Consider the following 115343-nt stretch of genomic DNA (forward strand, 5'->3'; position numbering starts at 1 on the left):
CAAATACCTTCTCAGTTAGAATATCCCTTGGTAAAATCTGATCTCTAATAAGGTCCATTATCTTCATACCAGTGTATTTTGCTAGCCTTATTCGTTCGGAATAAACAGCCGGAATAGTTCCATTTCCAGGTAGTGCCATAGCCAATGCTTCTGTCATACAATTCATTGAATTCGCTGTAAACATACCGGAGCACGAACCACATCCAGGACAGGCTTTATCTTCGATTTCCTCTAATTCCTCTTCAGTCATCTTTCCTGCCTTTACTGCTCCTACGCCCTCAAATACCGTAGTTAAGTCAATCTTTTTTCCAAAGGCCTTACCCGCAAGCATTGGTCCTCCACTAACAATTATTGAAGGAATATTTAATCTTGCACATGCCATTAACATTGCAGGTACGGTCTTATCACAATTAGGAACTAAAACCAATCCATCAAGGCCATGAGCCTTAGCCATGATTTCTATACTATCAGTAATCAATTCTCTACTCGGGAGAGAATATTTCATCCCTTCATGGTTCATAGCGATTCCATCACATACAGCTATTGTTGGAAATTCTAATGGAGTACCACCCTCCATTAGAACCCCTCTTTTAACAGCATCCACAATAGTTTTCAAGTGAGTATGCCCTGGTACTATTTCATTATATGTGTTTACTATACCAACTAGTGGTTTATTAATCTCTTTGTTTGTCAGACCTAAGGCCTTAAATAGTGACCTGTGTGGAGCCTTTTCTAAACCCTTTTTTACTGCAGCACTTTTCAAGTCCAGTCCTCCTATTCTTCAATCCATTCCATCATACTTCTTAGTTTTTTACCTACTCCAACTATAGGGTGCTCTAGCTCAGATCTCTTGATAGAGTTAAATACAGGTCTATTTAACATATTTTCTGATAACCAATTCTTAGCAAACTCTCCTGCTTGTATTTCTGATAAAACTTTTTTCATTTCGCTACGAGTTTCTTCTGTAACAATTCTTCTACCAACCATATAGTCTCCATATTCTGCTGTATCACTTACGCTATATCTCATTTTCTCAAATCCGCCTTCATAAAGTAAATCTACAATCAGCTTTAATTCATGTAAACATTCAAAGTATGCTATTTCAGGCTGATAGCCAGCTTCAACTAATGTATCAAATCCTGCTTTAATAAGTTCAGTAGCTCCACCACAAAGAACGGCTTGTTCTCCAAATAAATCAGTTTCAGTTTCTTCTTTAAAAGTAGTTTCTAAAACCCCTGCTCTAGCAGAACCGATTCCCTTAGCATAGGCTAATGCAAATTCCTTTGCTTTTCCAGTGTAATCTTGATAAACGGCGTATAGGGCAGGAACTCCCTTACCATCACTGTATACTCTTCTAACTAAATGCCCTGGTCCCTTTGGAGCAACCATAAATACATCTACATATTCTGGCGGAACTATTTGACTAAAATGAATATTAAATCCGTGGGCAAATACTAGTGCATTGCCTTTCTCTAGGTTATCCTTAATATGATCAGTATAAACTTTTCTTTGATGTTCGTCTGGAACCAATATCATAACAACATCGCTCTTCTTAGCAGCCTCAGCTACTTCTAAAACTTCTAATCCCTGTTCCTCAGCTTTACTCCATGACTTGCTTCCTTTATATAATCCAACTACTACGTCAACACCACTTTCCTTTAGATTAAGAGCATGGGCATGACCCTGACTCCCGAATCCTATAACAGCCACCTTCTTATCCTTAAGTAGCTCTAAGTTTGCATCATCATTATAGTACATCTTTGCCATTTAAAACTCCCCCTATTATTAGTTAATTTCTGTTACATCATGTACACTTACAAGCTTTTCCATTTGTTTTATCGCTTGCTCAAATCCTAAGTTAAATTCATCTTTTAATATTATTTCAAGATTAGAAAAATTTGAGTTCTTTATTTCTTCCATATTTACACTTCTAACCTCAAATCTCTTTCTCTTCAAAAGTCCAACAACTCTAACTAGAGTTTCTAATCCACTATCTACTCGACACAAAACTTTTTTTTCCAATCTACTCCACTCCCCAATTTCTTTTTATTTCTTACTTACATAAATTCTTGATTTATGTAGAAGATTATATCTACTTCATAAGTTAAATAGATTTTCAGGTTGTTAAAAATTAAAAGAAGGATATATTGTTTTTGTGTCTAAATATTTAATAAGGTTTATAATTTTTTTTTATATTTTCTTTATCAGCTAATAGAATGGCCAGTTCTGTTAGCTCTTTTTTATCTTCTCTTCTTTTAATTTTAACTGAAAAGTCATCAATCAAAATCGACCATTCACCTCCTCTTAATCCTTATATATTAATAATTTAAGTTAGGCACTAGGTACTGGGTACAATGCTTAAACTTTTGGACTAAGCCTTTAGATTAATGAATTTTTTGCTTGATATTTATTCTCTAAATATAAAAAATCTCTCGTCTCTAAGATAATTAATTCTATCTTAGGGACGAGAGACTATTCTCGCGGTACCACCCTAGTTCCAATAACAAAAAACAATTGGCTCTTAGTTCAGATCGAAGGGATTTTCCTTGAATCCTAGCTGTATAACGGTAGCTACCGACCTAATCTACTTGGATCATACTTTTCAATCAGGCAGTTCAAGAGTGATCATTACATATCTACCTCAACACCAACTCCCAGCAAACGTTGGCTCTCTGTAGTTAAAGCTTAGATATCTTTCTCTCTATCAGCACTTTTAAATATTTATTGAATATTTATGAAAATTATACTACCGTTATTCATATAAGTCAATCCTATTTTTGAATTTTCTAAATAATTTTTATTGATACAATTTTTTAGCAATAAAGCTAGATTTATTTTAATCCAGCTGCTATTTTTATATCATCTTGGTGGTCATAATTTATTTTACCATCCTTATGTCTTGTGCTATTTGCAAAATGAATATCCATATGTCCTTTTACACCATTATCACTAATATATTCTATATCATGGGGCATCGAAGAGCCTGAAGCAGCTATTTTTCTTCCGTCAACTATAACTAAAACAGGTCTTGTATTCCAACTGTAACTTCCACCCCAAACCTCTTTCATCACAGCAGCATCATACGCAGTTAAAGGCTCACAATCTGCATGATTTGCTCCTATAGTTCTCTTCATTGTCCATTCTCTCCCACTATAAAAGTCTCTAACTTTAAATATTTTACCTATTGGAACTACGTATTGGGCCCCTGTCCACCAGTCAAGGTATTCACCATATGTATCGCCCGGAGTGCTTTTTACAGGTACATGGTGGACTGGGATTTTAAGAACATCACCAATATTAAGTATAGTATTTTCATTCATATTATTGGTATTAATCAATTCATATTGAGGTATTCCAAACTTTATTGATATTTTCCAAAAGTCATCGCCTTTTTGTACTGTATAATAAGTATAAGTAATGTATGGTTCTGAATTTTGTGTTTTAACTGTAGTCGTTTCCTTTAAAGATGCACTATTCGGTATATTAATACTTTGTCCGACATAGAGTTCACTATATTCATTTGCATTATTGATATCTAAAAGTTCATTTAGATTTACTGAATATTTTTGACTAATTTTCCAATAGGTCTCCCCTGATTGTACAATGTGGGTTTTATAATTATTGGATTTTGGTATGGTTACTATATCATTCACATTTAACATTGTTTGTGAGTTAGCATTATTTGCTTTCAGTAGATCATTAACATCAACATTAAATTTCTGGCTTATCTTCCAATAGGTATCCCCTGAAGCTACTTTATAGAGGATTCTTTCATTTGGATTATAGGGAAGCTGTATAGTTTGTCCAACATTCAGATATGGATTTTTTTCTGCAGAATTTTCAGAGAGAAGAGCATTTAAATCAATGTTGTATTTTTCACTAACCTTCCAATAGGTGTCACCGTTTCTAACTTCATAGGATATGGTATCAGCAAATGCATTGATACTGCTCTGAGTAAGAAGTGTAATTCCGATCAGTCCTCCAACTATAAGTTTCTTAAATTTCATTAAGTGGCCTCCTTAAAAGTATTAAATCTAATGAAATTTAATTCGACATTTTTCGACATTTTCCTTTATGTAAATTTTTCTAATTCTCATTTAGTAGTTTAAGGCCTACCATTTTGGGTAATTGTCAATAGAGGGGTTTTTTCTCCTTTAATTTCTCTCCAACTATTTTTGTGTATTCTATAGATAAAAACATATACAAAAAAGCGACCAAAACAAATTGGTCGCTCAGATTGTTAACAACGTTAACAAGATGATAGGTTGTTAAGAAACGCGAAGTTCAAGGCGTGCTGAAACTAAGAGACCGCAGCGTATAAAGACATACGTAAGGGTTCTTTGTTGAAGCAACAACAAAGTAATTCGGGTTTGTTAACAGCCTCAGCGACCAAAATAAATTGGTCACTCTTTAGATTTTATTCTTCATATCTCGTCTTTAATTCAATTCTATAAGGCAGTTCCTTCAAAGTAGTCTTAGCAACGATATATGGATATGTAATTGCTTCGGTTACTACATCCCCCGGCTTAGGATCTGTAAACTTTGCATATACTACTAATTTAAACTTATCTTCTTCGTCTTCTACCTTCTCAATCTTATCTATATCAACAGTATATCCGCCTGTAGGCTTTTCTCCCCTTGTTACTACAACAAAGATTTCTCCATTCACCTTACACGCTAAAGCTCTTTCTAAGGTTTGATACCTAGGTAAAATTTCTTTAATTTTTTTCGGTACTTCTTTCTCTTCCAGCACTTTAAATTTCACATTTTCATCGTTGTTAGTGAAATGTTTTATTCCCATGGTTGCGCTCACTAAAATAAGTAAAGCTACTAAGGCAATCAGCAGCGTTCTCATGTTAATAAACCTTTTCATTTTCGTGTTGTTCATATTAGTATTTGATTTCATTTCTACGGCTCCCCCCTCTATAATACCTATTTAATACTATTCAAGAGGGTAGACAAATATTCCAAGAAAACAAAGACAAGGGGCTGTCTCATAAAGGAATCTTACGAGCCAGCCCCAGGGTGTTTCAAAATAAATTATTTTTAGATATCGAAGATGTTTATCGTCTAAACAACCTCTTTATTTTTGTAGTATCTCTTTTGCTTTTGCTATTATATTTTCAGCAGTCAATCCATATTTCTTCATCAGTTCATCAGGCTTACCTGATTCACCGAATGTATCATTGATACCAACTCTCTTTAATAGCGCAGGATGATTTTCTGCTAAAACTTCTGCTACTGCACTTCCTAAACCGCCTATAATATTATGTTCTTCAGCAGTTATTATTCCCTTGGTTTCCTTTGCAGCCTTTATGATTATTTCTTTATCTATTGGCTTTATAGTATGCATGTCAATAATTCTAGCTGAAATGCCTTCTTTAGCTAGTTCTTCATAGGCCTTAAGAGCTTCATCTACCATAACTCCTGTTGCTATAATTGTAACATCATTACCACTTTTTAATTCCATACCCTTACCGATAGTGAATTTAGTATCCTTATCATATACTACAGAAACCTTAGCACGGCCAAGTCTTACGTATACAGGACCATCGTACTCAACGATTTCATTAAGTAAAGCCTCAGCAGATGTAGCATCGGCTGGATTTAGAACTGTCATATTAGGTAATGATCTCATAAGAGAAATATCCTCTATTGCTTGATGAGATGCTCCATCTTCCCCTACTGTAATACCAGCATGGGTAGCGCATACCTTAACGTTTAATTTGGGATAACATATTGAGTTTCTTATTATTTCAAAGGCTCTACCAGATGCGAACACAGCAAATGTACTTGCGAAAGGTATCTTTCCAGAAGCTGCAAGACCAGCAGCAGTTCCCATTAGATTTTGCTCAGCAATACCCATGTTAAAAAATCTATTTGGGAATTCCTGTGAAAAAGCATATGTCTTTGTGGATTTTGACAAATCCGCATCTAATACAACTATATTTTCATTCTTTTTTCCAAGTTCAACTAGGGTTTCACCATAGGTCTCACGAGTAGCTATTTTCTTAGTCATTATATTTCACCTCCAAGCTCTTTTAATGCCTTTTCCTTATCTTCGTCCTTTGGAGCCGTTCCATGCCAAGAAGCCTCGTTTTCCATAAAGGAAACACCTTTACCCTTTACAGTTTTAGCAATAACCATTGTCGGCTTCCCATTAGTTTCCTCAGCCTGATTAAATGCATTAATTATTTCCTCAAAATTATGACCATCAATTGTAATTACGTTCCATCCAAAGCTTCTCCATTTCTCGTCTATTGGATTAGTACTCATTACATCTTCGTTTTTACCATCTATTTGAAGTCCATTAAAGTCTAAGATAGCTGTGATATTGTCTAGCTTATAGTGGGCAGCAGCCATAGCAGCCTCCCAAACTAAGCCTTCATTTATTTCTCCATCACCTAGTAAAACATAGATTCTATTTCCTACTTTGTCTAGCTTTGAAGCTAAAGCCATACCAATTGAAGTCGAGAATCCTTGTCCTAATGAGCCAGTAGACATTTCTACACCAGGAATCCCCTTCATATCTGGATGTCCTTGAAGCATGCTTCCCATTTTTCTTAGTGTAGGTAGCTCTTCGGGTGAAAAGTATCCTTTTCTTGCAAGTGTAGAATATAAAACTGGTGCAGCATGACCCTTTGATAGTATAAATTTGTCTCTGTTCTCTAGCTTAGGATTTTTAGGGTCTACATTCATTTTCTCAAAATAAAGAGCAGCCAATATATCTGCTGATGACAGAGACCCACCTGGATGGCCTGAACCTGCTGCATTAATCATTTCAACTATGTCTCTTCTAATCTGTGTAGCTATACTTTGTAGCTCTTGATACTGATTGTTCATTAATTCTACCTCCTATTACTTATTTTTTGTTCATTGGAGTAAATCCTTCTCCAAGAACTTCATGTATGGTAGTTACCATAATAAATGCTTGTTTATCTATAGCATATACTATATTCTTAAGCTTAGTCACTTGAGCCCTGTTTACAACACATAACAATACATCCTTGTCTTCACCGGTGTACATTCCCTTGCCCTTAAGTGCTGTGGCTCCTCTAGCTAATTGCACAAAAACTTCTTTACTTATTTCTTCTGAGTATTCAGTAATAATGTAAAATGCCTTTGAATAGTTAAGGCCTTCTACTATGAAGTCTGCAACTTTAACAAGAATATATAAAGAAATTATTGAATATAATGAGGTCTCAATATTTCTATTAACAATACCTGCTGCAGCAACAATGACAAGGTCAATTATCATCATCAGTTTTGGAATGCTAAGCCCTGGAATATATTTATTTAATATGGCTCCTGCTAAGTCAGTTCCTCCAGTAGTGGCACCACTCTTAAATACTATTCCAATACCTATCCCGACTGCGACACCACCAAATATTGAGGCCAATAAAAGGTCTCCGGTAGCATTAATATTGTTGCCAAAAATAACTATTAAAATCCTAATAAAAATAGAAAGAGAAGCTGTCCCATAGGCCGTTTTAGCTCCAAATGCTTTACCAAGAACCATAAGCCCTATTATGAAAAGTGGTATATTTATAGCAAGGTTAGTTACATCCATAGGAATGCCGCTAACTTTTTGAATAACGATTGCAAGTCCTGTTACACCACCGGGCGCTATAGTATTAGGCTCTAAGAACATTAATAAGCTAAGTGCCATTAAAAACGTTCCCAATGTAATTCCTATGTAGTCTAAAAATACTTTAAACCATTTTTCCTTCATAATCATCACCCTATTTAATATCTTTAGTATGTATTATAGCTGTTCTATAGCTATTAAATACCCTGTATTTTGCTGCATATAACATTTATATTGTAGTTCTTTATAAGGATTGGCAAGGGTGATTTTTTTTACATATTATGAAAATTATATTTATTCATTATCCTAATGTTTTTATAATTTTCTATGTATTACGAAACCTCATTTATCGCACAACTGTCATTATAACATAGTTGTATTTCAAATAAAATAATTTTTACAAAATAATAATTTACCACATCAAATCACTAATATTTATACAAAGCTTTTTACAGAAATAATCTATGAATGAACAATAAAAGATACAAGAAATTTTTCTTGTATCTCTCAATTCATAAACTAATATTAAATTAATATAATAACTCCAAACATCATAATTAATTTGTAATGTCTTTACTTTTCAGAACTTGTATCATAAATTTGGGAAGAATAAGCATCCTTTTGAACCTCCAAGGTTCTTTAAGCAATCTATAGAACCATTCCAACCCTAGAATTTGAAAAACCTTCGGAGCTCTTTTTGCCGTTCCTGCCCAGATATCTACACCTCCGCCAACTCCCATTGCTATATTAACGTTTAAATCTTTTCTATGTTTATATATCCACTTCTCCTGTCTAGGTGCACCCAGGGCAACGAATAGGATATCAGGTGACGCATCATTTATATTTTCTATAATTTCCTTTTCTTCCTCTACATTGAAGTATCCATTCCTATAACCTTCTACTTTGATATTGCTATATTTCTCTACGATATTATGCACAGCCATTTCAGCCACCCCTGGTTTACCTCCAAGTATATATATGGACTTTCTTGAGTAGTCACAGAATTCAAGCATTCTTTCCATCAAGTCTACTCCCGTTACTCTTTCAATCAGTCCTAACTTATGTACCTTCGAGGCAATAACTAATCCGATTCCATCAGGTATATTCATATCCGAGGACTTAAGGATTTCTTTGAGTGCTTCATCCTCCCTGGCAACCATGACAATTTCAGTATTTGGAGTACAAATAAATGAAAATACAGATCTATCCAACAGCTGTTTAAATCTCTCAAATGCGCTTTCTAAAGTCACAACATCTATTGGTACACCATACATCCTTATAGTTTTTCTCATTATTACACCCGCTTTACTATAACATTTTACTTATTATCTCTCTATTTCTTTTAATCATTTTCTGTAGATTTTCGCCAATATTTCTAAGTTTCTTGGCTTCATCTTTTCTTCTATTCCATAAGTTATCAAACTCAATGCATAGATTGATATAATCCAATTGCTCTACTTTACCACCATTTTTTTGCTCAACCATCTTTAGAAACGTCTGTACTTTTGGGTCATATTCCAATCCTATCATAGGGATTTCTTTAATACAAGCAAATATTAGTGCATGTAGCCTCATAGCAATCATAATATCTAAAGTTCCTATAATACCTAAAATTTCCTCAGGCGGGTATTCCTTTTCTAAAATGTAAGCTTCGTTTTTCATTTGCTCCATTATTTTTCTAGATATTTCTCCATCCTTAGAGACCTGCATAGGAACAAATACTACACTTAGGCCTTTATTTGCGATATAGTCTCCCAAGTTAGCCATTGTCTTTACAAAGCTTTCACCTACATACCAGGGCCTAACGGAAACTCCTATTAAAGGCTTATCAGTTGGAATACCTTCACTTCGCAAAAATTCTTCAGCCTTTTTATTATCAATGCTTTCTAAGCAAAATGTAGAATCAATAGTAACTTCAATTGGCTTTGTTACCCCTATCTCTTCCATTAGTTCTTTTGATTTAGGATCCCTTAATACAATCTTGTCTACTTTATTAATTATTGTCTTAGCTAAGTATTTATTATAATTATTTCTAATTGGTCCAAATCCATTACAAAAAAATAATACAGGCTTCTTAAAAAACTTGGCTATACTTATGATTGTTAAGTAGTAGAGAAGGGACCTGCTACTAGTAACATCCTGCAGTAGTGACCCGCCTCCACTAATAACTAAGTCTGAGTTTTTAATAGCGCTTAATATATCTCTAAAACTATTCCTACTTACACCATGTATTTTATGTATGCTTTCAGTATATTTAGTATTGTAGGAAAGAGCATGTATTTCTGTTTTAGAATCCTTTTCTCGAATCATTTTTACAATAGAGGATAGAATAGCTTCATCACCTAAGTTTTTAAAACCATAATAACCGAAAATAAATACACGTTTCATAATGTTCTTCCTTTCAAGGAATTATTTAAAACAACTATAGTCATGACATGTTAAAAATTTATTAATCTTTAGAATGTCATTACTTTATAATATGGAATTAAAATTCGATTCCCTCAATGACTGACTGAAATCTAATCATTCTACTTTCAATAAACATAGATCTTCCTATTTGTATTTCAACTTTAGATATCTTTATATCTCTATCTGTTATATTTGCTCCACATTTTAGGACAATTCTCATGTCATATCTTCCGGGAACTTTACTATGTATTACATTTCCATCCTTATCAGTTGTTTGCATTAGATGATCAGTTACTTCTACCTTTACCACTTCACCCAATGTACTTTTTGTTTCTACATCTCTAAATATATCTCCTTCTTTTACACTCTTTATTGAAATATCTTTTATACCACTAACATTGTAGGTAAGTAACATCTCTCTACTAGCTTGAGACTGAAGAAATTCTTTACTATTTTCATTGTTATCCAATATATAGAACTTCCCTACTAATAATACTACAACAAGAAGCACCATTAAATCTAAGTAGTTTATAAGCCCAAATATTTTGCCTTTGTTATCAATTATTTTCAACTTCTTACACTCCCTTTACCAATTTATTATATATATCTACAGTACTTTTCACCATTGTTTGAATTGAAAATTGATTCATAACAACCTCTCTACCAAGCTTGCCCAACTCAACTCTTAACTTTTTGCTTTCCGGCTGACATAAGCATAAAATCTCTTCTTTAAGTTTCTCTATATTTATTTCATCATTTGAAGTTCTACCTGTAAAGTTATTACTGATAGCATCTCTCATGTTTTTTTCAGTTAATACTCCCATATACCCCTCTCCGCCTGCTAATATCACGGGCTTTTCTGATGCCATAGCCTCCAGAGCAGTCCTAGCCACACAAACAGTCACATCAGCCAAGGACAGTATTTCTGGAATATCTGTACGCTTTCCAAGTATATGAACAACCTTTTTATCATGTTCAGAGTTTACATTTTCAGCTGCTTCTCGGACCCTCTTAAAGTCTTCGTCATCGCCATCACCAACAACAATAAACTCTATCTCTTCATTTTCTTTAAAAATTTCATTTCCTGCTTCAATAACCAGCTTGGCTAGTTCTGCCAATGGACCTGAAATTCTACTTATGTATATTACCTTTAAGGTGTCTTCGCCAAGTACTAATTCATTTTTCAAATCAACACTGTCTTCCCTTGGAGAAAATTTCATAGTATCTATACCATTTGGTATTATAGTAATCTTTTCTTCTTTAACATTAAAATTATTCATTAAATGATCTTTAATGTCTTCGCTTATGCAAATAACTTCTTTTCCCCAAAAAGAAGTATATTTGTAAATCAAAGAAGCATCGAACTTTGCATGGGCAGTAGTCATAAAAGGAATACCCTTTAACTTTGATACAATTTTACTATTTAATGCCGGTATCCTTCCATGGGCATGTATAAGATCAATCTTTTTCTCATCTATGATACGAGTTAAAACCTTCATAGACTCAGTAAGACTTTTAATATCCTTCTTGTTTAGTGGTGCTTCATAGTGACATATCTCATCTGCAAGTAGTTCCTGAACATAAATGCCTCCTGCAGAAATAACAATTGGGTTATGTCCTATTTTTTTCAATCCCTTTGCCAATTCTATTACATGTGTTTCTGCGCCTCCAATATCCATAGTCATTGAAGCTAATAAAACATTCATTTCTATCATCCTCTTTGATTTATTCTTTAGCTTGCTTCATTATATAGATTATACATACATAGATTCATAGCAATGATAAACCAGAATACAAGTAAAATTTTAGGGTTGTATAGTACATGTTCTGCTAGCCCATTCACTAATATTCCACTTAAGGAAGCTAAATAGGCGGCAGAAAAATACTTAACAAATTTACTTTTAGTATTGATAACTGATCTAACTCCCATTCTGAATATGGATAGGATCAATAGTAAAAATAGAACTAACCCTATAACTCCAAGTTCAATGGCTATTTGTAAATAGGTGTTGTGGGTATGATAAGGATCCATAGCAGTTCTTATATAGAACGGAGAAATTTCACGGAATGTCATGTATCCTATTCCAATTCCCGAGTACCAATAGTCCTTTAAAATATCTATAGCCATATTCCATAGGTTAACTCTATAATAGTTCGAACTATCCTGTAAACTTCCAATTGTGCCAATTCTCTGCAGTATCGAATCTGGTAAAACGAATAGCGAACCAATACCTGCTGGTATCAGAAGTATTATTTTCTTAAAATCAATCAAGAAAATAAATACTACAATGGCAAATACTAATCCAAGCCAACTACCCCTCGAATATGTAACACCATCACAAATCAAAATCAAAAATGATGTTACACCGAAAAAAGCTTTCTTTATGTGATTGTCACTATGGAAGAATAGCGCCATAGATACTGGAAATATCATAATTAAATATTCTGCTAATATGTTTGGGTTTTCAAAAACTGAATAAACCCTTATTTTTACATCTGGATTTTGTGACATATCAACCCATCCGCTTCCCATAGGTGCACCGGCAAAGAATTGATAAATACCATAAACAGAAACAATAGCAGCTGTAACTGTAAGAAATACATTTATTAAATATATGTCCTTATGGCTTTTCTTACTATGAATTAACACAAATAGTACTCCAATGGCTACTGAATGAATAGTAAAATCTCTAAAACTTCCATTCGGGGAAATTGAAAGGAATGTATTAGATACTATTGAAATAGTAAACAAAAGAAGCAATAAGTTTGCCGGGGTAAATCGAAACTCGAAATGACCTTCTCTTATAAAGTTTATACCATAAGAAAAAATTACAACAATCCCCATTATCAAAGCACTCATATCAGAAAGAAATGGAATGCTTAGTATGTATACTGCCATAGCATATACGGGCTTTTTAGTAACCAGTCCAAGGGCCACTAAAGCTACAACAATCTTTATAGTTTGCAAAACTCCAAAGTAGTAGGATAAAGCTCCCACCACTATACCTGCAGCAAGTCCAAACCATTTATATTTTGAATTAGCCTTTCCTTCATTCACAGATATCACTCCTAAGCCAAGAACAAAGTAGATTAATATCCCTTTGTCAGTTCAATGTCCTAAGCTTTAAATTTTAAGTCACCCTAATTAAGCTTCTATATATGAAAAATACAGTCAAAAATTCTCTTTATCAAACTATTCTTATATATTCTATCAATATCAATAAAATATATATTAATTGCTAAAATAATTATTGCAATACTAATATAAATTTGCAGCAAATAAAAGCTTCTATTAATTATGTTAAGTAGATTATAGGATAATACTCCTCCAACAATCATTAAAGAAACTAACTTTCCCACAACTCCAATCCTATTGCTTTTATTTATAGTCCGTTTTTTTAAAACAAAACTTCCCTGTACACCTTTTCTGTAAAAAGGATTTAGAAATGATACAATTTTTTGTAATAGGCTTTCGCTTCTCCCTATTAGGGAATGCTTAATATAATTTCTAGAATTTCGATTCTCATTTACAAATAATCTATATATAAAGCTGTTAACGAAAAAGCTTCTCATTGTGTTTGAGATACTATTAGTCATTTTGCTAGTTACGCTAAAATTATAATACCTCTTAATAAATTCAAATATTTTTTTGAACAATCTCACAATAATACTATGCTGCACAATATCAACTCCTAAATTAGACACTATTGAATTATAGCTGGAATTCAGCACTAATATTTTATATCCGAAACTTTACAGGTAAATACATATAGATTTGATTTCAATCTTATCTCAGAGCCAATATATATAGGTTTTGTAGCCACCAAAAATCCTTTATCATCAATTATTGCCATTGATTCAATCCTTATTTCGCCATCAAATGATCCTGGAATTTCTTTATATTCTACGGTACCATCTTTATTGACAACAAGCTCTTTATGAACCTTTATATTTTTACCTACAACCTTACCAAACTGAGTTCCTCTAACTGAATCAAATAAAATATCTCCTTCTTCAATTGCATCTACAAGTCCCTTTTTTTCTTCTTCAATTTCTATAGAAACACTTATTTGTTGTTGGTCTTCTGTTGAAACATTACGTACATTGCCAAATTTATATACACCGCCGGCTATTAAAGCTACTATTAATAATATCAGAGCTAAATCAATAACATTTATTTTTCCAAACAGCTTTCCTTTAGAATCGATAAGCATTATATTTTTCCTCCTTGTGTGTGGGGTAGTTAGCAAAAGCGACCAAAGTCGCTTTTAGTCTTACATCATTTTTTATGTATATTTACTTAATAGTATATTCACCCTTTATCATAACATATGAATCGGTTGTTGATCTCATACCTCTTCCATCATTTCTAGGTATAAGTATTAAATGATTAAGAGGTACCTCTTCATCTGACTGAAGATCTTTACCAATTGTCAGGTCTGATAATCCACCTTGTTTGCTAGCAATAACGGTTGATTTACCAGAGCGCCAGATCACTTCAGCACTTTCACCAAGATACACGGATTTTCCCTCTTCTATAAAAACAACTTTAAACTTTCCAGCTGTTCCTGACTCTGTAACATTTGAACTATTTTGATTTGGGCTCAAGTTATCAACTTTTGTTTTCAGTTCTTGAAGCTGAGAATTTATACTGTCTATCTTTGTATCGACCTCTGGTGTCCCATTGCCTAAGGTCTCTATATTTTGATTTATGTAATATTTCAATTGTTCTAATCTTTTTTCAACATAGCTAAGGGTTACTATCGGGTCTTCCTCAGAACCTGGCTCCATGAATACAGCTCCACTAACTATTGAGATACTTCCTATTAACGCAGCTGTAGTAAAGGCTATAACTAAGGACCTACTAAATCTTTTCTTCTTCATGACTCTCCTCCTGAGTGTAACCCAGATTATTCATAGAAAACTCAAAACTCTACTGCGTCCTTTTGTTTCTACGACATTCATCAAAAAATAGGCGTATTGCCCGAGTGTGCCTTCGAACTTGATAAACATCTTAGAAATCAAAATTACTTGCATATTTTCAAACTTTCTCTGAATAATCTGGATATAATATTCATTTACGTCCATTTACATTTTAACATAAATACTTTAAATAAATATACTCCAAATTTTATTTTTAGAAATTATTAATAATTTGGTAAAAAATTCGCAAAAAAATAATAAACCCCTTATCAATCTTAACAATAAAGGGCTTGTATCTTATATTTCAGTAAGTCCTAGACTTATCTTTAATCCTTCATTAACTTTACTCATAATTTCATCATCAAGCTTGCAGATTTTTTCTATAAACCTTCTCTTATCTATGGTCCTAACTTGTTCAAGGAGAATGACAGAGTCCTTAGGCAGTCCATATTTTTTTCCATCTATCTCAATATGGGTAGGAAGCTTTGCCTTATTGATCTGTGAAGTTATCGCTGCGACTATTACGGTAGGACTGTATTTATTTCCAATATCATTTTGAATAATAAGTACTGGTCTTACTCCTCCTTGTTCTGAGCCAATAACAGGACTGAGATCTGCATAAAATATGTCGCCTCTTCTAATAATCAATCTACTCACACTCCGCAGCAAGTTCAGCCTCATATTTTTCAAGACAGCTTAAATCAACATCCATTCCCATTTCTGCATAAACTAAATTTATAGCTGCCATATCTTTGTACCCTTTTTTCATGGTTTCTCTCATCTCCATTCTTTTTCTCTCCCTTAAATAGGCTTTCATGGCCTCTCTGATAAATTCACTTCTGTTTCTTTTTTCTAATTTTACTATGTAGTCGACTTCTTCAAGTAGTGAATCTGGAACACAGACCATTATTCGCTTTGTTTCGGCCATTTTGCACCTCCAAGGGAATTAATAAAAATGAACAGAAATAATTTTTCTTGCAGTATTCATAGATAACAACATTATATATCATTTAATATAAGTGTGTCAATCTACCTATAATTTTATTCAAATTTGTCCAATTTAGTTGATTTTCTCACGTCTTAACATTCTTTCACAGCTCTAATTTACAGCTATTTTTACATACATTTAATATTCTAATACTACTTATATAAGGCACTTTTTCATTACAATTTCATGATATAATCACATATATTCACTACATTACCATCTTTTACGTATACTCTCGGAACCCTTTTACTTATCATACAGACTATTTCATAGTTGATTGTATCTATGCTATCGGCAACTTCATCAATGGTTATGCTATTTTTGCCATCGGTTCCAAATAATATAACTTCATCACCTGTCATTACATCTAATCCAGTAACATCAATCATGCATTGATCCATGCATATTCTTCCAGCAATCGGAACTATTTCTCCTTTTACTATTGCATTTGCCTTTCCGCTTAACAGTCTCGTATATCCATCTGCATATCCAATTGGTAAGGTTGCAATCTTAGATTTTTTATCAGTTTTATACTTTAAACCATAGCTAATTCCAGTTCCTTCTTCTACTTCCTTAACATGTGAAACTCTTGCTCTTAATGACATAACTTCCTTTAGCTTTACTCTTTCATGATCTACTTCATTTGATGGATACAGCCCATAAAGCATTATGCCTGCTCTTACCATATTATAATTCAAATCTGGTAAGTCTATTGTAGCTGCACTGTTTGATACATGCTTTATAGGTATTTCTATATCAGCCTTCTGCAATTCACTACAAAGGATTTCGAATTTCTTACTTTGATTATATGTAAATTCCTTATCTGTTTCATCAGCTACTGCAAAATGAGTAAATATACCTTCAATAGAAAGGTTAGGAAGCTTATTTATATTTTTAATAATTTCTACTGTCTCTTCGTCTGGTTTCATACCCAGTCTACTCATGCCAGTATCTACTTTAATATGAACCTTCACTTCTTTATCCAGCTCAACAGCCTTATTCGAAAATGCTACAGCTTGATCATATGTATAAATAGTTTGAATAATATTATGTTCAATAACTAAGCTTGCACTCTCATTTGGCGTATATCCCAATATAAGTACAGGTATATCCTTATAGTTCTTCTTTAACTGGATAGCCTCAGACAAAGTCGCTACTGCAAGCCTATCAGCCCCATTTTCAAGTAATGTTTCTGCTATTTGTACTGAACCATGTCCATATCCATCTGCCTTAATTACTGCAGTAATTAGTGTTCCATCCTTTACAACCCTCTTAACCTCTCTGATATTATGAGCAAGATTATCTAGGTTAATCTCTGCCCATACAGGTCTTAATTCTTTCATCCTTTGCATGTTAACCCTCCAATAATTAAATATGTCCTTTGATAGAAAATATATTGTTATCTATCTTCTCGTTAAATTTGAAGTCAATGTATTTTACTTCTATTCTTATTTTATCATCTTTATCAAATACTTGAAGCCTGTAGGGATAATATTTTTTGATATCAAACCACAACTTCTCTTTGCTAAAATAAGGATGGTTTCCTGGAATATCAGTTTGAAGCAATATATAATCTTCATTTTCAACAGTGTCCCTATCAAGTATTGTATTTTCAGTACTTAAAAAGTTATTTAAAAAGTACCCCAAAAAAATCTTATGCTCAACAGAGGTTTTAAAGTCTTCCATAAGCCATTCTTGCCCTATTCTAGGATGACATATCCATGCCCTTTTACCATTATAAATAGTTATTTTCCCCTTCACATCTTCAGGCCCTTGTATCTCTATCCTATACTTATCAGGAGATTTAAACCACTGCTTAGCCGTATAAGTTTCGGCGTTCTTATTTCCATATACAGTCACTTCTGCAGTACATGTGTATGTATCAAGAGATACTATTTGCTTTTGCGCCTTATAGAATATTTCTTCATCGGTTTTTTCTCCACATCCTGCGAGTAGTAAAATCATCAAAAGAGTTATTATCCATGATTTACGCCTCAAATTTACCTCCTCCACCAAAGAATGTATTCAATATTTTTTTACTAATTCCTTTTATTAAATTTAACATATTATTGAACAAAATTGTTATATCCTATCCTAATCCTTCATCTAATTTTACGTAGTAATCTAATAAATATGTCTTAGAATATTGCTTCTAGTTATAATTCCTACCAGCTTATTTTCTTCGTTAACTACTGGAACCCTATTTATTTTCTTGTCTAATAGTATATTAACTACTTCTTGTACCTCTGTATCTTCCTTTACAGCAACTACATCCTTGTTCATGACATCCTTAACTCTATAGGCGGTCATTTTCTTAATTTCCTTTTCGAGCTTCTTAAAACTCTCTAAGAATACAATACCGTCTAATACTGGAATAAATGCGGGTAGGTGTAAGCTCTTTTCAGGATAGATTAAATCTGCTTCACTTACAATCCCAACTACATTACCTTTTTCATCAACTACAGGTACGCCACTTATTTCATTTTCAAGTAAAATTTTAACAAGATCCTCCACCTTATCTTCCGCTTTAACCGAAATAACATCATTATTCATAATATCTTTAGCTTTCATAGGTACTCTCCTTTCATATGTCGTTAGCTAGTTGAAATATTTTTTTATGTATATTTATCCCTTTACAATATTTTTTATTGTATAGGGAAGTTCTTCAACTATATCCCCTGCTAAGAGGCCATATTCGCCTTTTTCACTGGCAACCTTATCTCCAGTCATACCATGTAGATATACTGCAGTTACAGCTGCCTTCAGAGGCTCTAATCCTTGAGCTACGAGACCAGTTATGATACCAGTAAGCACATCTCCACTTCCTGCAGTTGCCATGCCAGGATTTCCACTTACATTAATAAATACTTTTCCATCGGGTGAAGTAACGATAGTACTTGCCCCCTTTAAAACAACTATTACATTCCATTTCTGAGAAAAGTCCTTTGCTACCTTAATCAAATTATTCTTTATTTCTTCAATAGGTATTTTCGTTAACCTTTCCATTTCTCCTAGGTGTGGAGTAATAATTATTTTTGACTTCTTTTCCGAAAGCCATTCAATATTTTTTGATAAAGCATTCAGTCCATCGGCATCTATTACTATAGGTACATCTACATCTATTAATATACGCTTTATTATTTCTGAAAGTTCAGCTGTACTTCCACATCCAGGTCCAATAGTTAACACATTGGCCGTTTTTGTGTCTTCAATTATCTTTTCTATATGGTTTATTCCTATTACACCCTTTCTCATTTCTTGCAAAGGGACCGTAATAGCTTCTGGAATACCGGCTTTAACTATGTAGTTCAAACTCTCACCAATATATAGTCTAAGTAATCCTAATCCCGTTCTAAGTGCTGACTTACATGTTAAAATAGCTGCTCCAGCCATTCCTGTGGAACCTGCAATAACATTTGCTTTGCCATAACTTCCTTTATGTGTATCTTTTCTTCTAGATGGTAAATTATTCTTGATAAGCCTTAAATCTATTAAATTGTGATTTAATTCTACATTTTTAATAATCTCATTTGGTATTCCTATGTCCTTTATAAGTAGTTCTCCATTATATTCTGCGCCAGGATAAATTAAATTACCACACTTCGGTAGGCCAAATGTTATTGTTTTATTAGCTTTTATGGCTACATTATAAACCTTCCCATCATTTCCGCCTATTCCAGAAGGAATGTCAACAGCTATGATATGCTTACCATACTCATTTATTATATTTATTACCCTTTCAGGTATCCCTCCAACCTCATTATTAAGCCCTGTTCCAAATAATGAGTCCACAACTATAGGATAATCTATGATATTTTCTTTTAATTTCATGAGATCTTCATCATTAACTATTTCTTCTATATTAACCCCTAGGTTATTGATTATTTTATAATTTATTAATGCATCTCCTCCAATCCCCGACTTCTCTCCTAACACGAAAACTTTTAGGTCATAGCCTTTATCATAAAGGTGTCTAGCTAATACATAACCATCACCACCATTATTGCCTCTACCACAAACTATTGTCAGCTTTGAATCTATTCCAAATTCATTAATTATTTCCTCGGCTACGACTCTACCTGCATTCTCCATAAGCACAACCCCAGGTATCCCGTATTTCTCTATAGCAGTTTTATCAATTTTTTTCATTTCATCACTTAAAGCAACTTTCATAGTCTCACCACCTTGAAATTACTGTGTAAATGGTTATATGTCAACAAAAAAGTTATTCTAGTCTGCATTTAGGTTTAACAAATCCCTACTTAATCATATACCTATTGCCTGAGCTACTGCGTACTGTTTGCAATGAGATATTGATAATTCAATCTTAGATATTTCTTTTTTCTCAGCTATTTCTTTAGCCTTCCCACTTAAAATCGCCATTGGTTTCCCAAGTTCATCTCTAACAATTTCTATATCTGTCCACTTGAATCCTCTTATTCCTGTTCCTAAAGTCTTTGAAATAGCCTCTTTAGCTGCAAAAGTACCTGCAATAGTATATATATTATTGTTTATAGTATTAAAGTACTTTATTTCATTATTTGAGAAAATTCTTTCTGTAAATTTTTTATTCTCTATCGCCTTACTTATTCTTTCTATCTCAATAATATCTATTCCTGTTCCTTTAATCATCTAATATCACCTCTCACATATAAATTATACCCAAATAATTGCATAGAAAAAACCCCCCATACTCAGTTTATAAATATTGGAGGCTCACACTTTTATGTATTAAAAAATTCTCTGTCTAACTTATCTGTTTCCTCATGTCCTAGCGTCCCATGAAGATATACGTAAAGATCATTTATTCTTTTTTCCTTAGTAAATTTTTCTTCCCACATCTTACCTAAGACTTTTCTAAGTTTTTGAATCTCTATATCAAGATGACCTACCCGTTCTTTTCCCTCTATAATGTCTTCATAGGATTCATATACGGTCTCCTTAAGCAGCTCAAAATTTATATCATATATTTCCTTGGGCAGCATTTCCAGCCTAAACTGCAACTCATCTATCTTATCATTAACCTCAAGTATTCTTTGCTTTGTATTTTCCAGCTTTATTAGAGCTGTGCTATTATCATTTGAGTTTGCCTCATCTGAAAGCTTCAAAACTTTATTCATTAAAACCTTCTTTTGCTTATTGGCATCCTTTAACTGTCTCATAGATTCTTTTTCTTCATGAATTAATTCCTCTAATTTCTTAGCTAAGCTTTTCATGTTCTTCGTTTGATTTTCCTTATAGAGGCTCTGCCATGCATTATCCTTAATTAGAATGGGAATTTTTTTCCTTTTAATAATTTTTTCGTCAAGGTCTATTTGTCTTGCCATAACTAGTATCTCTCCTATATTTTTAGTTACAGGTTTTCACTCATAATCTTAATAATTTATATGGATTTTCTTCTGAATAACCTGGGATGAATGATATTATCTTTTAATCTGGGTTTAAATATAACGATACCATCCAATAATTAAATTGCAATAGTTCTAAACTCACAAACTGTATCATCAATATTTCATTAAACCTACTCATAAATATATTCGTCAAAGACTTTTTATATCTTTAGCTCTTTCTAGAATATTTTCAAATATAAGCCCAAGTTATTCATTAAAATTTGGGGCTTATTAAAATATTAAACCCTCTCAATGTATATATCAAGAATTTTTGCAGAAATTACTACAGAGACCTAAGAAAATATGCATAGAGATTCCAGTAAATGCTTTAACTTATACACATCAAAACTCCATAGAAGCATCAAATATTCGATATGTTTAAGTTAAGTTTCACTAGTAACTCTATATAAAAGGAGTTTTTTTATGAAGCTTTGGATGCCAGATAGAGCATACTTCGAACCGTCGGCACTAGAATATCCTGTAGGTAAAAAAATATTTGGTTTCTGTGAGGAAAATAATATTGAAATATTAAAGACAACATCCCACAATCAGGTTAGAGGTATACCAGGCAGTAATGAGAAATCAAAGTTCGCAAATGCAAAGAAGACCCTAGTGGTGGGAACTAAGAAAAGCCTTAAACTCGATGTATGTAAACCTTCTGCCCATTATCAATTCTCATTAATGACAAATTGCCCTGGTAATTGTGAATACTGCTATCTTTTCTCAACCCAAGGTAAAAAACCATATGTAAGGGTCTATGCCAATACTGATGAGATATTTAAAACAATAGAAAAATATATCGAGGAAAGGCTTCCTGAAGTTACTGTCTTTGAAGCCGCTAGTACCGGTGATCCCTTAGGTGTAGAACACATTACAGGAACCCTAAAGGACACTATCGAGTTTTTTGGAACCCTTGATAAAGGAAGATTAAGGGCAGTTACAAAATTCGCTAATGTTGATCCTATATTAGACGCAGAACATAATGGCCATACAAGATTTAGGTTTTCTATTAACTCTAGTTATGTAATAAGTAGTTTTGAACATAACACTGATAGTCTCGAAGACCGTCTAAAAGCTGCTGAAAAACTGGGAAGAGCAAATTATCCCTTGGGTTTTATTATTGCTCCAATAATTCGTTATGAAAATTGGAAAAAAGAGTATCGTTCTCTTATTGAAAATCTTCATAGTCATATAAATTTTGCCGAGAATGAAGATATAAGCTTTGAACTTATCCAGCACAGATTTACAAGTAATGCTAAAAATATTATCCTTGAAAGATTCCCTAATACTAAACTTGAAATGGACGAATCAATGAGAAAGAAAAAGTACGGGAAATACGGGAGAATGAAATATGTATATAAAAAAGAAGAAGCATTAGAAATTAAAGATTTCATTTCTAATTTAATAGCAAAGTATTTTCCCAATGCAAGAATTGAGTATTTTACATAGAACAAAGACACTGAATGTCTATTGATTAAATGCGAAGTGCATTAGAATTTGAAACATAGATTCTTTTAACCATTCAGCACTTCGCACACTTTTGTATCTAATAATGAGTATTATTATTCTATCCAGGCCTAATTGTAAATTAAGTTTCTTAATTAGTCCTATTTTTAAAAGGATTAATTACTTTTGCAATCAACTTAGATAAAACAACAAATAATATGTATATCAATCCTAAAACTAGTGAAAAACCTATAAAACTTGTTACATCATGTTCCTCATAGAATCTATAAAGATTAAAAACAATTCCCTTATAATTAAATAAATATTCCACTACAATTAAGTTTGAAATTATTATAGTAATCAAAGTTGGAATTGAATCAACAATCTTAAGTACTACAGCAACTACAATATGTTTAGTAAACACCTGAAGTCTTGATAGTCCCTTACATCTAGCTGCCACCACATACCCTTTCTTTATTTCCTCTTGTACAACAATAAATGTGATTCTAGATATATATACCATTGGAATTATAGATAAGGTTAATAAGGGTATAATAAATCCTCTGAGGCTCTTTAAATCAACAAGTTGCTTCAAAACATCATTTTTAGAAATATAACTAATCAATAACATTCCACATAGAACTATGAAAACATCTGGTAATGAAAAAGTCATTAAGGTTGCTAGAGTTCTAAACTCTCCTTTTCTTCCACCTCTATAGCTATCAAACATCCCCTTTAACACACCAAAACATAAGGAAATAATTATTGTAATGCCTATAAGTTTCATACTTCTCCCCATAGACTTAAATACTATTTCAAAAATTTCAACATGATTTTCCGTTGTGCCTAGTCCATTTAACATTAAATTTCTTATATATAAGACACTTTTTTTCAGACTTAGATACATCGACAGATTGCTATATGCCTCACCATTATGAAATACAATGTTAAAGTTTTGAGGCAGATTTGCTGTGAAAAGTAATGAAAAAATTATTATAAGTGCCGGAGTTATAAAGTAGTAACATTTTAGTAGTACGTTGAATAGTGACGAATAATAAATATCTTCGGCTTTAGTATTAAAGACTTTCCTATGTGGATTCACCTTGTTTAGGGATACAATAATGTAGATAAATATTGTTCCAATTATAAATAAAACCAGTATTACTAGTTCCACATTATTTAGATAATCCACAGATGTATCTCTAAAAACATCTCTCTTTATATAGTTTGTAAGAATAACGCCCACACTTTCTAGTTTTTCTTTCCCTATATTATCAATTTTATCATCATATGTATGTATGGAAGAATAACCATCTTCTAATTGAATAGTTGGCACCTTTGCCTTTGCAAACCAGTAGTGATCACTATTTGGACTCACATGCATTGCTTCCGTATCAATTTCCAAATCATCAGCATACTGGTACATTTTACTTCCAATTATCTTTCCAACAGTCTCATTATACTCAATGTTAACTTTACTAGCATTAACAGTTCCAATACAATCAAGATTTATCACTTGTGATTTTTCTAAAGGATATATTGGATTTTCAACATAATACTTTGAGCCTACCAATCCATTTTCCTCACCATTCCATAGTGCAAACACAATTGTTCTATAGGGTAGATTATTCTGATTTTTTATAACCCTTGCAAGCTCAAGTATCATCCCCACTCCTGAAGCATTATCCAAGGCTCCAGGAAAGTATTTTTCATCGGTTCCACTTCCAGCATGGTCGATATGAGCACCTATTATTAAATATCCTCCATCCTTTTTCTTTCCATCTATCTTCCCAATAATATTCGCTGATTTTACAACGGGAAATTCTAAATCACATTTTAGTTTTACTCCTCTTATTATTCCAGCTCCCTTAGGAGGCTTCTTCGTCCCACTATCTCCAAGCCTTTCATATTCTTCTTCCAGCAATCTAGGGTCAGAGAGTTTTTTTAACTTAAAGTAAGCATCCCTCCCTAGTGCTCCAAAAAACATGCCTTTCCCCTTTTTAGCATCGGATGAAACAGATTTTATTCTATAATCATTACCGGCTACACTTTGGAATGTACCTAACCGGTTAAACAATAGACCTCTACCACCATTTTCAAGTACATATTGTACGTCCTTTTCTCTAATTCCAGTGGATGCCATAACAACTATTTTATCTTTAATTATCTCTGGGTCAGTTTTAGATAGATATTTATCTACTAATAATATGTCTCCTTCAAATCTTATTCCTCCACCAACACTATAAGTAAACGCTCTATAATCTTCATAGATTTTTAGTTCTTCCAGTATATTTCCTTTTGTATCTTCTATAGTGAAAACTGGTTGTGTATCAATTTGCGGAACCAAACAGTCAAAGTATTGATAGTATGTCCCATTTTCACCGGCCGGTTCTATACCTAATTTTTCGAAATGATCTTCAACATACTTAAGTGCCAACGAATTACCTTCTGTACCTGTTAATCTTCCATTATACTTAGATGTTGCTAGCTCATTTATGTGATCGTAGGCATTATCAGCATTAAAAATGGTCTCATCAAAGGAGTTTGTATATGAGTTAATACAATAGAATATAATTAGAACAAAAATTAAAATAGGTAATACAAGATAAATAGGTTTAAGTTTTTTTGAGTCCGATGAACCTCCCATGATATGCCCCCTCTTCTTTTATGTAAGAATACTTTTATATCATAGAGTCTATCAACTTCCTTGTATATTCATGCTGAGGCAGATTTATAATATCATTTGTTTCACCAATCTCAACAATTTTACCCCTATACATAACTGCAATTCTGTCGCAAATATATTTTATAACCTTTAAGTCATGGGAGATAAATAAATAGGTTAAGTTTAATTCCTCTTTTAAACTTAAAAGCAAATTTAGTATTTGCCCCTGGACTGATACATCTAAAGCAGATACGGGTTCATCACAAACTATAAATTTCGGTCTTGTAGCTATTGCCCGTGCAATCCCCACACGCTGTCTTTGCCCACCGCTTAGCTGATGAGGAAATTTATCTTTATCGCCGGCTGACAATCCAACCATTTCTAACAGTCTAGTAACTTCCTGATCCTGTTCAGGTCCAGAAACTACGTTATGAATTTTTATAGGTTCTAGAACCAACTCACCAATAGTCATTTTGGGATCTAGTGTTCCATGGGTATGTTGAAAAATAATTTGAATATCTTTTCTTAGTGCTCGCATTTTTCTCTCTTCTATATCGGTAATATCAGTATTGTTAAAGAAAATTCTTCCATTATCACTATTCAAAAGTCTTAGAATCAGGTTACCCGTGGTTGTTTTACCACTGCCGCTCTCACCAATCAAACCTAATATCTCACCTTTTTTTAATTCAAAGGTAATATCATCCACAGCCTTTATAATTGTTTTGGGAGAAAAGACACTCTTCTTAATTATAAAATGCTTTGAAAGGTTCTCAATTCTTAGTAAACTAGCACTCATATTTTCACCCTCTTATTTATATATTAATGCACCTTACCTTTCTGTTTTGATATTCCATTACTTCTGGAATAGATTTTTTACACTTGTCAGATCTATTTTTACATCTCTCATAAAATGGACACTCATCCTTAAACTCTATAGGACTAGGAGGTCTTCCTTCTAAAGCAAACAGTACATCCTGGTTTTCATCGAGGGAATTTACGCATCTTAGCAAATCTCTTGTATAGGGATGCATTGGCGTCTTCAATATATCCTCCATATTCCCTTGTTCCATAACTAATCCACCATACATGATCGTAATCTTATGACATAGAAATTTTGCCACATCAAAATCGTGGGTTATAAATATTATTGATGTTCCATACTTCTCATTTATATCCTTAAACAACTTTAATACTTTTTTTCTAAGTGAAGCATCAATAGAGCTGGTAGGTTCATCTGCGATTAATAGCTCGGGTCCACATATTACGCCTATTGCGATCATTATCCTTTGACATTGTCCTCCACTTAATTGAAAGGGATACATATTGTAGATAAGTGACGGATCATCTAATCCAACATCCTCCATTAGTTCCAATATCATTTTCTTAGAAGATTTTAATCCATGTACCTTTAATGCTTCTTCAATTTGTTTACCCACTCTTCTATAGGGGTTAAGAGATTCCGATGGGTTCTGAAAAATATAGGATATATTTCTCCCACGTATCTTTCTTAATTCCTTTTCGCTAAGCCTTAATAAATCTTTTCCTTTAAAGTATATTTCACCTGAATCGATTTTACCTTCTTCCTTATCAATTAATCCAATAATGGAGTTTGACGAAACGGTTTTACCGCTTCCTGATTCGCCTAATATTCCCATTATCTCTCCTTTGTTTACTTCAAGGTCGAATCCTCTAACCACTTGCAAGTAATCCTTTTTATTCTTAAAGGATATCTTTAAATTCTCTACTTTGAGTAACAGCTTATCGTCCATATTGGCTCCCCCATACTGATCCCACATTATTCAAAACTGCATGCACTCTTTCAATTTTTTATGAATAATTCGGGTTAATAATTATTCTCATTTATAGTCTTAATCAAAATTTCCCCTAAATCATCTAGAGTAAATCTCCCCTCTTGCTCTTCTTCTGATGTTCTAATAATAACCGTCGCAATACCATTCTCTATAAACATTATATTGTCTACTAGACTACCCTGTAATTTAGTCTGATAATAGCCCTTTACATCATATTCCTTAATGCCAATATCCTTTGTCTTACACTCCTTCTCAATCTGATGACCTAAACTCCAACCAAAGTACCTAGTTATAGGCGCTTGTGCCGAACTATAGTGCAAGTAATCATATTCATATGAATTTAATTTACTTAGATCTATATATAAAGAGCTCTTTTTAATAGGATATAAAGTATTCTCAGCATAGTCTCTTATACCATCGTATTCATCCTTTATTGTACCATCCCAAAAAGCAAATATAATCGATCTATTTCTATTAAAATCTTTATGTGAAAACCTTCTCATTAACTCAAATGCAAATTGAAGATTCTTTTCTCCAACCTCTTTGTTGACATAGTTATAGCTAAATCCAATTATAATTGCTTCATCTCCAACCTTTGGATCTTCTCCAGGGATTATCCCTAAAATATTTCTTCCTATATTGTTCAATTTCTTACTTTCCATTGAAAATGTCAAACTTATCTCCTTATTGCTTATCAGGAGTTTTCCAAGATCTCTTGGTACTATCGCTATCATTCCCCTATAAATAGAATCTCCTAAGGAATTTGGAAGCTCTTCATCCTCCCGAGCCATGCATATAACTCCTTTAGCACTTGATTTCTCAAGTATGTTTTTCGCAAAATATTTTACCGTATCATCCATGTAAAATCTTTTATCTATAATTACAAATTTATCTGAGAACCTTTCATAGTCCTTTAGATTGAACATATCCTCCCTTGTTGCATCATAAACTCCCCCTTCAAGCTTAAAATCCCCAAAGCTTAACAGTGAATAGTCCTTTCCTAGAGTTAGTTTTCTTTTCTCATCTTGAGATTCGATTTCAAAATTTGAATATATAGGAGTATAAATGTCCTTCGTCTCATATTCCTTAATAAAACCTTTATTATCTAATGGCTTGAGACCCGTTTTCTCCATCTCATCTACAATCTTTAATGCTAATTCCTCAGCCTCATCAGATCCAATCACTACTTGACTCTCTAAATCTGAAATAAAATCATAGTTTGAATTAGCAATGCTGAATTTATACTTCTGCATATTAACACCAATAAAGCTAGCAATCACAAATAAAACTAATACTACTGCAGCTACAACTCTATATCTTACTTTCTTCTTCTCTTCTCCATTTAATGAAGAGAAAGATTTAAGTAATTTAAAATCAAATGAGATCATTCGTCTTAGAGTAGGGATGAACTTTGAGTCTCTTTGTTGCAAACGACTTCTTAATCCTTCACCAAATAGATTAAAACCAAATACGCTTATAAAAAAAGCAACAGCAGGTGAAAAAACATTCCAGGGAGCACTTCTTATTTGATTCCTAGCTGCTCCTAGCATGCTTGCCCACTCCGGTTCAAAGCTAATGTTTTTTGCCAGTATTTTCCCGCCTTGTGTATCTTCAATTATTCTAAGATTTCCAACGAAAACGCCGAATATCCCAAGTTGCATAATCAGAGTCAGTGCTCTTGCCATTTCCATAAAAAACAATACTACAATTTCAGCTGCTAAATGTGGAATAACATTTTCTATTGCTATTTTCATCCTACTTTTACCTATAGCTATTTCTCCCTTGATGAAGGGCTTACCTAAAATCTCCTCTACCCTCTCCATAATAATTAAACCTAACTTTGACCATCCTACAAAGGAAAGAGTAAGAACAAAGGCTACGATGGAGTATTGTTTGTCAAGATTCATAAAGAAGTCTAGTTTAAGTATTATAAGACTTATAAGCAAGGCTGGTATAGCACTAAAAATAATATTAAATTGGTTAATCACACTCTTCGAGACTAAACTGCCAAACCCAGCCGTTATTCCCATTGGTATTGCAATTACAAATCTACCGATCACAATGAGTAATCCTAATGTTATAGTTAACCTTGTACCGTAAATAATTAGACTTAAAGTATCTCTTCCTAATTCATCTGTCCCTAGTATAGCTTCCTTAGATGGAGGGAAGGGTGCAGCGGCAAGTTGAAACTTCCCCCCTTCTTCAGTCCATGCTTTAATCTGTTGTATACCATAGGGATTTACCTTTGTAAAGGCGCCAGGAAATATCATAAGTATAGCAATCAAAATTATTATTATTGCTCCTAAAATTAGTGGTAAATTTAACTTTTTCAATGAACTCCCTCCCTTTTCATAGGATTGATTAATTTTGAAATAAGCTTAAATACAGTGATAAAGATTATGTATATCAATCCCAAGGCTAGTGAGAATCCTATGAAACCAGTCACATCATTTGATTCATAAAATCTATAAAGATTAAACAGTATACCCTTATAATATAATAAATACTCTACCACAATTAAATTTGAAATTATTATAGTAATTAGTGCTGGAACGGAATCTATTGCCTTGAATACGGCACTACCCAATATATGCTTAGAGAAAATTTGAAATTTTGACAAGCCCTTACTTTTTGCCGCCCTTATATATCCTTTTTTAACCTCTTCTTGAATAGCAATAAATGTGATTCTGGATATATAAACTGTAGGTATTATCGAAAGGGTTATGAGGGGTATAATAAATTCCCTAAAGCTTTTAAACCCTAAAAATTGATTCAATACATCATTTCTAGATATATAAATGATTAGCATCATGCCACATAAAACCATAAAGACGTCTGGTACAGAAAATATCATTAAGGTTCCTAAGGTTCTTAAACCTCCTTTTTTTCCAACCCTATAGCTATCAAACATACCCTTTAGCAGCCCTAGCCCTAAGGAAATAGTTATTGTAGTTAATATAAGCTTTAAGCTCCTTTTCATAGAAACAAAAACGATCTTAGAAATCTCTATATGATTTTTTGTTGTTCCTAGGCCATTTAATATTAAACTTCTAATGTATAGAATACTCTTCTTCAAGGTTAAGTACATTGATAGGTTCATATATCTATTCTTGCCGTGAAATACAACGTTAAAATTCGGAGGTAAGTTCGCTATAAAAATTAGAGAAAATAGTATTATAAAGGCCGGTACTATAAAGTAAGAGATTTTTAATATAATATTAAATCCCGATGAATAGTATATATCTTCTATAGTAGTCATACCTAGAACCCTTAAACCGGGATTAGTTCTATTAACTGAAATCACTATATAAATGCCAACAACTAATATTAAAAATACCATTATAATAAATAATTCGATTCCATTTAAGTAATCAGGAATAGTATCTTTGAATATCTCTCTTTTCACATAGGTAACCACGATTCTCCCGATATTCTCTAATTTATCCTTATCCACATTATTCAGTGTATCCAGGTATGTATATGCATTCAAATAGCCATCTGTTATATTCACTGCCGGGACCTTTTCTACAATAAATGGCATATGATTGCCCCAACCGCTTACTTCTGATTCGATAGGATCTATGTTAAGCTCTTCATTATACTTTAGGTCCTCTGAATATTGAAATATCTTGCTTCTTAATATTCTTCCAAGCTCTTCATCCGACTGAAAAATAATTTCTGCATCCTTTTTATTGCCAAGGGAATCTAGATTAATAACCTCTGTTTTTTCCAGAGGATACAAAGGGTTATCTACATAATGCTGGGCACCATCTGCTACATTTTCCCTTGCATTCCATAGCGCAAATATGATTGTTTTATCAGGTAAACTTTTTTGTGCCTTTACTATTCTTGCTAGTTCAAGTACTGTTCCTGTACCGGAAGCATTATTAAGCGCACCAGGAAAATATTTATCACCCATTCCAATACCTACATGATCAATATTAGCTCCTATTATTAAATACTCATCCTTTTTTTTCCCGGTAATCTTTCCAAGAAAATTTGCAGTTTTAACAATAGGATATCCAATATCGCACTTTAGGTCTACGCCTTCTATAATTCCCACACCTTCAGGTATCTTTTCCTTATCATCCAACAGTTCTTTAAAAATCAATTCACGATTTGCCATCTTCTTTATAGTTGAATATGTATGGATTCCTACATAGCCAAATAGCAAACTTCGTCCCTTTTTGATCCCATATTGAATCTTTTTTTGTAAGTTCAAATTTTTATTATCTCTGTCAAATTCAGATATTCTTCTAAATACTATCCCTCTACTACCATGTTCAAGAGCGTACTCAACATCCTTTATTCTAATATCATAGGCTCCCATCACAACTAATTTGTCTTTAAGCAGTTCTACGGGAATATTGTATAGCTGTGTTCCAACGAATAGAATGTCACCTTTGAATCTATCTCCTCCACCGTACCAATAGGTAAAAAATTTATAGTCCCTATACATTTCAAACTCTTCAATGACCTCTCCCTCTTTATTCGATATAGTAAAATGAGGCTTTGAATCAATATCCGGTATCATGGTTTCAAAGTCTTGATAGTATGTACTATTTTCTCCGGCTGGCTCTATTCCCAATTCATTAAAATATCCTTCTACATACTTAAGAGCTAACTCATTACCAGGGCTTCCAACTAATCTTCCTTTGTATTTAGGTGATGACAGTTCTTTTATATGTTCATAAACCTTATCCACGTCGTAAAGTGTATCATCAAAGGTGTTTCTATATGAATTTATTAAATAGAGTGAAATCAATGATAGAATTAAAATAGGAAGTATAAAGTGAACAATATTTAGCTTTTTAGAGTTTGGCGAAAATGACATAATATCTCTCCTTCTCCCTTTACTAAAAACATTTATGTTAGACCTAAGTTACTCATGAACAACCCGAGTTAAATTATACTTTATATTTTCTTTATCTAATAAATATTATATAACAATTGATTGACTTATCCAAATATTAATTTTTTTATACATATTAATAATTTATGCAATTTTCTAAATAAAGCGACTCATTTCACCATATTAGAAGCTATTTTTTTAACATTTTATAGTATAAACTTTATTTCTTTGGTATAATATTATAAAAATAGTTAATTATTTTTTAATTTTATACTATTTTTTTGTTAGAAATCTCAATTCCTTTGGATTTTTATTTATACAAGATAAATCTAAAATTGAAGGCGGTGTTTAATATCAGTAGCGTGGGAAAGAAGATACGTTTCTTAAGAAAAGAACAAAATATGACCCAGGAAGAGCTTGCCGGCGGCCAATTTACCAAAAGCTATATTAGTCTTATAGAACGAGGAAAGATAAACCCATCCATGAAGGCATTAAACTACATAGCTGAAAAGCTTAATAAACCAGTATCTCTACTTCTAGACACAGAAGGTAGTATCATCGACTCAAATAACCTATATAAAATTTCCCATATCATAGAAGAAGGAAAGAATCTAGTCGATAGTTTTGAATTCGATAAGGCTTTAACAGTATTTAATCCTTTAATTGACAACATCAATAATCTTACTAACTATCATAAGGGACTCATATATTACTATTTAGGCTTTATTTACTTTAAAAAAGAAACAAATGAACAGTCCTTAGATTTAATAAAAAAATCTATAGATTCTCTTAAAAACGCTCTTAAAAACTTTGAAGATAATGAACCAAAAGATAATCTAGAGATCTATATTAAGCTAGCTGAAAATCAATATATACTCAATAATAAAAATAAGTGTTTAAAATATTTTATCGAAGCTAAAGAATATGCTGAACAATATAATGTGGACCTTAATAATTATTTCTATATTCTAAGGAATATGACTATTCTATATACTCAAAAAGGAAACTACTCTATAGCAATAGACTATTTAAAAAAGATAATTGAATTATCTAAGAAAGAAAAGATTCTAAACGAAGATGTCCTAGGTTCTTATATTACATTGTCAACATGTTATTTTAGTTTAGAGCAGTATGACGATTCACTAGAAATGTTAAGAAAGGTTCTTCCAGTATATGAAAATCTACTTGAAGATCCAAAACGTCACTCTGGAATCTATTCAAGAATGGCCAAAATATATATTGAAACCGATAATTATGATGTAGCTTTAGAAAGTATCCATAAATCCGTTGAGATTGCCAAAAGAATCAAAGAAGAAAATATGAAAATCTTAACACTACTATACAATAGACTTTTTAAAGCTAAGATACATTATTATAAAGGTAATCTAGAGGAATCACTATATGAAACTTCTACAATAATCAAAGAACTCGAAGCTATAAACCGAATCGATAATGAGTACGTATCTTTAAAGGCCGATGTCTATACTTTAATTGGTGAAATTTATCTAGTTCAAGGAGAATGTCAGAAGTCACTTAGTTATTTTGATAGGACTTTAAAATCGCTTTTAAAGATAAAGGCTGGGTTTAAACTTCCTGTAATTTACAAACTTCTAGGCAAAACTTATATAAAGCTAGGCGAATCAGATAAGGCACAGGAATGCTATGACAAAGCCTTTGAGCTGCTATCAAAGAATAAGATATAGTTTAGGATGTCTCGGAATGGCGAATTTCTGCGTTATTTGAAATGTTCACCGACTTGGCACGTACGTCAGTACTAGCCAAACCGGTGAAATTTCAAAACCTTGAACTTCACTCATTCTGAAACACCCCAGGGCTGGGGGCTGTACTCATAAGAAACTTTTATGAGACAGCCCCTGTCTTTATTTTTTTTAAATAGGGTAAGTATTTTGCTCATCATCTATTAAATCATCGTCAATCTCATATTTACAGGCATCACGATATTTAAAATACTTCATTGCCACTACTGGAAATAAAGCATAGGATAGAACATCTTCTTCCTGCTCAAGGTATTCCTTCATCTCATTTTTAAAATCTTCTAGTTGAGGCGCAATTAAGTCAGCAGGCCTACAGTAAATAACCTCTTCATCACCAATAATTTTATCGATTATCTCCTTTTTTATTGGAACAGTAGATTTGCCATACATGCCCTTCACATAGGATTTCACTTCTTTTGGAACCATCTTATATCTATCACCGGTTATAACATTGAGTACAGCCTGTGTACCAATTATTTGACTCGTTGGTGTTACTAAAGGCGGATAGCCTAAGTCTTCCCTAACCCTTGGTACCTCTCTGAGAACTTCTTCAAACCTATCAATAGCATTTTGCATTTGTAATTGATTAACTAGATTTGACAACATCCCTCCAGGAACTTGATATATAAGTGTATTTATATTTACTCCAAGTACCTTTGGATTTAACAGCCCACTTTCAATATACTTTTGTCTAAGAGGCCTAAAGTGTTCAGCCACTTCATTAAGTCTATTCATATCAAGTTTAGTATCAAACTTAGTTTCTCGTAGGGTTGCCACCATCGGTTCCGTTGGTGGTTGAGAAGTTCCTAATGCAAAGGGAGAGATGGCTGTATCAATTATATCAACTCCAGCTTCAATGCTTTTCAGATAAGTCATACTTGCCAAACCGCTTGTAGCGTGGGAGTGCATTTCTAAGGGAATCTTAACTGCTTTCTTTAGTGCTCTTACTAATTCAAATGCATAATATGGAGTTAAAAGCCCTGACATGTCCTTTATGCATATAGAGTCTGCCCCCATATTTTCCATTTCTTTTGCTAATTCCACATAAGTTTGTGTAGTGTGAATTGGACTTATGGTATAGGATATCGCTGCCTGTGCATGGGCCCCTTCTTTCTTAGTAGTTTCTAATGCTGTCCTAAGGTTCCTTACATCATTAAGGGCATCAAATATCCTTATAATATCTATACCATTAGAAACAGACTTTTTAACGAATTCTTCTACAACATCATCGGCATAGTGCTTATATCCAAGTATGTTTTGTCCCCTCAAAAGCATCTGAAGTTTAGTCTTCTTAATCTCTTTTCTTATAATTCTTAACCGATTCCATGGATCTTCATTTAAAAACCTTAAGCAGGCATCAAAGGTTGCTCCACCCCACATTTCTAAAGCATTATAACCTACCTGATCAAGCTTATGTAAAATTGGCAGCATTTCCTCAGTCTTAAGTCTTGTGGCTATTAATGATTGGTGGCCGTCTCTTAAAACCGTTTCGGTAATCTTAATCCGTTCCATATAGAAGCCTCCTTATTCTTCAAGTTACTGACAATGCAACTCTACTTTTTTTCTACTTTTATACTCCAATTTACTAAGTTCTTATCCAACCTTTTAAACCTAAGCTTTTATCTTCATAGTCTTAAAATCCCTAGAGCTATACCACATTTATTATGCAATTTCCTCTGATACCCAAAATTGAACCATAATAAAGTTTAAATTTCTATCTTTAGCATCACCCATATATATTTCAATTTTTTCTTTCTTACTAGTTATTTATACAGAAAAACTCTGCTTTTTATGCAGAGTCCTCAAAATGGATTATATACTAAACCTGTCTATATTTTCTTTAAGCTCCTTTGAAATTGTGTACAGATTTTCTGAATGGTAGAAAGTTTCTTCTTCAGAAGCCAATTGTTCCTCGGTAGCTGCTGATATTTCCTCTGCGCTCGCTGTTGTTTCTTCTGTCACTGATGATATATTCAGTATTGCTTTTAAAATTTCTTCCTTACTTTCATTCATGTTCTGGGTGTGCTTTGCAACTTTATCTATTTTACACACCAAATTTTCCAACGAATCAGCTGTTAACTTAAATATTTCATCTGTGTTTTCAATAGATAAATTCTGCTGTGCTACTATTCCTTGCATTTTTTCCATAACATCAACAGCGCCGTTGGAGCTTTCTTGGATATTTCTAATCAAATCTTTTATATCTTCGGTGGCTCTTGTTGTCTCCTCTGATAATTTTCTTATTTCATCTGCAACCACTGCAAAACCTTTTCCTGATTCCCCTGCTCTAGCTGCTTCTATACTTGCATTTAGAGCCAGCAGATTTGTCTGATTGGATATATTCTCAATTAAGTTTGTTATAGATTCTGCGTTATTCGCATATTTACTTATACTAGATACTATTTTACTTGTTTCCATTGTTTTTTCTGTATTATCAATAATTTTTTCATTCAGTACTTCGATAATTTCAGTTCCTTTTTCACTTAAATGACTGGTCTCCTTTGAGATATTATATACATCATCTATCAGTTCATAATTTTTGCTAATTTTTAATCCTAGATCATTAGCCATTTCTGATATAAATTCGATATCTCTAGATTGGTCATTGCAGCTGACTGTGACCTCTTCTACAGCCCGTGCTATCTCTTCCGTGGCCATAGATGACTGTTTTGATAGGTCAAGCAATGTTTTAGAGGCTTTTGCCACCTTTGTTGAAGAATCAATCACTTTCTTTATAAGTATGGAAATATCCATTTGCATTGTATTTATGGCCCTAACTAGACTCGATATCTCATCTTTCCCCTTTAACAATTTTTTAGGCACTTGTCCTTTAAAATCTCCTTTTGCAATCTGTTTTAGATGATTTGATGCTAAAACAATTGGTTTAACTAGTTTCCTAGAAAATATCCAGGTTAATATTATGCCTATTAAAATGAATATCCCTGTTACAAATTGAATGATATTTCTAATTTCTTTAGAACTAGATATAAACTCTCTTTCTGGAATCATTGCAACAAGTTTCCATCCCGTTTTAGACGAAGTATATACGTTTGCAACAAAGTCTTTGCCACCTATCTGTGTATTATAGTAACTTGAATTTCTCTCTATAATCTTGTTAGAATCTTGTAACCCAATTTCATCAATACTTTTAAAATTATTCTCTGGATTACTAGGGTCTGCTAGAACTACACCTTGTTCATCAACCAGCATTATATAACCCGTATCTCCAATCCTAATCTCATTCAAAATTTTCGTTATCCCATCTAAGCTAGTATCAACACTTAAGACTCCGACAATCTCACCTTTTTTATCTTCAACAGCCTTAACAGTACTGATTATTATATTTCCGGTAACTATATCTGGATAAGGTTCGGTTCTTACTGCTTTTCCTTTGTTTTCAACACCCTTTTTGTACCAAGGTCGTTTTCTAGGGTCATAATTCTTGTTTATAGGTCCTTCCGGATTAGAAATATGTCCTCCAAAGGCTGTTCCCATATATACAAATGGAGCCTGCGGGTGACTATCCTTGTAGTTTGATAAGACATTAAAAATTTCTTGTTCAATTCCACCGTTTTGCGATGGAGTCATAATCAAGTCCTTTTCGTCGGTCTTATCTACATACGAAGTCACTGTATCATCTACGCTTCTGACTATGGGATTCGAAGCTAATGCGTTTACATTTTTCTCAATTTCTTCAAAAAGGATATTCAGCCCATTGTCTATTTGTACTATCTCATTCTTTGACGCCGTAATATAGTTTTGCTTTATTTTATCCTTTATCTTAGTATTAACGATTAGTCCTATTGGTATGGTCGTCGCAAGAAGAACAACCAAGAATAATAGAATCAATTTGGTTTTCATGGAACTAAATGAAATACTGTTTTCTTTCAAAATCAAAATTATCAGCTCCTTATTCTTTTTTATATTGTTTTATACTAATTTAATTTCCTGATTTTTATTGGTAATTTTTTCATCAAATCACATCATCATTTATTATATTATCAATATCATTATCCATATTTGAGTCGCTTTAAAGCCAACCTACTCATTTTTGATTAGCTTGATTTATTTATTCTACATAAACCTATGAATTCCTTCTTTATTTTTTTAATTTCTTAAATATTTTTTTCGTAGTAGTTCCTTTTCCTGTTCAAAGAGAACAAAGTCTTTTATAAAGGCTCTCAAAACATACTTTGTTGAGACACATTATCGGAAATTATAAAGTTATCTACAGTTTTAAAAGATTTATAATTTCCTATGTGTTATAAAAAAAGATACAGGACTATTCGTCCTGTATCTCTTTTGTATCTATTTTCTTTTTACTTTAGCTTTTCTACTTTTTTCTCTAGTAACAGGTCTTGCTTCTCCGCTCTTTTTCTTTCCTCCGCCTCTTTTTCCCTTGGCAGGTTCAATGTTTATCTTATTTCCTTTTATTGTATTCTTACTCATTATTGAAAGAACTTCATCTGCATATCTCTCAGGTATTTCTACAAAGGTATAGTTTTCAAATATATCTATATCTCCAATATTTTTCCCAGAGATGCTTGTTTCTCCAGCTATGGCACCAACAACATCCTGAGGTCTTATCCTCTTGTTTTTACCGATGTTTATAAACATTCTAACCATACCTTGTTTTCCACCAGTCTTTTTATAGGACTTTGACTTTTCAGGTGTAAGGTCGATTTCTCTAGCATTCTTTATTTCAAGCTCCATTTTAAGCAGCGCTGCAGCAACTTCAATGGAAGAAAAATCATTATCCTCTATTAAGTCCTCAAGTATCTTAATATACTTTTTAAGTTTACCTTCATCGATTTTCTTCTTAAGCTGCTCTAAGAAAATAGTAGTCTTTATAGTTTCTATATCGCTTAGAGTAGGTATTGGATGCTTCTTTATTTTTTTCTTAGTATATTTCATTACGTTTCTTAGTAGATAAAAATCTCTTCCTGTAACAAAGGTAAATGCACTTCCTGTTCTTCCTGCACGTCCCGTTCTTCCTATTCTATGTACATAGTATTCTTCATGACTAGGCATATCATAGTTAAATACTGATTCCACATCATCAATATCAAGTCCTCTTGCCGCAACGTCTGTAGCTACTAATACTTCTATATCTCCACGCTTGAACTTATTCATTACATTAATTCTTAGAGACTGCTTCATATCTCCATGGATTTTATCAGTTGCATATCCTCTAGATTGTAAAAGGTCAGTAACGTCATCAACCTTCTTTTTTGTATTACAGAATACTAATGAAAGCTTTGGACTATACATATCTATAAGTCTAGTTAACACTTCTAGCTTATCCTTTTCCTTTATTTCAAGATATAATTGGTCGATATTTGGTGTTGTAAGTTCTTTGTGGACCACCTTTACTATTTTAGGATCTTTTTGATATTTATGTATTATACTCATTATCGCCTTAGGCATTGTAGCAGAAAACAATAGTGTTTGTCTTTCTTCTCCAATACTGTCTAAGATAGTCTCTATATCCTCTCTGAATCCCATATTTAACATTTCATCGGCTTCATCTAATATCATCATTTTTAAATTATCTAGCTTTAATGTTCCTCGTCTCATATGGTCCATTACTCTACCCGGTGTACCTATTACAATTTGAACTCCATTTCTAAGTCCTCTGATCTGTCTTTCGATTGGTTGGCCACCAAAAATCGGTAATGTTTTAACCCCTCTTTTATACTTACTAATCTTAGCAAGCTCTTCAGCCACTTGAACTGCTAGCTCTCTAGTAGGACAAAGTATAAGTGCTTGAGTATGTTTTTTGCTAGGATCTACCATATCAATGGCAGGTATTCCAAAGGCTGCAGTTTTACCAGTTCCTGTTTGAGCCTGTCCTACTACATCATTTCCTTCAAGTACCACTGGTATAGATAGTGTCTGTATAGGAGTCGTCTCCTCAAACCCCATATCCTTTACAGCTTTTTTTATTTCTTCTGAGCAATTAAGATCTTCAAATCTAATCTTATCCATCTAATCATTCCTTTTCTTAATATTATGTTTTTCCATAGACATGTGATTATAAAACTACACATAGTTATTAGAAATAAATGAAAAAGATAAGGAAATGCTATTGAACAATTCGGGCTAAAAAACTTGACATCTCAATGTAAATTTTACTTAAATCATGAAATTTGCTCACTGATAGCTTTCAGGATTTAAAATTTTTCATATAAAGAGACCTAGTTTTATCCAGTTACATAGGAAATTATATATCTAATGTATATGATTTCTGTATCATATTAGGTGAAAATCTTCCTTTTTTAAAGGTTCTCTTCAAATTTTCATCTAAACATATTCTAGATTTTATATTCTAAAATACATAGAATGCACTGCATCTCATTTGCGTTCTTTTTCATTTATTAAGATTTTATGTCACAATTCTATTTAAACCAAACAACCTTCTAATTATACTATTAATTTTAGGTTTTTACTATTGTTTTCTTTATATAATTAAAATATAATCACATTTTACTATTCTTATTCTCTCCTAATTATTAAATTTCATAATTAAAACATAAAGATACTATGAAAAAATCGAAATTTTTTCATACTTTACAAACTTTTTTTATATGTTATAATAAGTAATCGATAAGTGTTTTCTTGGTCCCACTTTAAAAAAAACAAGAGCAAAAGTAGTTTATATTTTTGTTCTGTTAGGTGAGGCTCCGGGAAACATAGAAATATGTTGAAGGGAGTTTTTTTAATGCGTAAATTTTCTACAAATAAACTTGTAAAAACCGCGCTTATAGCGGCAATATATGCAGCTATTACTATGGCTTTAGCCCCAATAAGCTTTGGAGAAATTCAGTTTCGTCTTTCTGAGGTACTTGTACTATTAGCCTTTATTGATCCATTTTATATCCCTGGCCTTGTACTAGGATGCGTTATCGCTAATTTCGGAAGCCCTCTTGGGCCTATTGATGTTTTAGCAGGTTCCTTTGCTACACTTTTATCCGTTAGCGCAATTTATCAAACTAGAAAGTTATTAGGTGATAATCTTAAGGCCTTAATCGTAGCTAGTTTATGGCCTGTAGCCTTTAATGGATTAATAGTTGGATGGATGCTAAACTATGTACTACAGCTTCCGTTCTGGGCATCAGCAGCTTATGTAGCTCTAGGGGAGTTTGTAGTCGTGAGTTTTATAGGTGTTGTTTTATTTAAGGCTGTCTTAGATAGAAAGAATTTTGTAAACATTCTTCGCTTAAGCGCTGAAAAAAAGTAGCTATTATTTATTATTATAAAGGGCTGAACTCATAAAGATATCTCATTAGTTCAGCCCCGGGGTGTTTCAGAAATTCATCATTCTGAGACGCCCATTTTGTTTTCTTCAATTAACTTTCTATAATGACTTACTGCTTCACTATAATTTTCTAAGGCCACTTTCCCCTCTGGATGAAGTTTATATATTCCTTTAGAAACCTTTTCAAACCAGCCGTAAAAATTTTTCGAAAGAATACTTTGGGTTTTTGCTCCAGTACCTAATTCCCTAAGTTTTTTAGGAGAGAGCTCTCCATACTTTTCAAGACAGCAAGCTATATAGATTGCATTTTCTCTATAGGCCGTCATAATCTTTTCCTTAACGCTTCCACCTACGTTATAACTTCCAGAGCGTCCATTTATTTCTCTAATTATAACGTCCTTCAATTTGTTGTTTTTTCTGATTTTATAAATAGAAGGATGAAAAACTATTTCTATCTCAGTTGTAGTCTCTAGAAAAGATACTATTATAAGACCTAATTCAAGACGCTTAAGTAGATTACATATATCCTTCCAATGCTTACTCCATTTAAACCCCTTAGGTTTTGGTATTGCAATATATACCCCATCCGTTACTTTCTGCCGTTTTGTGGCTTGTATAAGCAGCTTGAGGTTTATACTCTTCTTAAGCTCAACAATAACTATTTCTTCTCCCTTAACCCCAATGACATCACAGTCTTTAACTTCACTGTGAACTTCATATCCTTGATTTATTAGATGTTCTTTAATAGGCTCATATAGGTCTTTTTCAAGTATTTTTTTAGCATCCTTTTTTGCCATTGCTGCCTCCAAGTAGATTTAATCCTGATTATTCACGAAAAATTTAAAACTCTACTTGCACTCTTTCAAACTTTTCACGAATACTCCAAGTTTAATTTTCATGTTTTCTGTTATTCTATTATAAACCAAAAACTTTCTCAAGTTCAGCAAATTTTTTATGGGTAATAAGGGCATCCTTATCGTAATTCTTAAAATTGATAATGTAGGTCCACCTTCCATAGGGCGATATCTTAGTTATCCTAGAAATATTAATTATATAGGATTTATGACTTCTAAAAAAAATCGTCTTTTCTAAACGTTTTTCCAAGTCTCCTAATCCCTCTGAAGTAATATATCTATTGTCGATAGTATATATTACTGTACTTCTATCCTCTCTTTGAATTAGAACTATGTTCTCTGTATCAATGAAGTTTATACCTTCTTTATTCTTTACAACCAGTTTTTCAAACCCTTTTTGCTGAAATATTGGAGTTTCAATATCTTCCTCATCATGATCAGTAGCTATTCCCTTTATTCTCATCAATGTTTTTTTAATTCTGTCCACTTTAAATGGCTTCATCAGATAGTCAAATGCATAAACTTCAAAGGCTTCTGGCATGTATTCTACATGGGCAGTTGCGAAAATTATAATTGTCTTAGGGTCTATGTCTGTGATTATCTTTGCACATTCGAGTCCATCTCTAAGGGGCATTTCGATATCTAAAAATGCAACATCAATGTCATTCTTTTCTATAAAGCGAAGAACCTCATCTCCATTCTCCACCTCAGCCACAACTTCAAAGCCCTCTATCTTTTCAATTATTTTCTTCAAAACCAGTCTCATACCAAAATCATCATCTGCTATTAAAACCTTCAAACACATTTTATATCGCCATCCTTCTGTGGGTGAAATATGTAGTTATACTCTTCCTAACAAAAGTAGACTCTGAGATGCCCCTTTGATCAATACCAATGAAGAAAAGGGATTCCCAGAGACTACTTTAACACAGATCTATATTTTATAATCCTCTATTTTTACGACTCTTTGGCTTTCCTAAAATTTCTGAAAAGATAATACCGGTAAGTATATTATTATGTGTTAGAGAAAGAATATTTTTTCTCTTCTTTCTTCTTTTCCTTTCTTCCGCCAAAGTCATTCCTATCTCAGATTCAATAATTTTATTTTGCTCCCTTTTTTCATTCATAGGATATCATCTCCTATTCATCCTGCATGTCTATATGATCGTCACTATTTATATTTGATATAGCCTCTCTCATGGTTGTGTCAGCAACAACATTTTTCATATTGTAATAATCCATAACTCCCATTTTCCCATCTCTTAGGGCAGATGCTAAAGCCTTTGGAACCTCTGCTTCCGCTTCCACAACCTTTGCCTTCATTTCTTGAACTGCCGCTATCATTTCCTGTTCCTTTGCAACAGCCATAGCTCTTCTAACCTCTGCCTTAGCCTGAGCTATTCTCTTATCGGCTTCTGCTTGGTCAGTTTGAAGTTTAGCACCAACGTTTCTACCTACATCGACGTCAGCAATATCTATAGATAATATTTCAAATGCTGTCCCTGAATCTAATCCCTTTTCCAATACTGTTTCCGAAATCAAGTCTGGATTTTCCAACACCTTTTTATGGGTTTCAACGGAACCAACGGTAGTTACTATACCTTCTCCAACACGTGCAATTATTGTTTCCTCTCCAGCTCCACCTACAAGCCTATCTATATCAGCTCTTACAGTTACTCTAGCCTTCGCCTTAAGCTCTATCCCATTTTTTGCAATAGCAGCTACGACAGGAGTCTCTATAACCTTAGGTTTAACGCTCATTTGAACCGCTTCAAAAACATTACGTCCTGCCAAGTCAATTGCCGTTGCTTTCTCAAATCCAAGGCTTATATTAGCCCTTGCTGCGGCAATCAAAGCATTTACAACGCTATCAACGTTACCTCCAGCTAGATAATGAGCCTCTAATTCATCACCGGAAATATCCAGCCCAGCTTTCCTCCCTTTAATCAGAGGTTTAATAATCCTATCGGGCTTAACTCTTCTAAGTTTCATTCCAATTAAAGTAAAGATGCTAACTCTTACATTTGAAGCTAAGGCCGATATCCATAACCCCAGCGGTACAAAACTAAAGAATAACGCTAAAAATACTATAATCACTGCAATTATTATAATCGTTGGAAAAATCGCACTCATCATCATTCCCCCTAAACGTCTATATTTTGTTTTTCTTGTATTCTTCGTACTACTATTCGTCTACCTTCCACCTTAATAACCTCGACCATTGTTCCTTTAGGTATAAATTCTCCCTCAGATACAACATCTAGTTTGACACCATCAAAGTCCACAGTTCCCACTGGTCTTAGTATTGTTAAAGCTCTACCCTGTCTATTAAGAAAGTACTTCATATCACTTGTTCCTATATAACCATCTTCTTTTTTCATTGATGTTGAAAGTACCATATTTTTTGGTAGTTTTCCCTTGCTGATTGAATGTAGAAGAATTGAAAAGATTATCCCTATAATAGCTAATAGAATCATCATTAAAATCAAAGCTTCTATTAATGTATCTGCTGTAACAATTATTCCTACTATAAAGCATGTTATTCCTGCTATTCCCCAGACTCCAAATCCTGGCACATAGATTTCTATGATCATGAGTATCAGTCCCAATCCAAAGAAGATTGCAGACAAGAGTCCTAATCCATCAACAAGTTGACTCAGCACCATATTTTTCCCTCCCTTCATGAGCAAAGATGTTGTTAAATCATTATTTTATTTACAGTATTTTTATGCAAATATCTCATATAGACTCTTTATATTATTTAGGCATCACAAGTATATAACCCATAACATTGGCTATAACGGCCAATAACCATTGTATATTTACTGGATCTGTAATTCCTCCAAAGCTTCTTTTTTTACTCTTATCCGTAGCGTACCATCGCTCTAGCAACAAACCTGTGAATTTTACTGAATCTCGCTTTGAAGACATATCTAAAAATTTCATCGTTCCACTATCCTGTACATTAATAATATTGTAAAAAAGCAACGCTAGTGAAATAGCTCCCCAAATCATAAAAAACATTTCTAAATTCTTTGGATCAGTTTTCAAGTAAAAGTAAGTCTCTATCGAAACTAAAAGAATTATTGGTATAAACCTTTTAATTAACTTCCCAATACAATCTCCCCCCCATCACATCTTAATAGTATCTAAATTATAGCTTAATTATTAAATGTAGATTGTATCTTAAGTATATACAATCAATATAAAAGTAAAAATAGATACTCTATATAAGATACATATGGAAGATTTAAATGTCACTTTTTATGCTTCACTACTCAAAGGGAATGCTCACATAAAACACAGTTATTTCTGTTTTACTTTCTGCAAAAATCCTTCCTCCATATCTCTCCACAATTCCCTTAGATATAGAGAGTCCCATTCCATGTCCATCTTCACTCTTCGTAGTAAAACCGGGCAGAAAAATTTTATCATGAATATCTTCAGATATCATTTTTCCATTATTTCTTACAACAAACCTATAATTATTTGTCTCTTCTAATATCTCTATCTCTATAAACCTTTTTTCCATTCCCTCGGTTGCATCCATTGCATTATCAACAATATTGCCTAACACCCTACACATTTCCCATGAAGGTACTTTAAGATTTTCTAACCTTGTAGAAATCTGGAGTTTTACTAAAATCCCTCTATCTTCACAATCAAGTTGCTTAGCTTGTAAAAGGGCATTTATAGCAGGCTTAGACGTTTTAATAACCCTATTAACTTTCTTTATATCCTCATATATCTTTTCAATATAGTCCCTGGATTCAGTATATTCATTCATTTCTATTAAGCTGAATACCACCTGTAAATGATTCAAAAAATCATGTCTTTGTCCCCTCATAGTGTTATTCAAGTCTTCAATCTGAGTTAGCATTTCTTTTTGAATAAGATTTTGCTCGTGTAACCTCTTTAGTGCATTGACATCTCTTAAATTTATATAGGTATTCATAAAAAAGGCAATACATAGAATTATAAAAATTACTACTAGGTTATCACTTATTAAGTTCTTGGCTTCTTCTTTGGATAAATAGCTATAAAAAATAAATCCCAAAAACAAAATTATTTGAGATATATTCACAAAATAGATTATAGCAGCTGCTTTATTAACATTAAGATTCTTATCGATTTTTCTTCTCATTATAGTCTTTTCCTCACATCTATCTTTAGTCTTCTTAATAATATAGGATTATCTATAGAGAGTTCCAAGTAAATCTTAATTTATACATATCAAAATATCCGACGTTCATGGGGAGTTTTGATGTGTATAAATTAAAGTTTTGACTGGAATCTCTATATATTAATTTCTACAACTAAAAAGAAATACCTTTGAAATTGGAAACTTTTTGAGTTTTAGGTTAAAATTAATTTCATAGGAGGATTGATATATAATGCTTGATTTAAATATAGCTTTGGAAAAAGTAAAAAAATGGGCTTTACAAACGGGAGAAATCCAGCGAGAATATTTTAGAAAGGAAAGTCTTAAAATTGATACAAAATCTACAGGTGTAGACTTAGTAACCGAAGTTGATGAGCTAAGTGAAAAGTACATCTTGAGTTCTATAAAAGAAAATTATCCCCTCCATGGTATTCTATCAGAAGAATCAGGGAAATCAGATATCGAGTCGGACTACCTATGGGTTATAGACCCTCTTGACGGAACCACCAACTATGCCCAGGGTCTTCCTATATTCGCCACATCTATAGCCCTTAAGTATAAAGATGAAACAATCCTTGGAGTTGTTTATTCACCCATTGTCGATCAGTTATTTACAGCGTCAAAGGGTAACGGTGCCTATCTAAATGGCGAAAAGATTTCCGTTGGAGCAAAAAAAGAACTAAATAAATCTGTACTTGCAACAGGCTTTCCCTATGACAGAGCTACAACCGAAGATAATAACGCTTTCTATTTTGCACATTTTGTTCCAAAGGTTAGAGGCCTTAGAAGAATGGGTGCAGCAGCATATGATCTGGCCAACGTAGCAGCCGGAAGTCTCGATGGTTATTGGGAGATCAATCTAAGTCCATGGGATGTAGCAGCAGGCCAGCTTATCGTAGAAGAAGCTGGAGGAAAAGTGCTGTTCCTTAATGAAAAGAGAGGTATTTCTTTGATAGCTGGAAATGAGGTTATCTGTCAAAAGATTTTAAAAGAGATGGAATATGTAGATCAGGTACTTTAAGTGGATGTCTCATAATGGTGAATTTCTGCGTTATTTGAAATGTTCACCGACTTGGCACGTACGTTAGTACTAGCCAAACCGTTGAAATTTCAAAACCTTGAACTTCACTCATTCTGAAACACCCTGGGGCTGTACTCATAAGAAGCCTTTATGAGACACCCCCTTTAAAATCAAAATTTCTTATTAGATATTAAAACACAAAAACAAAAGTTGGGCTCATGATGATGATTTAAACTAACGTAGAAACTCATCATTCTGATCCCAACTTTTCTATTTCATTATTTTCATTTAAAAGTTCTATATAACGCTTGGAACTTGAAACCTGTAACTATCTAGCTATCTCAACTTCATCTCTTCTCCAATTATATCCTTCCAATTATTTGCTATTCCACGAATGATTTGTGGTCCAATTTTAGATATAATTACTAGTTGAGATTTGTCTCTAGTCTCATCGATTAATTTATAGTCAATTTTCTGATTTACCACGTCTACTTGATTCCATCCATCTTCTAATTTAAAAAAGCCTTTAATTCTATAGCTATCTTTAGAGATGCTATTTATAAACCTAGTTAAATCTTCCTTTTTAACATCTTTGTCGAAGGTAAGATTCAAAGTTTTTGGCTTATTTTCTGGTGTATTAGTAGTATCTTCTGATTCTAAAATATGGCCTTCAATAAGGTCTTCTTCTAGAATTTTTCTATCTAATTTTCCGAAGGAAGCAACTTGTATATCGGCCTTTGGATTGATTTCTCTTATTTTTTCACTAATCTTTCCAATAGTCTCTTCATCAATTAAATCAGCCTTACTAATAACTATAAGATGACAATGTTTTAGCTGTCTTTCAACGGTCTCAATATCATCTATTTGATCCAAGAAGTGAAGTCCATCGACTAAGCATATTGCTCCCTTATAATCATATACATCGCCCTTAGTAACCTCTAGCCCATATAGTACATCTCCTATATTTGACGGGTCAGCTAATCCAGAGCTCTCAACAAATAAATATTCCAGGTCCTGATCCGCCATCGCTGTCATTGCCTCTACAAATGACATTTTAAGACAAGAACAAAATATAGAACCTCTATTAATCTCCACCATTTCTATATCTTCCTTCTGAATGACTTGTCCGTCTATACCAATCTTTCCAAACTCATTCATTATTACGCCTACCCTTTTATCTGATAGAACTTCTAGAATATTGTTTAGAAAGGTAGTTTTTCCTGCCCCTAAAAAGCCTGACAGCAAATAAAGCTTTGTTTTTTTCACAACAACTTCACTCCTTAACAATCATCTCTTCCGTATCTAGTATACATCATTTTTTTCCAATTTAATAGGTAATTATTCAAAAACTCGAGCCAGCTTAGCTTCTCATTTATAGATCAATATTATAATTAATCTCTTAATTCGACTTAAACTCTCTCGGACTCATTCTCATAATCTTTTTAAACACTCTGCTAAAATAGTTTGGATCATTGTATCCTACGCTACGGGCTATCACTTTTACGCTTTTATCGGTCTCTCTTAATAGCTTCTGAGCACTTTTAATCCTTATTTTAGTAAGATAATCTATAAAATTCTCACCAGTCTTCTTTTTAAACAGTTTAGAGAAATAATAGGGACTCACAGCCATATTATGGGCAACCTCTTCAAGGGATAGGTCCTTGCTATAATTTTTCATTATATATTCTTTTGCTGCAGTTATAACAGAGTCCATTTCTTTCTCTCTAGTATTGTTTATAGTATTTATAGCCAAGGTCAAATCCTTTAAAATCTCATTTTTTAAGAGGCTAAGGCCCTTATCAGTATCTTCATACTCCATATAAGTGTTTATGCTATTTCTAATATCAGTATTCTGCAGCTTACTTCTTACTACTCTATTTATAACAATTGAAAGTTCTATTAACTTTATTTTTTTCTTATTGCTATCATAATGAGAGCTAAAAATCCAATCAATTATTTCTTCATACAATTGCTGACTTTCATGTAATAATCCCATCTTAATTTTTTCAGTTAAAACAATCTCTTTTTCAAATGGATACTCCTCATTATAGATATTACCTAAATTTATATCTGCAAAGTGATTTACCTTTTGAGATGGAGAGTCAACCTTGAGGGCAATCAACGCCTCTTTATATGACTTACTGGAGTTCTCTAAACCCTCATATTCATTCCCTATACCTACCTTCATGATTACATTGGTTTCATTCTCAATTTTACATGTAACATCCCTAGCAAAGTCAATACTTACTGACCTAAGCTTATAGGTATCTTGCTCATCATCTATTCTTATTACACCTACAATATTATTTAATACACCCTTACTCACAATACAATCAAAATTTTTCTTTAGACATTCTCTTATCTTATTCTCTATTCTCTTCTTTATATAGTTCTTTTCAATTTGGTCAGATATTCTTTTTAAGCTTGGACCATCGTAGGCAAAAACTATACAGAAACCCTTATCGTACTTAAAATTAATCAGATTCATGTTCTGAAGGATATCAGTTTTATCAATGTCACCTAATATAATGGAACCTACCATTTCATTTTCAATGTAGGGAATTACACTACTTAACTTCTCCTTTAGTTTTAATTCCCTTTGGATTTTTTCTCTTTCCTTGTCCTGTAGTTTAATAGCCTTTTCTATACATTCGATCATCACACTTCTTTTAATAGGTTTTAGTAAGTATTCAAAGACATTTAGATTTACAGCTTCCTTAGCATAGGAAAAGGAATCATAGGCCGACAATACAATTATCTTTACATTACTGAGTCGTTTACGTATCTCAGCAGTAGCTTCTATACCGCTAATTCCAGGCATCTTTATATCCATAATAATAATATCAGGCTTTATTTCATAAGCCTTTTCAATTGCTTCTCTTCCATTAGATGCTTCATATATATCAAATTGTCCGTCAAAGTTCTTACTTAATAATACCCTTAACCCTTCTCTTTCTAAAGCCTCATCATCAGCTAGCAATACCCTATACATTATTTTCACCCCTTAAATCATGAGGAAGTTTTATGATTATTTTTGTTCCCCTATCATTAGTTCTATCAATACTAAAAACTTCATTGCTATTAAAGAACAGCTCTAACCTTCTCTTAACATTTTTCAGTCCTATACCAGTTGTATGTCCCTTTATATCTGTTTCTCTCTCGATCTCACCTTCATAGAATATTTCTTTAATTCTCTCTTCAGCTATTCCAGGACCATTATCTTCAATAATTAGAAGCCTGTCTCCATTTTCAATCTTACCAAGGATTTTTATTTCTCCACCTTCTTCGTATCCTTCTATTCCATGGATAAAAGCGTTCTCTACAATTGGTTGTAATGTTAGATGTGGAATTTTAATATCCATTATCTCTTCATCAACATCTATTAAAAAGCTTACTCTATCTCTAAATCTTGTTTTCTGTATAAACAAATATTCATTGATCACCCTAATTTCATCCCTTATGGTTACAATATCGTTAAGCTTTTTTAGGTTATATCTAAACATGTCTGAGACTGATTCAATTAGAGTACAGGTTTTATCGGCTTCTTCGATAAGGGCCGTTTTTGAAATAATATTTAAGGTGTTAAATAAAAAGTGAGGATTAATTTGTGATTGCAATGCAAGGAGTTCTGCTTCTTTTAATAGGGTTGACATCTTTAGTTTCTCCGACTCCTCTTTATGAAGTCTCACTTCTAATTCAGCATTTTTCTTTATCTTGTGGATTAAATTCTTAGTGTTTTTATTCAATTTATTTAATGAGTCCGCTAACAAGTCAAATTCATCCTTTGAGTCTAAATGAATCTCTTCTATATCCAAGTCTCCTTCATATATTTTTTCCGCAGTATCATGGAGTAAATATACAGTCTCAACGGTTCTCTTCGAAAAGGAATATGCAATAATACCACCTAAAAGTATATTAAATATTACTAATAGAATGTTCACCCTTAAAATGTTATTTGCTTGTTCAGCATTTTGTTTATGCAAAATATCACTTTGTTCAAGCTGCTTGTCCATAAGCATCTTTAGATACCGATCCACATAGTCTCCTATTTTAGTGGCTTCTCTAAAAAATTCAGTGGTCTTTTCTTCTTCGATTCCTCTCACTGACCATATGGTTTTTTCAGCTAAGTCAATATAGGTTTCGTTAACAAGATTATATATGTTTTCAACGTATAGTTGGCTCACGTCATCTAATAAATCTTCATCAATTGTCCTAAGAAGCTTCATAAACAACCATTGATTATTGTACATTTCGTCTATAGTTTCTCTTTTATGGGTAAATATATATCCTTCAAGGGATTTATTTGTTTCCTTCATCTTCTTTGAAAGACTGTTTAGTATAAATATTGTGTTAGTTATTTCATTATACTGATTTTTGATAAGGGAAGAATTTATAAATAGGAATACATTTACAAGTCCCATTGACATGATGATAATTAAATAGGTTAGCAGAAGCTTTCTTTTAATCGAAATAAATTTGCTGCTACTCATTTTCGTCCTCCCCATAGTATTCATCAATATTCTCAGCATTTATAACATCAACATCTACATAGAATACGTCATCTATAAATTCTTCATTCTTATATTTATCTAATATTTCTATACTTTTATATCCTATTTCATAGGGATTTCTTGAAATAGCCGAAGATACTACTCCTTTTTTTATATACCGCAATGTCTCATCTAAATAATCGTACCCTACTACGGATATCTCACCAACCTTATTAAGATCAACTAAAACCTTCCCTATAATAGATGTATCATATATTTCTCCACCAATTATCGCATTTATTTCAGGGTTTTCTCTTATCATTGAAACTATTTCATTGTATAGCTGTATCTTCGATCCAGTAAAGGTTCTAATGGCACTTAGCTTCATTGTGGGATTTTCTTTTATTCCCTTCATTATCCCTGATAATTTTAAGTCTTCACCTACATATTCGCTTTCCCTTGTTATAATTCCTATTTTTATAAAATCTCTTCTTTGCTTTTTCAGCTCATCAACTGCTATCATACCTGCTTTATAGTTATTAGTTCCAATATAACATATTCTCTTACTAAGATTAACCTCATCGTTTAAAAGAATTGTAGGTATATTATCTTCATAGGCCCTCTTAATTATTTCCTTTATTTCTTCATTCTCATAGCCATTTATTATTATTCCATCAACCTTTGATTTAAAAGCCATGTCCAAAAGTTCCTGCTGCTCTTTTATATTATTTACATCGGGCTCAAGATATTCAAGACCAATATTATATTCTAATGCAGCTTCTTCTGCTCCTCTTCTAATTTCCTTCCATAGTGGATTGTCTTTTTCCTCTCCAATAAGAACAAAATGGTATTTGAAATCCTTTTTGGGCTTAGTGATTTTCATTCCATATTTAATGGAAAAAATATATCCAAAGGATATAACAAGTGAAACTATGATCAGTGCAATGGTCCCCTTTAAAATATTGTTTTCACTCAAAATTTCACCTCTTTCCTTTCTTCCCTTACTAATAAAAGCGCTTTCTTTTATTTTATACAAAAAATGGAGTAAGAGTATAAGTAAATTTATTCCTTTGAAAAAAAATACTCATACTCTTTGGAGGAGCACTCCATATTTATATAAAAAATAATGTGGGGGAGAATTAGCTCATTACATTATTATGCTGCTTTTTTCTTTGACTGGATATCAATAAATACTGCGATTATTAGAATCAACCCTTTAACAATGTATTGCCAGAATGATTCAGTGTTTAGCATACTCATTCCGTTATCAATACTTGCCATCACTAGAGCTCCAAGCACTGCACCAAATACTGTACCTTCTCCACCAAGAAGTGATGTTCCACCTATAACACAGGAAGCCACGGCATCTAGTTCGAACATGTTTCCAGCATCTGGAGTTGCTGAACCAAGTCTAGCAGTAAATAATATTCCCGCTAGGGAAGCTAAAAATCCACTTATTACAAATATCATTAAGGTTTTATTCTTTACGTTAATTCCTGATAATCTAGCTGCTTCAGAGTTACCACCTATTGCATAAACCTGTCTTCCGAACTGTGTCTTATTAGTTATAAATGTAAAAATTAGACCCACAACAAGAACTATTAATATAGGAACAGGAATCCCTTTATATGCATTCATTACAACCACAAATGCAATTAATAAAACTAAATAAATTGCCAGTATAAAAATCTCCATAGACTTCGATCGAACTTTAAATCCATAGTTTATTCTGTCTTTCCTCTTTTTAAAGGTAGTATAAACTAAAAATGCACATGCAATTATACCTATAATCCAACTGGTTACACTATTTAAATATGCTGTACCAATAGCTCTAAAGGCGCTATCACTAGCTGGTATAGTTACACCCTTTGTAAGTCCCATTATTATTCCACGGTAAGCCAATAACCCACCTAAAGAAGCTATAAAGGCTGGTACTCCCTTTGTAACCCACATACCTGTCCAAGCTCCCAATATTGCTCCTAAGCCAAGAGTTAACAATATAGCTAGCCAAAATGGAACCGACAACTTATACATTAGGATTGCACATACTCCACCGGTTAATCCTACCAGTGATCCCAAGGAAAGATCTATATGTCTGTCAACTAAGATCATAAGCATTCCAATTGCAAGTATAGATGTAACGGCCATCTGTCTGAAAAGGTTTGATAGGTTTCTTGCCGATAAATATGTTCCCGTTTTATCTAGTACCGTGAATAATACCCATATACCTATAAGTGCTATTATCATTGTATATTTTCTAACATCAATTTTTTGCATCCAAGGTGTCTTTTTTTCATTCAATGTCTGTGTATTACTAGTCATTCTAATTACCTCCTGTTGCGAAATGCATAATTTTTTCTTGAGTTGCCTTTGCATAATGCACTTCACCTCTTAATTTACCTTCACCCATAACAAGTATCCTGTCACTCATTCCCATAACTTCTGGCAACTCAGAAGAAATCATAACAACCGCTACGCCTTCATCAACTAACTCATTCATGATACTATATATTTCATACTTAGCTCCAACATCTATTCCTCTGGTTGGCTCATCTAGAAACAGTATTTTAGGTTCTGTCATAAGCCACTTAGCGATAACTACTTTTTGCTGGTTTCCTCCCGAAAGATTCTTTACCTTTTGCTCAATAGATGGAGTCTTAGTTTTTAAATCCTTAACGAATTTATCAGTCCACTTTATTTCTTCATTTTCATTCAGTGTAATTCCGTTAGTTACTTTCCCTAAACTCGCTAATGTAGTATTAACTAAAATACTTTGATCAAGAACTAGACCATTTCCCTTTCTGTCCTCTGTTACTAGGGCAAGCTTGTTCTTAATAGCATCCATAGGTGTATTTATCTTTACTTCTTTTCCATTTATAAATATCTGACCTTCAACTTTACCCTTAAAGCCTCCAAATATGCCCATCACCAGTTCTGTTCTACCTGCTCCCATAAGTCCGGATATACCTAGTATTTCTCCTTCTTTGATCTCAAAGGAAACATTATCTACAAGCTTTCTCCCGGGAACATCTGGGTCGTAAACGGAGAAGTTCTTTACTTCCATTATGGTTTTCCCAGGAGTATGTTCTACCCTTGGAAACAGATCTGTTAGCTCTCTACCAACCATTTTGGAAATTATTTTGTCCTCATCTAACTCTTCAATGTCATAGGTCCCAATCGTCTGTCCATCTCTTAGAACCGTAACCGTATCGGATATTTCAAATACCTCATTCAATTTATGAGTGATAATAATGCTAGTAACTCCGTGGTCCCTTAAATCATTCAGTATCCTAAACAGTATTTCAACTTCGCTTTCGGTTAAAGCCGCAGTAGGTTCATCGAGAATTAGTATCTCTGTTTTCTTAGATAAAGCCTTTGCGATTTCTATTAGCTGTTGAACACCAACACCAAAGGAGTTTACTTTCATCCTAGGGTTGATATTTAATTTAAGCTTATCAAGCAGCTTTTGAGTTTCATAATAAAGCTTGTCGTCGTCAATTACTCCTTTTAGCTTTGTTGGCTCATGATTGAGAAATATATTTTCTCCAACACTCATTTGGGGTACTAATGCAAGCTCTTGATAAATGATTGATATTCCGCATTCCTCTGAATCCTTTATATTTTGGAAGTCTCTCTTGTTTCCATCTATTATAATATCTCCGTCAAAGGTTCCGGTAGGATACACACCGCTTAAAACCTTCATCAGGGTAGACTTTCCTGCACCATTTTCCCCTACAAGGGCATGTATTTCTCCTTTTTTAACACTAAAATTAACGTTATCAAGGGCCTTTACCCCTGGAAATTCTTTAGTTATACCCTTCATTTCTAGAATATGTCCATGCAAGGTTTTTTCCTCCTAACTCTATTGTAGGTTTTTCAAAATGAATTTCTGGTCTACTAGAAATTCATTTTGAAAAACCTCGGGGCTAAGCTCATAAGAATCCTTTATGAGTTAGCCCCATTATTTATAGTCACTTTTCAAAGAGAAATTCGACTTAAGGTGTGGGACTTAATATCCCTAATTTTTATCTATTGCTTAGGTCTTTGATCCTCTGGTACATTTCTGTAAACGTCTTCGAACTTGTGGAATCCGTCTTTTACAATTGTATCCATCATATTGTCTTTGTCTACTTTGATTGGCTCAAGTAATATAGATGGTACATCAATTTTTCCGTTATTAACCTTACTATTTACTTCAACTTCCTCTTTCTTAGCTATCTTTATTGCAACTTCTGCTGCCTTATTAGCAATCTTATCGATAGGCTTGTATACTGTCATTGATTGAAGTCCTTCTACTATTCTTTGTGTTGCTGCAAGCTCTGCATCTTGTCCAGTTACAGGTATTTTTCCAGCTAATTGCTGCTCTGCAAGGGCTGCTATAGCTCCACCACCTGTACCATCATTGGCACAGATAACTGCATCAACATTATCGTTATTTGCTGTCAAAGCGTTTTCCATATGCTTTTGAGCTTCTGAAGGCTGCCATTCCTTTGAGAATTGGTCATAAACTATTTTAATATCACCTTTGTCTACATATGGTTGTAATACATCGATTGCACCTTTTCTAAATAATAATGCATTATTATCTGTTGGAGCTCCACCTATATAAACAAAGTTTCCTTTGTTTACCTTTGATAGGATGTATTCTGCTTGAAGTCTACCAACCTTTTCATTATCAAAAGAAATATAGTAATCTACCTCAGAGTTTTTAATAAGTCTGTCGTATGAAAGTACTGGTACTCCTTCAGCATGGGCTGCTTCAACTATAGTTGCACTGATTTCACCGTTGTGTGGTACAACAACTAAAACGTCAACACCCTGTGCAAGTAAATTTTCAGCTTGTTCAACTTGTTTGTTGTCATTTCCATTTGCAGCTTGTACTAAAACTTTAGCTCCCATTTCTTCAGCCTTTGCCACAAAGATATCTCTGTCTCTTTGCCATCTTTCTTCCTTTAATGTATCCATTGAAAGACCTATTACTATCTCATCATCTTTCTTTTCTCCACCATTTGCTGCTCCCTCATTACCTGATGGTTCTGATTCAGTTGTGCATCCAACAAACATAGATGCCATAAGTCCTACAATTAAAAATAATGATACTACTTTGATAAACGTTTTCATAAAACCCCTCCTGTCATTCTATGCTTTAATCTTATCATACCCTTTTGAAAATATTTTGCTCTATTTCTTCACTATATTGCTCTATTATAAAGAGTTCCAAGTAAATCTTAATTTATGCATATCAAAATATCCGATGTTTCTGGAGAGTTTTGATATGCATAAATTAAAGTTTTGACTGGAATCTCTATACTTTCACAAATATTTAGAAAATAGCATTATTTTGTCATTGTCAAAGTTCTCTGCATATTTCACAAATTACAAATTCTATATTCCAAGTTCTAAATACAGTGGCTATTTCCTTAGTTATTTGAAGGATTCTAAGCTTAAAATACAAAAATCCCTTGATCGAAATTTAATCAAGAGATTTTTTATTTAATTATTATTAATCTTATATTTATCCATCCTATATAGGAGTGTATGTCTAGTAATACCAAGTAGTTTGGCGGCCTTAGTTTGATTACCATCACTAGAGGCTAAGGCCTGTTTGATAAAGCTCTTTTCAACTGCTTCAAGGTTTATACCACTTTCGGGTAGTATAAATTCTGCCCCCTCCATATCTGCAAATAAAATTTCCTTTGGTAAATCTTTTTTATAAATTGTATCTTCTTGACTTAAAATCACCATTCTCTCTATCACATTTTCAAGTTCCCTAATGTTTCCCTTCCATTTATAATTATTTAGTACCTCTAATGCGTCCTCATCTATTTTGATTAACTTTCTAGCCATTTGATTACAATACTTCTCAATAAAGTATCTAACTAACAAAGGTATATCTGCCTTTCTCTCCTTTAGGGATGGAAGTTCTATAGGTATAACATTTAATCGATAATATAAATCCTCTCTAAAATTTCCTTCCTCAACCATTTTCTTTAAATCTCTATTTGTAGCGGCAACTACCCTAACATCAATCTTTATAACTTCACTTCCCCCGACTCTCTCGATCTCCTTTTCTTGCAAAACTCTGAGTAGCTTTACTTGCATCGGAAGACTCAGTTCTCCAACCTCATCAAGAAATATCGTTCCACTATCTGCCCTCTCAAACTTTCCAAGCTTTTTGCTTATGGCTCCTGTAAAGGCTCCTTTTTCGTGACCAAACAATTCACTTTCTAGTAAGTTTTCAGGAATTGCACCGCAGTTTATCTTAACATAGGGCTTATCCTTTCTATCACTATTATAATGAATAGCATTGGCAAACAATTCTTTACCTGTACCACTTTCTCCTGTTATCAGTGCAGTTGCATTACTTTTGGCAATACGATTAACTATCTCTAATACTTCTTTTATGTTAGAGCTTTCACCTATTATTACTTTACCGGTTTTGCTTTCAAGCTCTTCTGTCAGAAACTCTATTTGCTCCCTCATGGCCTCTATGTCAAGGGCTTTTCTAATCTGTATTTTAAGTTCTTCTATGTCAAATGGCTTTGAAATATAATCTATTGCACCATTTTTCATCGCCTCAACTGCCGATTCCATGGTACCGTGGGCTGTCATCATAATAACTGAAATCTTGGGATCAATAGTCTTTATCTCTTTCAATGCCTCAAGACCATTTAGTTTTGGCATTTTTAAATCAAGTAACACTAAATCTGGTATGTTAGATTTAACCTTCTCTATAGCTTCGATTCCATCTGCTGCTGTAATTATTTTGTACTCTTCATTTTTAAAGGCTTTTTTAAGAGCCCAGATCATATTTTTTTCATCATCAACGATTAGTATTTTTTTAATCATCTTTAACTCCTTTCACTTCCATTGGCAGATAAATATTAATTCGAGTGCCTTCTCCTAACTTACTATCTACTTCTATATAACCATTATGTTCCTCAATAATTCTATGGGTAATGGCAAGTCCTAGCCCTGTACCAGTGTCCTTTGTTGTGTAAAAAGGTTCGAATATTTTCTCTACTATATCTTGGGAAATACCCTGTCCAGTGTCTTTAAATGATATTTTAGTATATCCATTATTAACAAGTAGATTAATATCAAGGCTTCCACCTTCAGGCATAGCCTGTACAGCATTAAATATAATGTTTATAAAAGCTTGTTTCAGTTTATCAACATCAACTAATAGATTTTTATCATCTTTAGTACAATAATTAACTTCAACATGATGCTGCTGTGTATATTTATCTGTGATAAGTAATACCTCACTAATCAATTTATTTAAGCTATGATATTTCTTCTGATGAACATGGGGTTTTGCAAAATCTAACATTCCTTTAATAACAGTATTTGCTCTATTTACTTCATGTATTATTATCTCAATACCCTCTTTGATTTCTTCATCTTGGATTTCATTATTAATTGTCTGAGATATAGTTTTAATAATACCCAATGGATTTCTAATTTCATGTGCTATACCTGATGCAAGTTCTCCAACCGCCGATAGCTTTTCTGCTCTCCTTATTTGACTTTCCAGCTTTCTTATTTTTGAAATATCCTCAAGTACAATTACAACACCCTCAATTTCATCTAAGATATTGTATAGTGGATATGCTATAAGCTTTACATAAATCTCTTGACCAGTTTTAAGGGTAAACCTTAATTCCTTATTTAGTATTTTTTTATTTCTTGAAAGCATATCCAATAATATTTTTTCTAGTCTTTCATGTTCAAGAAATAGATTCTCAAGTCCCGTGCCTATAAATGAGCCTTTCAACTGAAATAGCTTTCTTCCTTCTTTATTTATAGATTGTATTTCTAAGTGTTTATTTACAGCTATCAATACATTAGTCATACTGTCTAGAATATTTTGTGTATAATTTTCAAGATCAGTTAATTTTTTTATCTGCTGCTCTAGCATCTTCTTTTTTTTGTAATCGGCTTCTACTAAAAATCCAGTTGCTGTTCCTATAGCTATAAACATGATTATCTCTAAAAATTGGTTTAAAATAGTTATATCTCCATTACTAAGAGAAGCCACATAAGGAAGTAGTAAATGTGGGGCATAGAGCAGTGATATTATTATTGAGGATAACAGTCCACCCTTAAGGCGAAAACGAAAGGCTGAAACAATTATGGGAATATAGTACAATCTCCTCAAAAACTCATGTATGTCCCACCTATTAGCAGTAGTAAAGTAGTGGAGTATTGTAATAATAATGGTGCTAAGAATTATAAAAATAATATTATGTAATTTTTTCTTATTTCTCATACATTTAATCTCCTTAAGATCATTTCTGCTATTTTGTATTGATTCTGTTATTAGCTTTAATTTTTATTATATCTATAATCATTATACATAAAGCGTTAACTTGTCTCATTTGTATTATTTCTTCCTTCATCAACAATATCATACCCATAGTTCTTATTATACTAATAAACTTATGCAAGTAATGTACCAATTGAATTTTGAATAGATATTTTCTTCTTTTATTACAATTAGGATATATTATAGTTTTCATATGATATATTATATAAATTCCAACTGTGCTATTTGATACATCCTATGTTGGAAATCCTACACTACCTTTGATATTTTCCGTATCTATAGAAAATTTCTATAAGATACATTACCTACAAAAATACAGCCAGGAAAATATTTCACTAGCTGTATTAATAAGGGGGGTTATATTTTTTTTAATTTTCTATGAATAATCCGGGTAAAACTATCTTTTGATAATTTGACTTAAAAACTTTTTTGTCCTGTCATGCTTTGGATTTGTAAATATTTCTTCTGGTTTACCTTCTTCTACTATATAGCCGCCGTCCATAAATATGACTCTGTCAGCAACTTCTCTTGCAAATCCCATTTCATGGGTAACAATAAGCATGGTCATATGTTTCCTAGCTAATTCTCTTATAACATTCAAAACCTCTCCAACAAGTTCAGGATCTAAGGCTGAAGTAGGCTCATCAAACAATATAACATCTGGGTTTAAAGCCATAGCTCTTGCAATACTAACTCTCTGCTGTTGGCCTCCCGATAAAGCCTTTGGATAAGTGTTTCTTTTATCAGTTAAGCCTACCTGCTCCAAAAGCCTTTCTCCAATCACTTCAGCTTTATCCCTAGGAGTGTTTTTTACAACTAATAAGGCCTCTGTAATATTTTCTATAGCAGTTTTATTTTTAAAAAGATTGTAGTTTTGAAAAACCATTGCCGTCGTTTTTCTAAGGCCTTGAATATCTTTTGTACTTATTTTTTCAGCATCAACCCTTACTTTATTTATTTCAATAATTCCTTTTTCTGGCGTTTCAAGATAATTGATACACCTTAATAGAGTTGACTTTCCAGAACCTGAGGCTCCTATTATTACTACAACTTCTCCCTTACTTACTTCTAAGTCAATGCCTTTAAGCACTTTCAAATCATCAAAGCTTTTATGCAAGTTTTCTATTTTTAACATACTATCATCCTTTTGCTTTAATAGGCTTTATTCATTTTTTCTTCTACTTTACCTTGTAAATAACTAAAACCTATTGTGATCATCCAATATATTAATGCTACCGTCAAATAGCTCTCGAAAACCCTATAGGTTGCCGCAGCAGACATTTTCGCCTGAGCAAGCATTTCAGAAACTCCTAATGTAAATGCAAGAGAAGACTCCTTAAGCAAACCTATAAAGGTATTACCTAATGAAGGAATAGCTACCCTCGCTGCTTGAGGAAGAATTATTCTCTTCATCCCTTGCCAACTCGTCATACCAACTGATAGGCAGGCTTCCATCTGTCCCTTGTCTATAGCACTAATTGCTCCTCTTATAATTTCTGACATGTAGGCTCCACTGTTAAGACTTAGTCCTATAAATGCTGCAGTATAGGCATTCATACTCGCGAGCTTGGGAATAACCTGTGGCAGACCAAAGTACAATAGGAATAACTGTACTAATAAAGGAGTTCCTCTAAAAAATGATACATATACCTTTACAATTGATTCAAAGCCTTTAATTTTATATATTCTTATCAGGGCAATTATCGTCCCAATTGCTAATCCGACTACCATTGAAATAATTGTTATACTTAAGGTTACATGAACATATTTAAGTATTCTTGGAAAAACCTCTAGCATAAACTCTGGTTGAAAATTAATTTTCATCTCTAATCACCAATTCTATTTACTTGTTATATCTACTTCGAACCACTTATTTGAGATTTCTGTAAGAGCCCCATCTTTTCTCATCTCTTCAATAGCCTTATTTACTTTTTCAATTAAAGCTTTATTTTCTTCACTATTTACAAATGGGAAAGAATTTTCTAACGGATGAACAGGCTCTCCACCTAACTGAAGATCAAGTCCAGACTCCTTAATATTTATAACGCCTGCTAGTTTATCGTTCATCACTGCGTCGATTCTACCAATAGCTACATCTTGTAGTGATCCAATAAAATCTTCATAGGTAATAACTTCAATCTCATTATTTTTATCGTATTCTCTTATTAATTGCTCATAATTTGATCCTAAACTTACACCAACTTTTTTACCTTTTAGATCTTCTAAAGACTTAATATCATTATTTCCTTTTTGTACAATTAATTGTGCTCCTGAGTAAACATATGGTACTGGGAATAAGTATTTTTCTTTTCTCTGCTCTGTAATTGTTATCTGGTTTGAAATAGTATCTATTTTTCCAGTATCTAGCATACCAAATAGTCCACTAAATGCAGCTGTGTTAAATTCAATATCATAACCTATTCTTTTTCCGATTTCAGTCCAGACATCTATCTCAAATCCATCTAACTTACCTTCTTCATTCATAAAAGTAAATGGATGATATCCACCTGAAGTACCTATCCTTACAACTTCATTTCCTACTTCTTCACTCGGTTTTGCGCCACATGCCGCAACCACCAATACTACTGCCAAAACCATTGATAATACTAATAAATACTTTTTGCTTAAAAACATTTTTTCGCCTCCTCTTTTTTAATTCATAGTATTCTTATCGGATTACTTTGTTTAGTTTACCATTTCTTTAATAACCAGTCAACGTTTTTCGACAAAATTTATATATAAAATTTTTTTTAAACCCATATTTTTCATAAATAATCTGTGTTAATTACAAAGCCCATATTTTCAAAACCTTAGTTCCAAAAATATGGGCTTTTAATTATTATTTTCTTTTTGAAATTAATTTATTACGATAGCTATATGAATAGTTATTAGTTTTACTCATTTTTCAAGTACTTTAAAGCATCCTCTTCCCAAATGAATTTTCTAGATTCCACACCATCTAATCCATTTATCTCTAATTCAATAAATTTCGTTGTATCTTCAATAATACTTTTTTCTTTATACTTTTTGGGGACTTTTATGTATCCAAATATATGATGTCCACTCCCACCATCTTTTTCCCATATAATGCCTTCATCTATTATTAGACCACTATCATTTGTTACTCTTGATAGCTTAGCATAGTCTACTTCATCTAAGTCTACCGAATGAGTGTTCAGCATCAATTCAAAGACTATATAATCCTTATTGTCCTCTATTAGGTTTGTAAATAATACCCCTACATCTACTCTCCCCTGGCTGTTTGTTCTCATAAACTGCTGCACATCAATCCCATCTTCTAAGTTAACATCTATGTTATTTTCAGTTATTTTTATATCTTCATATTTATTATTAATTGGTAAATCTTTACTTGATAAATCTTGGTTTTTTTTATTTGCATCGATGTTTTTATACAATAGAAATATCGATACTGCAACTATTGGTACAACTATTAGTATGATTATTTTTTTCATGATTTTCTACCACCTTTTCACTAACTTAAATTATGTTAAGGTCTCATATGCTATATAACACACTCCACTATTCAATCAAACATTTTACTTATTTAGTATTTTCTTCATATAAAGATATTCCTTTTCATTTATTTCTCCTTTAATGTACCTCTCGTTCAGAACATCAAGTGATTTACTTGGATATGAGTGATTTTGCACCATTGTATTTTTGTTTATTAGCTTTATAACTAGTATTATAATCCCAATAAAAATTAATAGCCCTATTATATGTGCAGCAAACATCCAAATCCACAAATAATTGTTACTAGGGCCAAACATATGCCACATATTAAAACTCCTTTCTGTATTTGAAATCTGATTGGTCTTTTAACTATCCATCTAAATCTATTTGCATATTTGATAACTCTTCTTTTAACCTCAAAGCTTCTTGCTCTAACTCTCTAGTTTCCAACTTTTTAATCATCTTATTAATATTTTCTATTTCATTTCTTAGTTCTACTTTTCTTTTCTCTAAATTTTGTATACTTTCTTCAATATTTAGTCTCCTATTAATATATTCTTCTGTCTTTCCTTCATTGGTGTTAATCATTGCAGCTGATAATTCTTTCAATTTATCCTTCTCTGAAGTAAGCTCCTTAATCCTAGAATCCAATTTATCATTGACTTGTAGAATTTTTTCCTTAGTCTCTAGTAGTTTATTTATCTTGCTATTATTTGCTTCCTTTTCTTGTTGTTTATTATCTATTGTTTTAGTATTTTTTTGTTTGCCCAATCTATCAGATCTCATATTCATTAATTTTTCAAAGCTTATCCTTCTCTCAATCACCTGATTTTTTAATATTTTATATTCTTCTTCGCTAACAATTCCTTCAGCAAACATTTTTTTTATTAGAATTATCTTTTCTTCCGTGTCATCTCTCTCATAGTATATATCTCGGTCATATCTATCATCGCTACAGCCTCTTCTGGGTGATGAATAATAATCAAATGCTCTAAAGAGGCCTCTATATCCGCCTCCACATCCCATTATTTCTCTCCTCCTTTACTTTGTTTAAGTTTCTCTAATTCTTCCTTTACCTTTCTTTCCCTCTGAATCTTCATTAATTCCTTTTCGACATCATTTTCATTTCCCAATTCGCTGATTGCTCCTATTTCAGCAAGTTCATCCATAGCAGATAGCTTTGCATTTTTTTCTTTAATTCTACTTTCTGCCCTCATTATTCGTTCATTAATATCTGTAATATCATTCGATAAACCTGTGAGTGTTTCCTTGACAGTCATTTGAGCATCTGCAGCTTTATTCATTGCTATTAATTCCTTCTTTTTATTTTCTAAATCATTTATTTTTGATTCTAATTGCAATTTGCTATTTCTAATCATATCAAGTTTTGATTTTACATCTTCTATTTCCAAGCGTATTCGTTTTTCCTGCTCTATAAAATTATGCTTTTTTTCCAATGCTGATTTTGCAAGATCATCTCGACCTGTTTCCATTGCAATTTCTGCTTGTGATTGAGCTACCTTTATTTTTCCATTTACATCTAAAAGGTCACTTTCTAATTTCTTTTTAATTGTTGCAACCTCTACTAGAGAATTATTTATTTTTCTTAACTGCTCCTTCATCTCTATAATTGAGAATTTTAAAGCTTCTTCAGGATTTTCCATTTCATCTAACAAAGCATTAGTTTTAGCAGTTAATATTGATTTCACCCTTTTTAATATACTCATAGTCATTTCCTCCTTTTCCAATCCGATTACTTATATATAATTTTAGCTTTAACTTATAGAGAAATTATGAAGAAAATATTTTCTATCTCTTAACATCCATATTAATTAGAAGAGCAATTTTCATGCCAAAACAAAACATCTATAAGATCATATTTAAATTACAGGTCCCAATATAGAAATGAATTTTTTGATTTGAAAATTATATAGCTTCTCTAGTTGTTAAATTATTTATTATCTTTTCTGCCTTCGTTTTCTTATTAATAGAGGAGTTTAGATAAACACCAGCAATAATTATCAGAGCACTAAAAAATTTAATCATTGTAATTTTTTCTTTAAGAATTATGGCAGAAAGAATAATCGAAAAAACAGGTACCAGATTAATGAAAGACATAGTTTTACTAGCTCCAATGTTTTTTATGGCAGTCTGTTGAAATAAAAATGCAATAGCAGATGCAAACACAGCCATGTATGTAACCGACAACCAGCCTTTCCACGTTACATTAGTAATATAAGTTACAGGATTGTCAGTTATTACAAATGGAATTAAAATAATAGTCCCTACTAAAAAACTGTAGGATGTTATAATCATGGGCGAATACCTATTCATTACTTTTTTACTTAATACACTATACGTTGCTTGACATAACACCGCACCAAGCATAATTATATTCCCAACGTTTATAGACATATTTTTTAAAACACTTATATCACCATTAGATACACTTAATAACACACCTGATAAAGCAAGTCCTATTGCACCCAATCTTTTTATCCCTAGCTTTTCTCCAACAATTATTGATGCTAATATGGATGTTACAAGTGGACTTGTTGCAACAATCATAGACGAGTCAATTGCAGTTGTATACTTTAATGCAGTAAAAAATAAGGCATGATATCCAAAAATACCTACAAGCCCTAATATAAATATAATAGGCAAGTCTTGTTTCTTAAGTTTCCATTCCTTTTTCTCAAACATCACCATTATAGGAAACACAATCAAAGTAGCGATTAGAAACCTAAAAAATGTTAGTGATAATGGTGGAAACTGCGTCACACCAATTTTACCTGCTATAAAGGCTCCTCCCCAGAATAAAGATGTCATAGTCATTAAAAAATACACTCTACATTCATCATACTTCTCTTTCATTTTCCTAATCCTCCTATATCAACTTTAATTCTTACGACAAGTTTAATAGCAATTAATATGCCATCTCCATATTTGCCTAACTATCGATGAATTTTAACTACTCTTAAAGGAAAATCTTTATCCTGTTATTATTTTCGAAGGCTTTATCTTATACTTGTATTTATTATTTAAAGGCCTTATATTATCGGTTTTGCAAGGCTATATCTTTGCTAAATTTTTCTTTAATCATTCTACCATTATCATTAATTTTTCTAGTGGATTACTTTTTATAGCTTTGTTAACTTTAAAATATAGTTCTTATTTTTTTGGAATAACTTGTAAAATATGCTACATATATTGTTGTATTTGCGACAGCATAAATATCTATTAATCTATTTTGAGTCAATCAATTCAAAGCATATAACCTCATTTATTCATACATATTAAATCTCCTAATGCTAAAAATAAATACGAAATAAATCATAAGGAGAATTGGTATGCAGCAAAATCATCTTTTAGAATCTTATATACTACAATTTATTTTAATAGGTACTCTAATTGGTTTTATTAGTAGATGGTGGTTGCTTAGAGGTGACATAAGGCAATACCCTACCTTTCCAAATGGATATTTGATTCATTTGACAACGGGTTTTATTGCAGCAGCAATGGGTTCAGTAGCCTATCCAGCATTATTAGGAAAGAACTATGTTGCCGTAACCTTTCTAGCTTTGGCTATTCAACAATTCAGAGATATTAGAAAAATGGAAAAGGATACGCTACAGTCTTTAGAAAGGGAAAGTTATGCACCTAGAGGGGAATCCTATATAGATGGTATAGCTAAAACCTTCGAAGCAAGAAATTATATTGTTATGATCGTTTCATTAACAACAACTTTATCTGCTTTTATTATTAGAAGCTTTACAAAAAATAATTTTATTATTTTCCCACTATCTATTCTCATTGGATTTATAGCAGTATCTTTGCTTAAGCAATATACCAAGGGTCATACTCTAAAGGATATTGTTACAGCTGAGGAAGCTTCTATCGAGTTTAAGGATGGTTCAAACCTTTACGTGGGAGATATATATGTGATGAACATTGGCTTATCAGCTACAAAAGATAGAATTTTAAAGAATGGTCTTGCTGTCATTCTAAAGCCAATAAAGAATGATGATACCGAAAAAGTTATACTAAACCACGATGGACAAAGAAAGGCTATCGTCCACGAATGTTCAAGGTTGCTTGGATTAGAAAGGTATGTAGCCACAAGAAGAAATTTTGATACTGGTGAAGTAGCCTTAGTCATCGTCCCTATTATTAAAGATATGAGCAGATTAAAGGAAATCATCCTTAATGTTCCTATATTAGAAATGAATAAGAAATCAAATAAGGGTAAGGAGAATAATAAATGAAGGAAAGCCAAACTAGGAGTATACTTGCAATTGTTACCTTAGATGAGAAATTAGTAGCCAATTCAGGTGTAGCTACTTTTTTAGCAGAAAACAAGGAAAATCAAGAAAAAATTGCATCTGAACTAGGAAGGGTATTAGGTGGCAATATCTATGGACTTGCTAATGGTGTAATTATTATTACCCAAGAATAATATATTGATAAATTACTTCTTAAATTGAGGTGTGCATATGAAAAGAATATTAAAAAATGTTATTGTTATAGTATTCATAGCTGCTATCTTGCAGTATGCCTGGGAATATTGGCAGTGTGGTATTTTTTATATTATGGATAACGAAAAATCCAAGCAAACACTTTTGATGCTTAGCGCTACCATAGGAGATATCAATATGACAGTAATTTTGTATCTCTTATTAGCATTTGCAAATAAAGATTTCAATTGGATAATGAAAAGATGGAAGTTTAAAGAGTACATTATTATGTCATTATATGCTTTGTTTTTAAGCTTTTATTTTGAAGTAAATGCTCTTTATACAGAAAGGTGGGAGTACTCCGAAGCTATGCCTTTATTTCCAGGCACAAACATAGGTTTTATACCTGTTATACAGCTACTAATACTATTCCCCGTAACTTTCTTGATTAGTAAAGTAGTTTTAAAAAAATTTAGAAACACTAGCATTTAATAAGTTACAAAAATGCTAGCTTTTTTATGCCTAATTATTACCCCACTCGCATATAGCCTGTTGAATATGCTACAACTAGTGTATCAAATACAACAGTTACATAAGGTCTCCCTGTTATATTAACCTAAATATTTTTGGCATACAAATTGCTTTAAAAATAATAATGGGTTTAGAAAATCATATTAAGCTTAATTATTTTTTAATGAGGAGGATACAATGAACAAGAAACAATTGATTACAGGAATTATAAGCATAAGTCTACTGTCTCAGCCTATCTTAACGACTAATGTCTATGCAGCAAGTGAGATAAATAATACAATAACGTTAAAAACAGGAATGCGTGGACAATCAATTAAAGATCTACAACTCAAATTAAAACAATTAGGTTATTTTAACAATAAAATAACTGGTTACTTTGGTAATATAACAAAGGGTGCCGTATTAAGATTTCAAAAAGATTCTAGTTTGATAGCAGATGGTATTGTTGGAAAGAGCACATTAAATGCTCTTATTATTAAAACTAAACCTACACAAGTATCAAGGGGTTCTGCTAGACCTGCTACTTCTAATGAATGGAGTTGGTTTGGTAAGATAAAGGATATTATCCCTAGAGGAACTACATATAAAATTACTGATATCAAAACCGGTAAATCATTTAATGTTAAAAGAACATATGGAACTAATCATGCAGACTCCGAGACCTTAACCAAGGAAGATACTTCAATTATGAAGGAAGTATACGGAGGTAAATGGTCATGGATTAGGAGACCTATTATTGTAGAAGTTGGAGATTATAAACTTCCAGCCTCAATGGCTGGCATGCCTCATGGTTCAGATTTTATAAGAGATAATAATATGGGTGGGCATTTTGATGTACATTTTCTCAAAAGTAAAACCCATGGAACTAATCGCATAAATCCGGACCATCAAAAAGCTGTTAAGGAAGCTCGGAAATTTTTAAGTGAGTAAACTCTGATAGTAGCTATTTATACAATAAAAATGGCTGTCTCGCTCTAAAGATTACCTTTTAAAGCGAGAACAGCCTCTTTTTATGAATACCAAAACATATATGTTCAATTGTATTTTTTATCTTTTTAATTTACTTGAAATAAATCTCTAATCCTTATTATTTTATTAGGTACAAATGCAGGTACTATATCTTTATATGCTAGATATTTTTCATTAAAGTTTTCTATCATTACTTTCTCTTCATGTTTAGCTAATTTTCTATATACAATAAGCAATATTGGCGCCATTAATAGCGTTATAATCGTTGGCCACTGAATAAGAAAGCCGATGATAATTAAAACAAAACCGCTATATTGAGGATGTCTTATATATTTATATATTCCATAGTCTACTAATTCCCCATTTCCAGAGTGAATTGCTTTCCATCCCACAGCAATAATGAACAATCCTAATAGTATTACAATATTACTTATAGGATGTAATATTGAAAATACTAATCTTGATCCTCCTGAAAATGCAACCCAAAGATGTCCATTGATATGGGTAAAGGGGTCAAGTACAGGATATTTATTTCCTAGGATGGATGTTAAGAAGTATATAGTTAGTGGAAAACCATACATTTCACTAAATAATGCAACTAAAAAAGCCGTAAATGCTCCTAAGGATCTCCATTCTTTTTTAGTTTTCGGTTTAAATATTGATAAAACAAATATAAGCATAATCACTATATTTACTATTACCCTTCCCCATAAACCATAAAGGCTTTGATCTAAATATGACATGTAACTCCTCCATAAATCATTGTATTTTATAGTTTTACAAAGTCTATCTCATGTGGTTCTACTCCAATTTCTATTTCCTTGACTATCTCAAAGGTAATAGTATCTATTATCATTAAATTATTCGATTCAAGGTTTGTTACATAGGCATAGTCGCCATTAGGTAAAATTGAAACATGATTAGGTTCTCCATCTACATCTATTGTTTTTATTACCCTTTTATCGTGTATATCGATAATAGCAATGTTTTTACCAAACCTATTAGTTGTCCAAATGTACTTACCATCATTTGTAACTGCTACTCCATGGGTTCCAGGGCTCACCTTAATCTTACCGATTTCTTTTCTCTTACCTATATCTACAATAGAGATCGACCCTTCCTGAACATTAGCAACATACAAAAATTTATCATCTGGTGAAGGCTCAGTTTCATTTGGCATAATTCCAACTTTAACATTATCTACAATTTCTCGTTTATCTATGTCAATAATAGAAACATCATTTGACATTACATTTGATACAAAGGCTAGTTTACCATCCTTTGTAAAGTCTATATGTGCTGGGCTTTTTCCATCGGATGTTATTGTTTGTACAATCTCATCAGTGTTTGTGTCAATTATTTGTATATAGTTGTATTTATCATCTATCTCAGTTTCTCCACTTGCTAAAAGAACATATTTTCCATCTGGTGTTATATCAATACCATGAATTCTTTTCCCAGTATCTATCATTTTAGTAAGTCTATTATTCTTCGCATCATAAACAAATAGTTTTCCTTCATCCAAATCCCCTGTATAAAGCTTTGAGCCGTCAGGAGTTGTCGCTATTCCGTGGGAAACTTCCTTGCCAATTTTGATATTGTCTATTAATTCTTGATTCTGAACATTTATTACAGATACGGTTCCATCTCCAACATTTGGAATAAAAGCTAAGTACTGATTGCTAGATTTTATTGTTTCGACACCTCCATTTTTTATATAATAACTTATTCCTAAGGTTAATCCTGCTATTACGGTTATAATTATAAAAATTTTTCCCTTTTTCATCACTTTCCCTCCATCATACTATCTTTACAAGACCTTAAATCAACCTTTTTTTCTTATTCAATAGATAATTTGACATCAATTCACACATTAGATATTTCTTTATAAAAAAACAATACCCCTGTATCTATGCTTTCTTATTTGGCTTATCTTATAAACTCTCTTAATGTGAAAATATGCTATCTAAAGAAAGTCATATTATTATCTTAAGAAATAGTAAGCCAAACCGCCAAGCACGATTAAACCGAATATTATCATCATTTTTGAAGAATAATTATTTGTACATTCTTCTCGATTATGATTCCTATCATGAGTTTTAGTACCTCTTATTTGACTATGATTATTATGTCCTCCTCCACAGCAACCCATTGTGCCACCTCCTTAAGTTTTAATATCGAATATATTTAGCAATTCTCATGCCATACTTAAATTAGCTTTAAATCAGCATTCTAGCTGTTGTTTTTTTAATACTATGTACCATAACCCTCATATTTTGCGTTATTTACAACACTTAAATCATAAAGTAAATTTTTATGATATTATAAAGCAAAATCTTCAGTTTCTAATGATTTATGATTTTCTATGGATTAAAAAAAGCCTGTCCAACTAACTTTTCAGCGGATTAGGCTTTTAGAGTTATATAATACTTTAATTAATATACTTTTTTACATTTTCTCTATGCTCTTTATATGTTTTACTAAATACATGACCTTCTGTACCTAACACATAATAAAGATAATCATGTTTCTCTGGAAAAAGAGCCGCTTCTATGGATGCTTGTCCAGGAGATGCTATTGGGCTTGGTGGAAGTTCTGTATATTTATACGTATTATACTCAGACTCTGATTCCAAATCACTGTACATAAGTCTAGCAATATGATCTTTCCCTTTAGTTATTCCGTAAATAACCGAAGCATCAATCTGTAGTGGCATATTTTTTTCCATTCTATTATATATTACTCCTGAAATTGTTTTTCTTTCTTTATCATTTGCAGCTTCCTTCTCAATTAGTGATGAAATTGTTACTACGTCATGTATACTAAGTCCTAACTCTTCGGCTCTTTTTTTATACACATTTAAAAACTTTTCATTGAATCGTTTAATCATCATATCTATAATTTCTTTCTCGCTAAGGCCTTTCGGAATAAAATAAGTGTCTGGAAATAAATAACCTTCTAGTTTATAACTTATGCCATTCTTATCAATATAAAGTTCAAAACCCTCTAATCCTTCCTGAGCATTTTTTAAAAATACTTCTTCATCAATCAAATTATTTTCTGCAAGCTCCTTTGTTATCTGATATAAATTATATCCTTCTGGAATTGTAACTTTAATATACTCTTTTTGAGGATTTTGAAGCTTCTCTAGAAGCTCATCTAAACTAATTTTCGCTGGAATAGTATATATTCCAGCCTGTAAATTTTTTTCTAATCCTTTGAGCCTTGTATAATAAGTAAAATATTTAAGAGATTTTATAACTCCCTGATTCTTTAATTTGCTTGATATTTGGTTTAAGTTCGACCCCTTATCTATATTTATAAATACCTCATTCGTATTAACTGTTAAACTATACTTACTATTAAATTTAACAGAAGTACCTATTACAATACTAATTATAAATAAAGATACAATACTTATTAAAAATAACTTCCTCATTTTTTTTCATCCATTTCATTTAATCGATTACTTACTTTGTTTTATCATTTCTTTTTTAATGAATTTATCAATTTCAGATGAAAACTCAAAGAATTCCAAATAGCCACCACCATTTTTGATTATTTCATCTAATTTATCGATTATTTTCATTGTTTCTTCCTTACTCATATATTGAGCCTCCTTTTAATAAGTTAGTTTATAAATTGACTTATGTAAAGTGTATTTTAAATACTTATTTTTGCTTTATAAAATAAGTATTTTTAAAATCAAGAAAAACATTTATTAAACTTGTTTGTATCCCTGTTTGTAATAAAATACTATAAGTCTATCAAGTGACTGACTCATTTTAACTATTTCATCTTCTATAAGGTTATCATTAAGATTTTTTTCAAGTGTATACCTTAGTAAATCTATTTTATTTAATAGTTCCTTTCCATTAACTATATCTTTCATAGAACCTCCATCTTTATCAATTAAATTTTATACTATCAGTTTTAGCTTATATACATTTTCTTATTTTTCTAATCCTTCACTCTATCATAAAGCAAAATTAATGCCAATATATCAAGCCACTATATATCCGCATATAGTGGTTTGATTTTTAGTATTGTGTAGAAAATGCTACTTTCTGTGTTGCATTTCCTACAGCAAGGATATTATATTTTATTATTCTTCATATCATACCTCCAAATATATCTTAAACTTTATATTTATAGTAAACATAGCTAAAATTATTGCTTTAAAAATAGAGTTTAGCATAACACTAAACTCATACAAAACATATGTTTATTCTTCTGTTGCTCAAAATAAATACAATCTTTTCTAATTTCCTATGTCTAAAAGATCAATATTGTTTATGGTTTCATTATTTAATCTATTTAGTTTTTCTAGTATTACTTTTAATTCATCTATAAGTCTTCCATACTCTGCCCAAGCTCCTATTTTTTGAGCTTCTAGTGACCTATCGAAAACATCCTTAGCTTTTATTATTAAACCTTTAAGATCTCCATCTTCTATTGTGGTCTCCACTTGAGGAGATTTTAGTCCTTGTTTTTCATTAACTTCACCAAATATTTCTTCTAAAGCTTCTTCAAAGGTAGGCTTCATTACAATCTGTTCTCCATATCCTACTATTACCCTTTTAACTTCCGGTAGACTATCTTCACTGTCTGCCTTTAGATATATTGGTTCCACATATAATAATGAATTTTCAATAGGTACAGTAAGTAAATTCCCTCTGATAACTGTAGACCCCTTTTGACTCCATAGTGTCAGCTCTTTAGATATATTAGCATCAGAATCAATTTTGTTTTCGATTTGCATAGGTCCATATATATTTTTACTCTTTGGAAGCTTATAAACTACTAATTGTCCATAATTCTCCTTGTCATTTCTACCTACAAACAGTGCCGTCATATTCTTTTTGTCCTTTGGAGTATAGGGTATTGTAAGTACAAATTCTTCGTTCTTTTCTTCCGGCAATTTCATAACTAAATAATTTGATTCCATAGGCTGCTCCTCTGATTGATACAACTCATCGGCAATATCCCATTCATCTTCTTGATTATAAAATACTTGAGGGTCTTCCATATGGTAAACTCTATATATTTGTGATTGTATATCAAATAATACCCTTGGATATCTTATGTGAGCCTTTAAATCCTCAGGCATATTTTCTATTGCTGTAAATAATTGTGGGAAAATTTTCCTATATGTATTTATTAAAGGATCCTTTTCATCTGATACATAATAGGTTGCTTTTCCATTATAGGCATCTATTACCACCTTTACGGAATTTCTAATGTAGTTTATACCTGAATTTGAAAGTGGCTCAGAATATGGATAGTTTCCACTTGTTGTATATCCGTCGATTATCCAGTACAGCTTTCCTTCACTTAGCACTATATATGGATCTGAATCATATTGTATATAGGGCATTATCTTTCTTATTCTTTCATTTATATTTCTATTTAACAATATTCTACTTTCTGAGGTTATGTTTCCTGATAATAGCATTTTCAGACTTTTTTGTTCATATGCAAATAATAGCTTATTAATGCCATTTAGCTTTATTCCACCACTACCACCATAGGTACTCTCTACGTTTGATGAACCCTTTGGATAATCGAATTCCTTTTCTTTAGTATTTACAATAACATAGTCATTGGTTAGTTCTCCAAAATATATTTCAGGTCTTTGAATTTCAAATCCTTCTATCTCTGTTGCCGGCGGAATGTTTTCAATTAACATGTAGGGTAATCCTTCTGTGGTTATCTTATTTACCGGTGACATTACTACTCCATATCCATGGGTATATTTTAGCTGTCTGTTAATAAAGGTTAATACTTCTTCTCTAATTTTAGTCTGATCTAATTCTCTAGCCGATATAAATACTTGTCTGTATTTCCCATCTACATAGTATCTATCAACATCCACATCATTAAAGTTATAATAGTACCTTATCCCTTGCTTTTGATTGTATACAAGTTCTGAAGGTCTGTAATCATTTATCCTAACATTAGTTAAGGTATCTTGGTTTTTTTCCAAATCTTCCTTCGTTAGATTTTCCAACGCTGGAAATTCCTTTTCAGCAACAGCTTCAAGTCCATACCCCTTTTGCGTAAATGCTATATTATGCTCAATAAATTGCTTCTCCTTAGATATTTCATCGGGAGACACTATATAATTTTGTACTAGACCAGTAGCTACATTTCCTAAGAGAGATACAGCAATCATCAATACTGGCCCTGTTACAGCTAGCTTAAGCTTTCTTGTTTTAATTCCAAATACTAGAATAAATGCAGATATTAACGAAAGTATCATCATTATTCTATATTTTAATAATGTAACCTTTATATCAGTATAGCTTGCTCCATAAACTACTCCCCTTGTAGAATATAAAAGTTCGTAGGTTCTTAAATAGTATCCAAGTCCTAATACTGTAAAAAATATAAACCCTATCACTATTAGCTGCCTCGCAGCAATGTCTAGTATCTTCGAGACATCATCAATGTTTATATGTCTAATATTAGGAATGTCGATTTCTTCATTATTATCAACTGATACTGGTCTTCTTAAGGTCATCATCGCTCCGTAAAAAACTACAGTCAATACTGCAATTAATACTATAAAACTTGTTAACGCAAAATATAATTTCTGAAATAATGGATATTTAAATATGTAAAAGGATACATCCTTATTAAAAATAGGATCAGATATATTGAAACCCGTAGAGTTAGTAAAACGTAATATATCGAACCAAAGGTTCTTTGATGCACTGATACTAGAGATAAATCCAACAAATAGTGATCCAGCAAAGGCCATTTGATTTATTCTTTTTTCCTCTACACCTTGATAAACAACATTTACTTTTCTATAATAATCCTTTTTAATTGAAATAAGATAAAGATACGTAAATAGTATTATTACAATAAATAGAGGAATACCTATTTTAAGCTGAGTCATTAGCTTTGTTAAAAACACCTTATCAAATCCAAGCTCATTAAACCATTCATAATCTGTTATAAAGCTGATAATGGTATTAAAAGATGTAATTAGTATTAATGCTACAACTACAATAATACCCATTATTAATTTTCTGGCACTTTTCAAATTTGTCACTCCTTTGATTTTTTGTATATATAATGTATTTAATTTCTATAATATATAAGCATTTATCATGCCAACATATATTGTAGGTTTTTAATCGCATTCAGCAAATTTTAATTTTTAAGAGTGTCAAATCCCTCATCCACTGTGGGAATTAGATCAATTTACTTCTTCATTTTGATATGAATAATTTACATGTTTTTTGATTTGATTACTCCCAAAACTAAAAGAAATTCTATTTAATAGAAATGAACTCGTTTATCTTCAGCTAAACGAGTTCACTATAACAATTTTTTTCACTATATCTAACCATAGATCTGTAACTTGTATGTTTTTAAAGCCTGCACTCTTAATATTGGATACAGTCCTTCGATTGATGTTAGCACCATATGCCCCTACAAAAATCGGATTAAATATGTCCATCAAAGTTCCAATTAATTGCCTCTCACTTCTTACATGTTCGATCATTATAATTTTTCCATTTTCTTTACATACTCTTTTTATTTCCTTTAATCCCTTTACAGGGTCCGGTACAGAGCAAAATACGCAGGTGGTAAGTACTGAATCAAATGAATTATCCTCAAACTCCATATTCTGAGCATCCATTTGTAATAATCTAATTTCTTTATTAAGGTTTTGAGCTTTTTGTCTCGCTTTTTTAAGCATCTTACTACTGAAATCTATCCCTGTCACCTTTAAGTTTTCAGGATAGTATTCAACGTTCTTACCCGTGCCAACTCCAACCTCTAAAACATCTCCATATAACTCTTTAATAGCTTCCTTCCTCCAATTCGAAAGCTTTGAAGCTTCCATGGGCTTTTCCATCAAATCATATATCTTAGCAACTCTATCATATCTTTTTCTAATTATCTCAGTTCTATTATTCACTTTACTCCTCCTTCAGATTATTAATATAATTTATTAATGCAATCTTTATACCAGAATTAATATAATATTGAGTTTTCATTGGCATAAAATTTGCTTTAAAATATGATTAAAATACTATGTCAAGGTATAAGGGGTGACATTATGAGTTCATATGCAAATGAAAAAAAAGATATCTTAAGAAGACTTAAAAGAATAGAAGGACAGGTAAAAGGGATACAAAAAATGATTGAAGATGAGAGATATTGTAGCGATATTTTGATACAGATAGCAGCTATTAGATCAGCCATCAATAAAGTAGGAGGAATTGTTTTAAAGGACCACTTAAAGGGTTGTGTAAAAAACTCCCTTTATCAGGATAATAAAGATGATGTTATAGATGAACTAATAGATACCTTACTACAATTCAGCAAGTAATTTCCATATTTTTCAACTCTTTAAACTTCCCTTGTGTTTTATGAATCGACCTTACAACTTAATAATAGTAAATTTAAGTAAGTCTAATAGAAATTCAAAGGGGCCATCAAGCCCCTTTGTTTAAGTCACAGATTTCTCTCAGATAAATGAGCTCACTAAAAAGTATCTTGATGTTTTAACCAAGATACTTTTTTATGATTTTAGCCTTTTAGAATTTTTCTTTTTCTTAGATATTCTTCTTCAGTAGTTTCTCCTTTTGCATATCTTTCCTTTAAAATCTCAAGTGCATCGTTGTTTCTATATCTATCATTTGAATAATTATTAGATATATTCCTTTGGTTATTTGCTATTAAATAAATAGCTAATCCAATTATTAATATCCACATAATTCCTCCACCCATCATTCCAAAACCCATCATCCTATATCATCCTTTCTTTACTCATCATGATGAGATATTATCTTCTCAATATCACCATGCCATGTGTGATACCATACGTTACCTGAATAATGGTTCACACTTAACATTCCTACAGTTTCATCATCCTTACTAACATGGAATGTATAGTACCCATAAAACTCATGTCCTTCGTTTTCAACTGAATAATCTTTATCTAAAATTTCTTTTACATATTCATCAGCAATAGATACAGCTTTTTTTCTGTCTAGCTTTTCTAGTGAATCATATATATTTATATTATTCCAACTTCCCATACCCATCATTCCGAAACCTCTTGACCCGTGCATACCATACTTTTCATTCCACATCATATTTGGTCCATATTCTGGGTAAATTGCTCCACTATATGGATTAACAAGTAACTCCATAGCTCCTTTTCCTGTATCCTCTTCTTCTATTGAAACGTAGTAATCACTGTTTTTATATACAAACATATCACCTATTTCTAAATTTTCATCATAGGTTTCTATATATTTTTCAACAGTTTCTTTTATTTCATCTTCAGACATTTTTTCACTGTTATAGTATTTATAATTATTTGAATTCCCCCATGCACCCATCATTCCTGACATATGTTCATTTCCCATGTGCCCAAATCCCATATGTCCGCCAAAACCATTCATCATTCTGTATCCATTTCCGTACCCACTTCCAACCACGTTTCCATTCATCATTCCATATCCATTAAAGTTTCCATTAAAATTGCTATAAGAAGAAGCAAAAGCAAAGCTTGTAAACCCTAAGGATAATATCAATACGCTAACTATTCCTACCATTACTTTTTTATCTTTTTTCATATGTTTCCCCTCCTAATGTATTATAGATTTTAAATTCTTTTAAGTCTAAATTTTTCTTATTTTGAAATCTTCAACAAACTACTTGACTATGTTATTTTTTATTAATTACTAATATTGTCTCCTCCTTTTTTCTTTGTTTCTATAAGTAAATTATAGGACAAAGATGTGGAGAAATTATGAAGTTCATAAAAGTTTGTTAAAATTTTAATATGAAATTTATCAAGGATTTTACCCCTCTTTTATAAACTTTAAGAAAATATCAAAAAATAAATTTACACCCGATTTTTAGTAACCAGGTGTAAACAAATTATTATGCTTTAAGATATATACTAATTACTACTTGAAACATCAAATTGTATAAGGAATTAATATCTTCTCCGCTTTGTCGATGATGGAATGCCTAATTCACTTCTATACTTTGCTACTGTTCTTCTAGAAATATTAATTCCCTTTTCATTCAAAACCGCACTGATATGTTGATCACTAAAAGGCTTTAACGAATTTTCATTATTTACCATATCTTTTATTATTATTTTTATACTTTCTGATGATATTCCTTCACCTGTAGCTTTTGTAGTTCCACTTTGGAAAAAGTATTTAAATTGAAATGTTCCTTTTGGGGTTTCAACATATTTTCCACTTATTGCTCTACTAACTGTTGACTCATTAACACCCATCTCATCAGCTATATCTTTCAGTATCATTGGTTTTAAATAAATTTTTCCTCTTTCAAAGAAGTCAATTTGTTTTTCTACTATTTCCTTTGCAACTCGATAGATAGTATTTCTCCTTTGCTCAATATTCTTAATAAGTCTTACTGCTGAATCTAGCTTTTTATTGATATAAACCATTGTTTCACTATCAGCATCTTTATTAGTAATTAATCTTTTATAATATTTACTGATATTTAACCTTGGAGATGTAATGTCATTTACTAATACTACATATTCTCCATTTCTTTTCAATATGGCCACATCTGGCATTATATATTTTAAATCTCGTGCTTGGCTAAATACTCTACCGGGTTTTGGTTCTAACTTTTTAATTATATCCATTGCATTTTGTACTTCCTTTATGGAAATATCGAGTTGCTTCGCTATATATTTTAGTTTATTGTCTGCCAATTCCGATAAAAAGTTTTCAACTATATTGATTACTACTTTGTCATAACAATTATTCTCTCTAAGTTGAATAAGTAAACACTCTTTTAAATCTCTTCCACCTACTCCTTTTGGATCAAAACTTTGGATTTCATTAATAATATTCTGAATTGTATTATTAGATACCTCAAATTTACTTCTTATTTCTTCAATATTAAGATTTAAATATCCATTGTCATCAATATTTTCTATTAGATATTTGCCAACTACTTTTTCTATTTTATTAAGTTCTAGCATTTGTAACTGAAATAATAAGTGTTCTTTAAGTTTTGTTGCTTCAGACATAAACCAGTTAAAATCTTTTTTATTTGTATCGTCATTATTCTCTTTATAGGTATTAAAGTTATATCCATAGCTATCTTCAGAAAAATACTCGCTCCAATCAATCTTCTCATTAATCCTTTCATTATTTAAACTATTTTCTTCTTGATAAGATTCTTGATTTCCATTTTGAATTTCAAGTGTTGGGTTTGTGGTTAATTCTTCCTGAATAAACTGATTTAATTCATAGGAATTAAATTGTAAAATTTTAATTGCCTGTCTCATCTCTGGTGTTATAACAAGCTTTTGTGATTGTTCAAGATGCATGTTATAGCCTAATTCCATATATATCATCCTTATATTTTTGCTTTTATTTAATATTTATAAATATTAAAAAAGGGTCTTTTAAAAGAGCCCTTTTCTAATATTGTACTTTATACTATATTTCCTCAACTTCAACTGCATTGTATCCTACTTCTTCAATAGCATCTATAAGATTTTCATCATCAACCTCATGAGCTAGTTCTACTATTGCCAATCCATCAGCTACGATAATCTCTACTTCTTCAACTCCACTAACATCTTTTAAAGCTCCTGTGACATGACCAGCACAGTGACCACAACTCATACCTTCAATAACAATTTTCTTTTTCATAATAAATATTACCTCCTAAAATTATTTTATTTATGTTTAGGCTTAAAGCAATTTAATCTTGATGCATTAGCAAGTACTGATACTGAACTAAGTGACATCGCTGCAGCTGCAAAAATCGTGGCTCTTTATTAAAGTTACTATAATCTTTCTTTTATATATTGTACTAATTCTTCAGAATTATCTCTGACAATTAACTCATTTTCAAAGTAACCATAGGCCTTATCTGGGTAAGCTGCACAATTTTCAATACACCCAATTTCAATAATTTTTTCAGGAACTGATTTTTTAAGCTCGCTAATGTCTACATTTGAGCAGTGACTGCATACTCTAATCATAAATATTACCTCCTAAAATTTTTATTTATATTTAGGCTTAAAGCCCTTTAACCTCAATGCATTTGCTAATACTGATACAGAGCTGAGTGACATCGCTGCTGCTGCAAATATTGGATTAAGCTTTGGTCCCCCAAAGATATATAGAAGTCCTGCAGCGATCGGTATTCCTGCTGTGTTATATGCAAATGCCCAGAATAGATTTTGTTTGATATTCCTTATTGTGGCTTTACTTAATTGAATTGCAGTAACAACATCTACAAGATCACTCTTCATTAATACTACATCAGCTGACTCCATAGCAACGTCTGTACCTGAGCCTATAGCCAATCCAACATCTGCTTGCGCCAATGCAGGTGCATCGTTTATTCCATCACCTACCATAGCAACCTTCTTGCCTCTTTCTTGAAGCTTCTTAACCTCATTAGCCTTATCCTGTGGAAGCACCTCTGCCAAAACTATATCAATACCAACCTGTCTTGCAATAGCCTCGGCAGTTCTCCTGTTATCACCTGTAATCATAGCAACCTCTATTCCCATATCATGAAGCCTCTTAATAGCTTCTGCACTACTCTCTTTTACAGTGTCTGCTACTGCTATAATTCCTGCTAACCCTCCATCTATAGCTATAAACATCGGTGTTTTTCCTTCATTAGCAAGTTTATCTGATTCCTCCTGTATAGTTACATTAATCTTCCTATCATTCATTAGTTTCCTATTACCAAGTAATATATCCTTTCCATCAATACTAACCTCTATCCCATGGCCTGGTATTGCTTTAAACTTATCAATTTTCTTGAATTCTAAGCCCTTTTCCTCTGCGCCCTTTACTATTGCTTCTCCCAGAGGATGCTCAGAGCCCTTTTCTGCTGAGCCAGCTATTGATAATATTTCGTCTTCCGTATATTCCTCAGTAGTTACAATATCTGTAACTACTGGTTCCCCTTCAGTTATAGTTCCAGTTTTATCAAATACAATTGTTTCTATTTTATGAGTGGTTTCTAAAGGCTCACCACCCTTTATAAGCACTCCGTATTCTGCTCCCTTGCCAGTTCCAACCATTATTGCAGTAGGAGTTGCTAGGCCAAGAGCACAAGGACAAGCTATTACAAGGACTGCTATAAAAATAGTTAGGGCAAATATTGCTGTTGCACCTCCTAGGAAGTACCAAGCTAAACCTGATAATACCGCTATAGCAATAACTATTGGCACAAAATATCCTGAAATAACATCTGCCATCTTGGCTATTGGAGCCTTAGAACCTTGTGCATCTTCAACAAGCTTGATAATTTGAGCTAGAGCCGTATCCTTTCCAACCTTAGTAGCCTTGAATTTAATAGTACCGTTTTTATTTATACTTGCACCGATCACTTTATCCCCTATATTTTTTTCAACTGGAATACTTTCACCAGTAAGCATTGATTCATCTATAGAAGTATGTCCATCAATAACAGTTCCGTCAACTGGTATTTTATCACCTGGTTTTACTAATATGATATCTCCTACTTCTACCTCTTCTATTGGAATAGTCATCTCTTTTCCCTCATGTATTACAACAGCAGTCTTTGGTTGTAGTCCCATTAGCTTCTTAATTGCCTCAGATGTCTTACCCTTTGAAACTGCCTCTAAGTACTTACCTAATAAAATAAGTGTTATAATAACTCCTGCTGTTTCAAAGTATAAGTCATTTGCGTATCCAATATCTCCACCTGCTATTTGAATTGTTCCGTATATACCATAGAGTATCGCTGCTGCTGTACCTATAGCTATTAAAGAATCCATGTTTGGATTTCTTCTTATCAATGCTTTAAAACCTACTGTGTAAAATTTATTACCTGCTATAATTACTGGAATTGTAAGTATTAATTGAGCTAGAGCAAAATTTAAGGGATTACTAGAGGGTTCAATCAACTCAGGAATTGGTAATCCCAGCATATGACCCATTGCTATATATAATAACGGTATAGAAAATATGGCTGAAACTAAAAACTTTGTCCAAAGGGTCTTCATTTCTTTTTGTCTTCTTTCCTTCTCAGCATCAACTTCATCCCCAGCTTGAACCTCAAGAGCCTTGTATCCAGCTTTTTCAACAGCAGCCTTAAGTTCTGAAATTCTTGTTTGGTATGGATTGTATTTTACAGTCATCTTTTCTGTAGCAAAATTGACGTTTATTTCTTCAATACCCTCTAATTTTTTGATTTCTCTTTCAACTGCCGCTGCACAAGATGCGCAGGTCATACCTCCTATGGGGATAGCAACCTCCCTGAGTTCTACATCTTCTTCAGCACTATAACCAGCATCCTTAACAGCTTTTTTAATATCATCTATTGAAGTTGAAGATTCATCGAAGTTAACGTTTAATTTTTCAGTAGCAAAGTTAACACTGGAGCTCTCTACTCCATTTACTTTACCTACACTTCTTTCAACTGCCTTCGCACAGGATGCACAGGTCATTCCATTAATTTTCAGTGTTTCTTGTTTCATAATTTTCACTCCCTTTCGTCAGAACTATTCTTTTTATGATATTTAATGCCTTAGCTTTATCTACATTAGTATATACACTACCATCAATTCTTACTATTGGTCCATTACATTCTTCTTTACAGCTACATTTTTTCATACTAATTTCTATATCAACGTTTATAAGCTTTGTAGTATCATCTTTAAGAAACTCATAAAGTTCTATACCTTTTTTGTAACTACAACATTTTTTAGAATTACATCCAATACAAACTTCAATACTAATCATTATAGTTTTCTCCTTACAAATGTATACCTATACCCCACAAGGGTATGAGTTTTCTAAAAAAAATTTCCTAGCGCTTGAGGTGGAGGATGGTTAACGGGACTGTCTCATAAAAACATCTTATGAGCTTAGCCCCGGTGTGTTCTTATTTAAACTTATATCTAAATTGATCAAAATCACCCATCATACTTGAATTAGATGAACCAGTTCCATGGCAATTTTCTGCACCACCCATATCATTATGCATCTGAATCATTTCTTCTCTTCCTATTGATTCCATCATATCTGCCATGTATCCATAATCACTTTCTCTCATTATCTTTATCATATTCTCATAGTCTTCATCGGTCATGTTATTCATAAACCCATCAATTACTTCATGATCATTATTTTGCATAGCCTTTGCCATATCCTCATACCCATTTTCCTTCATAATTTTTATCATATCTTTGTATATATCTTTCTTTTCCTTATCTTTGTCATTTTGCTTAACTTCAACTGACTGACTTTTGCTACTAAAAATATTTCTCTCAACTTCTAATTTGCTTAGTCCTTTTTCAGCATTGTTATCTGTATTGGCATAGACTAAGCCAGTTAATGTTCCCACTGCTAGAACTCCTGCAATTGCAAATGCTAATCCTTTTTTCTTCATATTACATCTCTCCTCAATTTTTTAATTTTGTTATAGTATTCTTTATTAGCAATCCTTATGCCAATTTAGATTCTCCAATAAAAAAACTCTTATTTTTCATGTTTCAATATAGACGAAATATAGTAGGCAACTTGGATTCATATAAATTCCTTAAAAGAAAATTTTCTTAAACCTTTTATTCTTATTAAAACTGATAAATACCAGTTTTAATAAAACTATATTTTGAATGTAGGAATTCCCACACCTATTGTAGCAAAATCGTTATTTTGGTTAATAAATTGCTAAAAATCTTTTAAAGGATTTCTCACATATAGATATAGATACAACATAGCTCCCAAAATGATAGTAATATTAAATCCAACTTTCATTGAAAAACTCACTGCCAATATAGAACCAATTACTGAAAATATCCCATTTGCTCCCCACATTAGAGGTACAATATCGTCCCTCCTTATCTCTTCTTTAATTTTGCTTATACCCGTTGGAAATGGCATCCCCATAAGTATACCCATAGGTAATAGTGTAAAAAATATAGTAGCAACTTTGTACAATAAATCAAAATCATTTGTCAAAAGAGTTATTTTATCAATTACCGTTAATACTGTTATAACACTTGTCGTGGTAAGCAACAGATATATAGATGATTTAGATGTATGTTTTTTTACAAAGCTATGACCACTAATTAAACTCCCTATGCCACTACTTACTAAAATACTGAATAAAACACTACTAAATGCAATTGTCGGGTTACCAAAATAAAGGACAGTTTTCTGAACAAATGGTATTTCGATCAGCATATATGCCATACCAATTACAATGAAATACTTAGAAATTTCATTTGTTTTTCTTTCTATAAAGTACTTCCTTTTAACTACAGACCATATAACTAATGCTAAAATTCCAATTAAGATAATCTCCTTTGGTACTAAGTTTGTATAGTTGTAGAAAAATGGGCTATTATCGTTGATTGGCTTAACATTAACACTATAAGTCTCTAGCATATCATTGTAACTAATCTCATTATCTCTCAACTGCCTAAATAGTTCATATTCTCCGCCTGGAAAATGAACCAATTGTCTCCTTTGAAAACTAGTTATGTCCAAAAGAGATTCTATCTCATCTTGAGTAAAGGGATCATTTTTAAATACAATCATAGGCATTCTAATCATATCCCCATGAACACTTCTATGATTTTCACTTGCTCCATTGACAATTACAAAATGATTAGTTATATCCTCCTGACTTACTCCATTTTCCATTAACACCTTAATTCCTGTATTAACTATTTTTGTCATATCTAATGCGCTATGGGTCATAAAACTTAATTTACCATTCTCATTTAACTTTTTTAAATACTTTTCAAAAGCTTCCTCAGTAAATAAGTAATTTTCCGATAGAGAGTACATTGTATTCTCTATCGCATTAGTCATAACCATAGAAAGGTATATATTGTCGTAGGTCTCTTTTGTATTTTCTATAAAATTTCTTCCATCCTGATTATAGGTCTTTACTTCTGGTCTACGATATATGTTGCCACTGAACTCTTTAAATTCATCAACGGCTTCTATTGTAGATGAGTTTATTTCTACCGCAGAAATATCTTTACTTTCACCTAACAGAGCTAGCAAAACATCTTTACCACCACCAGAACCTATAACAAGAGTTTTATCGTTTTTTCCTATAGCAAAGGGTATAAAATTGACCTGTTTCTTTAAATAATCAACCTTATTTAAATCACCATCAAATCTTATTATTGGTGCCGAAGCCCCACCATCGGTAACTACTATTTTTTCATTCTCATTGGTGGTCTCGATGACATCAGTTCTTGATATGGCATTCCACTTTGAATAAGATATACTTAATGGCTTTTCATTAGTGTCCTGTAGATAGCTTATTACCGTATTAGGACTAGAAAAGTATGAGCTAAATCCTTTTTCAATATCCCTAACAAGGCTTCCCTGGATTAATACTCCTACTATTGGAACAAATATCAGACTCTTTAATACAGTGCTCTTCTTTTCTCTAAAGTAGCTTGCTATGAAAATCGAAGCACCAATGGCTCCCAATGTTGTTATCACAACACTATACATGAAGCCATAGGTATTCATTACTTTAATTATCGCTATACTTCCAAGGGCTGAGCCAACTAAGTCCATAAAGTAAAGCTTACTGCTTGCGTCGATAAATTCCTTAAAAATGATTGATATAATTGATCCACCAATTACAAAGGGGATTATCCCTATTAAGGCATAAAGTGAATACACTGGAACGTAGGGCATTCTATATATCAACAGAATAGTAGCAACTATACTTAGAGCTAACAACGATGAAAGTCTTATAATCATTTTGTTAATATCTAGATTTCTTTTATTTTTTAGCTGCCTATAAGCAGCAATCCCCCCTAAACCACTTCCCAATATGGCAAAGGACACTACTAAGAATACTAAGTTGTGACTTAAAATAACCGAAAATAACCGTGTTAATAATATTTCATAACTAAATAGTGAGAATGTTATAAGAAATACTGCTAAGTACATAAATATATCGTAGTTCTTTTTTGTTGATTTCTTCATTACTGCGTCCCCCTAACTTCATTAAAACCTATGCTTATTCCTTACTATCCACATTTATATTTTCACCTTTATCATCGCCGTGACATGAGCCCTTGTGTCCATTCTTTCTCATCATGAACATCATTCCAATATGCATAAGCGGACACAATAAGAAAATCAAACCTGATGACACGCCGCCATTTATACCAAATAGAGGTAAGCCTGCTATTAGCAGTATTGGTATAAGACAGCAAAGCATCATCATCAATCCATGCTTCATCATCCCTTTGTGTTTTTGGTCCTTTTCTCGATTCATTTCCCTTGTATTTCTATCCATATTCTGCATTATTTTACCCTCCTTTTTTTAATAAGACACTTCGTCAATATCTTGATCTTTTGTATCAGTATTTTCGATACTTATGGCTATTTTGTTTGGAAGACAAACTATGGTCTCATATTCTTCATTAATCCATCCAGTTAGGGAACAGATTTTATTTCGACATACACGTTTATCCATTTCAAGCATTCTGACCTTTCCAGTCTTTATCTCAATATATCCAACTTCATCTCCAAAATTAAAATCGTATATGCTATTAGTTTTATCATCAACTGAAATTCTTTTTATTTCTTCTCCACCAACTTCAATTACTATGTCTTTTTCCTTTGCGTAAGAGCTTGAATAGATTATGGAGAACATACTGGATATACTCATAATAACCACCGTAAATATTATCACTATATCTCCTTTTTTCATTTTCCAACTCCCATATCTAATGTATATAGTAGTAAAACCATGTACTAACCCCTGCAAATAAAGCAATTATTATATAGTGCATAACAGAAACTTTTAATGTATTGCTTGACTCAGACTCATATGGGATTATTTTTCTTTTCTTGATACTTTTATGAATCAGTAAAGCTATTGCAATTATCACTAGGCTTGTTATATGGGCGATAGTAAAGGGCCCATATACTATTGGATTAGTTCTGAAGAATTCAACTATCCCTCTAATTATTGAAAAGCCAATAATATACTTGATAAATAATTCGCCATTATATCTAACCTTACTCCTACTTCTCCAAAGGTAAGTAAAAAGAAGTAAATCAAGTAATGCTTCATAAAGCTGAGCTGGATGTAAAAGTTGGGAGTTTGCCACTACTCCCCATGGATAAGGTTTTTCCATAGGGACACCAAAAACATCACATCCTATTCGACCTATCGCTTGTCCAATTATAATACCTGGTGCAAATACATCGGCGACCTCCCAAAATGAAATTCTTTTCTTCTTCGTATACCAGAAAGCAAATCCGATACCTAAAATCAAAGCTCCTTGTATAGATAAGCCACCATCTCTTATAGAAATAATCGCCTTTGGATTTGCAAGGTAATACTCAAGGTTAAATGCCAAAACGTAATATAACCTTGCTCCTATTAAAGAAGCTATAATTGTGTAAACAGCTAGATCAGTCAACTTATCTATATCCATTCCTTTTCTCTTAGCTTCTTTTATCATAATAGCCATTCCAGTCAACATCCCTAATGCAATAGTAATTCCAAATAGATATATTGATACATGTCCTATTCTAAAAAGTTCTACCATAGGTTCCCCCCTTTTCTTTTGCGTCACTAAAGTTCTCTCATGAATTTTATTTTTACTAATAGCTAAGTAATTCTATACTCCTATTTCTCTTTTTTTGTTTTAGTATTATTGCCTTTCTGATTCAAATCACAGCAATCTAGTTTTCCTGAACCAAAGCTTTTTTTGTTAGCATCTTCAAGATTTTTTATAAATTTTTCAAACCATTTTTTCATTTTTATATCTCCTCTATAATAATTTTTGTTATTCACAAAATGGACATCTTCTCCAAGTAATATCAATCATCTTCTCACACTTCTCACATCTTTTCTTGAGCTTTTCTCTACACTTTGGACAATAAATATAATCATCCTTTATAGCACTTCCACATTTATTACATTTTGAAATACTATCTGTATCATAGCAATCACAGGAATTATTTTTCATTGTTACAAAGTAAAGTAAAGCTATAGCTATAATCAAAGGTATTAGCATCATGCTATACACTATCCTCTCAAATAGAATTTCCACAATAAGGGCATATACTAAGTTCATTCTCTATACTTGCACTACAGTATCTACACTTTATTTTAGTTTGCTTGTATCTGTATAGGAATATTATTATTAATATCAGTAGCAATAATGGAAGATAATAAACAAGCAACATCTTGATTCCATTTATACCGCTGCCGCATATACTACTGTAGAAATTATGATGACCCATACCAAACCAGTAATACATACCAAACAATATTATTAAAGCTAATATGGTTGCATATATAAAAATACTTTTCTTCATCATTTCCCTCCACAATCTTGTAGGATTTCCTACATCTCTTGCTTGATATCATCCACAAGTCACTAATTTCTAAATGTCTATTGCATTATTTTTTTCATCATCCTCTAATAACCTTTTTTGTTTGTTCATAACAAAATCATCCCTTCTCCTATCATGATTTCGACCATGACCTCCACAGCACCCACCCCTTCTAAACATGTAAAATACTAGGTAGCCCATCAGAATTATATACATAACTCTAAAAATCTGTAGCATAGCAACCTCTCCTTTCCTTCCATTTATTCAAAATATTAATCAAGTTTATATTAACTTGTGTATGCCATGAATTCCTGCAGTTATACCTACAAGCATAGCAAACACAATCGTTGAAACCACAACGTTTTTAAGTTCATTCATATTCATCAACCTCCTTTATATCTACTTAATCTATACTAGAGCAATATCTATGCCAACTTTTTTTGAAAGCAATTTTGTTTAGGAGGTATGATTTTTGCTAATAAATATACATAGAAAGGAGGGTATATTATGGAAAAAATCGGAAAAGTTATATCTACAAGCGGAAATATAGCAAAACTTGAAATAAGAAGGGCTAGTGCCTGTGGTGAGAAATGCGGCAGTTGTAGTGGTGGCTGCAGCAGTACAGGCACCTTCATAGAAGTAGAAAATCCTCTCAACGCAAAGCCTGGTCAATTTGTAAAGATCGAAGTTGAAACTAAGGTAGTTATGAAAGCTGCTTTTATAGCCTATGTATTTCCACTCTTCATGCTAATATCAGGAATAATTTTAGGGTCCTACATTCATAAAACTTTCCATATTAACATTTCATCTGAAGTTTTTAGTCTTTTAACTGGTATTGTTTTGATGAGTATATCCTATGGAATAGTTAAAATCATTGACAAAAATTATGACTCAAATAAATATATTGAAAAGAGAATTACAAAAATATTGTAGCTCGAATAATTATGACTATTAATATATAGATTTGATGATATTTTTCACATTAAAAAACCTAGGAATTTTCCTAGGTTTATTTTCGGGGTTGCATAGCTAGTAATTATAAAATTTATTACTAGCTATACATATATAAATGGGAATTTTTAATGCACGAATATATAAAGCAATTTACGTGCCAAAATGAATATGGGCTAATATCAGCCTTTGGCACATTGGTTTTATCTTTTCTTGTGGCAAATAACACACCAACTTTGTCATTTCACACAGTAGACACTAGTATAAATATTTTTTAGCTATGTTCTCCCTCCTAAACAAAAAAACATCGATAGACTATCCTATCAATGTTCTTATCCTATTCTGTATCATAAATTTTAGCCAATATTTCATCGTTTAAATTATCTGGTATATCATCAAAAATGATTTTTCCTCCGTTTATTCCGATTATTCTTGTAGCAAACTTCTTAGCTGCATCTACATTATGCAGGCTGACTATCATTGTGATGTTAGTTTGAATATTAATTTCCTTTAATAATTCCATAATTGATACTGCTGTGATTGGGTCCAAACTAGAAATCGGTTCATCTCCTAGAATGATTTCTGGTTGTTGGACAAGGGCCCTAGCAATCCCTACTCTCTGCTGTTGTCCACCACTTAGTTTATCAATACGTCTATGAAGAAAATCATCTAGGCCTACTGTCTTAAGGGCTTCTTTTGCAGCTTCCAATTCATCCTGAGAGAAGTTTCTTCTTATCACATTCATAAGTGATTTATATCCAAATCTCCCTACAAGAACATTTGTTATAACGTCTAATCTATTTATTAAATTATAGCTTTGAAATATCATACCAAATTTTCTTCTGTATTTCCTTAGACTATCCCCTTTTAGCTTTGTAATGTCATTTCCACAATATAATATACTCCCATGGGTTATATCAATCAATCTATTAACACAACGGATCAATGTAGATTTTCCAGAACCGCTAAGCCCTAGTACAACAACACGCTCTCCCTTTGATATATCTATATTTACATTTTCCAAAACATAGCCACTGTTCTTATGATAGGATTTATATAATTCCTTTATCTGCAAATACATTTAAATCACCCTTTGTCTTACATAGGCACCTATAGCATCTACTATAACTACAAGAATCATTATTACCAGCACATCTACGGCAACCTTTTCATATTGAAATATTTTAAAGTGGATGCTGAGAAGCTGACCTATACCACCTGCCCCAACCAAACCTAATACTAGCGAAGCCCTAATACTAACCTCTAATCTATAAAAAATATTTGATAGTATAACAGGAATTATTTGAGGAACTATCCCATAAAGAATAATTATACTTTTTGAAGCTCCTGTTGATGCAACTGCTTCCTGTGGACCTTTATCTACAGCTTCAATGAGCTCCGATATCATCTTTCCTAATACACCTACATTGTGAAGTGTTATAGCTAATACCCCTGCCACAGGACCTAGACTAACTGTAGGCACAAAAATGAGGGCGAAAACTATTTCAGGAACAGAACGAATAAAGCTTAAAAAACCCTTAGTTGATGAATATACAAACCAGTGGGGTGATGTATTTTTAGCCCCTAAAAAGCTTAAGGGCATAGCAATAATCGTAGCTAACACAGTTCCCATTATGGCAATTTGGATAGTTGTTATAGATTCCTTTATTGCCCTAGGTAACACAGTCCAGTCTGGATTTAGGAAACTCTTTTTTATAAAATCAACTGTATTTCCAATATCCTTAAAAAGCAGCGGGTTAAATTTTGTACCCACTGCACTCCATAATAATAGAAGGACTAATAAAGACCAATAATATAAATTTTTATTATCTCTTCTAAAAGTTGATCGTTGCCTCTTCATCAAGAACACCTACTCTATATTCTACCATCCATCTTTGCTGCTTTTCTTATGGCTTCATAGTCGCCATCCTTAGCTTCTGTAAATCCATTAGCACCAAATATATCTAATATTTCCTGATCCTTTACCTTTAAGAAAGCTTCTCTAAGTGCAGCCTTAAGCTCTTCTGAAGTATCCTTCTTTACTGCCCAAGGATACTGGAATAGTTTGTCTGATTTCCATATAATCTTAAACTTTTCTGAATCAACTACACCACTTTTCTTCATTGATTCAAATATGGCACTATCAATTGCTCCAGCGTCTATCCTTTTGTTTTCCACAGCTATTGCAGTAGCATCATGCCCTCCGGTATAGGTTATTTGCTTGAAGTCATGGTCTGATTCATCTTTAAACACGCCTTTTTCTTTAAGCATGATTCCTGGTATTAGAGAACCAGACGTTGAGTTAGGATCTCCAAATGCAAAATGAATATCCTTAGTATTGTTAATCAAGTCTTCAACTGTGTTTAATGATGAATCATTAGGTGCAATAATATATGAATAGTAATATGGCTCTCCATTTACTAACATAGTCGCGATGGCCTCTGCTCCACTCTTTTCATTGGCTATAACATATGTAAGTGGCCCAAAATAAGCTAAGTCTACCTTTCCATAGTTCATAGCTTCTACAACTCCATTGTAGTCAGGAAAAACTTCAACTTGTACCTCTGTACCTACTTCATTTGCAATGTGCTTCCCTAGCTTATCCATTGCTTTTTGCATATCACCTTGATTTTGAGTAGGAATAACTCCTATTACTAATTTTTCCGGCATATTGTTTGATTTATTATTTACCTGCTCATCTTTCCCTGAACACGCTGCAAGGGAAATCAACATAAATGCTGCTAATAAAATTGAAACCAATTTCTTCACTATCTATTCCTCCTTTGTTGTCGATAATCGTTATCACCCATCCCTTAAAATACATTTTATTATATTCGACATTCTTTGTGAAATCGAAATATTTTATAGGTTTCTGTTATATATAGGTTTTTTTTATAAAAAAAAGAGAGGTCTCTAATTACCTCTCTCATAAATACACTATTCATGTTTTTACTTTTGCTTTGTAAACTCCTTTGATGCATCAACAATAGCTCTGAACAGCTTCAAAAAAACTGGATGATGGCTCGTCAAATCTTCTGGATGCCATTGTACACCTATTACAAAGTCATTGTCTTTATGCTCTATTGCTTCAATGGTTCCATCCGGTGCCCAAGCTATTTCTTTTAAACCCTTGGCTATTTTTTTTACAGCTTGATGATGAAAGGAGTTTACCCTCATTTCTGTTTTACTAAATATATCAAAAAGCTTACTCTCTTTATCTATCTTTATTTGATGGTAGAGATTATGTGGTGATGTATTTTGTGGAAAGTGCCCCAGTGAGTTTTCTAATTCTGAGTTTATGTCTTGATATAGGGTTCCACCTAGACCAGCATTTATCAATTGCATTCCCCTACAAATTCCTAGGGTAGGCATGTTTAATTTGAGAACCTCTAATAGTAGCTCTATCTCAAATTCATCTCTTTCTTGACATATCATTTGGACATGCTTTATTGGGTTCTCACCATAGCTTAGTGGAGAAATATCATGACCTCCAGAAAAAATTATACCATCTATAGATTTTAAATATTCCTTTGCTAATTCTTTGTTATCAATCAATGGAATCAAAATTGGGATTCCACCAGCTAAATATACTGATTTTATGTAATGATGACTTACTAAATTATATAATCTATCGGGTTTAATCTTTTTTTCCCAAAATGTAGTTATCCCAATAACTGGTTTCATCTATTTTTCCTTTCTATAGAAAGTTCCTATGAAATCTTAATTTATATATACCAAAATACTCGACTTTTCTTAGTGTTTTGGATATCTATAATTAAAGTCTTTATCGGAATCTCTATGCAAATTTTTCATTTGTATACTGCTTAATTTACCCTTAAAAACTATCAATCACTTGTTTATCCAATCTCTTTATGATTTCAACTGCCCATCGCACAGTATCATCGAAGTCCTTTATTGCAGAAAAACCTTGATGGGTATGTACATATCTTACGGGTACGCCTATGACTATTGTAGGCACCCCAGAATTCGATAAATGTATACTACCTCCATTCGTGCCTCCTGCTAATCTCACGGCATCTTGAAAATCAATCCCTGATTCTTTAGCAATCTCCCTCGCAAATCTTGTAAATCTAGGATTCGATATCATAGATCTATCTCTGTGTCTTATTTGAGGTCCCTTCTTCAAAGCCCCTTGAGATTCAAACTCGTCTCTATAAATGTCATCGGCTGGAGTACCTTCAAATACTATTGCAACATCAGGCTTAACAGTATTAGCTGTAACAACGGCCCCCCTTATACCTATCTCCTCTTGAGATGCAATAGCACCAATTACATTCACATCAAGTTCCTCGTCCTTTAACTCCCTTAAAGTCTCTAACACCACAGCACATCCCAGCCTATTATCAAAGGCCTTTCCTACTATTGTTTCATTCATTTCGTTATATTTAAATTCGGCATCGGGAGTTATAGGCGCTCCTACTTCTATTTTAAAAACTTCTATAACCTCTTTTCTTGAGGTTGCACCAACATCTATAACCATATCCGAGATATCTAAAGGCTTATTCCTTTCAGCTTCCGACATAAAATGAGGCGGTTTAGACGCTACAACACCCAATATATCTATCCCTTCCGAGTTTCTTATTTTAACTCTTTGAGCGGATACATTTTTAGCCACCCAACCACCAATTGGTATAAATTTTATAGTTCCATTAGCTTTAATAGATTGAACCATAAAACCCAACTCATCAGAATGTCCATCTATCATTATTACAGGTTTAGTATTATCATTCTTTTTTCTATGGAGATACACATTTCTAAAACTGTCTTCTTTAATATTTGTATAAGCCCCTGCATAACTCTTTATTACCTCAACAACCTCATCCTCAAATCCCGATATTCCATTAGCATTAGATAGATCCCTAATCAATTCTAAATTCATGACATCCCTCCTAACTTCTGTAAATATTAATTTAAGTGCTATATTTCTTTTTGATAATATAGATCCAAAAATCTTTCTCCTCCCCTGGAAATTGTCGTACCTGCCCTACCATGTCTAACCGTGACAAGATTTAGATCGTTTAGTATTTCTATTCTTAACCTAAGCTGTTGATCTGTTAGATTCATTCCTCTTTGTAGAAGAAGTTGGCGCAGCGTAGTTCTTCCATAGGAAGAATGCTTTTTCTTCCCCTCTAAAAATACCTTTAAGATTTCTAAACTCTCTCCTAGAAATCCACGTTGCTCTATTTTCTCAATCATTGATTTAACATCAATATCATTTTTTTCATTTTTATAAGTACGCTTTTGGTCTTTATTCCAAAGCTTTGCAAAAAACGGAAGGTTCTCTACAGTAATTATCTTTTCTTCACCACATGCTATTAATGTCAATAGATTAAATAATTCCTTAACGTTTCCATCCCAAGTGTATTTATGGAGAATCTCCATAGCAGAGTCCGTAAACTCAATATCATCTCTCTTAAGATTATTCTTTAAATAACTACTTATTAAAACCTCTAAATCCCCTTCTCTATCCTTCAGTTGAGGAATTACACATGTCATTTTAGTAAGAAGGTAATAGAGTTCTTTTTTAAATACTCCCTTAGATACAAGCTCCTTTATATCTACAGTACTTGTGGTTATAATCCTTAGTTTTACCGGAACCGGTGTAGGCCTTTCAGCGCAATACACCTTATTTTCCTGTAACACTTGTATTAATCTAGCCTGAACATCTAGCGGTAATTCTCCAACCTCTTCAATGCATAATGTCCCATTTCGAACTACTTCAAATAGACCTCTTGTATATCTTCCATTATCCTCATATCCAAATAATTCATTCTCTAATGTTCTTGCTATTCTTGATTCACAATTTATGCTTACATAGGGCCCTTCCTTAAAGTGAGAAAAATTATGAATTGCTTCTGCCAACATACTCTTACCAGTTCCCACGTTTCCAATAATATGAACCGGTTCATCGGATAAAGCAAATTTTTTAGTCACCCTTACTAACCTCTTCATTTCTTCACTATAGGTAATGATATCATCAAAGGTATATTTTGCTGTATACTCTGTCAAATCATTGATTTTATTGTTTTCTAAAACTATATCCTCATACATATGTGCTTCATCGGTTAAAGAAAGCAAAGATGTCATATATCTCTTACAAATAGTCGGATATACTAGTTTAATGCCAAGTAAATCGTAAAGCTGAATTACGGTTGATATATCGACGATTCTATGGCCTAGGTCTATTGAATTTTCTATCCCTCCTGGTATCATTGCCTTTTCTCCCGGGGTTACAACATAGTCTATATCATCGGGAAAACCTTTATCAGGATAATAGGGTATATAGTGGTGTATATCCACATTTTCTCTAAGCTCTTCGACAACCTCATCGGTATTTTTCCTTGTATCATTGACTACAAGTATTTTACTCCCCTCTGGAAGCGATAGAAGCTTACTTATCTTCAAGAAGTTTATTCCCCTTTTAACAATTAAATGTTTTGCCCCCTTAGGTATAAAGGACTTAACAAAAGGCTCTATTAGATGTCCCGATAATAACACTATCTCATCCTTTTCTATCATACCAGCCTTTAGGTCCTTAATAGTAATTGCACGTACCGATACAATATCCCCAAATATCACCCTTATTTGATTACTCATTTTTTTAGAGTACACTTCCTGTATAGCAATGATTACCAGCTTTCTCTTAACCAAGAATTTCACATCCTTAATGCTATTCTGCTTCGCTTTAGTACAAATGACAAGCAGTAAAATGGTTAGGTTCTATTTCTTTAAATTCCGGTGCTGTCCTTTTACAAATATCCTTAGCATGTCTACACCTAGTATGGAAGGTACAACCGCTAGGAGGATTTAATGGACTAGGTATACTTCCCTCTAATATTATACGTTCCTTTTTTATTCTCGGATTCGGAATAGGTACTGCTGATAGTAAGGCTTGGGTATATGGGTGTAATGGGTTCTCATACAGTGTATCTTTATCGGCTAGTTCCACTAGTTTTCCCAAATACATTACTCCTACTCTATCACTTATATGTTCAACAACACTTAGATCATGGGCTATAAAAAGATAGGTTAGATCTAGGTCCCTTTGTAAATCCTGCATTAAATTCAATACTTGAGATTGAATAGATACATCCAATGCTGATACAGGTTCATCGGCAATGATTATCTTAGGCTGCGCAGCTAAGGCTCTTGCTATACCTATTCTTTGTCTCTGGCCTCCACTAAATTCATGGGGATATCTTACTGAGTGATACGAGCTTAGACCTACCATGTTTAAAAGCTCATGGATTCGCTTTTTCATTTCTTCACTATCTTTATACATATCGTGAACTATAAGAGGCTCAGCAACTATTTCTCCAACAGTCATTCTAGGATTTAGAGATGCATAGGGATCCTGGAAAATCATCTGTATATCCTTTCTTAGGGGGCGAATTTCATCATCTGTCATTTTAGTGATATCCTTACCCTTAAAAAGAATTTCCCCCTCGGTAGATTCAATTAGCTTAAGCAACATTCTACCGGTTGTTGATTTTCCACATCCACTTTCGCCAACAAGTCCTAGAGTTTCTCCCTCATATATTTCAAATGATACCCCATCAACAGCACGAACAAACTCTTCTCTTCTTCTTAAAAAGCCCTTCTTTACTGGAAAGTGTTTCTTTAGGTTGCTAACTTTTAATAGAGGTTCTAACATCATATATACCTCCTTTTATAAACTTTTTTCATCACATAGCCAACATTTGCTACTGTGATTTTCTTCTATATAATAAAATGGCGGCTCTTCCTGCCAGCATTTCGTAAATGCCTCTGAACATCTTGGTGCAAATTTACATCCATTAGGCATATTTTTAGGACTAGGTACATTTCCAGGTATCGACTCTAAGCGATCAACTTTTCTTCTAAGAACGGGAATCGATTTTAAAAGTCCCTTTGTATATTGATGCTGTGGATTTTCAAAAATCTGATATACATCTCCGGTCTCTACGACTCTTCCAGCATACATTACTACTACTCTCTCGCACATTTCTGCAACTACGCCTAGATCATGGGTTACGAACATTATGGCTGTACCTACTTCATCCTTAAGCTTTTTCATTAAATCTAAAATCTGTGCTTGTATGGTAACATCTAAAGCTGTCGTTGGCTCATCTGCTATTAATAGTTTAGGGTTGCAGGCCATAGCCATAGCAATCATTACTCTTTGCCTCATACCTCCCGATAGTTGAAATGGAAACTCCGAGTATATATTTTCCGCACGGGGAATGCCAACTAGCTTTAGCATATTTATTGTATGCTCTTTTGCCTTTTCCTTATTATATCTTAAATGGAGCTTTATAGCTTCGCTAATTTGATCTCCAATTCTAAGTACAGGATTTAATGATGTCATGGGTTCTTGGAAAATCATAGCAATATCATTTCCTCTTATTGCTCTCATATCATCTTCTTTCAAATTCGCCAGGTTTTTTCCTTCAAACTCAATTGTCCCATCTACGATTTTTCCAGATGTATCCTTAAGTAATCCCATAATAGAAAGGGAAGTAACACTTTTCCCACTACCGGATTCTCCTACTACCCCTAGGGTTTCTCCTTCGTTAATGTAAATATCTACTCCATCAACAGCTTTCACCGTTCCATTATCAGTGAAAAAATGGGTTTTCAAGTTTTTTATTTCTAATATTTTCTTAGCCAATAAAGTCGCCTCCTCTCTCCATTGATTAGTTGTCAATTTTAGGATCTAAAGCATCTCTTAGCCCATCTCCTAATAGGTTAAAGGCAAGTACAGTAATGAATATTGCAAGACCTGGAAAAAAGGTTATATGTGAGGCTACACCCAAATAATCTCTTCCCGAACTAAGCATAGCTCCCCATTCAGGAGTTGGAGGCTGTGCTCCCATTCCAAGAAAGCTTAAGCTAGATGCAGTTAAGATTGATGTACCTATTCTCATAGTAAAATATACAATTATACCTGAAAAAGTCCCGGGTAATATATGTTTGAACATAATTCGTCTATCCTTTGTTCCGATACTTTTAGCGGCTTCCACATACACAGTTTTTTTAATGGCAAGGGTGTTACCCCTAACTATTCTTGCAAACATAGGTGTACTAAAAATTGCTACTGCAAATACTACATTGTAAAGTCCTGGTCCCAAAATTGCAATTATACCAATGGCCAATATTATACCCGGAAAAGCAAATAAAACATCTGCAATTCTCATAATTACATTGTCAATCCATCCACCATAATATCCACTTACGAGGCCAAGGATCGATCCTAAAATAGCTCCAAAGATAACGGAACTAAGCCCAACGGCTAAAGAAATCCTTGAACCTACTATTACCCTGCTAAATATATCTCTTCCATAGGCATCTGTCCCAAACCAATGTTTACTTGAGGGCCCTTCCAACAAATGATCATAATCGGGCTCGCTTGTATCATAGGGTACAATATATGGTCCGATTATGGCAGTTATAATAAATAAACATATGAATATTCCAGCAGCCATGGCTGTTCTTTGCTTTTTAAACTTTCTCCAAAATTCTGAAAGGGGCGTCCTTATATCTTCCAGCTCTTCATTTTCAGTATGATTAAGCTTACTACTCTCGCTAACTTGAGACATCTCTATCCCTCCTTATTAATAACTAATTTCAGGATTTAACACAGCATATAGCAGATCCACTATTAAATTGATGATAATAAACTGTAACGAGAAAATAAGGATTTCTGATTGTATCATAGGATAATCTCGAAAGGCAACGGAATCTATCAAAAGACTTCCCATACCAGGCCAGCTAAAAACAGTCTCTATAACAACTGATCCACCTAGCAAGAACCCAAATCGTAATCCTACCATAGTTACTATAGGAATAAGAGCATTTCTAAAAACATGTTTCCAAACAACAATTTTCTCTTTCAATCCTTTAGCCCTAGCAGTCCTTACATAATCCTCCTTTAGGATGTCCATTATAGAAGATCTTGAAAATCTAGCTATTACCGCTGCTACTCCAGCCCCAAGGGTCATAGATGGAAGGACATAGTGCTTTAAGGTTCCATATCCACCTGTAGGAAACCATCCTAATTTAACGGAGAAAATCTGAATCATCATAAGTCCGAGCCAAAATGACGGTAAAGAAATGCCTGAAACCGCTGCAAACATTCCTGTATAATCCTGCCACTTTCCACGGTTTACGGCAGAAACCATACCTATTAGGAGTCCAAAAACGACTGACCAAAAGATACTAAAAATAGTTAGGGTAAATGTGGGCACAAATCTATTTCCTATTTCCTCTAAAACTGGTTTCTTAGTCTTCATAGAGGTTCCTAAATCTCCACGCAATAGGCCTTTCATATAGCTAAAATATTGGACGTATAATGGTCTGTCTAGGCCTAATTCCTCTCTGATAAGCTTTACATCCTCTAAAGTAGCATCCTCACCTGCAACAAGTCTGGCTGGATCTCCTGGAATCAAGTGTATAAAGAGAAATACGAAGATTGATACTAGTAGCAATGTAGGTATAACACCAAATATTCTCTTTATAGCATAATCTAGCATTTATTTTCCTCCTCTACAGGATTTTTTGAATTATAGGGTGTCTCAGAGTAATGAATTTCTGAAACACCCTAGGGCTGTACTCATAAGAGACCTTTATGAGACTGCCCTATTTATTAATTATCAAGTGTGTATTATTTTACATTAGCATCCTCAACACTTAGTGAACCATCAGGTAATAGATAAACGCCTTCTAAGTAGTCTTGTCTACCAGCCTTAGTAAGGTCAACCGATAGGAATGCCCAAGGAGCATCATTCCAGATAATTTCTTGTACCTTTTCATAGGCTTCTTTTCTTTTTTCGGTATCCGCAGTAGCAATACCTACCTTAATCCATTTATCTGCCTCAGGATTATTGTAGTATGCAGTATTATATGAATTTGGAGGACATGAATCTCCTGCAAATAGCGGTCTAATTCCCCAATCTGCATCACCAGTAGATGGCGACCATCCTCCGTAGTACATTTGTAATTCTGCCTCTTCAGGCTTTGCTACTGTCCATATTCTTTCAAGTCTTGTACCTGATTCCATTGGTACTAAGTTAGCCTTAATACCAATTTGTGCAAGTTGTTGCTGTAGGAATTCAAGACCTCTAATAGTTGTAGAACTATTATTTGCCCAAATCTCTGTTTCAAAGCCATTCTCATAACCGGCTTCCTTCATAAGCTCTTTGGCCTTTTCTAGGTTGAACTCATATGTACTATCCTGCTTTGAATAATATTGTGTATTTGGAGCTATAATAGAGTCCATTTGCTCCGTAAGACCATTATATACAACCTTTGAAAATGCTTTTTTATTGATTGCATAGTTTATAGCCTGTCTAACTCTAACATCGTTAAATGGTTTTTTCCTTGTATTCATTGCTAAGTATCTAACTATGATTGATGGATTCGTCTCTACTATAACACCATCTTTACCATTTATAGCTTTAATCTGCTCCGGTGGTACTGGATATATAAAGTCAGCTTCCTTAGTTTGAAGCATAGCGATTCTACTACCATTTTCTTTTACTGGCTTAAAGGTAATCGAATCCACTTTTGGATAACCCGTCTTCCAATAATTTTCATTTTTAACCATCTTTAGGTGAGATCCTGAAACCCATTCTTCAAACACAAATGGACCTGTACCAACAGGATTCTGAGATACTTCTTTGCCATATGCTTCTAAGGCCTTTGGACTATGCATCATAGCCGCTGGATGGGCAAAGGTATTTATCATAGCTCCAAATGGCTCTTTAAGAATTACTTTAACAGTAAATTCATCTACTACTTCAGTTTTATCTACAATCTTAAATAAACTATGTCTTTTTAATTTGTTTTCTGGATTTGCTAAACGATCAACGTTAGCCTTAACTGCCTCTGCATTGAAATCAGTTCCGTCGTGGAACTTAACTCCTTGACGAAGCTTAAATGTAAATTCAGTTGCAGCCTCATTACTTTCATAACTTTCTGCTAGTACTGGTATAACATTCATGTCTTTGTCAAAGCCTACCAAACCCTGCATCATAGTCTTTTGAGCAGAATACGATAGCGTATCATTAGTATCGTGTGGATCCATACTGATGAATGTTGCAGAAACTGCTACTACTAAGTCTTTGTCTGCCTTAGATTTATCTGTCTCTTCTTTTGGTTGTTCAGCAGGCTGCTCAGCAGCTTTCTGCTCTGGTTCTTGTTTCCCTGTTTCCTCTGCAGCTTTATTTCCGCATCCAGCCAAACTAGATACCATTAAAGCCATAACTAGGAACAATACAAAAATTTTCTTTGACATTTTTATTCCCCCTTTAAAATGTTTATATAAAAGTGCATGGCACTCCTATAGCAACTTATTAAATTTTCGTAAAAAATATAAATATAGTATACAACACAAAACAACCTATTACAACCTAATAAATTTATTTATATGTACTCTTTTATTCACCTATTGATATATCCTTGTCTCGTATTTTGACATTTCTATATTATATGATTAAAAACCCCGCGATAGAAATTTTCTATCACGGGGTTTTATAATTTTTTCAAAATCCTTCTTTATTATTTATCAAATTCAAAGGATTTCCATATATCCTCTATTGTTTTTTTATTCTTCTCACTGCTTGTTAGATCAGCAATGACGAAAGTTACCAGATAAATTTTTTCGTTTTTATTTATGACATATTGTGTTACGTTAGAATTTAAGTCTCCCATAACCGTTTCATAAGTAAATCTTTCTACCCTTGTACCCTTACTAGAGATTGTACTTTGCTTTAGTTCCTCTATACCTATAGATGATTCTAACTCCTCTTCAGCTTGATCCATAAATTTCTCATATTGTTTATCTGAAATATTCTCATAGACAATTAAACTCATACCCACATTAAATTTTTCTAGTCCATAGATAACCTTATCTTTATCGTTACTAGTATAATTACTAGTCCAGTCATATGGCACTTCAAAACTCCATTTAAGATCTTTATTTCTTATTTCTTTAACTCCTTCATTTATGGTTATTTCATCAGCGTCTATTAGCTGACCTACTTCTTCTACATTTGGTTCAGTAAATACAAATGAGTGAATCATTTTTTCCATTCTTGCTTTTTTCTTGGAATCCTTATAGTTATCAGAAGTCATAGAATAAACTAACTGATATTTATAGTTGTCTCCTACTAAGTAAGTAGTACATTCATAGATTACTGCATCTTTCATTTGTATTGATGAATATACTTTTTTACTTCTTTTACCATCAATTTTAACTTCTTCTGTTTTTATAATCTTTACTAATTTAGGATTATAGTTTTCCTCTACTAGCTTTTGCTCATTTCTCACCCATTTGTCAAGAGTTAACCCATCTTGCTTAGATGTCATTTTTACAGCAAGCCTACTTACTTCTATATCATTTCTATCATAAACTTCTGCAAAATCAACTTTATTCACCTTGTTACTTGACTTAATTTCTCTCCAGTCAGCCAAGACATTTACAGACCATTTCTGTTTCTCATTTTCATATTTTCTATATCCGTCTTCTGTAACATTAGATAAATCCTTGATGTTTTCTCCGTCTCTAAACTCTGTCTTAAAGGAATCTAGTAAAGTCCTTAATTCATCACTATTTTTGTATTTTTCCTCGTCATATACTTCAATACCTATATCAAAAATCTTGCCATCATTAATATATATCCTATCCTCATATATGCCTTCACTATCCTTATAAACAACCTTAATATATTCTTGCTTGTCATCAGCTAACTTTTCCTGACTTACAAGAGTGTATCTGTTTACATATTGAAGCTTCTCAGCAAAAAGAGAATCAATAGAATCACTCTCTTCTTCATCACGAACTCTTACATAAATATAATATGTTTCATCATACTCTTCAAAGCTATTATATGTACCACTAAAGCTTCTATAGTAAAGTTTTACATTTTCAGGTAATTCCATAGACCATTTATAGTAGCTGTCTCCAACTTTTTCATCTGAGGTTTTCTTTAATATTTCAGCAAAGTCTTGTATTCCATCACTATTTACAGCTAATTCCTTAGTAACTTCAATTTCTCTAGTCTCAGAATTATATTTCACCTCTGCTCCAAAGTTTTCTGTTATAAATCTCAAAGGTACCATTGTAACTGAATTTACTATTTTAGGTGCCTGAAGCATATTTATTTTTACTCCATTAACGATTGCTTCCTTACTATCAACTTTAAGCTTTATAACCACATCACTATCCGTTAATGTAATACTTCTTTCTTCTCCATTCCACTGTACCTCTGATCCAAATGATTCAGTAATCACTCTTAAAGGTACTAATGTTGTTCCATTTACTACAAATGGTTTTTCTACCTTAATATCTTCATTATTAATCTTTAAAATATCATCTCCAACCTTAAATGATATATGAACCTTTTCACTATCTGCATTAGCCCATACACTAGTTGTTGATGCAATTAGATATACAGTTAAAATTAAAAAAATTGCTATTTTCTTCAATACTATTCCTCCAAACTATTTTATTTTAGAACTAAATATCACCTTAAAGCTTTTAACAGCACCATCTCGTCTTACTCTAATAATTACGCTTTCTCCACGGTTATATTTTTTAAGTTCTTCATTATAATCGACATTACTATTAATACTTACATTATTTATAGATAAAAGAACGTCTCCCAACTTTAATCCACTTTGCTGAGCAGGAGAATTTGTTTCAATCTTAACAATTCTCAACCCACCCTTTGACGGCAGACCAACCTTTGCAGCCCAGTCTTCCTCAAACTCAGTTCCTAAGTGTGGCTTTTTAACTGCACCATATTTGTCAAATTGATTTACTACATATTTTACAGTGTTGATTGGAATCGAAAATCCCATCCCTTCTATCCCTGTACCCATATATTTACTTGAGTTTACTCCGATCACTTCTCCCTTAAGATTTACTAAAGGTCCTCCACTATTACCAGGATTTATTGCTGCATCAGTTTGTATTAGTCTATATGAACTATGTAAGCTTCTATTAACTCCACTAATTATTCCAACAGAAGCTGAGTTTCTAAGAGAAAAGGAAATTGGAGTCCCAATTGCTATAACAGTGTTTCCAATTACCAGATCCTCTTCTTTTCCAAATTTTACTGGTTTTAGATTATTCTTTTCTATTTTTACTACTGCCAAATCTGATTCTTCATCTATAGACTTAACCTTTCCCTCATATCCGCTTCCATCGGAAAGAACAACTACAATTTTATCCATATTTTTTACAACATGAGCGTTAGTTAAGATCTCTCCATTTGATTTTATTACCATTCCCGTACCATGAGCGATCTCATCAAAATAATCATTTCTATAGGATATATCATGGTTTGCCTTTAAGCTTCCTATAATCCCAACTACACTTGGACTAATTTCCTTTATAACCTCAGAGACTAACTTATCTCTATCAGTTGTTAGACTTACAGTTTTAGTACTTTCATTCCATTCATATCTCCCATTCGATGTTTCTTCTATAGAATTTAAAGAGACATAAACATTGTTATCTATTACTTTGTACCCCTCATTAATTTGAGTTCCATTAATCAACACCTTTACTTGCCCATCATTATTGGCAAAGGATAATGTTGTCAATAGCAAGCTAAAAACAATAAATAGCATTAATACGATGTTTTTTTTCTTCATTTTCATTTTCATTTTACTCTAACTTGACCTCCCATTTGTATAAGATTTTAAACTACATCCCCTTCTCTCCTAGTCTTCCTATTCAACAATAGGTATACTAAGCACCATTTTAATCTTGCCCCTAAGATTTCTTCGTTTTTTCTAATTTCATTCAATTATTATGTATATATTTTTAAGCCTCTGCACTTTTTCAGCTCTAGCTTTTCTCCCCGTTCCATATATATGGGTTTTACTCTTAAGAAAAAAATTCTCTTGAGGTATCCCAAGCACGTTAAATTATTCACCCATAAACCTTTATGTAATCCGATCATCTTTTTATCCGTTCATCCTCGATATACTTCGCGACAATAGGGCATTTGTCTAATTTAATATAACATACTGTTTTAATAGATTTCCTTGGCAATATTAGGGTCTATTTTCCCTTTTACCTCAAGGGGTAGTTTATATATAGCTTTCAGTTCCTCCCCCTCCCCATTGCCAATCTTTTACAACCCTTATACTAGAGCATAAATGGACAAAATTTCTATCAAAAACTTAAAAACCCCCTCTTGATAGTCTTCCTATCAAGAGGGGTAAAACTGTTAACAAAGCTCTAGTTTACCTAGCCATTGCCACTTCTTCAGTTTGCATATCATAATACCCTGCCATCAGAACCGGAGTTCTAAATCTTAAGGATTTTTTTACATCTAGTATTCTTTGATTTTCGGAACCCCTGAATTTTAAAAGCAAGTTCTTTTCTTCTAATATAAATGGACCATCTATCAGTACATCAATATACTTTAAAAATTCAATCCATCCTTCTTTATATTTCTTTCCTCGCTTGTTTATCAACTCTTCAAAGGTATATCCGGTATAGCACCATATATCTAGTCCTATATCCTTAGCTGCTTTTGCTATCTCAAGACACTCATTAGGCTGTTCAAAGGGATCTCCACCTGAAAATGTAATCCCTTTATGAAGTCTTAAACTCTCTAGCTCATCAATAATATCCTTAGTATCCATTAAAAATCCACTGTTAAAATCGTGGGTACAGGGGTTATGGCACCCCATACAATTATGCCTACAGCCCTGAGTCCAAACTACGGCTCTAAGTCCCGGTCCATCAACTATACTGTCCCTTGTAATTCCATGGGATAGTCTAATAAGCATAATACCACTTCCCTCTAATTTTTCATACCGTGTTTTGTTCTATCCTTAACCTCAGCAAGCTTGGCATCATTAAATCTATCAATAGTACCTACTAAGTATCCAGTAATTCTTCTAATTCTCTCGAATTTAATTCCATCATCCTCAGTTCTTCCACATCCTGGGCAAACATTATGGATAACTCCATTAAATCCGCAAACTGGGTCTCTGTCTACAGGATGGTTTATACTACCATATCCTATTCCAGCTTCATACATAGCCCTTACAACAGTTTCAAAGGCTTCAAGATTGTCAGATGGATTTCCATCAAGCTCTACATACGTAATATGTCCTGCATTAGTAAATGCATGATAAGGAGCTTCTAAATTTACTTTATTAAATGCACTAATCTCATGGTAAACAGGAACGTGGAATGAGTTAGTATAGTAATCCTTGTCATTTACATCCTTTATTTCACCAAACATCGCCTTGTCAAGTCTAGTAAATCTACCTGATAGCCCTTCTGCCGGAGTAGCGATAAGTGAAAAGTTTAATTTATATTTTTGTGAAGTCGCATCAAGCTTATCCTTCATAAACTTAACGATTCTAAGTCCTAGGTCTTGAGCTTCTTGACTTTCCCCATGGTGTTCACCGATTAATGCCTTAAGACACTCGGCCAATCCTATAAATCCAACCGTTAGGGTTCCGTGCTTTATTATCTCGCTTAGACTGTCTTCCCATGATAGTTTATCAGAGTCCATCCATACACCTTGCCCCATAAGGAACGGAAAGTTTTTAACCTTTTTAGTTTGTTGCACCTGTAATCTTTCAATTAACTGATCTATTAACAAGTCAACCTTAGAATCTAGATCCTCAAAGAAGCCTTGTATGTCAGGAGTTCCTTTAGTAACTTGACCATATTTTATCCCAAGTCTAGGAAGGTTTATTGATGAGAATGAAATATTCCCTCTTCCTGTAACTATCTCTCTTGATTTATCGTATACATTTCCAACAACTCTAGTTCTACATCCCATATAGGTTGCTTCAGTTTCTGGTCTATTAGGAACATAGTATGCAGCATTGAATGGCGCATCTATAAAACTAAAGTTAGGGAATAATCTTTTAGCTGAAACTCTGCATGAAAGCTTAAATAAATCGTAGTTAGGGTCACCATCATTATAGTTTACCCCTCCCTTAACCTTAAAGATTAGTATAGGGAATATTGGAGTTTCTCCGTTACCAAGGCCTGCCTCAGTTGCTAAAAGTAGATTTCTAGTTACCATTCTACCTTCTTCCGAAGTATCAGTACCGAAGTTAATACTACTAAATGGAACCTGTGCTCCTGCTCTTGAATGCATAGTATTAAGGTTATGTATAAATGCTTCCATTGCCTGATATGTTTTTCTATCGGTCTCTTTATATGCATGTTTGCAAGCAAATTTTTGCATTTTTAAAGCTTCTTCATCATTTATATTAAATCTATCCTTCAAAATAGATATTTCTTCATTCTTTAATTCATTATTTTCTTTAATGCTTAGTTCTGCTCCAGCAGCTTCTTCGCATTTTTCAATAACTTCACTAGCTATTTTCTGTGCTTCTTCATCTACTAGGTCAAAGCTTAGCATTATTGCCTTTGCTAAGTTGTCCATATAGATTTTTCTATATGTTTTTTTCACCCCTGGGGCTAAGCCATAATCAAATGTTGGTATACTTTGTCCCCCATGTTGATCATTTTGATTTGATTGAATAGCTATTGCCGCTAATGCAGCATAACTCATAATGTCTTGAGGCTCTCTTAAAAATCCATGCCCCGTAGAAAATCCATTTTTAAAAAGCTTCAGTATATCTATTTGAGTACATGTTAATGTCCCCATATTAAAGAAATCTAGATCATGAATATGTATATCTCCACTTTCATGAGCCAATGTATGTTCAGGCTTTAGCATATGTGCTTTACAGAACTCTTTTGAAACAGTACTTCCATATTGAAGCATAGTTCCCATGGCAGTATTCCCGTCAATATTAGCATTTTCTCTTTTTGTATCACTCTCGGTGGCATCCTTTAAGGTTATATTTTCGATAGTTTTCATTAACCTCGTCTTTGTTTCTCTAATTCTTGTTCTTTCCGCTCTATAAAGTATGTATTCCTGACTTGTCTTCGCATGTCCATCTTCTATTAGAACTTTAACAACCGCATCCTGTACTTGTTCAACCGTTGGAATTTCATTACTATATTCTTTGCTCAGAAGAGCTACTACCTGCTGAGTCAATTTCTCCGCAATGTCAAATGATGCTTCACGACCTTCCTCCGCGGCAATAACCTTTGCAGCTTTATAAATGGCAGCAGTAATTTTTTCCGGGATAAAGCTAATAATTCTTCCATCCCTTTTCTTAATTTTTTCAATCATCAAACTCTTCCTTTCTGCTAGATATTGTATATTTCATATCTATATATACTATATATAGATTGATTAGCAACAAAAAATACCCTCCTCGTGCAAAAAGGGTTGAAAAAATTTTTGTCTGTTCTGTTCTTCTTGTCATAATAAATTTTATCAAATAAGCATATAAATCTCAATAAGAAAAAAGACCCATAATCCACAGTAATTTTACTCTATTTTTCAAATTGCTCTTTTTTTCTCCATAATTCTCTAATTTTTGAATTGGTTACAGTAGTAGAACAAAAAAAATGCGACAAAAATCGCATTTTTTTATCTATTCAATATAGTCTACAACTACTCTTTCAGATCTTATCTTCCCAATAAACTCTCCTACCTTTAGATGTTCAGGATGATTTGCGTAAATCTTTAAATCTTCTTCATTATTGAAGTGAGTAATTAGTACTATGTCATAGGCAGCATCGGTTGGATTAATGTTTAAACCTACTTCTATATATTTTATCTCTGGTATCTCATTTTCTAGTGATAATAACATTTCTTTCATGATTTCGCTATTTTCTTGTTTGTTCTTCCCCTCTGCCATGTCCTTTAATCGCCACATAACAACGTGTTTTAGCATAATTTTTTTCCCTCCTAAGTTATGTTGACCCTTTAATTTTTTATTGATTTATTAGTATAATCTACTAATAATTTAAAAATACCCAATTGCTCTTCATGGGCTTCAAACATCATTTCTGGATGCCACTGCACACCCACTACAAAAAAATGCTCTTCATGTTCTATACCTTCTATGATTCCATCCTCAGCCCAAGCCGTTTCTCTCAATCCTTTTCCTAGGATTTCTATGGCTTGATGATGATAACTATTAACATCAACGATACTCTTCCCTAAAGCTTTAACAAGCTTACTATTCATATCTAGATTAACTTTATGACTAAAGGCGTATTTAGGAACTATTGTTGCCATATGCTCCAGATCTGTTACCTTACATTTATATATGTCATGATATACAGTGCCTCCAAAAAATATATTGATGAGCTGGAGCCCTCTACATATTCCAAGAACAGGTTTATTTCTTTCTAAAGCCTTTTCAAGGAGTTTTAGCTCAAATCTGTCTCTTTCTAATACTACTAAACCATGCCCCTTCTTTATACTATTACCATAATAATAGGAGTGTATATCTGGTCCGCCACTAAATAAGAAGGCATCTAGACTATCAACTAGCTCGTTGATATATCCTTCATCATTGATAACTGGTATTGTTATAGGAGTACCGCCTGCCCTGTTAACACCCAATGAATAATCCATTGATGACAAATTCATATCTTGACCGGATATTCCTCTTATTCTTTTAGTTCCCATATAGCTGTCCTTCACAAAATAAGTGGTTATACCTATAAGCGGTTTCATTATGCTCCCCCTCCTACTAACCACTATATAAATGTCAGGGGACTTTTGATACAGAAACTAGCAAAGAGAACTATAATCTCTCCATAAAATATTTTTAATATTATAAAATATCTATAGGATTTGAAATATTATACCATTATCTAGGCTTCTACTGCAACGGTGGATTAATCTAAAAAAAGTGAGGCTGGCCTCATAAAGATTTTCTATGAGTTCAGCCCCAGGGTGTTTCAAAATAAGTGAAGTTAACCCCGACCCCCTTATGACTTTAACCTTTATACTTATTACTTACTATCTAAGGAACCGTCTATGTATGTATATCCAAAGAACCAATTACCAAGTGACTCTTTTTGCCAGTTAACTACTCGCTTTTTAATCAAGAACTTATCTGTATAATAGAAGATAGGCATAATAACCTGCTCATCGAAGAGTATTTTTTCAGCTGCATATAAGGCCTCATCCCTCTTTTCCGGATCAATTTCACTTCTTGCGCTGAGAAGAAGCTTATTGTACTCCTCACTCATCCATTGAGATGAATTGTTTGTATCTTGAGCTTCAAGTACCTCTAACATTGACATAGCATCAGCATAATCGATGAACCATCCAAATCTAGCAGCTCCAGTGTACTTTCCATATCTTCTAGAGCTAGCAAAAACAGGCCATTCTTGATTAATCAAGGATACCTCTATATTTAAGTTTTTCTTCCACATCTCTTGAATAGCTTCAGCTATAACCTTATGGGTTTCAGATGTATTATAAAGGATTTCAATCGCAGGGAAGCCCTTACCATCTGGATATCCAGCTTTAGCTAAATATTCCTTTGCCTTTTCAATATCGGCTTCTGGACTAATGCCATAATCGACCATCGAGCTGAATTCATTTCCTCTTGTATCCTTTAATCCCTTCGGAACAAAGGTAGTAGCTGGTACCTCAGCCCCCTTTGTAACATTCTCGCATATTGCCTTTCTATCTATGGCTAAACTGAGAGCCTTTCTAACATTTAAATCATCCGTTGGGGCTTTACTATTATTAAATACATAAAAATAGGTTCCCGTTTTAGGTCTAATATAAAATTCATCACTTTCCTGGCTCAATATTGGTATTTCTTGAGTAGGAATATTACTCATAATATCAATATCGTCGGATTGATATGCCATAAGAGCTGTAGATTCATTCACTAGAATACTAACATTTATTTTGTCTAATTTTACCTTATTTGCATTCCAATAGTTTTCATTTTTTTCTAGAAGAAACATATCTCCACCGACATATTTCGTTAGCTTAAAGGGCCCATTAGAAACTACAATATCTGTATTTGAGGCCCACCCTTCAGGGTCCTTTTCAACCACATCCTGCCTCACTGGTAAATAGGTATAAAATGAGGTTAACCCTAGAAAATAAGGTGTAGGCGCTTGAAGTTCAACCTCTAGTGTTTTGTCATCAATAACTCTAATTGCTACATCCTCTCTCTTGCCTTCACCGCTAAAGTATTCATGTCCCCCCTTGATATAATACAATAGCATAGCATAATCGGACGCAGTTTCTGGATCTAGAGCCCGGAGCCAGCTGTATTTAAAATCATTGGCTGTCAGCGGCTTTCCATCGGACCACTTTGTGTCTCTCAAATAAAATGTATAGGTCAATCCATCATCACTTATCTTATAGCTTTCTGCTATTGCGGGCACTAATTTTCCATCAATTTCTCTCATTAGACCCTCATAAAGATTGTTTAAAAGATGACCTGCTTCCAATTGAGAATTTAAGGCTGGATCAATAGTTCTAGGTTCATCTGACAAAGTGAAGTTCAATACCATTTCTTCGTCAACGACCTCCTGTTTTTCCTCTTTAGCTGGAGTATTTTCCTCTACGCTTGCAGGTTCAGATTCCTCCTTAGGCGCACACCCGCTAAGTAGGCTTAGAATCAATACTGCCACTAAAAGGATAGCTGTTAATTGTTTCTTCATATAATCTCCCCCTATATTTAATAATCAGCTGCAAAATTTCACAACTGTTGAAGCCCCCCATATATCTATTTACTATTCAATAGTTGTAAATATTATCCCCCAATAATATTTACAACACCTTAGCTCCCTCTAAATCTATATCCAGAGACTTAACTTCCCATTTATTATTTAAAGTCTTTAAAAATTTCTCAATCTCAGTATAGAATTTTTCATTCACCTCTTCATCTAATACCATTATTGTTGGACCTGCTCCACTTAAAAACACTCCTAGGCAACCTAAATCTTCGCATTTCTTCTTTATATCATCGAAACCATCAATAAGCTTACCCCTGTAGCTTTGATGCAATCTATCGGCAGAAGCAGCCCTTAAAAGACTAAAGTCACCATTTGTAAGTGCAGCTATGAGCAAAGATACTCTACCTACATTGAATACCCCATCCTTATAGTCAATTTCGTTAGGCAGCACCGACCTAGATTCTTCAGTAGAGAGCCTGAAGTCCGGAACAAGGGTGTAAAACTTTAATCCTTTTGAAATATTGATTTTACTGTAAAATACATTATTGTCGTCTTGGATAGCTACTGTCATACCGCCTAGTAAAGCTGGAGCTACATTGTCGGGATGGCCTTCGATCTCAGTAGCAAGTTCCAGTATCTCTTCCTTAGTTAGTACTCCTCCGGCAATCTCATTTGCTCCAATAATTCCTCCAACTATACATGAAGCACTGCTTCCTAGTCCTCTAGACACAGGAATGTCATTCTCTATTTTTATTTTAATACCTTTAGCTTCATATCTTATTTTTTCAAAGCATTTTTTCATAGAACGAAAAATCAAATTATCTTCATTTGCAAACTCAGGGTCACACCCTTCAAATAGTAAACCTTCCTCTATTTCTTCAAAGGAAAAAACGTTATATAAATTTAAAGCCAATCCAAGACAATCGAAGCCTGGACCAATGTTGGCACTTGTGGCTGGTACTCTTACCTTTATCATTTTCATCACCTATTTATTTAAATTGTTTAATATAGTAGATTTCATTTCATCTTTCTTACATTTTTTATTGTGTAAAATCTCTTTATTCTCTAAATCCCTAATTCCTAAAGGTATATCTTGATCTGTAAGCTTTGACATTTCCCTCACTAGATCAAAATCACTGTAGTTTTCAAAGCCTTCCTTAATAGACATCATTACACTTCTAGTAAATTTATATGGACTTGCAGTGGAAGCTATTATAGTTTTTGTATCATCGCCGGTCTCTTTTTTATAATTTTTGTAAACTGCATAGGCTACTGCTGTATGAGTATCCATAAGGTAATTCGACGAATCATATACCTCCTTAATAGTTTCACAGGTTCTTTCATCATCGATATATCCACCATAAAAATCTTTAAGTCCTGCCTTCATATTATCGGATATTTCATATCTACCAGTTTCCTTTAAATCTTTCATAAGTCCATTAATCATAGCTTCATCGTTTCCACTGATTTCATATAAGAATCTCTCAAGATTACTAGAGACAAGTATATCCATCGATGGAGATATAGTCTTTTTAAATTCCCTTGATGTGTCATAAACACCGCTGTTGATAAAATCGTATAGAACATTGTTATTATTTGATGCACAAATAAATTTATTTATTGGAAGGCCGAGCTTTTTAGCATAGTATGCAGCTAATATATTACCAAAGTTACCGGTAGGTACTACTACATTTATCTTCTCATCCTTTGATATTTTTTCTTCATTTATAAGGTTTAAGTATGCATAGAAATAATAAACTATTTGAGGAACTAATCTTCCTATATTAATAGAGTTGGCAGATGAAAACATGTATCCCATATTATTTACTTCCTTATTAAATTCTGCATCAGCAAAGGCTTCCTTTACTCCTCTTTGAGCATCATCAAAGTTGCCTTCTATACCAACAACAAAGGTATTTTCACCCTCTTGAGTAACCATCTGTCTTTTTTGTATCTCACTTACCCCATCCTCTGGGAAAAAGACTATTATTCTTGTCCCATCTACATCTGCAAAGCCTTCTAAGGCTGCTTTACCTGTATCACCTGAGGTTGCAGTAAGTATTACTATTTCCTCTT

Annotated in this window: 110 protein-coding genes and 1 other annotated feature (2 of these 111 only partly in view); of the genes, 10 read left to right on the forward strand and 100 right to left on the reverse strand. The window is 32.9% G+C overall.

Features of this window, described 5'->3' with window-relative positions:
- The 24 genes from ilvD to R9X47_RS06845 all read right to left on the reverse strand — a co-directional run.
- Positions 1-763, reverse strand: the beginning of a protein-coding gene (gene ilvD / locus R9X47_RS06730; protein ID WP_432665975.1) for a dihydroxy-acid dehydratase. It extends 902 nt beyond the left edge of the window; the window shows 763 of its 1665 coding nt (coding positions 1-763); the start codon lies at positions 761-763; its stop codon lies beyond the left edge, outside the window.
- A gap of 11 nt (positions 764-774) precedes the next feature.
- Complete coding sequence (gene ilvC / locus R9X47_RS06735; RefSeq protein WP_432665976.1) at positions 775-1767, reverse strand: ketol-acid reductoisomerase; 993 nt, start codon at positions 1765-1767, stop codon at positions 775-777.
- Between the two features lie 18 nt (positions 1768-1785).
- A complete protein-coding gene (locus R9X47_RS06740; RefSeq protein ID WP_432665978.1) occupies positions 1786-2022 on the reverse strand; it encodes an ACT domain-containing protein in 237 nt (78 codons plus the stop codon).
- Positions 2023-2457: 435 nt separating this feature from the next.
- Positions 2458-2717 (reverse strand) — a binding site (T-box leader).
- Between the two features lie 114 nt (positions 2718-2831).
- Positions 2832-4007 carry a LysM peptidoglycan-binding domain-containing protein gene (locus R9X47_RS06745; protein WP_432665980.1) on the reverse strand — a complete coding sequence of 392 codons (1176 nt, stop codon included), beginning with the start codon at positions 4005-4007 and terminating at the stop codon, positions 2832-2834.
- 410 nt (positions 4008-4417) lie between these two features.
- Entirely contained in the window at positions 4418-4906 is a 489-nt protein-coding gene (locus tag R9X47_RS06750) for a protease complex subunit PrcB family protein (RefSeq protein WP_432665981.1), read from the reverse strand.
- A gap of 177 nt (positions 4907-5083) precedes the next feature.
- Entirely contained in the window at positions 5084-6019 is a 936-nt protein-coding gene (locus R9X47_RS06755) for a transketolase family protein (protein ID WP_432665982.1), read from the reverse strand.
- Entirely contained in the window at positions 6019-6843 is an 825-nt protein-coding gene (locus R9X47_RS06760; RefSeq protein WP_432665983.1) for a transketolase, read from the reverse strand. The genes R9X47_RS06755 and R9X47_RS06760 overlap by 1 nt, the downstream gene beginning before the upstream one ends.
- Positions 6844-6862: 19 nt before the next feature.
- Positions 6863-7732 (reverse strand): YitT family protein, encoded by an 870-nt coding sequence (locus tag R9X47_RS06765; protein ID WP_432665984.1) that lies wholly within the window; start codon positions 7730-7732, stop codon positions 6863-6865.
- 413 nt (positions 7733-8145) lie between these two features.
- Positions 8146-8880 (reverse strand): WecB/TagA/CpsF family glycosyltransferase, encoded by a 735-nt coding sequence (locus tag R9X47_RS06770; RefSeq protein WP_432665985.1) that lies wholly within the window; start codon positions 8878-8880, stop codon positions 8146-8148.
- 16 nt (positions 8881-8896) lie between these two features.
- On the reverse strand, positions 8897-9976 hold the full coding sequence (gene csaB / locus R9X47_RS06775; RefSeq protein ID WP_432665986.1) for a polysaccharide pyruvyl transferase CsaB: 1080 nt from the start codon (positions 9974-9976) through the stop codon (positions 8897-8899).
- Between the two features lie 97 nt (positions 9977-10073).
- On the reverse strand, positions 10074-10568 hold the full coding sequence (locus tag R9X47_RS06780; protein WP_432665987.1) for a DUF4330 domain-containing protein: 495 nt from the start codon (positions 10566-10568) through the stop codon (positions 10074-10076).
- A gap of 4 nt (positions 10569-10572) precedes the next feature.
- Positions 10573-11703, reverse strand: a complete 1131-nt coding sequence (locus R9X47_RS06785) for a glycosyltransferase (protein ID WP_432665988.1) — start codon at positions 11701-11703, stop codon at positions 10573-10575.
- Between the two features lie 26 nt (positions 11704-11729).
- Positions 11730-13055: an O-antigen ligase family protein gene (locus R9X47_RS06790; protein WP_432665989.1), complete on the reverse strand. Its 1326-nt coding sequence runs from the start codon at positions 13053-13055 to the stop codon at positions 11730-11732.
- A gap of 95 nt (positions 13056-13150) precedes the next feature.
- Complete coding sequence (locus R9X47_RS06795) at positions 13151-13678, reverse strand: hypothetical protein (RefSeq protein ID WP_432665990.1); 528 nt, start codon at positions 13676-13678, stop codon at positions 13151-13153.
- 50 nt (positions 13679-13728) lie between these two features.
- The gene (locus R9X47_RS06800; RefSeq protein ID WP_432665991.1) at positions 13729-14211 is read right to left on the reverse strand and encodes a DUF4330 domain-containing protein; all 483 of its coding nucleotides are present in this window, start codon (positions 14209-14211) and stop codon (positions 13729-13731) included.
- Between the two features lie 82 nt (positions 14212-14293).
- On the reverse strand, positions 14294-14881 hold the full coding sequence (locus tag R9X47_RS06805; RefSeq protein ID WP_432665992.1) for a hypothetical protein: 588 nt from the start codon (positions 14879-14881) through the stop codon (positions 14294-14296).
- A gap of 336 nt (positions 14882-15217) precedes the next feature.
- Positions 15218-15568, reverse strand: coding sequence for a type II toxin-antitoxin system PemK/MazF family toxin (locus tag R9X47_RS06810; RefSeq protein ID WP_432665993.1), 351 nt, complete (start codon positions 15566-15568; stop codon positions 15218-15220).
- Position 15569: 1 nt separating this feature from the next.
- Positions 15570-15848: a CopG family ribbon-helix-helix protein gene (locus R9X47_RS06815; RefSeq protein WP_432665994.1), complete on the reverse strand. Its 279-nt coding sequence runs from the start codon at positions 15846-15848 to the stop codon at positions 15570-15572.
- Between the two features lie 236 nt (positions 15849-16084).
- Entirely contained in the window at positions 16085-17260 is a 1176-nt protein-coding gene (gene alr, locus R9X47_RS06820) for an alanine racemase (RefSeq protein WP_432665995.1), read from the reverse strand.
- Between the two features lie 16 nt (positions 17261-17276).
- Entirely contained in the window at positions 17277-17906 is a 630-nt protein-coding gene (locus R9X47_RS06825; RefSeq protein WP_432665996.1) for a LolA family protein, read from the reverse strand.
- A gap of 126 nt (positions 17907-18032) precedes the next feature.
- The gene (locus R9X47_RS06830) at positions 18033-18479 is read right to left on the reverse strand and encodes a CBS domain-containing protein (protein WP_432665997.1); all 447 of its coding nucleotides are present in this window, start codon (positions 18477-18479) and stop codon (positions 18033-18035) included.
- A 54-nt stretch (positions 18480-18533) separates the two neighbouring features.
- Entirely contained in the window at positions 18534-20081 is a 1548-nt protein-coding gene (locus R9X47_RS06835) for an NAD(P)H-hydrate dehydratase (RefSeq protein WP_432665998.1), read from the reverse strand.
- A gap of 93 nt (positions 20082-20174) precedes the next feature.
- Positions 20175-20540, reverse strand: a complete 366-nt coding sequence (gene acpS / locus R9X47_RS06840; protein ID WP_432665999.1) for a holo-ACP synthase — start codon at positions 20538-20540, stop codon at positions 20175-20177.
- Between the two features lie 92 nt (positions 20541-20632).
- Entirely contained in the window at positions 20633-21235 is a 603-nt protein-coding gene (locus R9X47_RS06845; protein ID WP_432666000.1) for a hypothetical protein, read from the reverse strand.
- Between the two features lie 486 nt (positions 21236-21721).
- Between R9X47_RS06845 and splB the strand changes: the two genes are divergently transcribed.
- A complete protein-coding gene (gene splB, locus R9X47_RS06850; RefSeq protein WP_432666001.1) occupies positions 21722-22747 on the forward strand; it encodes a spore photoproduct lyase in 1026 nt (341 codons plus the stop codon).
- 148 nt (positions 22748-22895) lie between these two features.
- On the opposite strand, the gene R9X47_RS06855 is transcribed toward splB, so the two are convergent.
- The 5 genes from R9X47_RS06855 to R9X47_RS06875 all read right to left on the reverse strand — a co-directional run bounded on the left by R9X47_RS06855 (position 22896) and on the right by R9X47_RS06875 (position 32054).
- Positions 22896-25391: a M28 family peptidase gene (locus R9X47_RS06855; protein WP_432666002.1), complete on the reverse strand. Its 2496-nt coding sequence runs from the start codon at positions 25389-25391 to the stop codon at positions 22896-22898.
- Between the two features lie 34 nt (positions 25392-25425).
- A complete protein-coding gene (locus R9X47_RS06860) occupies positions 25426-26205 on the reverse strand; it encodes an ATP-binding cassette domain-containing protein (RefSeq protein ID WP_432666003.1) in 780 nt (259 codons plus the stop codon).
- 16 nt (positions 26206-26221) lie between these two features.
- Positions 26222-27178, reverse strand: a complete 957-nt coding sequence (locus tag R9X47_RS06865; RefSeq protein ID WP_432666004.1) for an ABC transporter ATP-binding protein — start codon at positions 27176-27178, stop codon at positions 26222-26224.
- A gap of 74 nt (positions 27179-27252) precedes the next feature.
- Positions 27253-29553 carry an ABC transporter permease subunit gene (locus tag R9X47_RS06870; protein ID WP_432666005.1) on the reverse strand — a complete coding sequence of 767 codons (2301 nt, stop codon included), beginning with the start codon at positions 29551-29553 and terminating at the stop codon, positions 27253-27255.
- Entirely contained in the window at positions 29550-32054 is a 2505-nt protein-coding gene (locus tag R9X47_RS06875; RefSeq protein ID WP_432666006.1) for a M28 family peptidase, read from the reverse strand. Before R9X47_RS06875 ends, R9X47_RS06870 begins: the two co-directional genes overlap by 4 nt.
- Positions 32055-32434: 380 nt before the next feature.
- On the opposite strand from R9X47_RS06875, the gene R9X47_RS06880 reads away from it, so the two are divergent.
- Positions 32435-33775 carry a helix-turn-helix domain-containing protein gene (locus R9X47_RS06880; protein ID WP_432666007.1) on the forward strand — a complete coding sequence of 447 codons (1341 nt, stop codon included), beginning with the start codon at positions 32435-32437 and terminating at the stop codon, positions 33773-33775.
- 186 nt (positions 33776-33961) lie between these two features.
- Here the strand turns inward: R9X47_RS06880 and R9X47_RS06885 are convergent, their stop codons facing one another.
- The 3 genes from R9X47_RS06885 to R9X47_RS06895 all read right to left on the reverse strand — a co-directional run bounded on the left by R9X47_RS06885 (position 33962) and on the right by R9X47_RS06895 (position 39835).
- On the reverse strand, positions 33962-35359 hold the full coding sequence (locus R9X47_RS06885; RefSeq protein ID WP_432666008.1) for an oxaloacetate decarboxylase subunit alpha: 1398 nt from the start codon (positions 35357-35359) through the stop codon (positions 33962-33964).
- A 300-nt stretch (positions 35360-35659) separates the two neighbouring features.
- The gene (locus tag R9X47_RS06890) at positions 35660-37744 is read right to left on the reverse strand and encodes a methyl-accepting chemotaxis protein (RefSeq protein ID WP_432666009.1); all 2085 of its coding nucleotides are present in this window, start codon (positions 37742-37744) and stop codon (positions 35660-35662) included.
- A 411-nt stretch (positions 37745-38155) separates the two neighbouring features.
- Positions 38156-39835 (reverse strand): DEAD/DEAH box helicase, encoded by a 1680-nt coding sequence (locus R9X47_RS06895; RefSeq protein ID WP_432666010.1) that lies wholly within the window; start codon positions 39833-39835, stop codon positions 38156-38158.
- Positions 39836-40568: 733 nt separating this feature from the next.
- Between R9X47_RS06895 and R9X47_RS06900 the strand changes: the two genes are divergently transcribed.
- Complete coding sequence (locus R9X47_RS06900; RefSeq protein ID WP_432666011.1) at positions 40569-41087, forward strand: QueT transporter family protein; 519 nt, start codon at positions 40569-40571, stop codon at positions 41085-41087.
- A 77-nt stretch (positions 41088-41164) separates the two neighbouring features.
- Here R9X47_RS06900 and R9X47_RS06905 read toward each other — a convergent pair whose 3' ends face one another.
- From R9X47_RS06905 to R9X47_RS06935, 7 genes are all read right to left on the reverse strand, one after another.
- Positions 41165-41902 (reverse strand): DUF2161 domain-containing phosphodiesterase, encoded by a 738-nt coding sequence (locus tag R9X47_RS06905; protein ID WP_432666012.1) that lies wholly within the window; start codon positions 41900-41902, stop codon positions 41165-41167.
- A gap of 118 nt (positions 41903-42020) precedes the next feature.
- Complete coding sequence (locus R9X47_RS06910; RefSeq protein ID WP_432666013.1) at positions 42021-42764, reverse strand: LytR/AlgR family response regulator transcription factor; 744 nt, start codon at positions 42762-42764, stop codon at positions 42021-42023.
- A 136-nt stretch (positions 42765-42900) separates the two neighbouring features.
- A complete protein-coding gene (locus R9X47_RS06915; protein WP_432666014.1) occupies positions 42901-43086 on the reverse strand; it encodes a hypothetical protein in 186 nt (61 codons plus the stop codon).
- A gap of 13 nt (positions 43087-43099) precedes the next feature.
- On the reverse strand, positions 43100-44092 hold the full coding sequence (floA, locus tag R9X47_RS06920; RefSeq protein WP_432666015.1) for a flotillin-like protein FloA: 993 nt from the start codon (positions 44090-44092) through the stop codon (positions 43100-43102).
- Positions 44093-44103: 11 nt separating this feature from the next.
- A complete protein-coding gene (locus R9X47_RS06925; protein WP_432666016.1) occupies positions 44104-44625 on the reverse strand; it encodes an NfeD family protein in 522 nt (173 codons plus the stop codon).
- A 91-nt stretch (positions 44626-44716) separates the two neighbouring features.
- A complete protein-coding gene (locus tag R9X47_RS06930) occupies positions 44717-45010 on the reverse strand; it encodes a hypothetical protein (RefSeq protein ID WP_432666017.1) in 294 nt (97 codons plus the stop codon).
- Positions 45011-45233: 223 nt separating this feature from the next.
- A complete protein-coding gene (locus tag R9X47_RS06935) occupies positions 45234-46103 on the reverse strand; it encodes an ATP-binding protein (protein ID WP_432666018.1) in 870 nt (289 codons plus the stop codon).
- Between the two features lie 250 nt (positions 46104-46353).
- On the opposite strand from R9X47_RS06935, the gene R9X47_RS06940 reads away from it, so the two are divergent.
- The gene (locus tag R9X47_RS06940) at positions 46354-47142 is read left to right on the forward strand and encodes an inositol monophosphatase family protein (RefSeq protein ID WP_432666019.1); all 789 of its coding nucleotides are present in this window, start codon (positions 46354-46356) and stop codon (positions 47140-47142) included.
- A 336-nt stretch (positions 47143-47478) separates the two neighbouring features.
- Here the strand turns inward: R9X47_RS06940 and R9X47_RS06945 are convergent, their stop codons facing one another.
- The 17 genes from R9X47_RS06945 to R9X47_RS07025 form a co-directional block, all read right to left on the reverse strand.
- Positions 47479-48408, reverse strand: coding sequence for a CobW family GTP-binding protein (locus R9X47_RS06945; protein WP_432666020.1), 930 nt, complete (start codon positions 48406-48408; stop codon positions 47479-47481).
- Between the two features lie 133 nt (positions 48409-48541).
- The gene (locus R9X47_RS06950) at positions 48542-50134 is read right to left on the reverse strand and encodes a response regulator (RefSeq protein WP_432666021.1); all 1593 of its coding nucleotides are present in this window, start codon (positions 50132-50134) and stop codon (positions 48542-48544) included.
- Positions 50127-51632, reverse strand: coding sequence for a sensor histidine kinase (locus R9X47_RS06955; protein WP_432666022.1), 1506 nt, complete (start codon positions 51630-51632; stop codon positions 50127-50129). The genes R9X47_RS06950 and R9X47_RS06955 overlap by 8 nt, the downstream gene beginning before the upstream one ends.
- A complete protein-coding gene (locus tag R9X47_RS06960; RefSeq protein WP_432666023.1) occupies positions 51625-52608 on the reverse strand; it encodes a substrate-binding domain-containing protein in 984 nt (327 codons plus the stop codon). The genes R9X47_RS06955 and R9X47_RS06960 overlap by 8 nt, the downstream gene beginning before the upstream one ends.
- A 179-nt stretch (positions 52609-52787) precedes the next feature.
- The gene (locus tag R9X47_RS06965; RefSeq protein WP_432666024.1) at positions 52788-53954 is read right to left on the reverse strand and encodes a sugar ABC transporter permease; all 1167 of its coding nucleotides are present in this window, start codon (positions 53952-53954) and stop codon (positions 52788-52790) included.
- Between the two features lies 1 nt (position 53955).
- Positions 53956-55476, reverse strand: coding sequence for a xylose ABC transporter ATP-binding protein (locus R9X47_RS06970; protein ID WP_432666025.1), 1521 nt, complete (start codon positions 55474-55476; stop codon positions 53956-53958).
- A gap of 185 nt (positions 55477-55661) precedes the next feature.
- Entirely contained in the window at positions 55662-56753 is a 1092-nt protein-coding gene (xylF, locus tag R9X47_RS06975; protein WP_432666026.1) for a D-xylose ABC transporter substrate-binding protein, read from the reverse strand.
- A gap of 372 nt (positions 56754-57125) precedes the next feature.
- Positions 57126-58481, reverse strand: a complete 1356-nt coding sequence (locus tag R9X47_RS06980; RefSeq protein WP_432666027.1) for a sigma-54-dependent transcriptional regulator — start codon at positions 58479-58481, stop codon at positions 57126-57128.
- Complete coding sequence (locus R9X47_RS06985) at positions 58474-59904, reverse strand: two-component system sensor histidine kinase NtrB (protein WP_432666029.1); 1431 nt, start codon at positions 59902-59904, stop codon at positions 58474-58476. Before R9X47_RS06985 ends, R9X47_RS06980 begins: the two co-directional genes overlap by 8 nt.
- Before the next feature lie 454 nt (positions 59905-60358).
- Positions 60359-61096, reverse strand: coding sequence for an amino acid ABC transporter ATP-binding protein (locus tag R9X47_RS06990; RefSeq protein WP_432666030.1), 738 nt, complete (start codon positions 61094-61096; stop codon positions 60359-60361).
- A 17-nt stretch (positions 61097-61113) separates the two neighbouring features.
- On the reverse strand, positions 61114-61785 hold the full coding sequence (locus tag R9X47_RS06995; protein WP_432666032.1) for an amino acid ABC transporter permease: 672 nt from the start codon (positions 61783-61785) through the stop codon (positions 61114-61116).
- Between the two features lie 15 nt (positions 61786-61800).
- A complete protein-coding gene (locus tag R9X47_RS07000; protein WP_432666033.1) occupies positions 61801-62595 on the reverse strand; it encodes an amino acid ABC transporter substrate-binding protein in 795 nt (264 codons plus the stop codon).
- 260 nt (positions 62596-62855) lie between these two features.
- A complete protein-coding gene (locus tag R9X47_RS07005; RefSeq protein ID WP_432666034.1) occupies positions 62856-63434 on the reverse strand; it encodes a hypothetical protein in 579 nt (192 codons plus the stop codon).
- Positions 63435-63518: 84 nt separating this feature from the next.
- Positions 63519-63761 (reverse strand): SHOCT domain-containing protein, encoded by a 243-nt coding sequence (locus tag R9X47_RS07010; protein ID WP_432666035.1) that lies wholly within the window; start codon positions 63759-63761, stop codon positions 63519-63521.
- Between the two features lie 43 nt (positions 63762-63804).
- Positions 63805-64461: a hypothetical protein gene (locus R9X47_RS07015; RefSeq protein WP_432666036.1), complete on the reverse strand. Its 657-nt coding sequence runs from the start codon at positions 64459-64461 to the stop codon at positions 63805-63807.
- The gene (locus tag R9X47_RS07020; RefSeq protein ID WP_432666037.1) at positions 64461-65162 is read right to left on the reverse strand and encodes a PspA/IM30 family protein; all 702 of its coding nucleotides are present in this window, start codon (positions 65160-65162) and stop codon (positions 64461-64463) included. The genes R9X47_RS07015 and R9X47_RS07020 overlap by 1 nt, the downstream gene beginning before the upstream one ends.
- A gap of 199 nt (positions 65163-65361) precedes the next feature.
- Complete coding sequence (locus R9X47_RS07025) at positions 65362-66309, reverse strand: DMT family transporter (protein ID WP_432666038.1); 948 nt, start codon at positions 66307-66309, stop codon at positions 65362-65364.
- A 476-nt stretch (positions 66310-66785) separates the two neighbouring features.
- Between R9X47_RS07025 and R9X47_RS07030 the strand changes: the two genes are divergently transcribed.
- From R9X47_RS07030 to R9X47_RS07045, 4 genes are all read left to right on the forward strand, one after another.
- The gene (locus R9X47_RS07030) at positions 66786-67700 is read left to right on the forward strand and encodes a YIEGIA domain-containing protein (protein ID WP_432666039.1); all 915 of its coding nucleotides are present in this window, start codon (positions 66786-66788) and stop codon (positions 67698-67700) included.
- Positions 67697-67891, forward strand: coding sequence for a capping complex subunit for YIEGIA (locus R9X47_RS07035; protein ID WP_432666040.1), 195 nt, complete (start codon positions 67697-67699; stop codon positions 67889-67891). Before R9X47_RS07030 ends, R9X47_RS07035 begins: the two co-directional genes overlap by 4 nt.
- A gap of 37 nt (positions 67892-67928) precedes the next feature.
- Complete coding sequence (locus R9X47_RS07040) at positions 67929-68381, forward strand: hypothetical protein (protein ID WP_432666041.1); 453 nt, start codon at positions 67929-67931, stop codon at positions 68379-68381.
- 216 nt (positions 68382-68597) lie between these two features.
- Positions 68598-69350, forward strand: a complete 753-nt coding sequence (locus R9X47_RS07045; protein WP_432666042.1) for a peptidoglycan-binding domain-containing protein — start codon at positions 68598-68600, stop codon at positions 69348-69350.
- 125 nt (positions 69351-69475) lie between these two features.
- Here the strand turns inward: R9X47_RS07045 and R9X47_RS07050 are convergent, their stop codons facing one another.
- From R9X47_RS07050 to R9X47_RS07085, 8 genes are all read right to left on the reverse strand, one after another.
- Positions 69476-70132 carry a methyltransferase family protein gene (locus R9X47_RS07050; RefSeq protein ID WP_432666044.1) on the reverse strand — a complete coding sequence of 219 codons (657 nt, stop codon included), beginning with the start codon at positions 70130-70132 and terminating at the stop codon, positions 69476-69478.
- Positions 70133-70158: 26 nt separating this feature from the next.
- Complete coding sequence (locus R9X47_RS07055) at positions 70159-71175, reverse strand: YncE family protein (protein ID WP_432666046.1); 1017 nt, start codon at positions 71173-71175, stop codon at positions 70159-70161.
- A 198-nt stretch (positions 71176-71373) separates the two neighbouring features.
- Positions 71374-71541 carry a hypothetical protein gene (locus tag R9X47_RS07060; protein ID WP_432666048.1) on the reverse strand — a complete coding sequence of 56 codons (168 nt, stop codon included), beginning with the start codon at positions 71539-71541 and terminating at the stop codon, positions 71374-71376.
- Positions 71542-71820: 279 nt separating this feature from the next.
- Positions 71821-72828: an endolytic transglycosylase MltG gene (mltG, locus tag R9X47_RS07065; protein ID WP_432666050.1), complete on the reverse strand. Its 1008-nt coding sequence runs from the start codon at positions 72826-72828 to the stop codon at positions 71821-71823.
- Between the two features lie 27 nt (positions 72829-72855).
- Positions 72856-72996, reverse strand: coding sequence for a hypothetical protein (locus R9X47_RS07070; RefSeq protein ID WP_432666052.1), 141 nt, complete (start codon positions 72994-72996; stop codon positions 72856-72858).
- Positions 72997-73110: 114 nt separating this feature from the next.
- Positions 73111-73281 (reverse strand): aspartyl-phosphate phosphatase Spo0E family protein, encoded by a 171-nt coding sequence (locus tag R9X47_RS07075; RefSeq protein WP_432666054.1) that lies wholly within the window; start codon positions 73279-73281, stop codon positions 73111-73113.
- Between the two features lie 369 nt (positions 73282-73650).
- Positions 73651-76440 carry a UPF0182 family membrane protein gene (locus tag R9X47_RS07080; RefSeq protein ID WP_432666056.1) on the reverse strand — a complete coding sequence of 930 codons (2790 nt, stop codon included), beginning with the start codon at positions 76438-76440 and terminating at the stop codon, positions 73651-73653.
- A gap of 261 nt (positions 76441-76701) precedes the next feature.
- Positions 76702-77325: a class I SAM-dependent methyltransferase gene (locus tag R9X47_RS07085; protein ID WP_432666057.1), complete on the reverse strand. Its 624-nt coding sequence runs from the start codon at positions 77323-77325 to the stop codon at positions 76702-76704.
- A gap of 141 nt (positions 77326-77466) precedes the next feature.
- Between R9X47_RS07085 and R9X47_RS07090 the strand changes: the two genes are divergently transcribed.
- A complete protein-coding gene (locus R9X47_RS07090; protein WP_432666059.1) occupies positions 77467-77739 on the forward strand; it encodes a metal-sensitive transcriptional regulator in 273 nt (90 codons plus the stop codon).
- 200 nt (positions 77740-77939) lie between these two features.
- On the opposite strand, the gene R9X47_RS07095 is transcribed toward R9X47_RS07090, so the two are convergent.
- From R9X47_RS07095 to R9X47_RS07170, 16 genes are all read right to left on the reverse strand, one after another.
- Positions 77940-78158: an SHOCT domain-containing protein gene (locus tag R9X47_RS07095; RefSeq protein ID WP_432666061.1), complete on the reverse strand. Its 219-nt coding sequence runs from the start codon at positions 78156-78158 to the stop codon at positions 77940-77942.
- Positions 78159-78175: 17 nt separating this feature from the next.
- On the reverse strand, positions 78176-78994 hold the full coding sequence (locus R9X47_RS07100) for a hypothetical protein (RefSeq protein ID WP_432666063.1): 819 nt from the start codon (positions 78992-78994) through the stop codon (positions 78176-78178).
- A 365-nt stretch (positions 78995-79359) separates the two neighbouring features.
- Complete coding sequence (gene rpoN, locus R9X47_RS07105; RefSeq protein ID WP_432666064.1) at positions 79360-80760, reverse strand: RNA polymerase factor sigma-54; 1401 nt, start codon at positions 80758-80760, stop codon at positions 79360-79362.
- 94 nt (positions 80761-80854) lie between these two features.
- Positions 80855-81070: a heavy-metal-associated domain-containing protein gene (locus R9X47_RS07110; protein ID WP_432666065.1), complete on the reverse strand. Its 216-nt coding sequence runs from the start codon at positions 81068-81070 to the stop codon at positions 80855-80857.
- A gap of 137 nt (positions 81071-81207) precedes the next feature.
- Positions 81208-81405 (reverse strand): hypothetical protein, encoded by a 198-nt coding sequence (locus R9X47_RS07115; protein ID WP_432666066.1) that lies wholly within the window; start codon positions 81403-81405, stop codon positions 81208-81210.
- Between the two features lie 21 nt (positions 81406-81426).
- Positions 81427-83886 carry a heavy metal translocating P-type ATPase gene (locus R9X47_RS07120; protein ID WP_432666067.1) on the reverse strand — a complete coding sequence of 820 codons (2460 nt, stop codon included), beginning with the start codon at positions 83884-83886 and terminating at the stop codon, positions 81427-81429.
- Complete coding sequence (locus tag R9X47_RS07125; protein WP_432666069.1) at positions 83861-84151, reverse strand: hypothetical protein; 291 nt, start codon at positions 84149-84151, stop codon at positions 83861-83863. The genes R9X47_RS07120 and R9X47_RS07125 overlap by 26 nt, the downstream gene beginning before the upstream one ends.
- A gap of 142 nt (positions 84152-84293) precedes the next feature.
- Positions 84294-84800: a hypothetical protein gene (locus tag R9X47_RS07130; RefSeq protein WP_432666070.1), complete on the reverse strand. Its 507-nt coding sequence runs from the start codon at positions 84798-84800 to the stop codon at positions 84294-84296.
- Between the two features lie 281 nt (positions 84801-85081).
- The gene (locus R9X47_RS07135; protein ID WP_432666071.1) at positions 85082-87373 is read right to left on the reverse strand and encodes a hypothetical protein; all 2292 of its coding nucleotides are present in this window, start codon (positions 87371-87373) and stop codon (positions 85082-85084) included.
- 34 nt (positions 87374-87407) lie between these two features.
- Entirely contained in the window at positions 87408-87698 is a 291-nt protein-coding gene (locus R9X47_RS07140; protein WP_432666072.1) for a hypothetical protein, read from the reverse strand.
- A gap of 18 nt (positions 87699-87716) precedes the next feature.
- Positions 87717-88106 (reverse strand): NusG domain II-containing protein, encoded by a 390-nt coding sequence (locus tag R9X47_RS07145; RefSeq protein WP_432666073.1) that lies wholly within the window; start codon positions 88104-88106, stop codon positions 87717-87719.
- A 16-nt stretch (positions 88107-88122) separates the two neighbouring features.
- Positions 88123-88953 carry a prolipoprotein diacylglyceryl transferase gene (gene lgt / locus R9X47_RS07150; RefSeq protein ID WP_432666074.1) on the reverse strand — a complete coding sequence of 277 codons (831 nt, stop codon included), beginning with the start codon at positions 88951-88953 and terminating at the stop codon, positions 88123-88125.
- A gap of 80 nt (positions 88954-89033) precedes the next feature.
- Entirely contained in the window at positions 89034-89165 is a 132-nt protein-coding gene (locus tag R9X47_RS07155; protein WP_432666075.1) for an LDCC motif putative metal-binding protein, read from the reverse strand.
- A 28-nt stretch (positions 89166-89193) separates the two neighbouring features.
- Positions 89194-89427: a zinc ribbon domain-containing protein gene (locus tag R9X47_RS07160; protein WP_432666076.1), complete on the reverse strand. Its 234-nt coding sequence runs from the start codon at positions 89425-89427 to the stop codon at positions 89194-89196.
- 16 nt (positions 89428-89443) lie between these two features.
- Positions 89444-89728, reverse strand: coding sequence for a hypothetical protein (locus R9X47_RS07165; protein ID WP_432666077.1), 285 nt, complete (start codon positions 89726-89728; stop codon positions 89444-89446).
- Positions 89729-89797: 69 nt separating this feature from the next.
- Positions 89798-89983 carry a hypothetical protein gene (locus R9X47_RS07170; protein ID WP_432666078.1) on the reverse strand — a complete coding sequence of 62 codons (186 nt, stop codon included), beginning with the start codon at positions 89981-89983 and terminating at the stop codon, positions 89798-89800.
- A gap of 270 nt (positions 89984-90253) precedes the next feature.
- Here R9X47_RS07170 and R9X47_RS07175 point away from each other — a divergent pair, with 270 nt between their 5' ends.
- Positions 90254-90679, forward strand: a complete 426-nt coding sequence (locus tag R9X47_RS07175) for a SoxR reducing system RseC family protein (RefSeq protein WP_432666079.1) — start codon at positions 90254-90256, stop codon at positions 90677-90679.
- Positions 90680-91034: 355 nt separating this feature from the next.
- Here the strand turns inward: R9X47_RS07175 and phnC are convergent, their stop codons facing one another.
- The 20 genes from phnC to thrC form a co-directional block, all read right to left on the reverse strand.
- Entirely contained in the window at positions 91035-91778 is a 744-nt protein-coding gene (gene phnC, locus R9X47_RS07180; RefSeq protein WP_432666080.1) for a phosphonate ABC transporter ATP-binding protein, read from the reverse strand.
- Positions 91779-92558 carry a phosphonate ABC transporter, permease protein PhnE gene (gene phnE / locus R9X47_RS07185; RefSeq protein WP_432666081.1) on the reverse strand — a complete coding sequence of 260 codons (780 nt, stop codon included), beginning with the start codon at positions 92556-92558 and terminating at the stop codon, positions 91779-91781. It abuts the gene before it with no gap.
- 14 nt (positions 92559-92572) lie between these two features.
- Entirely contained in the window at positions 92573-93466 is an 894-nt protein-coding gene (gene phnD / locus R9X47_RS07190; protein ID WP_432666082.1) for a phosphate/phosphite/phosphonate ABC transporter substrate-binding protein, read from the reverse strand.
- A 180-nt stretch (positions 93467-93646) separates the two neighbouring features.
- Complete coding sequence (locus R9X47_RS07195) at positions 93647-94381, reverse strand: gamma-glutamyl-gamma-aminobutyrate hydrolase family protein (RefSeq protein WP_432666083.1); 735 nt, start codon at positions 94379-94381, stop codon at positions 93647-93649.
- Positions 94382-94532: 151 nt separating this feature from the next.
- On the reverse strand, positions 94533-95597 hold the full coding sequence (locus R9X47_RS07200) for a M42 family metallopeptidase (protein WP_432666084.1): 1065 nt from the start codon (positions 95595-95597) through the stop codon (positions 94533-94535).
- 38 nt (positions 95598-95635) lie between these two features.
- Positions 95636-97369 (reverse strand): sigma 54-interacting transcriptional regulator, encoded by a 1734-nt coding sequence (locus R9X47_RS07205; RefSeq protein WP_432666085.1) that lies wholly within the window; start codon positions 97367-97369, stop codon positions 95636-95638.
- A 34-nt stretch (positions 97370-97403) separates the two neighbouring features.
- Positions 97404-98372 carry an ABC transporter ATP-binding protein gene (locus R9X47_RS07210; protein WP_432667597.1) on the reverse strand — a complete coding sequence of 323 codons (969 nt, stop codon included), beginning with the start codon at positions 98370-98372 and terminating at the stop codon, positions 97404-97406.
- A gap of 15 nt (positions 98373-98387) precedes the next feature.
- Positions 98388-99368 carry an ABC transporter ATP-binding protein gene (locus R9X47_RS07215; RefSeq protein ID WP_432666086.1) on the reverse strand — a complete coding sequence of 327 codons (981 nt, stop codon included), beginning with the start codon at positions 99366-99368 and terminating at the stop codon, positions 98388-98390.
- A 25-nt stretch (positions 99369-99393) separates the two neighbouring features.
- Positions 99394-100296, reverse strand: coding sequence for an ABC transporter permease subunit (locus R9X47_RS07220; RefSeq protein WP_432666087.1), 903 nt, complete (start codon positions 100294-100296; stop codon positions 99394-99396).
- 15 nt (positions 100297-100311) lie between these two features.
- A complete protein-coding gene (gene gsiC, locus R9X47_RS07225) occupies positions 100312-101229 on the reverse strand; it encodes a glutathione ABC transporter permease GsiC (RefSeq protein ID WP_432666089.1) in 918 nt (305 codons plus the stop codon).
- A 131-nt stretch (positions 101230-101360) separates the two neighbouring features.
- Entirely contained in the window at positions 101361-102992 is a 1632-nt protein-coding gene (locus R9X47_RS07230) for an ABC transporter substrate-binding protein (protein WP_432666090.1), read from the reverse strand.
- A 263-nt stretch (positions 102993-103255) separates the two neighbouring features.
- The gene (locus tag R9X47_RS07235; protein ID WP_432666091.1) at positions 103256-105184 is read right to left on the reverse strand and encodes a stalk domain-containing protein; all 1929 of its coding nucleotides are present in this window, start codon (positions 105182-105184) and stop codon (positions 103256-103258) included.
- Between the two features lie 15 nt (positions 105185-105199).
- Entirely contained in the window at positions 105200-106363 is a 1164-nt protein-coding gene (locus tag R9X47_RS07240; RefSeq protein ID WP_432666092.1) for a S1C family serine protease, read from the reverse strand.
- A 591-nt stretch (positions 106364-106954) separates the two neighbouring features.
- Positions 106955-107506 carry an anaerobic ribonucleoside-triphosphate reductase activating protein gene (gene nrdG / locus R9X47_RS07245; RefSeq protein ID WP_432666094.1) on the reverse strand — a complete coding sequence of 184 codons (552 nt, stop codon included), beginning with the start codon at positions 107504-107506 and terminating at the stop codon, positions 106955-106957.
- A gap of 14 nt (positions 107507-107520) precedes the next feature.
- Positions 107521-109890, reverse strand: a complete 2370-nt coding sequence (locus R9X47_RS07250; RefSeq protein WP_432666095.1) for an anaerobic ribonucleoside triphosphate reductase — start codon at positions 109888-109890, stop codon at positions 107521-107523.
- A 307-nt stretch (positions 109891-110197) separates the two neighbouring features.
- Positions 110198-110500, reverse strand: coding sequence for a Dabb family protein (locus tag R9X47_RS07255; protein ID WP_432666097.1), 303 nt, complete (start codon positions 110498-110500; stop codon positions 110198-110200).
- 32 nt (positions 110501-110532) lie between these two features.
- On the reverse strand, positions 110533-111291 hold the full coding sequence (locus R9X47_RS07260) for a gamma-glutamyl-gamma-aminobutyrate hydrolase family protein (protein ID WP_432666098.1): 759 nt from the start codon (positions 111289-111291) through the stop codon (positions 110533-110535).
- Positions 111292-111572: 281 nt separating this feature from the next.
- Complete coding sequence (locus R9X47_RS07265) at positions 111573-113252, reverse strand: peptide ABC transporter substrate-binding protein (RefSeq protein ID WP_432666099.1); 1680 nt, start codon at positions 113250-113252, stop codon at positions 111573-111575.
- A 109-nt stretch (positions 113253-113361) separates the two neighbouring features.
- Positions 113362-114243: a homoserine kinase gene (thrB, locus tag R9X47_RS07270; RefSeq protein ID WP_432666100.1), complete on the reverse strand. Its 882-nt coding sequence runs from the start codon at positions 114241-114243 to the stop codon at positions 113362-113364.
- A 9-nt stretch (positions 114244-114252) separates the two neighbouring features.
- Positions 114253-115343, reverse strand: the 3' portion of a protein-coding gene (gene thrC, locus R9X47_RS07275; protein WP_432666101.1) for a threonine synthase. 400 nt of this gene lie beyond the right edge of the window; the window shows 1091 of its 1491 coding nt (coding positions 401-1491); its start codon lies beyond the right edge, outside the window; the stop codon is at positions 114253-114255.

This window comes from Wukongibacter baidiensis (genome assembly GCF_050888315.1).
Lineage (GTDB): Bacteria > Bacillota > Clostridia > Peptostreptococcales > Caminicellaceae > Wukongibacter > Wukongibacter baidiensis.

Bases quoted from the DNA above. Each gene is read 5' to 3' on its own strand.
- R9X47_RS06915 (WP_432666014.1), bottom strand. From the start codon at position 43,086: ATGAATGAAAAAAGGGAGCAAAATAAAATTATTGAATCTGAGATAGGA.
- R9X47_RS07210 (WP_432667597.1), bottom strand. From the start codon at position 98,372: ATGTTAGAACCTCTATTAAAAGTTAGCAACCTAAAGAAACACTTTCCA.
- R9X47_RS06800 (WP_432665991.1), bottom strand. From the start codon at position 14,211: ATGCTTATCGATTCTAAAGGAAAGCTGTTTGGAAAAATAAATGTTATT.
- floA (WP_432666015.1), bottom strand. From the start codon at position 44,092: ATGAGTGCGATTTTTCCAACGATTATAATAATTGCAGTGATTATAGTA.
- R9X47_RS06845 (WP_432666000.1), bottom strand. From the start codon at position 21,235: ATGGCAAGACAAATAGACCTTGACGAAAAAATTATTAAAAGGAAAAAA.
- csaB (WP_432665986.1), bottom strand. From the start codon at position 9,976: ATGAAACGTGTATTTATTTTCGGTTATTATGGTTTTAAAAACTTAGGT.
- acpS (WP_432665999.1), bottom strand. From the start codon at position 20,540: ATGATTAAAGGAACAGGAATAGATATTATTGAGATAGAAAGAATAAGT.
- R9X47_RS07255 (WP_432666097.1), bottom strand. From the start codon at position 110,500: ATGCTAAAACACGTTGTTATGTGGCGATTAAAGGACATGGCAGAGGGG.
- R9X47_RS06940 (WP_432666019.1), top strand. From the start codon at position 46,354: ATGCTTGATTTAAATATAGCTTTGGAAAAAGTAAAAAAATGGGCTTTA.
- R9X47_RS06815 (WP_432665994.1), bottom strand. From the start codon at position 15,848: ATGGCCGAAACAAAGCGAATAATGGTCTGTGTTCCAGATTCACTACTT.
- R9X47_RS06910 (WP_432666013.1), bottom strand. From the start codon at position 42,764: ATGTGTTTGAAGGTTTTAATAGCAGATGATGATTTTGGTATGAGACTG.
- R9X47_RS06885 (WP_432666008.1), bottom strand. From the start codon at position 35,359: ATGGAACGGATTAAGATTACCGAAACGGTTTTAAGAGACGGCCACCAA.
- R9X47_RS06955 (WP_432666022.1), bottom strand. From the start codon at position 51,632: ATGAGTAGCAGCAAATTTATTTCGATTAAAAGAAAGCTTCTGCTAACC.
- R9X47_RS07125 (WP_432666069.1), bottom strand. From the start codon at position 84,151: ATGATTAGTATTGAAGTTTGTATTGGATGTAATTCTAAAAAATGTTGT.
- R9X47_RS07115 (WP_432666066.1), bottom strand. From the start codon at position 81,405: ATGATTAGAGTATGCAGTCACTGCTCAAATGTAGACATTAGCGAGCTT.
- R9X47_RS07200 (WP_432666084.1), bottom strand. From the start codon at position 95,597: ATGAATTTAGAATTGATTAGGGATCTATCTAATGCTAATGGAATATCG.
- R9X47_RS06860 (WP_432666003.1), bottom strand. From the start codon at position 26,205: ATGAGTGCTAGTTTACTAAGAATTGAGAACCTTTCAAAGCATTTTATA.
- R9X47_RS07165 (WP_432666077.1), bottom strand. From the start codon at position 89,728: ATGAAGAAAAGTATTTTTATATATGCAACCATATTAGCTTTAATAATA.
- R9X47_RS07175 (WP_432666079.1), top strand. From the start codon at position 90,254: ATGGAAAAAATCGGAAAAGTTATATCTACAAGCGGAAATATAGCAAAA.
- R9X47_RS07045 (WP_432666042.1), top strand. From the start codon at position 68,598: ATGAACAAGAAACAATTGATTACAGGAATTATAAGCATAAGTCTACTG.
- R9X47_RS07015 (WP_432666036.1), bottom strand. From the start codon at position 64,461: ATGGGATGTGGAGGCGGATATAGAGGCCTCTTTAGAGCATTTGATTAT.
- R9X47_RS07145 (WP_432666073.1), bottom strand. From the start codon at position 88,106: ATGAAAAAAGGAGATATAGTGATAATATTTACGGTGGTTATTATGAGT.
- lgt (WP_432666074.1), bottom strand. From the start codon at position 88,953: ATGGTAGAACTTTTTAGAATAGGACATGTATCAATATATCTATTTGGA.
- R9X47_RS06985 (WP_432666029.1), bottom strand. From the start codon at position 59,904: ATGAGAAATAAGAAAAAATTACATAATATTATTTTTATAATTCTTAGC.
- R9X47_RS07265 (WP_432666099.1), bottom strand. From the start codon at position 113,252: ATGAAGAAACAATTAACAGCTATCCTTTTAGTGGCAGTATTGATTCTA.
- R9X47_RS07100 (WP_432666063.1), bottom strand. From the start codon at position 78,994: ATGAAAAAAGATAAAAAAGTAATGGTAGGAATAGTTAGCGTATTGATA.
- ilvC (WP_432665976.1), bottom strand. From the start codon at position 1,767: ATGGCAAAGATGTACTATAATGATGATGCAAACTTAGAGCTACTTAAG.
- xylF (WP_432666026.1), bottom strand. From the start codon at position 56,753: ATGAAAACGTTTATCAAAGTAGTATCATTATTTTTAATTGTAGGACTT.
- R9X47_RS06925 (WP_432666016.1), bottom strand. From the start codon at position 44,625: ATGGTGCTGAGTCAACTTGTTGATGGATTAGGACTCTTGTCTGCAATC.
- R9X47_RS07220 (WP_432666087.1), bottom strand. From the start codon at position 100,296: ATGTCTCAAGTTAGCGAGAGTAGTAAGCTTAATCATACTGAAAATGAA.
- R9X47_RS06835 (WP_432665998.1), bottom strand. From the start codon at position 20,081: ATGAAAGTTGCTTTAAGTGATGAAATGAAAAAAATTGATAAAACTGCT.
- phnE (WP_432666081.1), bottom strand. From the start codon at position 92,558: ATGAAGAGGCAACGATCAACTTTTAGAAGAGATAATAAAAATTTATAT.
- R9X47_RS07110 (WP_432666065.1), bottom strand. From the start codon at position 81,070: ATGAAAAAGAAAATTGTTATTGAAGGTATGAGTTGTGGTCACTGTGCT.
- thrB (WP_432666100.1), bottom strand. From the start codon at position 114,243: ATGATAAAGGTAAGAGTACCAGCCACAAGTGCCAACATTGGTCCAGGC.
- R9X47_RS07250 (WP_432666095.1), bottom strand. From the start codon at position 109,890: ATGATTGAAAAAATTAAGAAAAGGGATGGAAGAATTATTAGCTTTATC.
- R9X47_RS07070 (WP_432666052.1), bottom strand. From the start codon at position 72,996: ATGAGTAAGGAAGAAACAATGAAAATAATCGATAAATTAGATGAAATA.
- R9X47_RS07160 (WP_432666076.1), bottom strand. From the start codon at position 89,427: ATGATGCTAATACCTTTGATTATAGCTATAGCTTTACTTTACTTTGTA.
- R9X47_RS07095 (WP_432666061.1), bottom strand. From the start codon at position 78,158: ATGATGGGTTTTGGAATGATGGGTGGAGGAATTATGTGGATATTAATA.
- R9X47_RS07050 (WP_432666044.1), bottom strand. From the start codon at position 70,132: ATGTCATATTTAGATCAAAGCCTTTATGGTTTATGGGGAAGGGTAATA.
- R9X47_RS07130 (WP_432666070.1), bottom strand. From the start codon at position 84,800: ATGAAGAAAAAAGGATTAGCATTTGCAATTGCAGGAGTTCTAGCAGTG.
- R9X47_RS06950 (WP_432666021.1), bottom strand. From the start codon at position 50,134: ATGTATAGGGTATTGCTAGCTGATGATGAGGCTTTAGAAAGAGAAGGG.
- R9X47_RS06935 (WP_432666018.1), bottom strand. From the start codon at position 46,103: ATGAGAAGAAAAATCGATAAGAATCTTAATGTTAATAAAGCAGCTGCT.
- splB (WP_432666001.1), top strand. From the start codon at position 21,722: ATGAAGCTTTGGATGCCAGATAGAGCATACTTCGAACCGTCGGCACTA.
- R9X47_RS07230 (WP_432666090.1), bottom strand. From the start codon at position 102,992: ATGTCAAAGAAAATTTTTGTATTGTTCCTAGTTATGGCTTTAATGGTA.
- R9X47_RS07025 (WP_432666038.1), bottom strand. From the start codon at position 66,309: ATGAAAGAGAAGTATGATGAATGTAGAGTGTATTTTTTAATGACTATG.
- R9X47_RS07035 (WP_432666040.1), top strand. From the start codon at position 67,697: ATGAAGGAAAGCCAAACTAGGAGTATACTTGCAATTGTTACCTTAGAT.
- R9X47_RS07120 (WP_432666067.1), bottom strand. From the start codon at position 83,886: ATGAAACAAGAAACACTGAAAATTAATGGAATGACCTGTGCATCCTGT.
- R9X47_RS06900 (WP_432666011.1), top strand. From the start codon at position 40,569: ATGCGTAAATTTTCTACAAATAAACTTGTAAAAACCGCGCTTATAGCG.
- phnC (WP_432666080.1), bottom strand. From the start codon at position 91,778: ATGTATTTGCAGATAAAGGAATTATATAAATCCTATCATAAGAACAGT.
- R9X47_RS06760 (WP_432665983.1), bottom strand. From the start codon at position 6,843: ATGAACAATCAGTATCAAGAGCTACAAAGTATAGCTACACAGATTAGA.
- R9X47_RS06770 (WP_432665985.1), bottom strand. From the start codon at position 8,880: ATGAGAAAAACTATAAGGATGTATGGTGTACCAATAGATGTTGTGACT.
- R9X47_RS06805 (WP_432665992.1), bottom strand. From the start codon at position 14,881: ATGAAGAAGAAAAGATTTAGTAGGTCCTTAGTTATAGCCTTTACTACA.
- R9X47_RS07240 (WP_432666092.1), bottom strand. From the start codon at position 106,363: ATGAAAATGAAGAAAAAAAACATCGTATTAATGCTATTTATTGTTTTT.
- R9X47_RS06990 (WP_432666030.1), bottom strand. From the start codon at position 61,096: ATGTTAAAAATAGAAAACTTGCATAAAAGCTTTGATGATTTGAAAGTG.
- R9X47_RS06980 (WP_432666027.1), bottom strand. From the start codon at position 58,481: ATGATTAAAAAAATACTAATCGTTGATGATGAAAAAAATATGATCTGG.
- R9X47_RS07000 (WP_432666033.1), bottom strand. From the start codon at position 62,595: ATGTTTTTAAGCAAAAAGTATTTATTAGTATTATCAATGGTTTTGGCA.
- R9X47_RS06905 (WP_432666012.1), bottom strand. From the start codon at position 41,902: ATGGCAAAAAAGGATGCTAAAAAAATACTTGAAAAAGACCTATATGAG.
- R9X47_RS07010 (WP_432666035.1), bottom strand. From the start codon at position 63,761: ATGTGGCATATGTTTGGCCCTAGTAACAATTATTTGTGGATTTGGATG.
- R9X47_RS06830 (WP_432665997.1), bottom strand. From the start codon at position 18,479: ATGAAAGCTAAAGATATTATGAATAATGATGTTATTTCGGTTAAAGCG.
- R9X47_RS07090 (WP_432666059.1), top strand. From the start codon at position 77,467: ATGAGTTCATATGCAAATGAAAAAAAAGATATCTTAAGAAGACTTAAA.
- rpoN (WP_432666064.1), bottom strand. From the start codon at position 80,760: ATGGAATTAGGCTATAACATGCATCTTGAACAATCACAAAAGCTTGTT.
- R9X47_RS06995 (WP_432666032.1), bottom strand. From the start codon at position 61,785: ATGAAAATTAATTTTCAACCAGAGTTTATGCTAGAGGTTTTTCCAAGA.
- R9X47_RS06855 (WP_432666002.1), bottom strand. From the start codon at position 25,391: ATGGGAGGTTCATCGGACTCAAAAAAACTTAAACCTATTTATCTTGTA.
- R9X47_RS07030 (WP_432666039.1), top strand. From the start codon at position 66,786: ATGCAGCAAAATCATCTTTTAGAATCTTATATACTACAATTTATTTTA.
- R9X47_RS07075 (WP_432666054.1), bottom strand. From the start codon at position 73,281: ATGAAAGATATAGTTAATGGAAAGGAACTATTAAATAAAATAGATTTA.
- R9X47_RS06865 (WP_432666004.1), bottom strand. From the start codon at position 27,178: ATGGACGATAAGCTGTTACTCAAAGTAGAGAATTTAAAGATATCCTTT.
- mltG (WP_432666050.1), bottom strand. From the start codon at position 72,828: ATGAGGAAGTTATTTTTAATAAGTATTGTATCTTTATTTATAATTAGT.
- R9X47_RS07020 (WP_432666037.1), bottom strand. From the start codon at position 65,162: ATGAGTATATTAAAAAGGGTGAAATCAATATTAACTGCTAAAACTAAT.
- R9X47_RS06965 (WP_432666024.1), bottom strand. From the start codon at position 53,954: ATGACTAGTAATACACAGACATTGAATGAAAAAAAGACACCTTGGATG.
- R9X47_RS07170 (WP_432666078.1), bottom strand. From the start codon at position 89,983: ATGCTACAGATTTTTAGAGTTATGTATATAATTCTGATGGGCTACCTA.
- R9X47_RS07005 (WP_432666034.1), bottom strand. From the start codon at position 63,434: ATGAAAAAAATAATCATACTAATAGTTGTACCAATAGTTGCAGTATCG.
- gsiC (WP_432666089.1), bottom strand. From the start codon at position 101,229: ATGCTAGATTATGCTATAAAGAGAATATTTGGTGTTATACCTACATTG.
- R9X47_RS06875 (WP_432666006.1), bottom strand. From the start codon at position 32,054: ATGTCATTTTCGCCAAACTCTAAAAAGCTAAATATTGTTCACTTTATA.
- R9X47_RS07195 (WP_432666083.1), bottom strand. From the start codon at position 94,381: ATGAAACCAGTTATTGGGATAACTACATTTTGGGAAAAAAAGATTAAA.
- R9X47_RS07060 (WP_432666048.1), bottom strand. From the start codon at position 71,541: ATGGGTTGCTGTGGAGGAGGACATAATAATCATAGTCAAATAAGAGGT.
- alr (WP_432665995.1), bottom strand. From the start codon at position 17,260: ATGCAAAGGATGAAAGAATTAAGACCTGTATGGGCAGAGATTAACCTA.
- R9X47_RS06750 (WP_432665981.1), bottom strand. From the start codon at position 4,906: ATGAAATCAAATACTAATATGAACAACACGAAAATGAAAAGGTTTATT.
- R9X47_RS07260 (WP_432666098.1), bottom strand. From the start codon at position 111,291: ATGAAACCGCTTATAGGTATAACCACTTATTTTGTGAAGGACAGCTAT.
- R9X47_RS06765 (WP_432665984.1), bottom strand. From the start codon at position 7,732: ATGAAGGAAAAATGGTTTAAAGTATTTTTAGACTACATAGGAATTACA.
- R9X47_RS07140 (WP_432666072.1), bottom strand. From the start codon at position 87,698: ATGCAGAATATGGATAGAAATACAAGGGAAATGAATCGAGAAAAGGAC.
- R9X47_RS06785 (WP_432665988.1), bottom strand. From the start codon at position 11,703: ATGAATGTTTTATTAGCTTCAATGACTATGGATATTGGAGGCGCAGAA.
- R9X47_RS07155 (WP_432666075.1), bottom strand. From the start codon at position 89,165: ATGAAAAAATGGTTTGAAAAATTTATAAAAAATCTTGAAGATGCTAAC.
- R9X47_RS07055 (WP_432666046.1), bottom strand. From the start codon at position 71,175: ATGAAAAAGGGAAAAATTTTTATAATTATAACCGTAATAGCAGGATTA.
- R9X47_RS07040 (WP_432666041.1), top strand. From the start codon at position 67,929: ATGAAAAGAATATTAAAAAATGTTATTGTTATAGTATTCATAGCTGCT.
- R9X47_RS06745 (WP_432665980.1), bottom strand. From the start codon at position 4,007: ATGAAATTTAAGAAACTTATAGTTGGAGGACTGATCGGAATTACACTT.
- nrdG (WP_432666094.1), bottom strand. From the start codon at position 107,506: ATGCTTATTAGACTATCCCATGGAATTACAAGGGACAGTATAGTTGAT.
- R9X47_RS06755 (WP_432665982.1), bottom strand. From the start codon at position 6,019: ATGACTAAGAAAATAGCTACTCGTGAGACCTATGGTGAAACCCTAGTT.
- R9X47_RS07135 (WP_432666071.1), bottom strand. From the start codon at position 87,373: ATGAAGAAATCAACAAAAAAGAACTACGATATATTTATGTACTTAGCA.
- R9X47_RS06895 (WP_432666010.1), bottom strand. From the start codon at position 39,835: ATGGATAAGATTAGATTTGAAGATCTTAATTGCTCAGAAGAAATAAAA.